The following is an 83,170-nucleotide window of genomic DNA, read 5'->3' on the forward strand; positions in this document are numbered from 1 at the left end:
CGGTCGGCCCGCTGGCGCGCGGGAACGTCACCCGCAACCCGCGCCGCACGGCCAACACCGCCGGTGCGCTCATGGTCGGGATGGCGCTCGTCGGGGCCGCGGCGGTGATCGCCGCCACCACCCAGGCGTCGACCAGCGCGATCGTCACGCAGGAGGCCACCACCGACTACATCCTGCGCGGCGCCGCCCAGGGCACGGTGCCCGAGCAGGCGGTGGCCGACGTGCGCGCGCTGCCGGGCGTCCGGGCGGCGGACACGTTCGCCACGGTCGGCGTCCTGGTCGGCGACTCCATCTTCGCCGTCACCGGCATCGACCCCACGGCCGTCGGCCGCAGCATCCGGACCGAGGTGGTCGAGGGGGAGTTCCCCGGTGCGCTGGCGGCGGGCGAGGTCGCGGTCCAGCGGACGACGATGGACGACGAGGACTGGTCCCTCGGTCAGGAGCTCACGCTCGTCGGCTCGTCGGGCTCGGAGACGCTCACCATCGGCGCGGTCATCGACTCGCCGGCGTTCGGCGTGCCGTTCGTCGTGTCGCAGGAGGTGCTCGACACCCTGTTCGCCCCCGACGAGCAGCGGCTGACCACCGTGTTCGTCACGGCGGCCGACGGTGCCGACGTCGCGGCGCTGCGGGGAGAGCTCACCGCGGCCGTCCGCCCGTACGTCGTGGTGTCGGTGATGGACAGCGACGAGTTCGTCTCCGACCTCGCCGCGCAGGTGGACCGCGTGCTCGTGATCCTCTACGCGCTGCTGGGACTGTCGGTCGTCATCGCGGTGCTCGGCATCGTCAACACGCTCGCCCTGTCGGTCATCGAGCGGACCCGGGAGATCGGGCTGCTCCGCGCGGTCGGCCTGGGCCGCCTGCAGCTGGGCACGACGATCACGCTGGAGTCGGTCCTCACCGCGGTGTTCGGCACGGCGGTGGGGCTGGTGCTGGGGGTCGCGCTCGCCGCGACGCTGCCCACGGTCTTCGCCGACGTGGGGTTGCGGACGCTCGCGATCCCGTGGGCCAGCATCGGTCTCATGCTCGCGCTCGCGGTCGTCGTCGGCGTGATCGCCGCGCTGTGGCCCGCGGTCCGCGCGGCGCGGCTGCCCGTCCTCGACGCGGTCAGCACCGAGTAGCGATGTGCACGCCGCCGGTGACCTCGGCGGATACCCTCGGAGGGTGAGCGACACCGGGTACGGCGACTTCGAGTTCGAGCGTCGCTTCTGGGCGCGTGACGTCCCTGCCGAGCTCCTCGACGCCGCACCGGCCCTCATCGTCCAGAGCTACGTCCTGGCCGACGCCGGCTTCGCCATCCGGGTCCGGGTGCAGGCCACCGTGGACGGGCTGGCGCTCGAGCCGGGACTCGACGAGCTCGCGATCCTGGAGCGCTACGCGGACCAGATGGACTTCTGCGCGATCACGGTCAAGGGACCCATGAACGAGGGGACCCGCTACGAGGCCGAGCGCGAGCTCGACGTGTCCGTGGGCCTCGAGCTGGTGCGCCGCGGCGGTGCCCGCGTGGCCAAGACGCGGCACTCGGTCTGGCTCGGCGACGACGGCTGGGTGGTCGACACGTTCGCGGGCGGGAACGCGCCGCTCGTGGTCGCCGAGGTGGAGCGCGGCGGACCGGTCACCGACCTGACCATCCCCGACTTCTGCGTGACCGAGCTGACGTCGGACCCGCGGTTCTCCAACGACGCCCTCGCGGGTGCGCCCTACGGCACGTGGGCGGCCGCGTACGAGGCCGAGCTGGCGAGCGTCGGCCCGCGGTTCCTGCAGAGCCTCGGCCACAACCACCGCCCGGACGAGCACCTCTCCGACTAGCGCGTCCACCGGCGGTGCCCTCGGCGGGCGGCCTTGCGCACGGGCTCTCTCGCCGCCCGCTCCGCCTCCTGCGCGGCCACCTGCTCGAGCGCGTGCAGGCGTCCGTGCGTGAACGTGCTCTCGCCGTCGAGCTCCGCCTGGTGCGCGAGCCGCCGCAACGTCTCCTGCCGCACCACCGCGTCGTGCTGCGTCCCGAGGATCTCCTGCACGCGGTGCGCCCGCTTGGCGCTGCGCCGCGCGGCCGGTCCGACGACGGGCACGGCGACCTCGCTGGCGTACCGCGCGCGCCGCGCCGCCTTGCGCACCTCGTGCAGCGCCTCGTCGCGCTCGACCCCCGGAGGCGCCTGCTCGACGAGCTCCACGGCCCGGTCGAGCCGCTCCCACGCCCGGCGTGCGCGGCGCGGCAGGAACGTCGAGGCATCGCGATCCGCCCGGGGGCCGCCGGGCCGGTCCGCGGAGAGCGCGGCGACGAGCGCGGCGAACCGTGCCGACGCGAGCCAGGCGTCGACCTCGTCCTGCGCGAGGAGCCGGGCGGCGGAGCGGTCCTCGTCGATCCGCTGCTCGATGGGTCCGACGACCAGGGCAGGGTCCTCCTGCGCCAGTCGGCGCAGCAGGGTGTGCCGCTCGACGTGGGGGTCCCGGGCGGCCCCGAGCGCCCGCCCGAGGTCGGCGAGCTCGTCGCGCACGGGGTCGGTGACCGTGCGGTCCAGGGCCGGGCGGTACACCGAGAGGACGGCGCGCAGCCGGCGGGTGGCCACCCGCGCGTCGTGCACGGCGTCGTCGTCACCGGCACGGACGGCGGGAACCGCCGCGAGCAGGCGCTCCAGCTGCACCGCGACGTACGCCTGCACGACCTCGCCCGCGGTCTCCATGCGTCGAGGTTGGCACAGCCGGACGGCCGCACACGGTGATTCAGAGCGTGTCCCAGGTCCGCAGCACCCCGACGCGCCACGACGCCAGCACCACGAGCGCGCAGACGCCCAGCACCACGGCGGCGAAGACCGCGTCGCGGTGGTCCAGCGCGACGGGCCGGTGCACGGTCCGTTGACCCGAGCCCAGCCCACGGGTCTCCATCGCGATCGCCATCCGCTCGCCCTGCCGCAGCGCGACCACCAGCAGGGTGAACGCCGCCCTGGTGAGCGAGCCGGGGTCGCGTGGGAGGGCGCCCGCGCGGCGCCGGGGATCGCGCACGGACTGCGCCTGCCGGATCGTCGTCCACCGCTCCGGGAGGTCCTCCAGCACCCGGTAGCCGGCGAGCACGGCGAACGTCGGGCGCGCGCCGAGCCGGGCGTGCTGGTGCAGGCTCGTCATGAGTCGGGCGCCGTCGGTGGTCAGGCTGAACGCGACGGCGAGGATGCCGACGAGCACGGTGCGCAGGGCGAGCGCGGCGCCGATGGCCACGCCCGTGCCGGTCACCTCGAGCCCCAGCACCTCGGCGACGACCGGACCGTCGCGGGTGACGGCGTTCACGGCGAGCAGCGAGCACGCGAAGGGGCCGAACAGGAGCGCCGCGCCGCCGAGGGTCCGCCACGGGATCCGGCCCGCCACCAGGACGGCGGGCACCGCGACGACGAGCAGGGCCAGGGGCGTCCACGGGTCGACCGGTACCAGCAGGAGGACCGACACCACGAAGAACACGGCGAGCTTGACCGCGGGGTTGCGGCGGTGCAGGAGCGAGTCGTGGGGGAGTGCCTGCCCGAGGCGGCTCATGCCGGCACCGACGTCGTCCGCCCGGTGGCGGCGCGCAGGGCGCGCAGCACGTCGCGCACCCGGTGGTCGGTGGCTCGCCATGCCGCGAGCACCGGGGGCAGGGGCAGCCCGGCGCGTGCGAGGAGCGCGTCGTCGGCGAGGATCGCGTCCACCGGTCCGTGCGCCAGGGCGCGCCCCTCGCACAGCACCAGCACGTCGTCGGCGACCTCGCCCACCAGTCGCAGGTCGTGCGTCACCAGCACGATCCCTCGGCCCTCGTCCGCGAGCCGGCGCAGGGCGTCCGCGCAGGCCGCGGACGTGCGCCGGTCCTGGCCGAAGGTCGGTTCGTCGGCGAGGAGCACGTCGTGCCCGCACACCGCCATCGCCGCGAGGGAGAGCCGGCGCTGCTGACCGCCGGACAGCCGGAAGGGGTCGCGCTCCCCCAGCCCCGCCAGGCGGTACGCGTCCAGGGCGCCGGACACGCGTGCGTCGACGTCCGTCGCCCGCGCGCGCCGCGGTCCCCACGCGATCTCGTCGCGGACCGTGCGGGCGAGGAACTGGTGCTCCGGATGCTGGAACACGAGCCCCACCGACCCGCCGGCCACCGTCCCGACCGCGGGCACGAGCCCGGCGAGCGCGAGCAGCAGCGTGCTCTTCCCGGACCCGTTCAGGCCGACCACCGCGGTCACCCGGCCGGCGTGCACGTCGAGGTCGACGCTGTCGAGCACGGTGCGAGGCCCTCGCCGCACGGTCAGCCCACGAGCGCGCAGCACGCGCGGCCCCGACGCAGGCGGCGGAACGGGGTCGACCGGGAGCTGCCCGAGGGCGCCGACGCCCGCCGCCGCCAGCTCGGCCGACAGCGGCTGCCACGTGCCCAGGTGCGCGAGGGCGCGGGACTCCTCGTGCAGCACCTCGTGCGTGGGGCCGTCGGAGTGCACCCGGCCGTCCGGGCCGAGGACGAGCACCCGGGCGGGCAGCTGTCCGAGCTCGTCGAGCCGGTGCTCCACCATGACCGTCGCCCGGCCGGCACCGGCCGCTGCTCGCACGGCCGCGGCGACCGCGCGCGCGGCCGCCGGGTCCAGCAGGGCTGTCGGCTCGTCGAGCAGCAGCACCCGCGGGTCCGCCACGAGCGCGGCCGCGAGCGCGATCCGTTGCCCCTCGCCCCCGGACAGCTCGGCCGTGCGCCGGTCCGCCAGGTGCGCGGCGCCCACGGACGCGAGCGTGCGGCGGACGGCAGGACCGATCAGCGCCGGGTCGACCCCGCGGTTCTCCAGCGCGAACGCGACCTCGTCGAGCACCGTGGGCAGGCACAGCTGGTCGGTCGGGTCCTGGGTGAGGGTGCCCACCCGGGTGGCGAGGTCCGCGGTCGGGGTCGTCGTCGCGTCGAACCCGGCGACCACGACGCGGCCCGTGACGCAGGCATCGACCACCTGCGGCACGATGCCGGCCAGCACGCGCAGCAGCGTGCTCTTGCCGGCGCCGGACCCGGCGAGCACGAGCACCTGCTCGCCCGGCTGCACGTCGAGGTCCACGCCGCGCAGCACGGGCGCGGCCGACCCGGGGAACGAGACGCCCAGACCGCGGACCTCGATCACGCGACGGGCACCGGGCTCGGCGTCGCCTCGCGGCGGGCTCGGCCCAGCGGGGTGTTGTCGAGGACCCCCGTGCGGGCGAGGGCGTCGCCGATCAGCTTCGCCGCGACACCGCACAGCAGGATCCCGCTGGCCACCTGCAGGCCCAGCCGCCACGCGAACCAGTCCTGCGTGAGCCAGCCGAACCGGACGATGCCCAGGGCGGTGCTGGCCAGACCGGCGAGCGCTCCCGAGGCCACGAAGACGCCCCAGTCGTAGCGCCGGTACCGCGTCAGGGTGAACGCCAGCTCGGCACCGGCTCCCTGCACCAGACCGACCACCAGGAGCATCGGGCCCACCGGGGAGGCGAGGAACACGACCTCGACCAGCGCGGCCGCCAGCTCCACGACGATGCCGACGCCCGGCCGTCGCACGATGTAGAGCGCGAGGGGCGCCGCCGCCATCCAGCCGCCGATGAGCACGTGCTGGGCGAGGTCACCGAACGGGCCCATCGCGATCTGGAGCGCGATCCACGCCTGCACCAGCGCCCAGTAGACGAACCCGGACACCACCGCGAGGACGGCCAGGAGGACCAGCTCGGACAGGGAGATCCGACGGCGGTTCACCGGGCACCGCCCGACGGCGAGTGCATCGACACGGTGACGTGCGTGACCACGTGCCGGACGTGGCGCGCCGCCTCCAGCCAGCCCGCCGCGACCGCGGTGAGCACGTCGGACAGGTCGCCGTCGAGACGCGTGACGAAATGCTCCGGCGACGTCGTGGCCGCCGATCCGGCCGTGCCGATGGCAGTCATGATGTGCGCCAGGTGGTCGCCGCCGGTGTCGTCCAGCGGGTACAGGGCCCAGTGCGCGCTCGCGGTCAGTCCCGTCGGGGCGAGCACCGGGACGGGGACGCGGTCCAGCAGGGYGTCGTCGGGCAGCTCGCACGCCACCTCGCCCGGGCAGCCGCGCGAGAGCAGGAGATGGGCGACGACGTGCCACCGCGTCTCTCCCGCCGCGGCCAGGACCTCGTGCACGTAGCGGATGACGTCGCCCTCGCTGCCACGCACGAAGGTCGACACGTCGTCGGTGCGGACCGTCACGCGGGAGGCGTCGGCGGCGGCGAGCGCGCTGAGGATCACCTCCACGTAGTCGTCGCAGTGCGGGTGCAGCGAGAAGCGAGCACCGACTCCGAGCTCGGTGGCTCGTCGGTCGGCGAGGGGGCTGGTCAGGGTGCTCATCGGGTCCTCCGGTGTCGCGGCGGACCCCCGGGCAGCCGCACGAGGTCGCCGGCGACGCGTCGCGACGGGTCCACCAGGAGGGCGCGCCGCAGCGCGACCGGCCCGGAGGACGCCGACCGCCGGCGCGCGGCCGACGACAGTGCCCTGCTCCCTACGCTGGCATGAACCAGATCAGGTTCCACGGGTCTGCGGGTAGGACGTGGTGTCCGGCCGCACTCTCAGCGCTCCTGCGCTCCCCGGGGGCTTGTCGACGCCGAACCTAGCCCTCCGGCGGTGGGAGCGGAAACCCCCGGTCCGACTGCTGGGCACTCCTATGCTGTCCGTCGACCGTCGACCAGGAGGTAGAGCCGTGCCGCTAGGCCGACGACGCGCTGCGCTGCTGGTCGCCCTGCTGGCGCTGACGGGCTGCACGGATGACGGCACCCGCGTCGAGCCCACCCCGACGGCGTCGAGCACCCCGAGTCCGACGCCGACCCCGACGGCGGTCACCGCTGAGACCGGCGCGCCGGCGGAGGCCGCCACGGTGCTCCCCGCGGCGACCGCCCAGGACGCGGCCCTCGAGGCGTCGCGTGCCGTGTTCGTGACCGCGCCCGTGGTGGTCGTCGCTCCCGCCGAGGACGTCGCGGCGCAGCTCACCGCCGCGTCGGCAGGGGTCGCGCTGGGCGCTCCGGTCCTGCTGACCGCCGCTGCGGTGGACCCCGCGCCACTGCTCGCGGAGATCGAGCGGCTCGATGCCGAGGCGGTGCTCGCGGTCGGCGCGGTGACGCTCGCGCCGCCGCGGTCGGTGGCCGTCGTCCCTGTCCCGAGCGGTGCGGACGCGGCCACGCTGCGCGCGGCGACCGGGGCCAGGTTCGGGGCGCCGGTCCCGGTCGCGCCCGGGCAGGAGGCCGCGGCCGTGCGAGCGCTCGCGGCTCCTCGGCCGGCCGTGCTGGTGGTGCAGGGAGCACCTCCGGCACCGACCCCGTCGCCGACCCCGACCCCGTCGACGACCCGGACCCCGTCGACGGCGTCGGCGTCGCCGACCCCCTCTCCGACGTCCGCCCCGTCGCTGCCGACGACCCGCCCGCCCACCGCGGTCGCCGCCACGGTCGCGCTCACCGGGGTCGGCGTGGACCCGGTCGCGGCGTTCGCGACCCTCCGCGCCGTCGGGATCCCGGTGCTCGACACCCCCGGCGGGGACCCGCGCGCCACGACCCCGGGCGTGCAGGCGATCGCCGCCGCCGCGCCGGACCACGCGATCGCGGTCGGCGCCGCGTTCGGCCCGGCCGACCTGCTGGCAAAGCGGGTGGCCGCCGCACGGACGGGCGCGCTGCTGGGCGGCGGGGGGCAGCTCGTGTTCCCGCAGGTCCCGGGCGTGCCGGGCAAGAAGTACGTCGCCCTGTACGGCACGCCCGGATCCGCGGCGCTCGGCGTGCTGGGGGAGCAGGACGTGCCCGCGACGCTCGCCCGCGCCGACGGCACCGCGGCGCCCTACCGCACGCTCACCACCGACGCGGTGGTGCCGATGGTCGAGATCATCGCGACCATCGCCTCGGCCGGACCCGGGGACGACGGCAACTACTCGCAGGAGCGGTCCGTCGAGGAGCTGCGTCCCCTGGTGGAGGCCGCGGGAGCGGCGGGCATGGCGGTCGTCCTGGACCTGCAGCCCGGGCGGACCGACTTCCTCACGCAGGCCCAGCAGTACGCCGACCTGCTCGCCCTGCCCTACGTCGGGCTCGCGCTCGACCCCGAGTGGCGCCTCGCCCTGGACCAGGTGCACCTGCGCCAGATCGGCTCCGTCGGCATCGACGAGGTGAACGGGGTCGTGGCCTGGCTCGCGGACTTCACCGCCCAGCGCGCGCTGCCGCAGAAGATGCTCGTCCTGCACCAGTTCGCGGGCCGGATGATCACCGACCGGGCGCGGCTGGACACGTCACGCGACGAGCTGGCGCTGGTCATCCACGTCGACGGGCAGGGCTCGCAGCCGGCGAAGGCGGGCACCTGGAACGCGCTGCGGACCGACGCGCCGCCGGTGCACTGGGGGTGGAAGAACTTCTTCGACGAGGACAAGCCGATGCTGGACCCGACGCAGACGTACCAGGTCCAGCCGGTGCCGGACCTGGTCAGCTACCAGTAGCGGGACGCTCCACCAGGAACGTGCGGCCGGTGGCGTCGACGACGCGCTCGAACCCCGCCTGCAGCTCGGCGTCGCGGGCGACCTCGTCCTCGGTCAGCTCCTTGCGCGGGCCGCGGATGTTGCCCACCTGTGCGGGACCCAGGTAGGTCAGCCACCACTCGGTCATGTCACGCCGCTGCTTCTTCGACACGAGGTCTCCTCGGTAGTTCGTGCCCTAACTATATGCGCACGATCTAGGCTGGCGGCATGGACGATCCACTCGCCGTCGAGGCCCAGGTCTGCCTGACCATGTCCGCCGCGGCCCGCAGCCTCGTCGCGTTCTACCGACCCCTGCTCGAGCCGCTCGGGCTGACGCACCCGCAGTACCTCACGATGCTCGCCCTGTGGCAGTACGGCCGCCTCTCGCTCAAGGACCTCGCCGCCGTGCTCCATCTCGAGCCCGCCACCGCCTCGCCGCTGGTCAAGCGGCTCGAGGCGATGGGACTCGTCCGGCGCGAGCGGGCCACCGACGACGAGCGCGCGCTGGAGATCGTCGTGACGGACGACGGCCGCGCGATGCGGGCCTCGGCCGTCGGGATCCCGGCCGCGATGGTCGAGGGCCTGGGCCTCACGCCGGAGCAGATCGAGCAGATCCGTGCGGCGGCGGAGCTGCTGATCACCGCGACGGCACCTACCCCCGCATGATCTGCTGCACGGCCCACCGGTTGCCGTCGGGGTCGGCGAAGAACGTGAACCGCCCCCACGGGAAGTCGACCACCGGCTCGGCGGCGACCCCCCGGCCCACCAGGTACTCGTAGGCGGCGTCGGCGTCGACGACCACCACCTGGAGCCCCTGCTGCGAGCCCGCCGGCATCGTCGTCATGTTCACGTCCAGGACGATCGAGCAGGCCGAGCCCGGGGGAGTGAGCTGCACGAACCGCAGGTTCTCGTCGACCGGGATGTCGTGGTCGGCCACGAACCCGACCTGGTCGACGTAGAACGCCTTGGCACGGTCGATGTCCGTCACGGGGACCGAGACGAGCTCCAGCTTCATGTCCATCGGTGCGACTCCTTTCGAGAGGTCATGCGACCAGCGTCCTCGCAGTAGCGGTCAGCCGCTGTCCGCTGCTCGGACGGTCCGATCCTCGTGTCGTCCGTAGGCTCGACACCATGACGCACCCCATCCGCATCGGAGTCCAGCTCCAGCCCCAGCACGCCGACTACGCCCAGCTCCGCGACGCGGTGAGCCGCGCGGAGGACCTCGGCGTCGACATCATCTTCAACTGGGACCACTTCTTCCCGCTGTCGGGTGACCCGGACGGCAAGCACTTCGAGTGCTGGACGATGCTCGGCGCGTGGGCGGAGCAGACCAGCCGCGTGCAGATCGGCGCGCTGGTCACGTGCAACTCGTACCGCAACCCCGAGCTGCTGGCGGACATGGCCCGCACGGTCGACCACATCAGCGGAGGCCGGCTGATCCTCGGCATCGGCGCAGGGTGGTTCGAGAAGGACTACGACCAGTTCGGCTACGAGTTCGGCACCGCGGGCTCGCGGATCGCGGACCTGGCGCAGGCGATGCCGCGGATCAAGGCCCGCTGGGCGGCGTCCAACCCGACGCCGACGCGCGAGATCCCGGTGATGATCGGCGGCGGCGGCGAGCGCAAGACCCTGCGGGTCGTCGCCGAGCACGCCGACGTGTGGCACTCCTTCGGGGACGTGCACACGCTGAGCCGCAAGAGCGCGATCCTCGACGAGCACGGCGCCGAGGTCGGCCGCGACACGGCCGCGCTGGTCGAGCGCTCGGTCGGTGTGGGGTCGTCGCCGAGCGCGGTCGCCGACGCCCTCGTCGCGGCCGGTGCAACGCTCTTCACGGTGGGCACCAGCGGGCCGGACTACGACCTCTCGCTCGCCGCCGAGTGGGTCGCCTGGCGCGACGCGCAGGGCTGAGTCGGGCCGCGCGCCCTAGGCTCGGGGGCGATGAGCCACCCGAGCAGCCCGGACCGGGGCGTCGAGCGACGATGGTGGCCGCGCGCCCTCCTGGTCCTCGGAGCCGTGCTGGTCGCGCTGACGTTCGGGATCTCCACCGCGTCGGTCGAGAGCAGCCTCGGTCCGCACGAGGCGCGCTACGACGTCACCACGGACGACACGGTGACGGTCGACCTCGGCCCCCTCGGTACGCTCCAGATCGACTCGCCGCTGCCGTTGACGCTCGGGGTACGCGTCGTCGTGCAGGAGATCCCGGCGTCGGTCACCGAGCTCGACCAGGCCCGGACCCTGCAGGCGCTGAGCGGAGACCTGCAGAGCTACCTGCAGTTCTTCTCCGGCCCGCAGGCGACGGTGCAGGACGTCGCCCGTGCGCTGGCCGTGCAGGCGCTCGAACGGACCGGTCTGGCGCTCGCGGTCCTCGTGGGTGGCTGGTTCCTGGCGCGGTTCCTCCTCGGTGGGGCGCGGCGCGCGGAGCTGCACGATCACGTCCGCCCGCACCTGCGGTCCGCCGTGGTCGGGGTGGCGGTGATCGCGCTCGTCGCCACGGCCCTCACGTCCAGCCTCGGGCGCAGGGACCGGCCGTCCGTGTCGCAGCCGGCGTCCGCCGTCTTCGACGGCACGCCGCTCGAGGGGGCACGGGTGACCGGACGGCTCGGTGGCGTCATCGACACGTACGGCGGGCAGGTGGTGGCGGAGCTGCGCAAGAACGAGAAGTTCTACGCAGAGGCCAACGCCTCGCTCGAGGCCGCCTGGGACGACCGGCAGGACGTGCCGGAGCGCGACGACCCGACACCGAGCACGAGCCGGACCGGACCCGACGAGGCGAGCCTGCTGACCGTCGTGGTGGTCTCCGACCTGCACTGCAACGTCGGCATGGCACCGCTGATCCGCACGCTCGTCGAGCGCTCGGGGGCGGAGCTCGTCCTCGACGCCGGGGACACCACGATCAACGGGACCTCGGTCGAGCAGTACTGCGTCACCACGTTCGCCCGCGCGGTGCCGGCGGGCGTGGAGCTGGTGACGTCGCCTGGCAACCACGACTCGTTGGAGACCTCGAGGACCTACGCGCGCGCCGGCGCCACGGTGCTGGACGGCGAGGTCGTCGAGGTGGACGGCCTGCGCATCCTCGGCGACGGAGACGCGAACGAGACGCGCGTCGGGGCCGGCGGGACCGCCCAGGCGGGGACGGAGTCGTCGTCGGACGTGGCCGACCGGCTCGCGGACGTCGCCTGCGACGACTCCGACGGCGTCGACCTGCTGCTCATCCACACGCCGGCCGTCGGCCAGGCCGCTCTGGAGAACGGCTGCGTCCCGGCGCAGATCTCCGGCCACCTGCATCGTCGCTACGGCCCGGAGCGGGTCGGTCGGGGGGTGCGCTACATCAGCTCGAGCACGGCGGGCGCCACCCTGGGTCAGGCGACGGTCGGCCCGCTGCACGGCGTCGCGGAGCTGACCGTGCTGCGCTGGGACCCCGAGACGCGCCGGTTCCTCGACTACCAGCTGGTGCAGGTGCGGCCCGACACGACGGTCTCGGTCACCTCGCGCCTGCGGTGGCCCGTGACGCCGGCGGTGCCCACGGAGCCGGGCAACCGCGCGACGCCTTCACCCGTGTGATCCGCGTCACGCGGGCCTAGGGTGGAGTTGCGCGCGAGCGGAGCCTCGGACGCGCGCGGGAGGGTGCATGGTCCGGGCCTCGACGACGATCGGCCGGGAGCGGGGTGCGCGGTCGCACCCCGCCCTCCGTGCCGCCCTGGCCGGCGTCTGCGTGCTCGTGGGCATCGTCGTGCTGGCACCCGGCGCGTCGGCTGCCCCCGGCGAGGCCGAGCTGCGCCCGGGCGAGGTGCTCGCTCCCGGCGAGGGCCTGGTGTCGGCCGACGGGTCGCAGACCCTGGTGGTCCAGCCCGACGGGGTTCTTGCCCTCTTCGGTGCCGAGCCGGACCCCCGCTGGGTGTCCGGCCCCCCGAGCCCGGGATCGCTGCTGAGGGTCGGTGAGGACGGCGCCATCGCGCTGACCAGGCCGGACGGCTCGGTCAGCTGGCAACCGGACGCGCCCGCGAGCGCGGGCTCGACGTTGGTGCTGCAGGACGACGGCGACCTGGTGGTGCTCGACCCGCAGGGCGCGCAGGTCTGGGAGTCCGGCACGGCCGTGCGGCCGTCGATCCTCCCCTCGGGCGGCGTGCTGGCGCCCGGGGACGCCCTCTCCTCACCGGACGGGCGGCACACCCTCCTCGTCCTCGACGACGGGACGGTTGCCCTCCTCGGCCCGGACGCGACGACCCGCTGGTCCACGGGGGCCGGCACTCCGGGGTCGACCCTGACCGTGCGCGAGGACGGCAACGTGGTCGTCGCCGACCCGGACGGCAACCGGACCTGGCGCAGCCGGACCGCGGGTAACCCGGGGTCGACCCTCGTGCTCCAGGACGACGGAGACCTCGTGCTCTACGACGTCGCGGGCGCGCCGGTGTGGAGCACGGGCACCGTGCTCGGTCCTCCGTCGCTGGTGGCGGGGACTCCTCTGGAGGCGGGTGCGCAGCTGAGCTCGCCGGACGGCCACCTGAGACTGCAGCTCGCGGCGGACGGGCTCGCCCTGAGCTACGACGGCTCGGCCGTGTGGTCCGCGCCGGTGCCCGGAGCAGCCGCTCTCGCCGTCCGGGACGACGGCACGGTGGCGGTGACCGGGGCGGACGGTGCGGTGCTGTGGACCAGCCTCACGGAGGCCAGCCCAGGGGCGACGCTCGAGCTCGAGGAGGGTGCGCTGCTCCTGCGTGCGTCGACCGGACAGGAGCTGTGGCGCATCGACGTCCCGGCCGAGCTCATGGTCGCGACCGAGGTGGCCACCGACTGCGACGACGTCACCAAGCCCGTCCCCGAGGCCGACACCGTCGTCACGAGTCTCGGTGTCCGCGTCCACCCCTGCCTCGCCGGCGCGCTCGACGCGCTGATGACCGCGGCGCAGGCCGACGGTATCGAGCTGCGCGCCTGGGGCTGGCGCAGCGCGAGCCAGCAGATCGCGCTGCGCGCCGCGAACTGCAGCCCGACCGAGGCGGACCCGACGATCGTCACCTGCCGGCCGCAGACCGCACCGCCGGGGACGTCCCGGCACGAGCGCGGCCTCGCGCTCGACTTCACGACCGGGGGCTCGGTGCTCCGGTCCGGCTCGGCCGCGTTCGCGTGGCTGTCCGAGCACGCCGCCGACTACGGGCTCGAGAACCTGCCGGGCGAGCCCTGGCACTGGTCCGTCGACGGCTGGTGAGCGCAGGCGCCCTAGGCTGGACGGCGTGAGCACGCCGACGACCCCCGAGCTGAGCGCCGTCACGCAGGACTACCTCAAGGTCGTGTGGTCGGCGCGCGAGTGGTCGACGCAGCCGGTGACCACGAAGATGCTGGCCACGCGCCTCGGCGTCGGGGCGTCCACGGTGTCGGAGACCGTCCGGCGGCTGGCCGACAGCGGGCTGGTCACGCACCAGCCGTACGGTGCGGTCGAGCTCACGGCGGACGGCGAGCGGCACGCGCTCGCGGTCGTGCGCCGGCACCGCCTGATCGAGACGTTCCTCGTGGAGGTGCTCGGTTACGGCTGGGACGAGGTGCACGACGAGGCCGAGGTGCTCGAGCACGCGGTCTCGGACCTGTTCGTCGAGCGCATCGCCGCGCAGCTCGGGCACCCGCGCCGGGACCCGCACGGCGACCCGATCCCGGGCGTCGACGGGTCGCTCGACATCCCCGCGGCCAGCGTGCTGTGGGACGTCGAGCCCGGGGGATGGGCGGTCGCCAGGATCTCCGACGCCGACCCGGAGCTTCTGCGCTACCTGGAGTCGGTCGGGCTCGTGCTGGACGCGCCGCTGACCGTGGTGGAGCGTCGCACCGTCTCCGGCGTCATCTCGGTGCGGGCCGGCGAGCGCACGGTCGACCTCGGCGAGGTGGCCGCCCGCGCCATCTGGCTGGTCCCCGCCGCCTGACAGCCCGTACGCTGGGCGACATCCACCGGAGCTGACGACGACGCACTCCGCACCGAGATCGAATCGATTCGTCCGGAGGCTCGTCGTTGGTCACCCTCACGCCTGCGCGCTCGCGCGCTGCGCTGTTCGCCCTCGCCCTCGGCGGGTTCGGCATCGGCACCACGGAGTTCGCGACGATGGGCCTGCTGCCCGAGATCGCCGACGACCTCGCGGTCTCGATCCCGACAGCCGGCCACGCGATCACCGCGTACGCGCTCGGCGTGGTCGTCGGCGCCCCGACGCTCGCGGCGCTGGGGGCCAGGCTCGACCGGCGTCGGCTCCTGCTGCTCCTCATGGTCGCGTTCACGGTCGGCAACATCCTGTCCGCGTTCGCGCCGTCGCAGGGCTGGCTCGTCGTCGCGCGGTTCCTCGCCGGGCTGCCGCACGGGGCGTTCTTCGGGGTCGGGGCCGTCATGGGCACGGCGGTCGTCGGGCCGGAGAAGCGGGGCCGTGCCGTGGCCGCGATGATGGCCGGGCTGACGGTCGCGTGCGCGGTCGGGGTGCCGCTGTCGGCGATCCTGGGGCAGGCCGTCGGCTGGCGCTGGGCGTTCGTCGGGGTCGGCGTGCTCGGCCTGGTCACGCTCGCCGCGCTGCACGCGTGGACCCCGTCGCTGCCGTCTCCGGCCGGCACCACGGTCCGCACCGAGCTGGCGGCCCTGCGCAACAGCCGGCTCTGGATCGCGTTCGGCGCCGGCGCGATCGGGTTCGGGGGGATGTTCGCGGTCTACTCCTACGTCAAGCCGCTGCTCACGGAGGTGACGGGGCTGGACGTCGCCCTCGTCCCGCTGGTGCTGGCCCTGTACGGGATCGGCATGACGATCGGGACCCTGGTCGGCGGGCGGCTGGCCGACCGGTCCGTTCTGGGGACGGTGATCGGAGGCATGGTCGCGACGATCGTCGTCCTCGTCGTCATCGCGCTCGTCGGGGCGTCCCCGGTGCCCGCCGTCCTGGCCCTCGTCCTGCTGGGCGTGACGTCACAGGTGCTCGGGCTGTCCCTGCAGACGCGCCTCATGGACGTGTCCCCGGCGGCACCGTCGCTCGGCGCAGCCCTCTGCCACTCGGCCCTCAACCTGGGCAACGCCGCGGGCACGTTCGCCGGCGGGCTGGTCATCGCCGGAGGCTTCGGCTACCTGGCGCCGGCGTGGGTCGGCGCGGCGCTCACCGCGCTGGGGCTGGTCGTCGTGCTGGCGTTCGGGCGCGGACCCGCGCCGGTGCTCTCAGCGCCGGCGGGTGCCGAAGATCGTGCGCGTGATCTCACGCCCGAGCTGAGTGCCCGCTGACCGCAGCAGGCTGTCCAGCGGGCTCGTCCGGCTGGTCGACCGACGCGGCGCCGAACGGCGTGCCTCGCGTGCGGCCTCGTCGGCCCGGTCCTGCGCCTCCTCGGCCTCCTGCTCGCGCCGTGCGGCGTCCTGCGCCTTCTGCGCGCGCACGGCGAGCAGCTCGTACGCGGACTCCCGGTCCACGGCCACGGCGTACCGGCCGGACAGCGGTGACGCGGCGACGGCGGCGGTGAGGTTCGCCGCCGGCATCGGCTCCATCGACGACTGCGGCGCCCGCAACCGGGTCCACGCCACCGGTGTCGGAGTCCCGCGCTCGGACTGGACCGTGACCACGGCCTCGCCGGTGCCCAACGACTGGAGCAGCTGCTCGAGGTCGTAGGGGGAGGTCGGGAACGTGCGGGCGGCGGAGCGCAGCGCCTTCGCGTCGTCGGGGGTGAACGCGCGCAGGGCGTGCTGCACGCGGTTGCCCAGCTGGCCCAGCACGTCCGCCGGGACGTCCTTCGGGCTCTGGGTGACGAAGAAGACGCCGACGCCCTTGGACCGGATCAGCCGGACCGTCTGCGTGACCTGGGTCAGGAAGTCCGACGACGCACCCGTGAACAGCAGGTGCGCCTCGTCGAAGAAGAACACGAGCTTGGGCTTGTCGGGATCGCCCACCTCGGGGAGCTCCTGGAACAGCTCGGCCAGCAGCCACATGAGGAACGTCGAGAACAGGGCGGGCCGGTCCTGCACCGCGGGCAGCTCGAGCGCGCTGACCACTCCGCGACCGTCGGGGGTGGTCCTGAGCAGCTCGGACACGTCGAACGCCGGCTCCCCGAAGAAGGCGTCGGCACCCTGGCTCTGCAGCGACACGATCTCGCGCAGGATGACCCCGGCGGTCGCCGCGGACAGCCCGCCGATCCCCTTGAGCAGCGGCTTGCCCTCGTCGCTGACCAGGTACGCGATGGTGGCCTGCAGGTCCTTGAGGTCCAGGAGCGCGAGCCCCTGGGTGTCGGCCCAGTGCATGATCAGGCCGAGGCTCGACTCCTGCGTCGCGTTCAGGCCCAGGACCTTGGACAGCAGCAGCGGCCCGAAGTCCGTGACCGTGGTCCGCACGGGCGAGCCCGTCCCGATCCCGCCCAGGCTCAGGAACTCGACGGGCGACGCCGTAGCCACCCAGTCCTGACCGAGGCTCGACGTGCGGGCCAGGAGCTTCTCGCTCGACGCGCCCGGGACGGCGAGCCCGGACAGGTCACCCTTGATGTCCGCGACGAACACAGGGACGCCGGCCGCGGACAGGCCCTCGGTGAGCACCTGGAGCGTCTTGGTCTTGCCCGTACCGGTCGCGCCGGCCACGAGGCCGTGCCGGTTCATCATCGCCAGGGGGATCCCGACCGGGACGTGCGGGAGCGCCGCGTCGTCCTCGACGAGCGCGCCGAGGGGGAGCATCGGGCCGGCGAAGGTGTAGCCGGCGGCGATCTGTGCGGCGTGCTCGGAGAGCGTCGTCGGGGCCGACTCGGCCGGGGCGCTCACCGGGTCGACGGCAGCCGGTGCCGGGCTCACCTGCGCGGCGGCGGCCTCGGCGGCCGCCAGTGCTGCCGCGGCAGCCTGGGCCTTCGCCTCCGCCGCCTCGGCGGCCGCCTGGGCTGCTGCGGCACGGAGGGCGGCGAGATCGGCGGGGGAGCCTGGCGTGCTGTCCGACATGACCGGAGCATACGGCTGTGTACCCGGGCGCACCCGGCCGCGTGCCGCGGGATCACCGGTGGTCGGTAAACTCGGCGGGTGACCTCGCAGGACGCCCCCACCCCGACCCCCACCGACGACGTTCCCTTCCGCTACACCGCCGATCTCGCGCGCGAGATCGAGCTGCGCTGGCAGGACGCGTGGGCGGACCGCGGCACGTTCTTCGCCGCCAACCCGACGGGTGACCTCACCGACGGTGACGGCCGGCACGCGGATCCCGCGCAGCCGGCGTTCTTCGTCATGGACATGTTCCCGTACCCCTCCGGCGCCGGGCTGCACGTCGGCCACCCGCTCGGGTACATCGCCACCGACGTCGTCGGCCGGTTCCGTCGCATGCAGGGCGACAACGTGCTGCACGCGCTGGGGTTCGACGCCTTCGGTCTGCCCGCCGAGCAGTACGCGGTGCAGACGGGCCAGCACCCGCGCGTGACCACGGAGGCGAACATCGAGGTCATGCAGCGGCAGCTGCGGCGCCTGGGCGTGGCGCACGACCCCCGACGTTCGTTCGCGACGATCGACCCGGCCTACGTGGGCTGGACCCAGTGGATCTTCCTGCAGATCTTCGACTCCTGGTACGACGAGACCGCGCCGCGTCCCGACGGCGGCGTCGGCCGGGCCCGGCCGATCGCGGACCTGGTCGCGGAGTACGACTCCGGAGCGCGCGGAGACGAGTGGGCGGGCCTGGACGAGGTCGCGCGACGGCGCGTGCTGGACACCCACCGGCTGGCCTACGTGTCCGAGACGCCGGTGAACTGGTGCCCCGGGCTGGGCACGGTGCTGGCCAACGAGGAGGTCACCTCCGACGGCCGCTCCGAGCGGGGCAACTTCCCCGTGTTCCAGCGCAGCCTGCGCCAGTGGAACATGCGCATCACGTCCTACGCGGACCGGCTGATCGACGACCTGGAGCACATCGACTGGCCTGACAAGGTCAAGGCGATGCAGCGCAACTGGATCGGCCGCTCGTCGGGTGCCCGCGTCCGGTTCGCGGTGCAGGGTGGGGACCAGGTCGAGGTGTTCACCACGCGCCCCGACACCCTGTTCGGTGCCACGTTCGTCGTCGTGGCACCCGAGCACCCCCTGCTGGACGAGGTGCCCGCGGCGTGGCCCGACGGCACCAAGGACCTGTGGACCGGCGGCCACCGCACGCCGGTGGACGCCGTCGCGTCCTACCGGGCCGAGACCGCCGCCAAGACGGCCGTCGAGCGCCAGGCCGACGCCGGCCGCAAGACCGGCGTGTTCACCGGCCACCTGGCGGCGAACCCGGTGAACGGCGAGCTGCTGCCCGTGTTCACCGCCGACTACGTCCTCATGGGCTACGGCACCGGCGCGATCATGGCCGTCCCGGGTGGCGACGTGCGCGACTTCGCGTTCGCCGAGGCGCTGGAGCTGCCGGTCGTCTACACGATCGACGCCCCCGAGGGCACCGAGCCGGGCGCGCGCACCGGCGAGGGCGTCGCGATCAACTCCTCGAACGACGAGATCAGCCTGGACGGGCTCGGCGTGGCCGAGGCCAAGGCCGCGATCACCGACTGGCTGACCGCCAAGGGCGTGGGCGAGGGCACCATCACCTACCGCCTGCGCGACTGGCTGTTCAGCCGCCAGCGCTACTGGGGCGAGCCGTTCCCGATCGTCTACGACGAGCACGACCTGCCGCTGGCCGTCCCGCAGTCGGCGCTGCCGGTGAACCTGCCGGAGGTGCCCGACTACTCGCCGCGCACGTTCGACCCGGACGACGCGCACTCCACCCCGGAGCCGCCGCTGGGCCGCAACGAGGACTGGGTGAACGTCACGCTCGACCTCGGCGACGGCCCGAAGCAGTACCGCCGGGACACCAACACCATGCCCAACTGGGCCGGCTCGTGCTGGTACTACCTGCGCTACCTGGACCCGACCAACGACGCGCTGCTGGTGGACCCCGCCCTGGAGCAGTACTGGATGGGCCCGGGCCACGGGGAGCAGAAGCCCGACTCCATCGGCGGCGTCGACCTGTACGTCGGCGGCGTGGAGCACGCGGTCCTGCACCTGCTGTACGCGCGGTTCTGGCACAAGGTCCTGCACGACCTGGGCCACGTGGCCAGTGGCGAGCCGTTCCACAAGCTGTTCAACCAGGGCTACATCCAGGCGTACGCCTACACCGACGCGCGCGGCGTGTATGTCCCGGCCGAGGAGGTCGTGGAGGACGCCGCGTCCGCGACCGGCTTCAGCTGGCAGGGCCAGCCCGTCGACCGCGAGTACGGGAAGATGGGCAAGTCGCTGAAGAACATGGTGACGCCCGACGACATGTACGCCGAGTACGGCGCCGACACCCTGCGCGTGTACGAGATGTCGATGGGGCCGCTGGACCTCTCCCGTCCGTGGGAGACCCGTGCGGTCGTCGGCTCGCAGCGGTTCCTGCAGCGGCTGTGGCGCAACGTCGTCGACGAGGGCACCGGCGCCACCGTCGTGTCGGACGAGGCGCCTTCCGAGCAGACGCTGCGGGTGCTGCACCACGCGATCGCGGACGTCACCGCGGACATGGCGGCCATGCGGGTGAACACGGCGATCTCGCGCCTGATCGTGCTCAACAACCACCTGACGACGTTGCCGACGACGCCGCGCGCGGCGATCGAGCCGCTCGTCCTCATGACCGCGCCCGTGGCCCCCCACGTCGCCGAGGAGCTGTGGTCGCGGCTGGGCCACGACCGGTCGCTCGCCTACGAGCCGTTCCCGGTGGCGGACCCGGCATACCTGGTGGAGGACACGGTCACGTGCATCTTCCAGGTGCAGGGCAAGGTCCGCGGTCGCGCCGAGGTCGCCCCCGGCGTGTCCGACGACGAGCTGCGCGAGCTGGCCCTGGCGGACGTCGGTGTCCAGCGCGCCCTCGACGGCCGGGGGATCCGCACCGTGATCATCCGGGCCCCGAAGCTCGTCAACGTCGTCCCGGCCTGACCGGCATGCCCGGCCGCCGCCCGCCCGAGCAGCCGTCGGTCGCGATCGTCACCGACTCCACGGCGACGCTGCCCGAGGGCGCGGCCGAGCGGTGGGGCATCGGCGTCGTCCCGCTGGACGTCGTGGTGGACGGCGTGCGGCACATCGAGGGCGTCGACCTGACCCCGGGGGAGCTGCTCGCCGCGCTGACCAGGGGCGCCAAGGTGTCGACGTCCCAGCCGTCACCCGCGGCGTTCGCGGCGGCCTACGACCGGGCCGCGGCGTCCGGTGCGCGCGAGATCGTCTCGATGCACCTCTCTGGCGAGCTGTCCGGGACGGTCCGGGCCGCGCAGCTCGCCGCGGAGGCCGCTCCCGTGACCGTCCACGTGGTCGACTCGGCAGTGGTCGCCATGGCGCTGGGCTTCGCGGTGCTCGACGCGGCGCGGTTCTCCATCGGTCCTCCGCGGCCGGCCGTAGTCCCTCCGTCCGGTCCGCTCGGCGCCGCGCGCGCGTGGTGGCAGGCCAGGGGGCGTGCCGAGCCGTCGCTGCCGACCGGCGCCGACGTCGCAGACCGGGGGCGGTCGGTCGCCTCGTCGACGCGGGTCTGGTTCCTCGTGGACTCGCTCGAGCATCTGCGCAGGGGTGGGCGGTTGAGCATGCCGGCGACGGCGTTCGGCATCGTGCTCGGCCTGCGCCCGATCCTCTCGCTGCAGGACGGTGCCCTCGAGGTGCTGGAGAAGGTGCGGACGCGACGGGCGGCACGGGACCGGCTGGTCGCGCTCGCCGTCGCCGACCTCGCCCGACGTCCGCACGCCAGGATCGCGGTGCAGCACCTGGGGCAGCCGGAGATCGCCGCGACGCTGGCCGACGAGCTCACCGCGGCGGGCGGGGAGCGGATCGTGGAGACGGTCGTGTGCGAGTCCGGCGCGGTGCTCGCCGCGCACGCCGGTCCCGGTCTGCTGGCGATCGTCGTCGCCGACGCCTGACGCGCTCTTCGAACCGCCCACAGCCCGGACCCGCCGACCGGACAGGCACAGCCCGTCGATGCCGCGCCCCCGAGCGTGGTGGCGACCCTAGGTTCGGCGGGTGCGACGCCGTGACCGTGACCTCTCCCGGACCACCCGGCGTCGGCTGACCGCACTGACCGCGCCTCGCTCGTCGGCCGAACCTCCACGCCCGCCGCCGGCCGCCACGAGCGGTCGGCCCGCCCTCCCGGACGTGGCTGCACCACCCCGGTCGTCCGGGTGGGTCCCACGTCCCGTCTCGGCACGGACAGACGACGTCGTCGCCGCGGCGGCGGCGGCTCCTGCGCCCCGCCCGGCGGCGTCGGACGCCACGTCCGGTCCGGCTGTGCCGGACGACGCTGTGCCTGGTCCGGCTGTGCCGGACGACGATGTGCCTGGTCCGGCTGTGCCGGACGACGCTGTGCCCGGTCCGGCCGTGCCGGACGACGCTGTGCCCGGTCCGGCCGCGCGGGACCCGGCGCCCGACCGGGCCACGTCGGAACCGACCCCGCGGACGACCGCTGCACTGCACGTCGCGGCGGCCGGGTACGCCACCGCGCACGGGGACCCGATCGCTCGCGCGCCGGCACCTCGTCGCCGCCTCCGGTGGACGGTCTCGTGGCGGCTCGCGGCCGCGGCAGGGGCCGTCGTTCTCCTGGTGGCAGGCGGTGTGGCGCTCCGTGCGGCGTCCGTCGCGCCGGGTCCCGCGGTCGTGCTCCCTGTCCCGGCACCGAGCGCGACGGGCGCCCGTCCGACGGACGTTCCCACCGAGGTGGTGGTCGACGTGGTGGGGGCGGTGAACGCACCCGGCGTGGTCCGGCTGGCAGAGGGTTCGCGGGTGGTCGACGCGATCGCCGCGGCCGGTGGTGCCGGCGCCGACGCCCAGCTGAGCGCCCTCAACCTGGCGCGGCTGCTCGTGGACGGCGAGCAGATCGCCGTCCCGCGGCCCGGCGAGCAGCCCGCGACGGCGGCGGTTCCGTCCGGCGCGGACGAGCTGCTCGACCTCAACGGTGCGGACGAGGCCGCGCTCGACGCGCTGCCCGGCATCGGCCCGGTGCTGGCAGGGCGGATCGTCGCGCACCGCGAGAAGGGACCGTTCACCTCGGTCGACGAGCTCGCCGACGTCGCCGGCATCGGCCCGACCCTGCTCGAACGGCTGCGTGAGCTGGTGCGGGTGTGACCACGCCCGAGCCGGACGAGGACAGCGACCCGCCGCTCACGGTCGACATCCGGCTCGTCCCCGCCGCCGTCGCCGCCTGGATCGCCGCGCTGCTGGTCGTCCGGATCTCTCCGGACGCGGCCCGGACGGGTGCCGCCGTCGGCCTCACCCTCGTGGTCGGCGCCCTCGTGGTCGGCCGGGCCGGACGGCGGCTCCAGGTGCTCGGCCCCGTGCTCGCACTGGCGCTGGTCGCGGGCTCGGCGGTGCTGGGTGCGGGCGCCGGCCAGTCGGCCGCTCGCACCGAGGGCCTGCTCCCGGTCCTCGCGCGCGAGGGGTCCGTGGGACAGGTCGCCGGTACGGTGGTCGCCGAGCCGACGGTGGTGCCGCCCGCCTGGCCCGGTGCCCCCGAGCGCGTGCGGTGCCTGCTCGCCGTGGACCGCGTCACCGCGGGCGGCCGGACGTCCGGCGCGATCGGCAGGGTGCTCGTGCTCGGCCCCTCGTCCTGGGCCGACGTGCCCTACGGCGCGCGTGTCTCCGGCGCCGGACGGGTGCGTCCGGCGGAGCCCGGGAGCAGGACCGTGGCGGTGCTGCTGAGCAGCGGCGCACCCGAGGTGGTCCGGCCACCAGCCGGGTCGGACGTCGCCGCCGGGGTGTTCCGGGACGGCGTCGGTGCGCTCGCGGCGCGGCTCCCGGGTGACGCCGGGGCGCTCCTCGCCGGGGTGACGGTCGGCGACACCTCCGCCGTCCCCGCCGACCTGACCGCCGCGCTGCGCACGGCCGGGCTGACGCACGTGACCGCCGTGTCGGGCGCCCACTTCTCCCTGGTCGCTGCGCTCGTGCTCGCTCTCGCGTCCACGCTCCGGCTCCCTCGGGCGGCGCGAGTCGGCCTGACCGTCGCGGCCATGGCCGGCATGGTCCTCGTCGTGCACCCGTCGCCGAGCGTGCTCCGCGCCGCCACGATGGGGCTGGTCGCCGTGCTCGGGATCCTGCTGGGCCGCCCGCACCGCGCACCGGCGGCCCTCGCGGCGACCGTCGTGGTGCTGCTCGTCGCGGACCCGTGGCTGGCGGCCGAGCTCGGCTTCGTGCTCTCCGTGCTCGCCACCGGCGGTCTCGTGCTGCTGGGCGGTCCGCTCGCCGAGCGCTGGGCGCCGTGGTGCGGCCGTCCGGTCGCCACCGCGCTCGCCCTGCCGGTCGCCGCGCAGCTGGTCTGCGCGCCGGTGATCCTGCTGCTGACCCCCACCGTCGCGCTCTACGCCGTCCCGGCGAACGTGCTGGTGGCGCCGGCCATCGCGCCGGCCACGGTGCTCGGCCTGGTCGCCGGCTGCGTCGCGCCGTGGTGGGGTGACGGTGCGCAGGTCCTGTCCCTCGGGGCCGGGGCGGCGTGCTGGTGGATCGGCGCGGTCGCCCGAGCTGCGGCCGCGGCGCCGGGCGCGCAGGTCGCGTGGCTGCCGGGCTGGGCCGGAGTCGTCCTCCTGACCGCGGCGGGCGCGTGCGCCCTCCGACTCCTCGTGGTCCGCCGCGCGTCGGGGCGTGGGTGACATCTGGCAGGCTGTGCGCGTGCCCCCCGCTACCCGTCGACCCGCCTCCCGCGCCACCCGCGGCACGGTCGGCGTCTCCTGGGAAGCGCTCGAGCTGGCCCCGGTCCTCCTGGTCAGCGGCGCCGAGGGCCTGCTCGCCGATCGTGCGGTCGACCGCGTGGTCGCCCTCGCCCGCGCCGCCGACCCCGGGGTCGAGGTCACGCGGATCGACGCCGCCGACTACACGGTGGGCACGCTCGGGGTGGTGTCCAGCCCGTCGCTGTTCGCCGAGGACAAGGTCGTCGTGGTCGACGGCCTCGAGCGAGCGACGGACGACCTGCTGAGCGACGTCACCGGCTACCTCGTCGCGCCCCCCGCCGACGTCGTGCTGGTCCTGCGCCACGCCGGCGGCCAGCGCGGCAAGAAGCTGCTGGACGCGCTCCGCGCCTCGGGAGTGCCGACGGTGGCGTGCGACGTGATCAAGTCCGACGGCGACAAGAGCGCCTTCGTCACCGCCGAGCTTCGACGAGCGGGTCGTCGTGCGGACGCCCAGGCCGTGCGTGCTCTGGTCGACGCGGTCGGCAGCGACCTGCGCGAGCTCGCGTCGTCGTGCGCACAGCTCGTCGCGGACACCACCGGCCTGATCGGGCCCGACGTGGTCGAGCGCTACTACGGCGGGCGCATCGAGGCGACCGGGTTCCGGGTCGCTGACGCAGCGGTCGCCGGGCAGACGGGGCAGGCGGTGTCGTTGCTCCGGCACGCGCTCGCGACCGGGGTGGACCCCGTGCCCATCGTCGCGGCGCTCGCCGCCAAGCTGCGGGTGCTGGCCAAGGTCGCGGCCGTGCGCGGTCGCGGGGCGGGTGCGGTCCGGGACCTCGGGCTCGCACCGTGGCAGACCGACCGCGCGATGTCGGAGCTGCGCCGCTGGACCCCGGAGGGTCTGGCGAGCGCCATCTCGGCCGTCGCGCAGGCGGACGCCGAGGTCAAGGGCGAGGGGCGTGACCCGCAGTTCGCAGTCGAGCGAGCCGTCCTTCGCGTCGCGGGAGCCGTCGGGAGCTGAGCGTCGGCCCTAGTCGCGCAGCGTGATCGCCGGGCCCAGCACGTCGCCCTGGAACAGGTCGAAGCCCCACGCGCGACACTCGTCGACGAGTGCGGCGTCGGACACCCGCTCGGCCACGAGCAGGGCCCCGTGGCGCCGCCCGAGCTCCACGAGCGCGGCCCCCTGGCGGTGCACGTCGCGGCAGTCGATCTTCACGAAGTCGGCATACGGCATCATCGCCACCTGGTCCGGCGCGGCCGAGAAGTCGTCGATCGCGATCCGGTACCCGCGTGAGCGCAACCGCTGCAGGCCCGCCAGCACCTCGTCGTCGACGGTCACGGACTCGACGATCTCGAGCACGAGCCGCCCGGCGTGGGCCGGGAGCCGGCGGTTGTCGACCAGGAACGAGCGGGTGACATTCACGAAGGCGAGCGAGGTCGCCGCCGGTGGTCCGTCGCCGAAGAGGACGTCGAGCACGGAGGCCGTGGCCACGTCCTGGCGGTCGGAGTGCCACCGGTCCACCTGTGCGGGCAGGCCGTCACGGGACCGGTACAGGAACTCGTTGCCGAACAGCCGGCCGTCCGCGGTCCAGATCGGCTGGCGCGCGATCGGCAGCCGAGACGGGACGGCGGGGGAGACGACGGGCGCGGTCACACCGGATGAGAGCGTCGTGCATCCGGTCTATGACGCCATTCACCCGACCGGAGCAACGGGCTGTCACGGACCGGGCGGCGCAAGGGCCTAAAGGCTCACGCGGCGTGCGCCGGCGCGGTCGAGGACTCCGGCGCGCTCGAGCAGGTTCCCCTGGAACAGGGTGAAGCCGAGGTCGCGGGCGTGCCGCAAGGTGTCGGGGCTCTCCACGTACTCGGCGATGAGCAGGGCACCGTACGACCGGGCGAGATGAACCACCGGCGGACCCTCGACGTCGAGGTCCCGCACGTCGATCTTGACGAAGTCGGCGTGGGGGAGCAGGCGCCGCTGGTTCGGGTTGCTCACGAAGGACGGGACCGCGATGCGGAAGCCTTCTTCGCGCAGCCGCCGGATGCCCGACAGCACCGCGGCGTCCACGGTGACGGCGTCGTTCACCTCGATCACCAGGCGGTCGGGGCGCCGGGGGATGGGCAGGTCTCCCACCAGGTAGGCCCGCGGGCACCGCACGAACAGCAGCCGGCCGTTGGCGACGTGCTCGAGGTCCGCGCGTCCGAACGTGGCACCGAAGACGTGGGCCGTGGCCCGCTCGTGCTGGTGGGAGCTCCACGACATCGCGGCGGCGGTGTGCTGGTCCGGCGAACGGAACGACAGCTGGTAGGCGAACGGTCGGCCGTGCTCGGAGAAGATCCCCTGTCGCGCGACCAGCACCGGCTCGGCGGAGATCCGCTGCGCCCACTCGTGCCGGAGGGCAAGAGGGATGGCGTCCTCCACCGCAGCCGCAAGTTGCGCGAGCCGCCCGTCGGCTTCGTCCGGTGTCATGGGATCTATGACACCACAAGATCTACGCTGTGAACCGATGAGGTGCGGGTGGAATTTCTGAGGTGTCGTCCCACCGCTGCTCGCGGAGTTGCTCGACCCCTGAACATTCACCCGTTCAGGGCCGGACCGGTGGGTAGTGGGAGACACCCGGCAATCCGCACGTCATCATGGGCACCACCCGAACCGTCTTCCAGTGAAGGAGCACCCCTCATGCCCAGACCGATCAAGACCGCTCTCGTGATCCTCGCGGTGATCGGGTCATTCGCACTCGCACCGACGTCGGCGATCGCCGACAGCAGCGACTCGACGAACTCGGGAGGCGCCAGCGGCTGCTGCAGGATCACGCTCAACTGACCGTCCTCCCCGGGTGCACAGCGGAGGCACAGACACGCCGCCTCCGCGGGGGGTGGTGCAACCGGGGGACGTCACACATACAATGACTGACCATGACCACGATTGCTGACCGGGTACGCGAGGCCCGGATCGCTGCTGGGTTGTCCCAGACCTCGCTCGCGGGGTCCGCGTTCTCCCCCAGCTACATCTCTCTGATCGAGGCGGGTCATCGTGAACCGACCGACTCCGCGCTCGCCGTGCTGGCCACCCGCCTGGGCACGACCCTCGAGTACCTGAAGCACGGTGAGGACGGTCCCAACGAGGCGCGCACGCGCCTCGAGATCGACTACGCCAAGCTCGACATGACCCAGGGCGACGCCCCCGGGGCCAGGCGTCGGTTGGAGTCGCTCGACCTCGAGATCGTGTCGCCGGCCGTCCGCGTCGAGGCGCTGACCACGTTGGCCCACGCCTTCGAGGTGCTCGGTGACCTCGAGTCGTCCGTGGCCATCCTGGAGCCGCTCCTCGCCGACTCGCGGGCGCGTACCCACCACGTGGAGTCGGCCAAGCTGGCCAACGAGCTGGTGGCGTCGTACCTCGAGGCCGGTGACCTGCACCGCAGCGTCGAGGTGGGCGAGCGGACGCTCGACGAGCTCGAGGCCGCGGACCTGAGCGGGACCGACGAGCACCTGCGCCTCGCCTCGACCGTCCTGTGGGCCTACGTCGAGCGTGGTGACCTCCTCTACGCCACCCACCGGGCGGCCGAGCTGGTGCGGCTCGCGGAGTCGTTGGGCACGCCCCGGGGGCGCGGCAGCGTCTACTGGAACGCGGCTCTCGTCGCCGAGCAGCGCCGCGACTACGAGCTCGCGCAGCGCTACACGGAGCGTGCGCTCGCCCTGCTGTCCGAGGGTGAGGCCGACCGTGACCTGCCCCGGCTCCGGCTCAACTACGCGTGGCTCCTGCTGCGCTCCGACCCGGTGGACCCGCGCGGAGCCCTGGACCAGATCGAGCGCGCTGCTCCCGGCCTCGCAGTGCTGGGTTCCGAGCTCGACCTGTCGCGCACCGACGTCGAGCGGTCCCGTGCGCACCTGCTGCTCGGTGACATCGACGCCGCGGAGCGGTTCGCGGTCGCGGCTCTTGAGCGCCTGGGTGACCCGCCGCGTCTGGAGACCGCGTTCGCGCAGCTCTCCCGTGGCGACGCCCTGCACGCTCGGGGTGACGTCGTGGGCGCGGCGCGCGCGTACGAGTCCGCGGCGGACCTGCTCGGGATGATGTCCGCGTCCCGCCAGTCCGCGTCTGCGTGGCGTGACCTGGGCGACCGGTACGCCATGCACGGCGACAGTGCGGCGGCCGCGCAGGCGTACGACCGTGCGCTGCGTGAGGCAGGCTTCCGTCCGACGATCCCGCTCAGCTCCTGGGAGACCTGGTCGCTGACCTGATCGACGGTCGGAGAACAGCGAAGGCGTCACCCCGCAGGGGGGGTGACGCCTTCACTGTTGCTCACGGCGGCTGATGCCACCCGGCCGGCGGTCAGAGCTGGTCGATGACCAGCCCCGACCAGCTCAGCGGACGGTCAGAGCGCGCCGACCGACTTCGCCAGCGCCGACTTCTTGTTGGCGGCCTGGTTCTCGTGGATGACACCCTTCGAGACAGCCTTGTCGAGCTTGCGCGACGCCTCGACGAGGGCCGTCGAAGCGGCCTCCTTGTTGCCACCGGCGACAGCCTCACGGACGCGACGGATGTGCGTCTTGAGCTCGGACTTCACCGCCTTGTTGCGCAGGCGCGCCTTCTCGTTGGTGGTGATGCGCTTGATCTGGGACTTGATGTTGGCCACGTGTGGACTCTCTTGTGCGTTCGCCGAAGCGATCTGACAGGTCTAGAGGGCGGCGCACAGCTCCGGGACTAGGGCGTGGGGACACCCGCGGTGAGGAACTGGGCTTGTGCCCGCCGACCCGGGCGGACACGCGAGTGACCATGTTAGCAGGCGGGAGCCCCGCGGCTGAACGCTGTGACGGGTCTGACAGGGCTCGTCGCGGTCGGGTCAGGACTGGGTCCTGCGCAGCTCGGCGGCCACCCGGTCGAACAGGGCGCGGTCCACGATCGCGCCCTCGCGACGGACCGCCGACGCGTCCAGGGTGAGGACGCGGTCGAGACGGACCTCGCTCGGACGACGCTGGGAGTCCCAGGCGCCAGAGCCGATGTCCATCCACACCCGACCTCGCCGTGCCTCCAGGGCGGCGTCGCGCGAGTGGTCCTTGCTCGTGAGCATCAGGCCCCGGAGCCGTGACCCGTCGCGCCCGATGACCAGCACCGGGCGGTCCTTGCCCTTGCTCGGGTCGTCCTCGAACGGGACCCACGCCCACACGATCTCGCCGGGGTCGGCGTCGCCGTCCAGCCGGGGCGAGTACTCCAGCCCGCCGGGGAGCGGCGTCCGCGTCGTGGTCGGTGCACGCGACGTGCGCTTCAGGCCGGCGACCGCGTCGCGCAGGATGCCGCGCACCCGGGTCCAGCCAGACGTCGTGGTCACGGGACGACGGTACCCGGCGGCTCGGTCGGCTCGCCGACGTCCCTCCACGAAACGCGGCGTTATCACCGGGCGGTTACTGTCCGGATCATGGCGGACCTGTTCGACGACTACCCGACCGGCCCGGCGTGGGACGAGATGATCGATCCCGACGGCGGAGGCTCGCGCGCGGCCTACAAGGGACTGCACCGCGCACTCGCCCAGCTGAGCGCCGGCGAGCTGCGTGCGCGGGCCGAGACGTTGGCCCGCTCGTACCTGGCGCAGGGTGTCACCTTCGACTTCGCAGGTGAGGAGCGGCCCTTCCCGCTCGACGTCGTGCCGCGCGTGCTCGCAGGTGACGAGTGGGAGCACGTGGCGCCCGGCGTGGCCCAGCGGGTGCGCGCCCTCGAGGCCTTCCTCGCGGACGTCTACGGACCGCAGCGCGCCATCGCGGACGGCGTGATCCCGCGCAGCGTCGTGGTGTCGTCGACCAACTTCCTGCGCGCCGCCCGCGGCATCAACCCGCCGAACGGTGTCCGCGTGCACGTGTCCGGCATCGACCTGGTGCGGGACAGCCTCGGCGGCTGGCGTGTGCTGGAGGACAACGTCCGGGTGCCCAGCGGCGTCAGCTACGTGCTCTCCAACCGGCGCGCGATGGCGCAGACGTTCCCCGAGCTGTTCGCGGCCCTGCGGATCCGGCCGGTCGCCGACTATCCGCGCCGGCTCCTCGCGGCCCTCATGGCGGCTGCTCCGTCCGGGGTCGACGAGCCGACGGTCGTCGTGCTGACGCCGGGCGTGTTCAACAGCGCCTACTACGAGCACTCGCTGCTGGCCCGGATGATGGGCGTCGAGCTGGTGGAGGGCCGCGACCTGTTCTGCTCCGGCGGGCGCGTCTGGATGCGGACCACCCAGGGCCGGCGCCGGGTCGACGTGATCTACCGGCGCGTCGACGACGACTACCTCGACCCGGTCGTCTTCCGCAACGACTCCTACCTCGGCAGCCCGGGCCTGATGACGTGCGCCCGCAACGGCACCGTGACGATCGCGAACGCCGTCGGCAACGGCGTGGCGGACGACAAGCTCGTCTACACCTACGTCCCCGACCTCATCCGGTACTACCTGAGCGAGCAGCCCATCCTGCGCAATGTGGACACGTGGCGGCTCGAGGAGCCGGACGCGCTCGAGGAGGTGCTGGACCGGCTCGACGAGCTCGTGGTGAAGCCGGTGGACGGCTCGGGCGGCAAGGGCCTGGTCGTCGGGCCGCGGGCCTCCGCTGCCGAGCTTGCTGCGCTCAAGATCCGGCTCCGGAACGACCCCCGGGGGTGGATCGCGCAGCCGGTAGTCCAGCTGTCGACCGTGCCGACCCTCGTCGAGGACGGGCTGCGACCGCGGCACACGGACCTGCGCCCGTTCGCGGTGAACGACGGCGAGTCGGTCTTCGTGCTCCCCGGCGGACTCACCCGGGTCGCCCTCCCGGAGGGCGAGCTCGTGGTCAACTCGTCGCAAGGTGGCGGGTCCAAGGACACCTGGGTGCTCGGCGGTGCGGTGCCTCGCCGGGCTGTGCGCCGCGAGACCGACCTCCCGCAGTCCGTGGCGCAGGACGCGGCGGTCCCGATCGACTCCAACCCCAACGACGTGCGCGCCCAGGTGATGCAGCAGCAGCAGGGCCGGACGTCCACCGCAGGAGGTGCCTCGTGCTGAGCCGGATCGCGGAGTCGCTGTTCTGGATCGGACGCTATGTCGAGCGCGCGGACGACACCGCCCGCCTGCTCGACGTGCACGTGCAGATCCTGCTCGAGGACCCCTGGGCGGAGGAGGACCTGGCCTGCCGGTCGCTGCTGTCCGTGATGGACCGGGAGCCACCGCCCGCGCACGTCGAGGTCGGCCGTGAGTACGTGCTCGACATGCTCGCGTACGACCGGTTCGCGCCGTCGTCGATCGCCGGGTCCCTGGTGTCGGCGCGCGAGAACGCCCGGCGTGCCCGCGAGATCATCTCGACCGAGCTCTGGGAGTGCCTCAACGCGACCTGGAACCAGCTGCCGTCGCACATGCGGCCGGCGCGTCCGCACGACTACTTCACCTGGGTGCGGGAGCGGGCGGCCATCGTTGCCGGGATCATGGACTCCGCGACGTCGCGCGACGACACCTGGAACTTCATGGTGCTGGGGCGCTCGATCGAGCGGGCGGACATGACCGCGCGGCTGCTGACCACCCGAGCGCTCGCCGGCTCCGCCGGCCCGAGCTGGACCACCCTGCTGCGGTCCTGCGGCGCGCACGAGGCGTTCCTGCGGATGTACCGCGGGGCGGCCTCCGACGAGCGCGCCGCCGGGTTCCTCCTGACCGACCGGCTGTTCCCGCGGTCCATCGTGTTCGCGCTGAACCAGGCGGAGGCGTGCCTGGCCAACCTCGAGGGTGCCTCCGACCGGGCCGCGGTCGACGACGCACGGCGCCACATCGGCCACGTGCGCACGAACCTCGAGTACCGGCCGCTGATCGAGGTGCTGGACGCTCTGCCCAAGGAGATGGAACGCGTGCAACGAGCCTGCTCGGCGGCGTCCGACGCGATCCGCGGCCGGTACTTCCCGAGCGCGTCCTCGACCAACTGGGTGGGAGAAGCACTGTGAGCCGGTTGCGGGTCGTGCACACGTCGACGTTCCGGTACACCAGCGCGGTGCTGGCGTCGTACAACGAGGCGCGGATGACGCCGTTCTCCCAGCAGGGGCAGACGGTCCTCGAGACGAAGCTCGACGTGCAGCCGCACACCGGGTGGTCCGAGTACCGCGACTACTGGGGGACCGCGGTCACCGCCTTCGAGGTGCTCACCCCCCACGAGTCGATGGTGATCACCGCGGAGCACCTGGTCGAGGTGGCCGAGCGGGGTCCGCTGCGCAGCCCGGCCGGCTGGGACACCCTGCGCGGGGGCGAGCTGCGCGACCGGCTGGCGGAGTTCCTCTCGGACACCCCGACGACCGCGCCGCCCGAGGACGTGATCGAGATCGCGCAGCGCGCGGCCGCCGGGCTCGAGCCGGCCGAGGCGGCGCTGGCGGTGTCCGCGGCCCTGCGCGACGAGATGGAGTACATCCCCGGCGTCACCACGGTGCACACCCCGGCGTCGGAGGCGTGGGTCGCCCGAGCGGGCGTGTGCCAGGACATCGCGCACCTGGTCACCGGCGCGTTGCGGTCCATCGGGATCCCCGCGCGGTACGTGTCGGGGTACCTGCACCCCGACTCCGGTGCGCCGGTGGGCTCGACGGTGCTCGGCGACTCGCACGCCTGGGTGGAGTGGTGGGTGGGCGAGTGGTTCGCCTACGACGTGACCAACCGGGTGATCGCGGGTGACCACCACGTGGTGCTCGCGCGCGGCCGCTCCTACGACGACGTGCCGCCACTGCGGGGGATCTACGCAGGCGCGGGGACGCAGGACGCCGAGGTCCAGGTGCAGATCACGCGCGAGGCCTGACGGTCAGGGCGTCATCCGGCGGCCGAGCGCGTCGTCCAGCGCGTCGGCGTCGCCGTCGACCGTGAGGCGCGGGTGGTCGGGTGTCGCACGTCCCCACAGCAGCAGCGCGAGGGCATCGGCGGGGCCGGTCACGGTGGCGGCCGGGGTCGTGGTCCCCCCGAGCAGCCACGTACGCCCGGCGTCGTCCGCGACGAGCTCGATCGGTGCGACGAGCGGCTCCATCCGGCCCATGCGCTCCTGACGCGGCTGCATCACGGTGACGACCTCGTCCACGGTGTCCGCCCAGAGACCTGCGTCCACCGTCAGGTCGAGCCCGCCCGCGGTGCGCAGGTCCCACAGGTGGACCAGGGTCTCGTGGGTCTGGCGGCGGTGCCAGAACGACGCCGGTCCGTTGCCGAGCAGCGTCCAGGACTCGGCGTCCGGGCCGAGCCCGGCCAGCGTCTCGCGCAGCTCGGTGGCGCACGTGGCGTAGAGCTCCTCGAGCACGAACGGGCCGCGGCCCAGCGGTGTCTCCTGCCGACGGCGTGCCTGGCCGGCCGCCCAGTGATGGATGCGGGCGAGGTGGATCACGAGGTCCTTGACCCGCCATCGGCCGCACCACGGGACGCGGGTGGTGGGGTCGACGAGAGGGATCGTCGCGAGGAAGTCGTCCTGCAAGCCGCCGAGCACCGAGAGCAGGTCGGGAGAGTTCCGGGTCGACGTCATGGGACCATGGTGGGACCGACCACCGACAGCCGACAGGCTGGCACCGGTCACCGTCCGTCGGGAAGGCGCCACCGCGCGCGCCACCGACTCCAGCGCCAGGAGCAGTCCGCTTGTCCCCGATCCCGAGTGCAGCCCTCGCGTCGCGCATCCACCCCGCGGCGACGGCGCCCGAGCTGCTGCGCAACTTCTGCATCATCGCGCACATCGACCACGGCAAGTCCACGCTGGCCGACCGCATGCTGCAGCTCACGGGCGTCGTCGACTCGCGGGCCATGCGCGCGCAGTACCTGGACCGCATGGACATCGAGCGCGAGCGCGGCATCACCATCAAGTCGCAGGCCGTGCGCATGCCGTGGGGCGTGGACGACAAGGCCTTCGCGCTCAACATGATCGACACCCCCGGGCACGTCGACTTCACCTACGAGGTGTCCCGGTCGCTGGCCGCCTGCGAGGGTGCCGTGCTGCTGGTCGACGCCGCGCAGGGCATCGAGGCCCAGACGCTGGCCAACCTGTACCTGGCGCTCGAGAACGACCTGACGATCATCCCGGTGCTCAACAAGATCGACCTGCCGGCCGCCCAGCCCGAGAAGTACGCGGAGGAGCTGGCCAAGCTCATCGGCGGCGAGCCCGAGGACTGCCTGCGGGTGTCCGGCAAGACGGGTGCAGGGGTGGTCGAGCTGCTGGACCGCATCGTCGAGCTGGTCCCGCCGCCCACCGGCGACGCCGACGCCCCGGCCCGCGCGATGATCTTCGACTCGGTGTATGACACGTACCGCGGTGTCGTCACGTACGTCCGCGTCATCGACGGCAACCTCAACCCGCGCGAGAAGATCGTCATGATGTCGACGCGCGCGACGCACGAGCTGCTCGAGATCGGCGTCATCTCCCCGGAGCCCGTGCCGACGAAGGGCCTCGGGGTCGGCGAGGTGGGCTACCTGATCACCGGCGTGAAGGACGTGCGCCAGTCCAAGGTGGGCGACACCGTCACCAACGCGAGCAAGCCGGCGGCGCACGCCCTCGGCGGGTACTCCGACCCGAAGCCGATGGTGTTCTCCGGCCTCTATCCGATCGACGGCACGGACTACCCGATCCTCCGGGACGCCCTCGACAAGCTGAAGCTGAACGACGCGGCCCTGAACTACGAGCCGGAGACGTCGGTGGCGCTCGGGTTCGGGTTCCGCGTGGGCTTCCTCGGCCTGCTGCACCTCGAGATCGTGCGTGAGCGGCTCGAGCGCGAGTTCGACCTGGACCTCATCTCGACCGCGCCGAACGTCGTCTACGAGGTCACCCTCGAGGACAAGACCGTGGTCACGGTGACCAACCCGAGCGAGTTCCCCGCGGGCAAGATCGGCGACGTCAACGAGCCGATGGTCAAGGCGACGATCCTGTCCCCGAGCGAGTTCATCGGCGCGATCATGGAGCTCTGCCAGACCAAGCGCGGCGAGCTGCAAGGCATGGACTACCTGTCCGAGGAGCGCGTCGAGCTGAGGTACGTCCTGCCCATGGCGGAGATCGTGTTCGACTTCTTCGACCAGCTGAAGTCCAAGACGCGCGGGTACGCGAGCCTCGACTACGAGCGCATCGGCGACCAGGTGGCGGACCTGGTGAAGGTCGACATCCTGCTCCAGGGCGAGACGGTCGACGCGTTCAGCGCGATCGTGCACAAGGACAAGGCGTACGCGTACGGCGTGATGATGACCGCCAAGCTCAAGGACCTCATCCCGCGCCAGCAGTTCGAGGTGCCCATCCAGGCCGCGATCGGCGCCCGGATCATCGCGCGCGAGACCATCCGGGCCATCCGCAAGGACGTCCTGGCCAAGTGCTACGGCGGCGACATCACCCGCAAGCGCAAGCTCCTGGAGAAGCAGAAGGAGGGCAAGAAGCGCATGAAGACGATCGGCCGGGTCGACGTGCCGCAGGAGGCCTTCATCGCCGCGCTGTCCAGCGAGCCCGCGGGGTCGGCCGGCGGCAAGGACGCGAAGAAGAAGTGAGCCCGGCGCTCCCCGAGGGAGACGTCGCGCCCGACGACGGGGCACTGCCGGCGTCGGCGTTCGAGGGTGCCGACGAGCGCGCGTTCGCCGTCTACCTGCACGTGCCCTTCTGCACCGTGCGCTGCGGCTACTGCGACTTCAACACGTACACCGCGACGGAGCTGGGCGGCGGCGCGAGCCAGCACGCGTACGCGGACACCGCGCTGACGGAGATCGCGCTCGCGTCCCGGATCCTCCCGCGCCGGCCCGTCGCCACGGTGTTCGTCGGCGGCGGTACCCCGACCGTCCTGTCCGTCCCCGACCTCGCGCGCATGCTCGGCGGCGTCCGCGACGCGTGGGGGTTCGCCGACGACGTCGAGGTCACCACCGAGGCGAACCCCGACTCGGTCACGCCCGAGTCGCTCGCGGCGCTGGCCGACGCGGGGTTCACGCGCGTCTCGTTCGGGATGCAGTCCGCGGTACCGCACGTCCTGGCCACGCTCGACCGCACGCACGACCCTCGTCGGATCCCGGACGTCGTGCGCTGGGCCCGCGACGCCGGCCTGGCCGTGTCGCTCGACCTCATCTACGGCACGCCGGGGGAGTCGCTCGACGACTGGCGCACCAGCGTCGAGGCGGCGCTCGCGACGGGTGTCGACCATGTGTCCGCGTACGCGCTCGTGGTCGAGGCGGGCACGCGGATGGCCGTGCAGGTGCGCCGGGGCGAGCTCGAGCTGCCCGACGGCGACGACCAGGCGGCGAAGTACGAGCTGGCCGACGACCTGTTCGAGGCCGCCGGGTTGCACTGGTACGAGGTGAGCAACTGGGCGCGGACGCCCGCCGACGCCTGCCGGCACAACCTCAGCTACTGGCGGGGCGACGACTGGTGGGGGATCGGACCCGGCGCCCACAGCCACGTGGGCGGCGTGCGCTGGTGGAACGTCAAGCACCCGCGTGCCTACGCCGACCGCCTGGACCGCGGCTTGAGCCCGGCGGCCGGGCGCGAGACCGTCACGGGCGACGGCGCGGTGCTCGAACGGCTGATGCTGGGGGTACGCCTCGCCGCCGGGCTGCCGCTCGACGCGCTGCCTGCCGACGCGCGGCCGTCCGTGGCGGGGCTCGTCGCGGACGGGCTCGTCGACGGGCGCGAGGCGGTCGGCGGACGGCGGCTGGTGCTGACGCGGCGCGGGCGGCTGCTCGCGGACGCCGTCGTGCGCACGCTCGCGGGCTGACGCGTCAGCGCACCAGCTCCAGGCTGAACGGGTACCGGTACGAGCCGCCGCGCTGGACCGTGATCGCCGCGAGGATGCCCAGGACAAGGCTGGCGATGCTCAGGCCGATGAAGCCCAGCCAGCCGACGACGCCGATCACGGGGATCGCGCGCACGACCGCGCAGATGATCAGGCCGATCAGGACGGTGAGCTGGAAGTTGAGCGCCAGCCGGGCCTCCGACGCCGCGGGGCCGCCTTTCTCGCGATGCACCAGCCAGATGACCAGGGCGGGGATCCAGCCGGCCCAGACGTAGGCGAGGATGCCGCCCAGGTGCGCGAGCATGGCCCAGGTGCGGTCCTGGTCGGCACCGCTCGGGGGCGGGCTCTGGTAGGGCTCGTACGACATCGCGGCGCACTCCTCGTGGGTGGGTCGTCGGCGTGACGGCACGCCAGCCTACCGAGGGGCGCAGCACCGCGCCGGGCGGTTCGGCGACTCGCCGACATGCCCGGAAGGCCCGCTTCCTTGACACGCGCCCTCCGGCCCCGGTTCGCTGACGCCTGGGCGACGATCGCCCTGTGACCAGGGAGGCCACGCATGAGCGAGAACCCCGGCGGTACCCCGCCGCGCGACGACGAGCCCGCGAAGGCGGCTGAGCCCGTCGAGCCGCCGACGGCGCCGGTCCCGCCCGTGCCCGACCCCGCACCCGCGGTCCCGCCCGCGCCGCCGGTCCCGCCTGCGCCGCCGGTCCCGCCCGCGCCACCCGCACCGTCGTACGGACAGCCCCCCGCCGGGCCCCCGCCGGCCCCCGCCTACGGCCAGCCGCCCGCCGGGTACCCCCCGCAGGCGTCCCCGTACGGTCAGCCTGCGCCCGGCGGCTACCCGCCGCCTCCGCCGCCGCCCGGCTACGGCCAGGGGGCCCCGGGTGCCTACCCGCCCCCGGTCGGTGGCTACGGAGCACCCGTCCAGGCCTCTCCGATCGGTGAGGCCTACTCGTACGGCTGGAAGAAGTTCACGCAGCAGGGCGGCCTGTTCATCCTCGCCGCGCTGGTGTGGTTCGTCGCCGCGATCATCCTGCTGTCCATCGTCGGCGCCATCTTCGGTGGCTTCGGGGCGCTCTTCTACCCGGACGGCGACATGTCCGCGGGCATCTCGCTCGGGTTCTCGCTGGGGACGTTCGTGTTCTCCGCCGTGGCCGCGATCGCCGGCTACCTCATCCAGGCGGCGTTCATCCGGGCGGCGCTCGACGTCACCGAGGGTCGGCAGCTGAGCTTCGGCGACTTCTTCAGGATCGTCGAGCCGGGGCCGGTCATCCTCACCGCGCTGATCCTCGCTGTGGTGAACGCGGTGCTCAACGTCGTCCCGTTCTTCGGCGGGCTGATCGCGCTCGCGGTGAACTTCCTGCTGCTGTTCACCTTCTGGTTCGTCATCGACAAGCGCCTGGCGCCGATCGACGCCATGAAGGCCAGCTACCAGCTCGTCACGGCGAACCTGTCGACGACGATCCTGTTCTACCTGCTCAGCATCGCGATCTTCATCGGCGGTGCGATCCTCTGCGGCGTCGGCCTGCTGGTCGCCGTGCCGGTCGTGCTGCTCGCGACGGCGTTCCTGTTCAAGCGCCTGCTCGGGGACCCGATCGCGGCCTGATCGTCTGCACGGGTGCCCGGTCGACCCCTGGTCGGCCGGGCACCGTCATGCCGTGACGAAGTCGATGAGCTCCTCGACGCGGCCCAGCAGGCTCGGCTCCAGGTCGGCGTAGCTGCGCACCGACCGCAGGATCCGCTGCCACGCCCGGGCGACGTCCGCCTGCTCGTCCGCGGGCCAGCCGAGCTCGCGCAGGATCCCGTGCTTCCACTCGGTGCCGCGCTCGATGACTGGCCACGCGGACAGCCCGATGCGCTCGGGTCGGACGGCCTGCCACACGTCGACGTACGGGTGCCCGAGCACGAGGACGGAACCCGCGGGGTGACCGCGGACGGCGTCGGCGGCGATCCGGCTCTCCTTCGACCCGGACACCAGGTGGTCCACCAGCACCCCCACGCGGCGACCGGGGCCGGGGGAGAAGTCACGCAGGGCGTCGGCGAGGTTGTCGACGCCGTCGAGCAGCTCGACCACCACGCCCTCGAGCCGCAGGTCGTCGCCCCAGACCTTCTCCACCAGCTCGGCGTCGTGCTTGCCCTCGACCCAGATCCTGCTGCCGCGGGCCACGCGAGCGCGGGCGTCGTGCACGGCGACGGACCCCGAGGCCGTCCGGGTGGGCTTCGCAGGTGCCGGGGCGCGCACGGGGGCGGTGAGCGCCACGGGCTCGCCGTCGAGCCAGAAGCCGCGACCCAGCGGGAAGGTGCGGGTGCGGCCGCGCCGGTCCTCGAGGACGACGACGTGCTGGCCGCCCGACTTCTCCACCCGGACGACGGCGCCGACCCACCCGGTGGTGACCTCCTCGACGACGAGGCCGGTCTCGGCGGGCTGCGGGCGGCTGGTGCGGGTGGGTCGGTGGTGCGTCGAGCCGGAGCCCCCGAGCACGTCCGAGCCGTAGCGGTCGTCGTTCACCCGGGCAGCCTAGGGGTCTCGGTCACGCCCTCACCGGACGCCGCCCCGTGAGTCTCCCGCCCCCGGCGTAGCATTGGCACTCCTGTGCGGGGAGTGCTACCCCGTGGTGACGACGGAGGAGGCGACATGAGCGAGGACCGGCGGCTGGACGTGCTGCGCGCGATCGTCGAGGACTACGTCGCCACCAAGGAGCCTGTGGGCTCGCGCGCGCTCGTCGAGCGGCACTCGCTCGGCGTCTCGCCCGCGACCATCCGCAACGACATGGCCGCCCTCGAGGAGGGCGGGTACATCGCCCAGCCGCACACGTCGGCCGGCCGGGTGCCGACGGACAAGGGCTACCGGCTGTTCGTCGACCAGCTCTCGACGGTGAAGCCGCTGTCCAGCCCGGAGCGCCGTGCCATCGGCACGTTCCTGGAGAACGCGCAGGACCTCGACGACGTCGTCGACCGGGCCGTGCGGCTCATCGCGCAGCTGACGCACCAGGTCGCCGTGGTGCAGTACCCGTCCCTGCGGCGCTCGGCGCTGCGGCACGTGGAGCTCGTCCCCGTCGGCTCGCGCCACCTGCTCGTCGTGCTCATCACCGACACGGGCCGCGTCGAGCAGCGGACGCTGGAGCTGGTCACGGACCTCGACGAGGCGGTGGTGGCGCGGCTGCGGTCGCGCCTGAACGTGAGCGCGGYCGGGCGTCGGCTGTCCGAGCTGCCGGTGGCGCTGGGCGAGCTGACCGACGCGTTCGCGCCCGCGGACCAGGCGCTCGTCAACGCGGTCGTCGCGGTGCTCGAGGAGACGCTGGCGCAGGAGTCCGAGGAGCGCGTGGTGCTGGCCGGCACCGCCAACCTCGCGCGCGTCGGCAGCACCGACGTGCGCGCGATCGGCCCGGTGCTCGAGGCGCTCGAGGAGCAGGTGGTGCTCCTGCGGCTGCTGTCCGAGATGGCCGAGGACCATGCGACGGTCGCGGTGCGCATCGGCCGCGAGACCCAGCACGACGGGCTGTTCGAGACGAGCTTCGTGACCACCGGCTACGGCGACGAGGGTGGTGGCTCGGTGGCGCGCATCGGCTCGATCGGCCCGCTCCGGATGGACTACCCCGGCACCATGTCCGCGGTCCGCGCGGTGGCCCGGTACCTGACGCGCATCCTCGCGCAATGACGCCCCCGACAACCTGTCCTGACACCTGCCCAGAGACACCTGGAAGCGAGCAGACCCTCCTGTGACCGACTACTACGAGATCCTCGGCGTGCCGCGCGACGCGACGCCGGAGCAGATCAAGAAGGCGTACCGCAAGCTCGCCCGCGAGCACCACCCCGACGTCGCGGGGGCGGACGCCGGCTCCGAGGACACGTTCAAGGACGTCTCCCGCGCGTACGACGTCCTCGGCAACCCCGAGAAGCGTCGCGCCTACGACCTGGGCGGGGACCCGTCGTCCCCCGGCGGCGGCATGGGTGGCGGCTTCGGCTTCCAGGACATCTTCGAGACGTTCTTCGGTGCCGCCACGGGCGCGGCGGCGCAGCGCGGCCCGATCCCGCGGGCCCGCCGGGGTCAGGACGCCCTCGTGCGGCTCGACCTGGACCTCGCCGAGGTCACGTTCGGCGTGCACCGCGAGGTCCCGGTGGACACCGCGGTGATCTGCCCGACCTGCAGCGGGTCGTGCTGCCGTCCGGGCACGTCGCCGCGCACCTGCGAGGTCTGCGGCGGCCGCGGGTCGGTGCAGCGCGTCGCACGCTCGTTCCTCGGCCAGGTCATGACCACGCAGCCCTGCGCCGCGTGCCACGGCTTCGGCACCGTCATCCCCGAGCCGTGCACCGAGTGCTCCGGCGAGGGCCGGGTCCGCTCGCGCCGCACGCTGGCCGTGGACGTGCCCGCCGGCGTGGACACCGGCACGCGGATCAAGCTCACCGGCCAGGGCGAGGTCGGTCCGGCCGGCGGTCCGGCCGGAGACGTCTACCTCGAGGTGCGCGAGCGCAAGCACGACACGTTCGTGCGGCGCGGCGACGACCTGCACGCCACGCTCGAGGTGCCGATGACCGCGGCCGCCCTGGGCACCGTGCTCACCTTGGACACGCTGGACGGTCCGCAGGAGGTCGACCTGCGTCCCGGCACGCAGCCGTCCCAGATCGTCTCGCTCAAGGGTCTCGGCGTCGGTCACCTGCACGCCCCCGGTCGCGGTGACCTGCACGTCCATGTCGAGGTGCACGTGCCGACCGCCATGGACGACGAGCAGGCGGAGCTGCTGCGCCGGCTCGCGACCCTGCGCGGCGAGGAGCGTCCGGAGGCGCGGCTCGCGGCGTCGAGCTCCGGCGTGTTCGCCAAGCTGCGCGACAAGCTCTCCGGTCGGTGAGCGTGACGGCGACGGCCGCGTCATGAGCGCGCCCGTGTTCCTGGCCGAGCCCGGCTCGCTCGACGCCGTGACCGACGGCGCGACGTACCTGCTCGATGGCACCGAGGGCCGCCACGCCGGGGTCGTGCAGCGCCGCAGCCCGGGGGAGCGGGTCGACGTGGTGGACGGTTCCGGCGTCCGGCTCGTCGGGGTGGTCGGCGAGGTGACTTCCGAGGGCGTGCTCGTGCACGTGCAGCAGCGCGTCGTCGAGCCGGCACCCGCCGTGGCGCTGGTGCTCGTGCAGGCCCTCGCCAAGGGGGACCGCGACGAGATGGCCATCGAGGCGGCCACCGAGGTCGGTGTGGACGTCGTGGTGCCGTGGCAGGCGGAGCGGTCGATCGTCGTCTGGCGCGGCGAGCGTGCGGCGAAGAGCCGGGCCCGGTGGCTGGGCACCGTCAGGGCCGCCGCGAAGCAGTCGCGACGGGCGTGGGTGCCCGCGGTGGAGGCCGCGCTCGACGGGCGGGGGCTGGTCGAGCGGGTGCGTGCTGCGGTCGCGGCCGGCGGGGTGGTGCTCGTGCTGCACGAGGAGGCGACGGAGCCGATCGCCGCGACGACGCTGCCCGACGCGGGCGAGTGCCTGGTCGTGGTCGGCCCCGAGGGCGGCATCGGCGACGGAGAGCTCGGCCGCCTGGTCGACGCCGGAGCACGCGCCGTGCGGCTGGGGCCGCACGTGCTGCGCACCTCGACGGCCGGCCCGGTCGCGCTCGCGCTGCTGGCCGAACGACTGGGTCGCTGGAGCTGATCCGCTCGTCGCGGGGAATGCTGTGGGCACAGCCTCGTAGACTGGGGGACGTTCTTCGAACCCGCACCGACCTAAGGAGCGCACGGCGCCCGCCGAGCACATGGCCGAGTCCACATCCGCAGCGCGTTCCTCCGGCGCACCCGCGCGCGTCGAGCACCGGATCAGCGTCCCCTCCGAGGTCTCGATGGTCGAGCTGCTCGGACTCCGTGACGAGGTGCTGCGCACCATCGAGTCCGGGTTCACCACCGTCGACATCCACGTGCGCGGCAACGAGGTGACGCTTGCCGGCCCGGTCGGTGACGTGGCCCTGGTGTCGCGGCTCGTCGACGAGCTGGTGGAGATGGCGGCGGGTGGCACGCCGCTCACCCCCGACGTCGTGACGCGCTCGGTCGCCATGCTCACCGCGGCGTCGGCTGCCCGCCCGGCGGACGTGCTGTCGTTCAACATCCTCACCGGCCGCGGCCGGACCATCCGCGCCAAGACCTCGGGGCAGAAGGACTACGTCGACGCGATCGACCGGCACACCGTGACGTTCGGCATCGGACCGGCGGGCACCGGCAAGACGTACCTCGCCATGGCCAAGGCCGTGCAGGCCCTGCAGGACCGCAAGGTGCACCGCATCATCCTCACCCGACCTGCCGTCGAGGCGGGCGAGCGCCTGGGATTCCTGCCGGGGAGCCTGTCGGACAAGATCGACCCGTACCTGCGCCCGCTGTACGACGCGCTGCACGACATGGTGGACGCCGAGTCCATCCCGCGGCTCATGGAGGCCGGGACCATCGAGGTGGCTCCGCTGGCGTACATGCGCGGGCGCACCCTGAACGACGCGTTCATCATCCTCGACGAGGCGCAGAACACCTCGGTCGAGCAGATGAAGATGTTCCTCACGCGGCTCGGGTTCGGGTCCAAGGTCGTCGTCACCGGGGACATCACGCAGGTCGACCTGCCGTCGTCGCAGACGTCCGGTCTGCGCGTCGTCGAGCAGATCCTCTCCGGGGTCGAGGACGTCTCGTTCTGCCGGCTGACGTCGTCGGACGTGGTCCGGCACCGCCTGGTCAGCGACATCATCGACGCGTACGCGCGCTGGGACAGGAGCTGAGGCGGCCGTGAGCGTCGAGGTGAACAACGAGTCCGGGTACGACGTCGACGAGGCGGAGTTCGCCGCTCTGGCGCGGTACGTGCTCGACGAGATGCACGTGCACCCGCAGACGGATGTGTCGATCCTGCTGGTCGGCACCGACGTGATGACGGACCTGCACGTCAAGTGGATGGACGAGCCCGGGCCCACGGACGTGCTGTCGTTCCCCATGGACGAGCTCCGACCCGGCCGCGAGGGCGACCCGACGCCCGCGGGCCTGCTCGGCGACGTCGTCCTGTGCCCGGAGGTCGCGGCGCAGCAGGCGCGCGCGGCGGGCCACTCGACCGCGGAGGAGCTGCTGCTCCTGACCACGCACGGGATCCTGCACCTGCTCGGGTACGACCACGCGGAGCCGGAGGAGGAGAAGGAGATGTTCGCGCTCCAGCGCCGGCTGCTGCTGACGTTCCTGGCGTCGCGATGACGGACATCCCCGCCGCGCTCCTCGTGGTCGTGGCCGTGCTCGGCTTCGCCGCCGCCGCAGCGCTCTCCGCGGGCGAGGTGGCTGTGGTGCGCATCTCGCGGGCCGCGGTGACCGAGCTGCTGGCCGACCGCCACCCCGCCGCCGGCCGTGTGCGCGCGCTCACCGAGCACCCCGCCCGGGTCGCGTCGGCAGCGGCGTTCGTGCGGCTGATCGCCGAGATGACCGCCACCGTGTGCATCGCGCTCGTGGTCGCCGCGGCCGGCCTGGCGTGGTGGGCGGTGCTGCTGGTCTCGGTCGCGGTCTGCGGGCTCGTCGCGTTCCTGCTGGTGCGGGCGAGCCCCCGGACGCTCGGTCGCCAGCATCCCGTCGCCACGCTCACCCGCCTGTCCCACGTGCTCGTGGCCGTGACGGCTGTCGCCGGCCGCCTGGGCGCGGTCGGTCGACCCGGTGCGACGTCGGCCGCCGCGGAGGAGAGCGAGCTGCGGGACATGGTGCAGCGCGTGAGCGAGTCGGACGTGATCGAGGACGAGGAGCGGGAGATGTTCCGCTCGGTGCTCGAGCTGGGCGACACGCTCACCCGCGAGGTCATGGTGCCCCGGACGGACATGGTCACCGCCTCGGCCGACACGCCCCTGCGCAAGGCGCTCGCCCTGCTGCTGCGGTCCGGGTTCTCCCGGGTGCCGCTGGTCGGCGACTCCGTGGACGACCTGCGCGGCGTGCTGTACCTCAAGGACGTCGTCGGTCGCCTGCCGATCGGACCCGTAGGCGGCTCGGACCGCCGCGAGCAGGAGGCGATGCTGAACGCCCCGGCGTCGTCGCTGGCGCGCCCGGCGGTCTTCGTTCCCGAGTCGAAGCCGGTCGACGAGCTGCTGCGCGAGCTCCAGGACGGCTCGTCGCACATGGCGATGGTGGTCGACGAGTACGGCGGCATCGCCGGCCTGGTGACCATCGAGGACGCCATCGAGGAGATCGTCGGCGAGCTGACCGACGAGCACGACCCGACGGCGCCCGTCGTGGAGGACCTGGGGCACGGCGTGTTCCGCGTCCCCGCGCGGCTCGGCCGGGACGAGCTGGGCGAGCTGTTCGGCCTCGAGGTGGACGACGAGGACGTCGACACCGCGGGCGGCCTGCTCGCCAAGGCGCTCGGCAAGGTGCCGCTGCCGGGCTCTGCCGGCGACATCCACGGACTGCACCTCGTCGCCGAGCGCGTCGAGGGCCGCCGGCGACGGCTCGGCACCGTCCTCGCCAGCGTCGTCGACGCCGACACCCCCACCCCGGGCCGCGCCCCGACCGACACCCACGGAGCCACCCGATGACCACGTTCCACTCCGGATTCGCCTGCTTCGTCGGGCGCCCCAACGCCGGGAAGTCGACGCTGACCAACGCGCTCGTCGGGCAGAAGGTCGCCATCACGTCCGGGCGCCCGCAGACCACGCGGCACACCGTCCGCGGCATCGTGCACCGCCCCGACGCGCAGCTGATCCTCGTCGACACCCCGGGCCTGCACCGGCCGCGGACCCTGCTGGGCGAGCGGCTCAACGCCCTGGTCAAGGACACGCTCACCGAGGTCGACGTGGTCGGCTTCTGCCTGCCCGCCGACCAGCGTGTGGGCCCCGGTGACCGGTTCATCGCCGAGCAGATGAGCGAGCTCGCCCGCGACGGCCGCGGGACGCCCGTGGTCGCCGTGGTCACCAAGGCGGACCTCGTGGGCAAGGGCAAGCTCGCCGAGCACCTGATGGCCGTCCAGGGGCTGGGGGAGTGGGCGGACATCGTGCCCGTCTCGGCCACCTCGGGCTACAACGTGGACGTGCTGGAGAACGTGCTGATCGGCCACCTGCCGGAGGGCACACCGCTGTACGCCGAGGGTGAGCTGACCGACGAGCCCGAGGCCGTCATGGTCGCGGAGCTGGTCCGGGAGGCGGCGCTCGAGGGCGTGCGCGACGAGCTTCCGCACTCGCTGGCCGTGGTGGTCGACGAGATCGTGGCGCGCGACGAGCCGGCCGCCAACGGGGTGCCGATGCTGGACGTGCGGGTGCACCTGTTCGTCGAGCGGGACAGCCAGAAGGCCATCATCATCGGCAAGGGCGGTGCGCGGCTGCGCGACGTCGGCAGCCAGGCGCGCCGCGGGATCGAGGCGCTGCTCGGTGCCCGGGTCTACCTGGACCTGCACGTCAAGGTGGCCAAGGACTGGCAGCGTGACCCCAAGCAGCTCGGCAAGCTGGGCTTCTGACCATGCTGAGCTCGGACGAGCGCACTGAGCCGCGCGTGGACACCGACGTGCACCGCAAGGTCGGCCGGTCGTACCGCGTCGTCGCCAGCACGGCGCTCGGCATCGTGGTCCTCGCGATCCTCGGTGCCGTGATGGGCCCGCAGTGGGACCCGGTCCCGCTCGCCGACCCGCTGACCGTCGAGACGACGTCGACGGCGATCGGCGACGCCGCGCCCGTGCAGACCTACGACGTCCGCACCACCGTGGTGACCGTGCAGCTGGACGGCGCCACGATCGACGCCCAGATCAGCGAGCCGGTCGGGCTCGAGGGTCCGAAGCGCGGGGTGGTGTTCGTGCACGGCGCGGGGACCGGCCGGTACGACACCGCGTTCCTCGAGCAGGCGCACGCGCTGGCCGCGTCGGGGATCGTCGCGATGGTGCCCAACAAGAGGCTCGACACGTACACGACGCGCCACCGCGACTACGTGCTGATGGCGGCGGACTACGACGCCTCGGTCGCGGTGCTGCAGTCGTACCCGGGCGTCGACCCCGACGGCGTGGGCATCTACGCCGAGAGCGAGGGCGGCTGGATCGCTCCGATCATGGCGGCGCAGGACCCGACGATCGCGTTCGTCGTCCTGGTGTCCTCGCCGGTGGTGCCGCCGCGGGAGCAGGCCGCGTTCGCGGTCGACTCCTACCTGCGCAACACGGGGGTGCCGCACGGTGTCTTCCGGGCGATCCCGCGGGCGGTCGGCATGTCCCTGCCCGGGGGCGGGTTCGAGTACGCCGACTTCGACGTCACCCCGTACCAGCGGGAGATGACGCAGCCCGTCTTCGTGGTCTACGGCACCGGCGACGCCTCGATGCCCACCATCCAGGGCGCCGAGCAGATCCTGCGGGACACCGCGATCGCGGGGAACGGCGACGTCACGGTGCGCTACTACGAGGGCGCCAACCACGGCATCCGCGTCGACGGCGACGTGGACGCGGTGTTCCTGCGGGACCTCGCGGGCTGGGTGATCGGCCTGCCGGGGACCGGCGACTCCCCGCCGCGCATCGCCGGCGCACAGCCGGTGCAGACGTACGTCGCCGCCCCGGTCCCGGAGCCGCGGTGGCTGGGGGACGGCGACGTCGTCCTCGCCCTGGCGCTGGCCGCCGTCGCCCTCATCGTGCTCGGCCCGCTGGCGCTGCTGGTCGCGCGCGCGGTCGAGGAGGCGACGGACCGGGTCCGGCGGCAGCGCGGCTCGGTGGCGACGGCCGCCGGACCGCGGTTCGCGCCCGGTGTGCTCCCACTTCTGCTCGCCCTCGGGGTCGGCGCGATCCTCACGGTCGTGGGTCTCGTCTGGTACATCGTCGCGGTCGCCCGGCTCGCGCTCGACTACGAGCGCGACGACCTCGTGGTGCAGGGCGGCTGGGTGGCCGTGCGGGTGCTGGGCATCGCCGTGGTCGTCGCCGGCGTCCTGCTGCTGCGGCGCTGCCGCCGGGTCCGGCTCGACGGCGCGCACCCGGCGCCCGGCATCGTGCGGACCGCGGTGCTGTGGGGCGGTGTGATCGGCTCGGTCGTCCTGCTCGTGGTCCTGGCCTACTGGGGAGTCTTCCAGCTGGGGATCTGACCACAAATCGGTCGAAGTTGTGTACCAGGCGCTCACGTGCGGCACGATGTGCGCCGATGATCTGAACGGATACCGGTCGGGACCGTTCCCAGGACGAGGGGGTCGTGTGCGCACGTCGTGGGGGTCGGCGACCGATCGTGGCCTGGTCCGCGAGGTCAACGAGGACGCCCTGCTCGCCTATCCGCCGGTGTTCCTCGTGGCGGACGGCATGGGCGGGCACGATGCGGGCGACCTGGCCAGCAGGATCGCCGTCGAGGAGTTCGCCCAGCTCGCCGGGCAGGCCGCGGCCACCGCCGACGACGTCCACGCCTGCTTCGACCGGACGGCCGCGCGGATCCGCACCGAGTTCACCGGTGGGCGCCAGGGCGGCACCACCGTCGCCGGGGTGGCCGTGACGGAGCATGACGGCGGGTCGTACTGGCTGGTGTTCAACGTCGGCGACTCGCGCGTGTACCTGTGGTCCGCCGACGTTCTGGAGCAGGTGAGCGTGGACCACTCGGTGGTCCAGGAGCTGCTGGACCTCGGCGAGATCGACCTGACCGAGGCGGCGACGCACCCGGACCGGCACGTCCTGACGCGCGCCCTCGGCACCGGTGACCCGCCGGAGCCCGAGTACTGGCTGCTGCCCGCCGGACTGCACGACCGGCTCCTCATCTGCACGGACGGCCTCACGCGAGAGGTCGGCGACGAGGACCTCGCCCGCGTCCTCGCCGAGACCGGTGACCCGCAGGACGCCGCGGCGATCCTGGTCCGGCTGGCGCTCGAGCACGGTGCGCGGGACAACGTCAGCGCGGTCGTCGTCGACGTCGCCACCGCGTCCGGTGCCCACGACGACGTCCACATCACCGTGCCCCGCACCGGGGCTGAGCTGGGGACCCACGTCTGGGACGAGATGCTCAACGGCGTCACCGTCCCGCGCCGGTCGCGCACGTCGACCCAGCCGATCCCGCGCGTCCGCCCGGAGGCGCCGACCCCGGACGCGGCCACACCGATCGAGGAGATGCCGTCATGAGCGTGCCCGAGTACACCACCGGCACCTGGACGGCCGTGGTCCGCCCCGGCTTCGTGGCCCTGCTCGGCCCCGGCGCCGCCGAGTCGACCGTCCGCGCCCTCTGGCAGGACGCGGGGGAGGGTGTGTTCTCCGCGCTCGCCCTGCTCGCTCGCGACGGGTTCGGCGGGCTCCCGCCGTTCGCCGTGGTGTCCGTCGACGGGCAGCGCGTGCACGCGGCGCTGCGCGGCGACGTCGAGGTGGTCGTCGAGGTCGGCGGCCGGCAGGACGTGTGGCGCTCCGGTGAGGTGAGTACCTGGACCGAGCGCGTGCTCGAGGGCGTGGCCGACGTGGTCGTGCAGGTGGACGGCGCGCCGGACGGACCGGACAGCCTCCCGCTCGCCGACGGGGTCGTCCGTGCCGCTCGCGTGCACGTCGGCCTGACCGCGCGCACCGACGCGGCCCCGCGGGCCGTGGAGCCGTCGACGGAACCGGCAGCGGCGGTCGAGCCGGAGCCGGTCGCGGTCGAGCCCGTCGCCGAGGCCGAGCCACACACCGACACACCCGTGGCCGACGAGCCGGCCGTGGCCGAGGCGGTCGCCGAGGACCCGCTGCCCGCCTTCGACCACGCCGAGGACGAGCCGCAGGCAGCTCCCGCGGTCGACGCGCACGGGGCGACGACCGAGATCATCGACGCCGTCGTGTGGGACGAGCCCACCCAGGTCGAGCTCGCACCCCTGACCAGGCAGGTCGAGGAGCACACCGACCCGGCCGGTGTCGTCGCCGAGGCGGAGTCGTTCCTCGCGACGCCGTCGCCGAGCGTGGCCACGACCGAGACGGCTGCAGCGCGGCCCGTGGTCGTCGGCGGCGCGTCGCTCGACGACCACGACGGTCTGACCATCCTGTCCACCGACCTCGCCGAGATCCGGGACCAGCTGCCGTCCTGGGCGTCCGACGAGGTCCCCGGACCGTTCCGGGTGCCCGAGGTGGCCCCGGTCGCGGCCCGTCTGGTCCTGTCCACGGGCCTCGTCGTCCCGCTCGACCGTGCCGTCCTGCTCGGGCGTGCCCCGCAGGTCGCCCGCGTCACCAACCGCGAGCTGCCCCGCCTGATCACCGTCCCGAGCCCGCAGCAGGACATCTCGCGCACGCATGCCGAGGTGCGGGTGGAGGGAGACCACGTCGTGGTCACCGACCTCGACTCGACCAACGGCATCCACGTCGCCCGTGCGGGGGAGGGTGCGCGCCGGCTGCACCCGGGGGAGCCCAGCGTCGTCGGCGTCGACGAGGTCGTCGACCTCGGCGACGGCGTGACGTTCTCGGTGGAGCGGGGTTCGTGACCGCACGCCGCGAAGCATCGACGCCGCCTCGCCTGCCGGGCTACGAGTACCTCCGGGTCCTCGGCCTCGGGGGCTTCGCGGACGTCTTCCTGTACCAGCAGGAGCTCCCGCGGCGTGAGGTGGCGGTCAAGGTGCTGCTGGCCGGCAGCCTGGACGACGAGGTCCGGGCGCGGTTCCAGCAGGAGGCCAACCTCATGGCCCAGCTGTCGCACCACCCCTCGATCGTCACCATCTACCACGCGGCGATCGCGGCGGACGGCCGCCCGTTCCTGGTCATGGAGTACTGCTCGCGTCCCGGTCTGGCCGAGCGGTACCGCCAGGAGCGGATCTCCGTGGCCGAGGCGCTGCGGATCGGGATCAGGCTGGCGTCCGCGGTCGAGACCGCGCACCGGGCGGGCATCCTGCACCGCGACATCAAGCCGGCGAACGTGCTCACCACGGACTTCGGCTGGCCGGCGCTCACCGACTTCGGCATCGCCGCGACGACGGGCCACGGCGCCGGTGCCACCGTCGGCATGTCGATCCCGTGGTCGCCCCCCGAGCTGCTGGGCGAGCACCCGACCGGCGACGAGCGCTCGGACGTGTACTCGCTGGCCGCCACGATCTACTCGCTGCTCGCGGGCCGGACCCCGTTCGAGGTGGCCGGGGGGCAGAACACCGCGCAGCAGCTGGTCTCCCGCATCGAGCGGACGCCGCTGCCGCCGACGGGTCGGGTCGACGTGCCCTGGGGCCTGCAGGACGTCCTCGAGCGCGCGATGGCCAAGCACCCGGCCCGCCGGTTCGCGTCCGCGGCAGCGGTGGCGCGCGCGCTGCAGCAGGTCGAGGCGGACCTGCGCCTCCCGATCACGCCGCTGGACCTCACCGACGAGCCCGACCCCGGGCAGGACCGGGACCTGCCCACGGAGTCCCCGGACGGCGGCCGGGAGGACGCGACGCGCCTGCGCTCGATCGTGAGCGTGGCCCCGCAGGCGCCGCCCGCGCCTGCGGCCGCACCCGGCGCCGACGAGCCGACGCGGATGCGCGGGGTCACGGCCGTGGCCCCCGAGCCCACACCGGCGCGGCCGCCCGTGTTCGTCGCGCCGCCCGAACCGCTGGTCGTCGAGCAGGTCGAGACCGAGCAGCGCGGGCGTGCGCGCCTGGTGGCGGGCATCGCCTCCGGTGTCGTGGTGCTGGCGGCGGTGGTCGCGATCGGTGCCGTGGCGCTGCGTGGCGCTCCCGACGACGGCCCGTCGGCGACGTCGGACTTCTCCCAGAGCACGGACCCGACGCGGATCACGGACGCCGTCCCGGCTCCCGCCGGGCTGCAGGGCACGCGCCAGGCGGACGGCTCGGTGGTGTTCACCTGGGAGAACCCCGACCCGCAGGACGGCGACCAGTACCTGTGGGGCGTGCTGCAGGCGACGGGCGAGCCCGAGCCCGCGCTGGTCGACGCCGCCATGGCGACGGTCCCTGCGGACCAGGCGGTGGGGCAGGTCTGCGTCGAGGTCGCGATCGTGCGCGCGGACCGACGGGTCTCCGTCGATCCCGCCCAGGGGTGCGCGCCGTGACGTGGGGATCGCTGCGTGGGCGGGCGACGACGGCGGCGGCCGTGGTCACCGTCCCCGTGCTCGTCCTCGTGCTCGCGCTGCTCGACCAGGGCTTCCCGCTGGCCCGGCTGGAGCTCAACGACGGCGGCGTCTGGCTCACCGCGACGAGCAAGCTGCAGCTGGGCCGCTACAACGCACAGGTCGAGGAGCTCAACGGCGGTCTGGCCGCGTCGGGGAGCACGTTCGACGTGCTGCAGGACGCCGGCGACGTGCTGCTCTTCGAGTCTGGCTCGCTCGCGGTCGTCGACCCCGCGTCCGTCACGCTCACCACGCAGGTCGCCGTGCCGGGGGCGGACGTGTCGATGGCGGCGGGAGTCGTCGCCGTGGTCGACGGCGACGGCAATGTCTTCGTGCGACCGATCACGGAGCTGGAGTCGCTCCGGATCGCCACGGACACCCCGGACGTCGAGCTCGGCGAGGGCGGAGCCGTCGTGGTCGCGCGCAGCGGCGCGGTGCTCGCGGTGGCCCCCGAGGACGGTGCCGTGAGCCGGATCGACCTCGTCGACGGTGCCCCGCGCGTCACGGCGCTGGGTGAGGTCGGCGCCGGCCCCGTGGACGATCTCACCGCGGTCGGCGACGAGCCCGTCGTCCTGTCCGGCTCCATCGTCCGCACGCTGCAGGGCTCGACCGAGCTCGACGGCGACGACCTGACCCTCCAGCTGGCCGGGCCGCAGTCGTCCCGCGCGCTCGTGGCCAGCCGCACGGCGCTGCTCGAGGTCCCGCTCGGCGGCGGCGACACGGTCACCCACGCGACCGACGGGTCGGGGCTGCCCGCTGCTCCGGTGCAGGTGGGCAGGTGCGCCCACGGCGCCTGGGCGTCGCCCGTCGGCTCGTACGTGCAGCTGTGCGACGGCGACGAGGCAGAGGTCAGCAACCTCGAGGACATGTCGAGCGCGGACGTCCTCGCGTTCCGGGTGAACCGCCAGGTCGTCGTGCTCAACGACACGCTGCGCGGGCGACTCTGGATGCCGCTGAAGGACACCGACCTGCGGGTTCCGGACTGGACGCAGATCGAGCCCGAGGAGCAGCCCGACGAGGCCCAGGAGGAGACCGAGACCTCCGACATCACCCAGGACCTGGTCACGGAGTGCTCCACGGAGTCGGCGCCGCCGACGGCCGCGGACGACGAGTTCGGGGTGCGGGCCGGTCGGACGACGATCCTGCCGGTCATCGACAACGACTCGTCCTCCGACTGCGGCATCCTCGCGGTCTCCGAGTTCGACCCGCTGCCCGCGGAGTTCGGCCGCATCGAGGCGATCCACGGCGGTCGCGCCCTGCAGGTGGCCGTCGCCGCCGGCGCCACGGGATCCGCGCAGCTGACCTACACGATCACCGACGGACAGGGCACCAACGCGCCGTCGACCGCGACCGTCCTGCTCACGGTCCACGACGCCGCCACGGACTCCGCACCCGTCCAGCTGCGCACCGGTGCGCTCCAGGTCGAGCAGGGCGGGCAGGCGGACCACCAGGCGCTCGCCGACTTCTCTGACCCCGACGGCGACGACCTGCTGCTGGTCGGGGCGACGTCCGACCCGACCTCGGGATCGGTGCGCTTCCGGCAGGACGGCTCGGTGACGTACAAGGCCGACGGCACGCAGCTGGGCCGGACGACGGTGACGCTCCTGGTGTCGGACGGCACGACGACGACGGAAGGCACCCTCGACGTCGACGTGCGCCCTGCGGGCTCGCTGCCGCCGCAGATCGACCCCGTGCACGCGGTCACCTACGTGGACCAGCCCGTGACCCTCCACCCGCTCGACGCCGTGCGCAGCTCGTCGGCCGAGCCGGCGCGGCTGGCGGGCGTCGACGACGCCGTCGGCGCCACGATCACCAGCGACCTGCAGGGCGGGACGTTCACGTTCAGCGCAGCCCGGCCGGGCAGCTACTACGTGCAGTTCCTCGTCTCGGCGCCGCCGCAGCAGGCCACCGGGCTGGCGCGGATCGACGTCCGCGCGTGGCCGGAGACCCCCGAGCCGCCGGTGGCGGTGCGGGACCAGGCCTTCCTGCCCGCGGGCGGCGAGGTCACGATCGACCCGTTGGAGAACGACAGCGACCCCGCCGGCAAGGTGCTCGTGCTCCAGTCGGTCGAGGTGCCCGACGGGTCGGGCCTCAGCGTCGCGATCCTGGAGCACCACCTGGTCCAGATCCGCTCCGACCGCACCCTCGACCGCCCGGTGGCGCTGCGCTACACGGTGTCGAACGGACAGGACACGGCGACGGGCGAGATCGTGGTGCACCCGATCCCGCCGTCGACGGTCTCGCAGCCGCCCGTCGTGCCGAACGTCGAGGTGAGCGTGCGTACCGGTGGCGTCGTGACGATCCCCGTGCTCGAGAAGGCCTCCGACCCGGACGGCGACCGTCTCACCCTGCTGGCCGATCTCGCGGAGCCTCTCGGTGAGGGCGAAGGCCTGCTCTTCGTGTCGGGCGACGTGCTGCGGTACCAGGCACCGGCGACCCCGCTCACGGCGCACGCGACGTTCGCGGTGCAGGACGCGACCGGCAACGTCACCGCCGCGACCGTCACGGTCCGGGTGCACGAGTCGGACGCGAGCACGAAGGCCCCGCCGCGACCGCTCGACCTGGTCGCGCGCGTGTTCCAGGGCGACACGGTCCGCATCCCCGTCCCGCTGGTCGGCATCGATCCCGACGGGGACGGCGTGACGCTCCTCGGCACGGCCCAGGCGCCCGTCCGGGGGACGGTCACCGCGGTCGGGCCGGACTGGCTCGAGTACACGGCCCTGTCCGACGAGCTCGGCACCGACGAGTTCACGTACGCGGTCGAGGACTGGGTGGGCCAGCGCGCGGTGGCGACCGTCCGCGTCGGCATCAGCCCGCGTCCCACCGGGGCCGCGCCCGTCGTGGCACGCGACGACGCGGTGACCGTCAGGCCGGGCCAGCGCGTCGAGGTGCGGGTGCTGGCCAACGACGTGGACTCGAGCGGCGGCGAGCTGTCGCTCGAACGTGACCTGGAGCCCGCCGACACCGGCGCCGAGGTCCAGGGTCGCCGGATCGTCGTCCAGGCGCCCGACGCCCCGACGGTCCTGCAGATCGCGTACACGGCCACCAACGAGCGCGGCGGGCGGGACACGGCGGTGCTCACCGTGACCGTCGCGGACGACGCCCCGGTGCTGCCGCCGATCGCCCGCGACGTCGTCGTCCCCGCGCTGGACACCCTCGGGCGCACGGAGGTCTCGGTCGACGTCCTCGCGGTCGCCCAGAACCCGAGCGGCCCGTTGAGCGACCTGGCGGTGTCCGTCCCCGGATCGCAGTCCGACGTGGCCCGGGTGACCGAGCGCGGCAACGTCGTCGTGACCCTCGTCGACCACGCCCAGACGATCCCGTACCTGCTCACCAACACCACGGCGCCGGCCGGCACGGCCTCCTCGTACGCGTTCATCACGGTCCCGGCCCTCGGCTTCTTCCCGCCCACGCCTCGGCCCAAGGCGCCCGAGCTCCGGGTCGCGTCGGGGGAGCTGCTGGAGATCCCGCTGGGCGAGCAGGTCCAGGTCGCCCCCGGTCGCGAGGCGTCCATCGCCGACCCGCTCGGCGTGACGGCCGTCCGGTCGGACCAGTCCAACCCCGTGAAGGACAGCACGACGCTGCAGTTCCGGTCGGCACCCGGCTACGCGGGACCTGCGTCGATCACGGTGCCCGTGACCGACTCGTCGGGCCCCGGGGACACCTCCGCGCGGACCTCGGTCATCACCCTGCAGATCACCGTCTACGCGGTCGACGACCACCCGCCGACGTTCGCGCCGTCGGTCATCGACGTCGCGCCCGGGGAGGCAGCGGTCGCCGTCGACCTGCGCGCGTTCACCACCGGGCCCGAGGGTGCGAGCCCCACCGACGGCCGGTACTCCTACACGCTCACGTCCGCGGTCCCGGTCGGCTTCACCGGCGGCATCACCAACGGCATCCTCAGCATCGCGGCCGACGAGACCACGCAGAAGGGCACGACGGAGCGGCTGCCGGTACGCATCGGGTACGGCCGGACCGGGTCGTTCGACGCCACGATCGACGTCCGGGTCATCGCGAGCACCCGGCCCACCGTCCGGCTCCTGACGCACACCATCGAGGACGGCGTCGAGGGCCGCCAGAGCACGGTCGACGTGCTCGCGGGGGCGTTCAACCCGTTCCCGGACTCGCCCATGACGGTCGTCGGCGCGTCCGTCGAGACGCCGGGTGCCGGCACGGCCGGCTCGTCGTCGAGCACCGTCAGCGTGCGACCGGCCGAGGGCTTCATCGGCCAGATGGTCACGCGGTACCGGGTCCGGGACGTGACGGGGGACCCGGACCGGGAGGTCGAGGGTCGCATCGTCGTCATCGTCCGCGGGAAGCCGGCCACCCCGACGGCACCGCGGGTCGGTGAGGTGCGGGACCGCACGGTCGTCCTCTCGTGGGACGCGCCCGACAACCGCGGCGCCCCGATCACCGGGTACCGCGTCGTGGCGAGCCCGGGGAACATCGTCCGGCAGTGCGCGAGCACCACGTGCACGATCGACAACCTCACCAACGACGTCGAGTACACGTTCACCGTGGCGGCGCAGAACGCCGTCGACTGGTCGGACCCCAGCCCGCCGTCGGCCAGCGCCCGACCCGACGCCGTCCCGGACGCACCCGGCGCGCCGACGCTCGAGTTCGGCGACGGCTCCGTCCGGGCGGCCTGGACCGCGCCCGCGTCCGCCGGCTCGCCCGTGAGCAGCTACACGCTGGAGATCTCGCCCGCACCGCCCGCGGGTCCTGCGTCGGTCACCTCCGCGAGCACGAGCTACACGTTCAGCGGCCTGCGGAACGGGACCGCCTACTCGGTCCGCGTGCGCGCCCACAACCGCGCGCCGGAGCCGAGCGCGTGGTCGGCGTCGTCGCAGCCGATGGTCCCCGCCCGCGCGCCGGACGCACCCGAGGTGACCGCGACCCCGACGGACTCGACRCTCGGCCGGGTGATCGCGATCGCGTGGACGGCGCCGTCGGACAACGGCGACGCGGTGGCGCAGTACGAGGTCGTCGTGGACGGGCCGAACGGCGGCACGTTCCCGCAGGCGGCCGGAACCCAGCAGATGACGTTCGAGCAGGCCCAGACCAAGTACCCGTACCGCGTCTCGGTGCGGGCGAGGAACAAGGCGGGCTGGGGCGAGGCGGGGACCACCACGGCGGCGACCTTCGGGCTACCCACCGCTCCCACGTCCGTGACGGCCACCCCGGTCGTCGGCGCAGGCCGGATCGATCTGCGCTGGTCCGGCGCCGACGACAACGGCACGCCCATCCAGGCCTACGTCATCCGGCTCCCCGACGGGGGAGAGCTCGACGTGGGCAACCGGACCTCGTACACGTTCGAGAACCTCACCGGTGGGGCCAACTACACGTACCAGGTGCGCACGGTGAACGGCGCGGGCTCCAGCGGCTGGAGCGCGGCCGCGTCCGCGCGCGCCACGACCGCTCCCGGCCGGCCGGACGTCGCGGTCGACGTGACCGACAACGCGACGGGCGGGCGGCCCACCGAGATCACGATCACCCGGAGCGACGTCCCCGACGGCGGCGGTGGTGCGGTGACGTACACGTGGGTGCTGACCAGCGACCGGGGTGACAGCAGGTCGGGTTCGTTCAGCGGACGGACGCAGGTCGTCGACGTCTCCGGCTGGGACCTGCCGTTCCGCGGGGCTCGAGTGACGGCGACGGTGAGAGCAAGCACGGGCATCGGCTGGACCGAGGGCGTGGGCTACGCGGACGTCGCCTGGGGGCAGGCGCCGGGAGCGGTCACCGGTCTGACCCTCACCCCGAACGACCCGGCGACCCCGACGCGTGCCGTCGCCGCGTGGGTGGCACCGACCGACGGCGGGATCGGGATCGACTCCTACCGGCTGTGCTTCAGCATCAACGGCGGCCCCCCGCGATGCGAGACGGCGACCGGATCGCCGTACGAGGAGCGCCTCGACCGCGTCGGCCCGACGACCACGGGTGACGTGGTGACCGTCGTCGTCACCGCGACCAACTTCCGCGGCACCGGGCCCGAGGCCTCGGCCTCGTTCACCGTCGGCGCCACCCCATGACACACCTGTTCCCGCCGGGCCACGAGCCCCGACACCTGAGGAGAACCACCCGATGACCCCCGAGCAGAGCATCTGGTTCGCCGAGACGTTCGACGCGCTGGTCGCCAACGTCGGTCTCGCGCTGCTCGGCAAGGAGCACACGGTCCGCCTCGCGCTCACCGCGATGGTCGCGGAGGGCCACCTGCTGCTCGAGGACGCGCCGGGCACCGGCAAGACCTCGCTGGCCAAGGCGCTCGCCGCGACGGTGCAGGGCAGCCACCACCGCATCCAGTTCACGCCGGACCTGCTGCCGTCGGACGTCACGGGCGTCACCATCTACGACCAGAGCACGCACCGGTTCGAGTTCCACCCGGGACCGATCTTCGCGTCGGTCGTGCTGGCGGACGAGATCAACCGCGCCTCGCCCAAGACGCAGGCGGCGCTCCTCGAGGTGATGGAGGAAGGGCACATCACGGTCGACGGCGTGACGCACCCCGTCGGCCGGCCGTTCATGGTGATCGCGACGCAGAACCCGATCGAGCAGGCGGGGACCTACCGCCTGCCCGAGGCGCAGCTGGACCGGTTCCTCATCAAGACGTCGCTGGGCTACCCGGACCGCGCGTCCACGATCGAGATCCTCGCCGGCGCCAAGGACCGCACCACGAACCTGACCCCGCGGATCACCACGCAGGCCGTCGGGACCATGGCGGACCTCGCGCAGACCGTGCACATCGACGACGTGGTGCTCGACTACGTCGCGCGACTCACGGAGGCCACCCGCGACGACTCCCAGACCGCGATCGGCGCCAGCGTGCGCGGCGGCCTCGCGCTCGTGCGCACCGCCAAGGTCTGGGCGGCGGCCTCGGGCCGCGAGTACGTCATCCCCGACGACGTGAAGGACCTCGCCCAGCCCGTGCTGGCGCACCGCCTGCTGCTCGACACGGAGGCCGAGTTCGCGGGCGTCACGGCCATCGAGATCCTCGCCCGGATCCTCGAGACCACGGCACCCCCGGCGCTGCGGGCGGTCTGACCGTGGGTCTGCGGGTCTCGCCGGTCGGGTGGGGGGTGGCGTTCGTCGCCGCCCTCGGCCTCGTGCTGGGCAGAGGGTTCGGGTGGCTGGAGCTCGCGACGGTCGGCGCCGCGCTGACCGCCGTGCTCGTCGTGTCCCTCCTGATGACCGCCGGGCGGGCCCGCTACGCCATCACGCTCGACATGGCCGACCGACGCGTGAAGGTGGGGGAGCGGGCCCTCGGCCGCGTCGAGGTGCGCAACATCGCCCGCCGACCGTCCCTCCCGTCCCGGGTCGAGCTCCCCGTGGGCTCGGTGGTCGCCGAGTTCGCCGTGCCCGGGCTCGGCCCGGACCACACCCACGACGACCTGTTCGCGATCCCGACGGCCCGGCGCGCGGTCATCGTCGTCGGGCCTGTCCGCTCCGTCCGCGGCGACCCGTTCGGCCTCGTGCGGCGCAGCGTGCGCTGGACGCGGCCGGTCGAGCTGTTCGTCCATCCGCTGCTCGTGTCGCTGGCGGGGGCGAGCTCCGGGCTGCTGCGCGACCTCGAGGGCCAGTCGACGCGGGACCTGTCCGACTCGGACCTGTCCTTCCACGCCCTGCGCGACTACGTGGCGGGCGACGACCGGCGCTACATCCACTGGCGGACCACGGCGCGCCGCGGCAGCCTCATGGTCAAGCAGTTCGAGGACACCCGGCGGACGACGACCGCGCTCGCGCTGGCCACGGACCCGCGCGACTACGCGGACGACGACGAGCTGGAGCTGGCGGTCTCCGTCCTGGCGTCGGTCGGCGTGCAGACGATCCGCGAGGAGCGCGACCTCGTCGTGCTCGCCGGACCCGGCAGGCTCCGGGTCGAGACGCCGCCGCTGCTGCTCGACGACTGCTCCGGGATCGTGCTGGCGAGCGGCGGTGCGGGCGTGACCCTGCTGGGACGCCGCGTGGTCCGGGAGGCGCCCGAGGCCTCGGTCGCGATGCTCGTGACCGGCTCGGTTCCCGGCGACGCCGACCTGCGGCTCGGCGCCCGGCACGTCCCCACCGGTACGCGAACCGTGGTCGTGCGCTGCGAGCGGGGTGCCGAGGTGTCGGTGCGGACGCAGGGCTCGCTCAGCCTCGCGACGATCGGCCGGCTCGACGACCTGCCTCGCCTGCTCCGGCGGGTGACCGCGTGACCCCTCGCCCGGTCGGCCGTGCGGTCGTCGATGTCCTGTGCCTCGTCGGCACCCTGGCGCTCGCCCTGGTGCCCCTGCTCGAGGTGTACGGCGGCCTCACCGCCCTGCCCGCGCTCGTGGGCGGGCTCGTGCTCGGCACCGGCGTGGCGGCGCTGGGTGCGGCACGCGGGTGGTCGGCGATCACGGTGGTCGCCGTGCTCCTCGTCGTGTACGTGCTGGCCGGTGGCGCGCTCGCCGCTCCCGGCACGACGGTCGCCGGGGTGGTGCCGACCCCGCAGACGGCGCTCGACCTGGCACGCGCCGCCGCCTCGGCGTGGAAGCAGGTCCTGACCCTGCAGCCACCGATCGGGACCGACGGCACGCTCCTGGTCGCGATGTACGTCCTGGCACTGGTGGGGTCGGCGGTCGCCGTGTCGGTCACGCTGCGGGCTCGCACGGGTTCCGCGGCGGCGTCCGCGGCCGTGGTGCCCGTCGTGGCGACGATCGCCGTGATCGTCCTGGGGATGCGCCGCCCGACGGTCGCGCCGCTGGTCACGGGCCTGGTCCTCGTGCTCGTGCTGCTGCCGTGGGCGTCATGGCGGGCCGACCTCCTGCGTGCTCGACGCATCGTGGCCACCGGCGTGCTGACGGCGGTCGCCGTAGGGGCGGGTGTGCTCGGTGCGCCGCTGGTGGCCGGGGGGACCGAGCGGCTCGTCGTGCGCGACGAGCTGGTGCCGCCGTTCGACCCGCGGGACTACCCGAGCCCGTTGTCGGCCTTCCGCGAGTTCGTCAAGCAGGACGCCGACGAGGTCTTGTTCACGGTCACCGGCCTGCCGGAGAACGCCCGCATCCGGCTGGCCACGATGGACCGCTACGACGGCGTGGTCTGGAACGTCGCGGGCGACGGGTCCGCGCAGGCCTCCGGCGAGTTCCGTCGGGTCGGCGCCGAGATCGAGACGAACGTGCGGGGCGACCGAGCGCACGTCGACATCGCGATCGGGTCGCTCGGAGGCGTCTGGCTCCCCACCGTCGGGCAGGCCACGTCGATCGACCTCGCCGACCCCGACGACGCGGGCGCGCTGCGGTACAACGACGCGACGGGCGCCGCGGTGCTCACCGGAGGGCTCCGCAAGGGTCTCGAGTACGGCGTCGACGTGGTGGTGCCGCGCGAGCCTGACGACACCGAGGTCGGCAGCTCACCCGCGTCCGACGTGGCACAGCCGCCTCTCGCCGGCGTGCCGGACATCGTCCCGGCGACCGCGGCGGACGTGGCGCGCGATGCCGGCAACCCGGTCCAGATCAGCTCCGCGCTGGCCACGTGGCTCTCCGAGCAGGGGTACTTCAGCCACGGCATCGACGTGTCGGGCACGGAGTCGCTGTCCGGCCACGGAGCCGACCGGATCACCACGTTGCTCGGCGGTGACCTCATGGTGGGCGACGGTGAGCAGTACGCCGCCGCGATGGCGCTCATGGCGCGGGAGATGGGTCTGCCGGCACGGGTCGTCATGGGGTTCATCCCCGAGGACGGGGCGCCCGAGGGGCCGGTCGAGGTCACCGGCGACGACGTCCAGGCCTGGGCCGAGGTCGCGTTCCAGGGGTACGGCTGGGTGCCGTTCGACCCGACGCCGCCCCCGGAGCAGACGCCCCAGGAAGAGGACCAGGAGAAGCCGTCGGAGCCCAACCCGCAGGTGGTGCAGCCGCCGCCGCCCCCGCCGGCCGCAGTGACCCCGCCCGACGAGGACACCGAGCAGCCGCAGACGGACGACCCCGACGCGGAGGACGACGGCAACGCGCTGCTGTGGCGGATCGTGCGCGTCGCGGGGATCGCCGCGATCCCGCTGCTGGTCCTGGCCACGCCGCTGCTGGTCGTCGTCGCGCTCAAGGCCCGCCGCCGGCGACGGCGTCGGCGCAGCCCGGACCCGGTGGTCCGCGTGGCAGGCGGCTGGGACGAGGTGCTGGACACGGCCCGTGACCTGCGCCGGCCCGCCGGCTCCCTGGCCACGCGCAACGAGTCGGCGCGAACTCTCGCGGCGTCGTTCGCGGACGCTCCGGGCGGTGCGCTCGTCGCGGCGCGCGTGGGCGCGCTCGCGCGGACGGCCGATCACGCGGTGTTCAGCGACGGGCAGCCCAGCGGCGCGCACGCGACCGCCTACTGGTCGGACGTCCAGGAGACTGTCGAGGCGATGACGCACAGCGTGGGATGGCGTCGGCGCATGCGGGCGCGCGTGTCCACCGCCTCCCTGAGAGACCGCCGGAGCCGACGCCCGAAGGGCACGTCATGAGAGAGCAGGGTGCACTGATGCACGCCCCGTACCCGGCGGTCGACGAGCTGTCGCCCGCCACCCTGGCCCGCCGCCTGTCCGCGGGCATCCTCGACGCGGGGCTGTTGCTCGTGCTGGGCGGCTGGTTGATCCCTGCCGCACGCATCCGCGACACCGCGTGGCTCGCGTTCCTCGGCGGGTCGCTCGTCCTGGTCGTCGTGGTGGTCCAGTGGGCGCTGCACGGCCGCACCGGCGGGACGGTCGGACGGTTCGCGACGGGCATCCGGACGCTCGACGTCGAGTCGCGCCGCCCGATCGGCATGCTCCGCGTGCTGCTGCGCGGTGTGGTGGTGGCCGCCGGGCTGCTCGCGTTCGGCGTCGGCATGCTCGTCGTCCTCGTGTCGCCGTCGTTCGACCGGACCGGACGCCGCCGCGGCTGGCACGACCTGGCCGCGCGGGACGAGGTGCTCGACGTCCGGTCGCGCGCGCTGGTGCAGCCCCCGCCGAGGCCGGTGCGACCCGCGGAGCCGGCGCCGGTGCGACAGGAGCGCCGTCCGGTGAGCGTGCCGGGCTGGGCGGTCGCGGAGCCGTCTGCGGCACAGCGGGGGACCGACCTCCTGGACGACCTGCTCGACGGGGGCCGCCCTGCGGCGCTGGTCCTCGCGCCGATCTCCCCGCAGCGCAGCGGACCCGACCTGGACACGCGCGCGACCCCCGTCGTCCGTCAGGTCGCGCTCAGCTACGGCCTCGCACCCGAGCTCGAGATGACCCGTCCGGCTGGACCGCGAGACGACCTCGTCGCCCAGCCGGTCGACTCCGTCGCGGTCGACCGGACGGTGGCGGAGGTCGAGCTCGCCGACGGTCGCCGCGTCCTGATCGCGCGGACGGCGCTGGTCGGTCGCAACCCCGCGTCCGACGCCGACGTCCAGCTGGTACGCGTCGTCGACCCGGCACGCTCGGTCTCCAAGACCCACCTCCAGATCGGCGTCGAACCCGGCGGCGTCTGGGTGGCCGACCGCGGATCGACCAACGGCACGGTCGTGACCCTGCCGGACGGCGCGCAGGTGGTGTGCCGCGTGGACCAGCAGGTCCGCCTGCGGGTGGGGTCGACGGTCTCGTTCGGCGACTGCTCTCTGCGGCTGGTACGGGCACCAGGACCGGACCCCGTGTCCTAGAGTCGGGACATGGCGGACCGGCGCCTTGCTGCACGGATGCAGCTCGTCGAGGTCGAGGACGCCCCGACCGCGACGAGTCCGTCGAGCGCGCCGGACAACCACGTGCCCGCGGTGCCGGCGCCCCAGACCCGTGACACGACCGCCCGGGTGGTGCGTCGCTGGTGGCCCCTCGCGGTGCTCGTCGTCCTCGGGCTGGTGGTGTCCGCCCTGGTCGTGTCCGCGAGGGACCGGGCGTTCGTCGCGCGGATCGCCGCGGTCCCCGGCCTCGTGCGACCCCTCGACTCGGCACCGGTCCCGCTGTGGGAGACCGCCGGCTCGTCGCTGCCGGGCACCGTCCTCGCGGCCGACGGCGCCCTGGTGGTCCTCGCGGCGGGAACCGACGAGTGGACGGTCACGGCGCACGACCCGGTGTCGGGCGCCGCGCGCTGGACCACCGCGGTGGCGCCGGCGTCACGCTCCGGCTTCGAGTCGTCGGCCGCGACGTGCCCGGCCCTGCGCGACGACGTGGGGTCGCTCATCCTCTGTCTCGTCCTGCAGCCGCGCGTCCTGTACTCCGACGACGCCTCCATCCAGGAGCCGCCGCGCATCGCGGTCGTCCCGCTGTCCGCGCGGGACGGCGAGCGGCTCGGCGCGTGGGACCTGCGCGGCACGATCGTGGGGGTCGACCGGGTCGAGGACGACCTCGTGGTCGGCACCCTGGACGCGGACAGCCATCTGGTGGTCGAGCGGCGCGACGGCCGCACGGGCGACCTGGTGTGGTCGATGGTCACCCCGGACGTCATGGAGCAGCAGGCCACCGTCATCTCGGCGTCGATGCGCGTGCTGCCACCGGTCGTCGTGCTCGAGGGCGGGTCCACGATCGTCCTCGACGTCGACGACGGTCGCACGATCATGACCCGCGCGCGGTACAGCGGTCTCCAGGTCGCCGCGCTCGGCGAGCGGTTCGCCACCTGGGCGCCCGTGGGCGGGGGGCGCGTGCACGACGTCGACGGCTCGCCGCTGTACGCCCTCGAGGGGCTGCCCGCCGCGCTGTCGGCCGACGACGGCTCGCAGGCAGGGACGCTGCTCGTCGACGAGGGCCCGGAGGTGTCCGCACTGGACATCACCACGGGCGAGGAGCAGTGGCGCACCCGGTCCGTCCTGGATCCCCGGGTGCTCGTGTCGGACCGTCTCGTCGTGTCGGGCGCGAGCACATACGGGGTGCTCGACGTGACCGACGGAACCGTCCTGTGGGACGTCGACACCGGGGCGCTGCTGCCCTGGAACCCGTTGTCGGACGGCACCCTGGTCCTCGGTCCAGGAGAGTCGCCCGACGGCGGGCAGGAGCTCTGGGGTCGGGGGCTTGACGACGGGGTCCGGTACTGGTCGGTCCCGCTGCCCCAGGGCGTGCGGCGCGTCGACGCCGTCGGTGGCCACCTGGTCGTCCGCACCGAGAACACCGTCATCGTCTACGGCTGACAGCCATGGTCACGGGCGGCCTGCGGCCTCCGATGCAGCGTGTGGGTCTCGACGACGACGCGCAGGCGGACGATCGCGTCCCGTCGGGTCCGCAGCGGTTGCGGGCGGCCTCGGTTCGGCTGGCGACGTGGGCCGCGGGTCGACCGGCCCTGGCCGTCGTCGCCTTCGTGGCCGCGACGGCTGTCCTGGTCACGCTCGTGGTCGCCACGCCCCGGTGGGTCAACGACCGCGAGCGAGCCGCTGTGCTGGGACCGGCGCCATTCGCGGAGGCCGTGCGCGTGCTCGGCGCTGCTCCGCAGGTGCGCTGGTCGGCCGCAGTCGACGGGTCGGTCGCACCGGTCCTGGCAGGAGACGTCGTCGTAGCGGTCTCGGGCACGCCGTCGACCGAGCGTGGTCTGGTCGGTCTCGACGTCGTCTCCGGTGCCCGTCGCTGGTCGGTCGCGCTCGCGGCGGTGCCCGACCCCGAACGCGTGCTCTGCCGACCGCTCGACGCGCTGCTCGCGTGCGTCGTGGGCCCCGTCCCGCCGTCGGACCGCGGGCCGGACCCGGTGGACGAGACGTCCACCCTGCTGCTCCTCGACCCGGCGACGGGCGCCGTGCTCGCGCGCAACGAGGTCCCCGGCTGGGCCGTGGCGACGGCGCAGACCGAGTCGGACCTCGTGGTGGCCACGTACGCGAGGGGGATGCTCACGGTGCGGCGGGTCGACCCCTCCTCCGGTGCGGCGCGCTGGGAGACGCAGCGGTGGTCCACGTTCCAGTCCGCGGGCAACGGGCGCGTGGCGCTCGTCGCGGCCGCAGGGCTCGTGATGGCTGCCGGGAACGACGTGACCCTGCTGCTCGACGCTGCGACGGGGGAGCGCCTCCCGAGGACCGCGCGGCTGCTCGAGGACGGCACGCTCGTGCGCACCCGGTACCGGCTGCCGGCCGCCGGGGTCGACGCGGTGTCCGAGCTGTCGACCGGGCGGGGAGAGCCGTGGCTGACGGTCCGCGGGGTGCTCGTCGAACCCGGCGTGAGCGACGGGAGCTCCGGCCTCGTGTTCGCCGCGAGCGGGCTGTCCGGAGGTCCGCTCGGAGGTCGCGTGCGGGCGTACCGGCTGGGCACGCCGGAGGCCGTCTGGCGTGCGCTGATGCCGGCGCCGGTCGTCGCCGTCGACGTGGGCGGGCGCGTGGTGCTGCGCGGCGCGGGCGTGCTGGTGGGGCTGGAGGCGGCGACCGGCGAGCAGCTGTGGCGCCGGGACTTCGGCACCTCCCTCGGGCGTACTTTCACGGACGGCCGGCACGTCGTGGTGGAGCACGACGTCGTCGACGGGGTCCCGTCGCTGACCGCCGTCTCGCTCGACGACGGCGGGACGGCGTGGCGCGTGCCGCTGCCTCCCGGGGCGTCGCGGGCGGTGCGACTGGGTCCGCACCTGTACGCGCTCGGCGACGAGGTCCTCGTGGCGCTGCGGTGAGACGGCGGTGGACGGAGTTGCGGAACGTCGGGCCCTGGGGGGTACGGTGAGTTCGTGCTCGCAGTCACCCTCCTTCTTCGCTGCCGCGACGAGGCCCTCTAGGCCGCATCCTCGTCGCGGTGTCGTGTGTGCCGGCTGACTCCCCGCCGAACCGCCCGAAGGACGAGAAGACCATGACCTACCTGGAGACGAGCGCACAGCAGCCGTCGTCGATGCCGGTGCACAAGTACCGCCCGTTCCACGAGCAGATCCGCGTGGACCTGTCGGACCGGACATGGCCCGACAAGCACGTGACCAAGGCGCCGCGCTGGTGCGCGGTCGACCTGCGGGACGGCAACCAGGCGCTGATCGAGCCGATGAACCCCGCCCGCAAGCTCGAGATGTTCGAGCTGCTGGTGCAGATGGGCTTCAAGGAGATCGAGGTGGGCTTCCCGTCCGCCTCGCAGACCGACTTCGACTTCGTGCGGATGCTCATCGAGGAGAACCGCATCCCCGACGACGTGGTCATCCAGGTGCTGACGCAGGCGCGCGAGCACCTCATCGAGCGGACGTACGAGGCCATCGCCGGCGCCAACCAGGCGATCGTGCACCTGTACAACTCGACGTCGACCCTGCAGCGGGAGGTCGTCTTCCGCACGGACGAGGACGGCATCGTCGACATCGCGGTCTCGGGCGCCCGGTTCTGCAAGAAGTACGAGGAGCTCGTCCCCGACACCGACGTGTTCTACGAGTACTCCCCGGAGTCGTACACGGGCACCGAGCTGGAGTTCGCGCTGCGGATCTGCAACGCGGTGCTCGAGGTCCTGGAGCCGACGCCGGACCGCAAGGTGATCATCAACCTGCCGGCCACCGTCGAGATGGCGACCCCCAACGTCTACGCCGACTCGATCGAGTGGATGAGCCGCAACCTGCGCTACCGCGAGAGCGTCGTCCTGTCGCTGCACCCGCACAACGACCGCGGCACCGCCGTCGCCGCCGCGGAGCTGGGCTACCTGGCCGGTGCGGACCGCATCGAGGGCTGCCTGTTCGGCAACGGCGAGCGCACCGGCAACGTCTGCCTGGTGACCCTCGGCATGAACCTGTTCAGCCAGGGCGTCGACCCGGAGCTGGACTTCTCCGACATCGACCACATCCGGCGCACGGTCGAGCGCTGCAACCAGCTGCCGGTCAACGAGCGGCACCCGTACGGCGGCGACCTCGTGTTCACCGCCTTCTCGGGCTCGCACCAGGACGCGATCAAGAAGGGCCTGGGTGCGCTGGAGATCTCCGCGGAGCGCCAGGGCAAGACCGTCGACGACGTCGTCTGGGCCGTCCCGTACCTGCCGATCGACCCGAAGGACGTGGGCCGGTCGTACGAGGCGATCATCCGCGTGAACTCCCAGTCCGGGAAGGGCGGCATCAGCTACCTGATGAAGTCCGAGAAGGACCTGGACCTGCCTCGCCGGCTGCAGATCGAGTTCTCGCAGGTGGTGCAGCGGCACACCGACCAGCACGGCACCGAGGTCACGGCCGACGAGCTGTGGCACATCTTCAACGACGAGTACCTGCCGGTCGAGCCGGGCAGCCCGTTCGCGCCCTGGGGTCGGTTCTCGCTGCGCGGCACGCGGGGGACCAGCGTCGAGGACGGTCCGGACACCCTGGAGGTCGACCTCGTCGACCGCGGCGTGCCCCGCACGCTGCAGGGGTCCGGCAACGGGCCGGTCGCGGCGTTCGTGGCGGCGGTGAAGACCCTCGGGGTCGACGTCGCGGTCCTCGACTACGCCGAGCACGCCCTCTCGTCCGGCGGCGACGCCACCGCGGCGGCCTACGTCGAGTGCGCGATCGGTGACGAGATCCTGTGGGGCGTCGGCATCGACCCGTCGATCACGACCGCCTCGCTGAAGGCGATCATCTCGGCCGTCAACCGGCACGAGCGCTGACCGCACCCACCCAGAGCCACCGTCCGCGCGGTCGATCCCGCTGGACGGTGTGCCCGGGGAGGGGCGCGCTCGGCAACCCCGACGAGCGCCCCTCCCCGGGTCAGCAGTGCTCCGACACGTGCTCCGGTGACCCCGGGGCAGTCAGCTCCCGGTCGCGCAGGATCGTCATGACCGGCCGGTCCGGGTCCGCGCAGACGTCGGCGAGCGTGCCGGTGTACTCGACGTCGATCACCTGGTCGCCGTACAGCGCGGTGTAGGCGGCGCACTCGTCGTACTCGTGGCACTCCTCGGCGATCGCGAAGTCGAACCCGATCGCTGCCACCTCGCCGGGGGTGAGGTCCGGGGTGTTCTTCTGCCCTACCGCCAGGCCGAGCGCGTGGGCCGCCTCCGTGACCTCCGTGGCGACCGCCAGCGTGTCGGCTCGGTCGAGCTGCCCGCCGGATCGGGTCCACGAGTCGAGGTTGTCCAGCTCGACGGCGTCGAACCCGGCGTCGTCGCACCGTTGCAGCACCGCCGTGACCCGGCCGGTGAGCGCGTCCCGCCGGGCGGTGTCGAGCAGGTACTCGTCGGGCCATGCGGGGTCGCGCCCCAGCAGGAGGTCGGGGTCGACGGACTCGCCCGGCTGGGTCTGGAACGCGTTGACGTAGCAGACCGAGTACACGCCGGGCTCCGGGGTCGCCGTCGAGTCGCGCACGACGACGGTGACGTCCTGCGCCGGTGCGTACGGGTCCCCGAGCTGGTAGTCGGCGACACCGACCGGGAGGGGCTCGACGACGGCGGACGTGCACGCGCCCAGAGCGAGGGCGGTCATCACCAGGGCCGTCGGTCGTCGTCGCACGCCCGATGGTCGCACCCGCGGTGCGTGTCCAGGGCCGCGGTGTGGGTGGCACAGGGGACAATGAAGCGGTGAGCCTCTACCGCGACGAGGCGATCGTCCTGCGCACCCACAAGCTGGGGGAGGCCGACCGCATCGTGACCCTCCTGACCCGGTCGCACGGCAAGGTGCGTGCGGTCGGCAAGGGTGTGCGCCGCACGTCGTCGCGGTTCGGCTCCCGCCTGGAGCCGTTCATGTACGTCGACCTCCAGCTGAGCACGGGCCGCAACCTCGACATCGTCACGCAGGCCGAGACGCTGGGTGCGTTCGGGCGCCGGATCTGCGAGGACTACACGCTCTACACCGCCGGCACCGTCATGCTCGAGACCGCGGACAAGCTGGTCGAGGCCGAGCACGAGCCGTCCCTGCAGCAGTACTGGCTGCTGGTCGGCGCCGTGAAGGCGTTGGCCGCCCGCGACCACGCACCCGGCCTGGTGCTCGACTCCTACCTGCTGCGCGCGCTCGCGGTGGCCGGCTGGGCGCCCAGCTTCACCGACTGCGCCCGCTGCGGCGAGCCGGGTCCGCACTCGGCCTTCGCGGTCGCCTCGGGCGGCGCCGTCTGCCGGGCGTGCCGGCCACCCGGTGCGGCCGCGCCGGCCCCTGAGACGTTCGAGCTCCTGGCGTCGTTGCTCGCGGGAGACTGGGGTGTCGCCGACGCCAGCGCCGAGCGGCACCGCGGCGAGGGCAACGGCCTGGTCGCCGCGTTCTGCCAGTTCCACCTCGAGCGCCAGCTGCGCTCGCTGCCGATGGTCGAGAGGGTCTGAATGCCGGTCCCACCCCCGCCGCACCCCAGCGGCGAACGCGCCCCCGTGATCCCGAAGGAGTTCGTGCCCCGGCACGTGGCGGTCGTCATGGACGGCAACGGCCGGTGGGCCAACGCGCGCGGGCTGCCGCGCACCGCCGGGCATGCTGCGGGCGAGGCGTCTCTGCTCGACGTCGTCGCCGGTGCCATCGAGGTGGGCGTCGAGTACGTCTCGGCCTACGCGTTCTCCACCGAGAACTGGTCGAGGTCGCCCGACGAGGTGCGCTTCCTCATGGGGTTCAACCGGGACGTGCTCCGGCGCCGGCGGGACCTCATGAACTCCTGGGGGGTCCGGGTCCGCTGGGCGGGTCGCCGGCCGAAGCTGTGGCGGTCGGTGATCAACGAGCTCGAGACGGCCGAGGAGCTCACCCGGAACAACTCCACGGTGACCCTGACGATGTGCGTGAACTACGGCGGTCGCGCGGAGATCGCCGACGCCGCGCAGGCGATCGCGCGGGAGGTCGCAGCCGGTCGCGTGAAGCCGGACAAGGTAAACGAGAAACTGTTCGCTCGGTACCTCGACGAGCCCGACCTGCCGGACGTCGACCTGTTCCTGCGGTCCTCCGGCGAGCAGCGGACCTCGAACTTCATGATCTGGCAGGCGGCCTACGCGGAGCTGGTCTTCCTCGACGAGCCGTGGCCGGACGTGGACCGGCGGCACCTGTGGCGGGCGGTCGAGACGTACGCGCGGCGGGACCGGCGGTACGGCGGAGCCGTGGACCGGCCGGGTCAGACCTCGGCCTGAACGCGCACCGCCGCGCTCGACCGGGCGCGTCGCCGCAGCAGCCAGCCGACCACGAGGGCCACCAGGACGACGACGCCGGCGAGAGCCCACGGCGAGCGCGCGAACAGGGCGACGGCTGCCCAGAGCGCCCCGAAGCCGATGGTCGCCCAGATCACCGCCCACGCGATCGCACCCGGGATCGACGCGAGCGTGAAGCGCAGGTAGGGCATCTTGACCAGCCCGGCGGCGGCGATGATCGCGGTCTGCAGCCCGACAGTCAGGTACGCGAGCGTGACCGCGATCGGTCCCCAGCGTCGCACCAGGTCGAGCCCGCGCTGTGCGCCGGGGGTCCCGGACCACACCTCGAGCCGCTTGACGGAGGCGTGCCACCAGCTGGGCGCGCCCTCGTGCTCGTCCACCGCCCGCGCTCCGCGCACGACGCCCCGACCGGCCCAGTAGGTGGCGTGCGAGCGGGCCATGACGATGACGAACAGCCCCGCGATCGCGACACCGAGCGGCACGGTGCCGAGGTGATAGGCGTCCCGGGGATCCACCTCTCGATCCTACGGGGCCGGTGAGGGGCGTCTCGTCGCGTCGCTGTCGCGCACGTCGTCCACCAGCAGGACGTCGTCGACCATGTCCGGGTGGGGGTCGCGCGGCGGAGCAGGCCGGCGCAGGAGCGGCTGGAGCGTGGCGGTGACGGCGTAGACCAGGATCGCGAGCACGACGATCGTGGCGCCCGGCGGGATGTCCTGCCAGTAGGTGAGGACCAGGCCCGCGATGCTGACCACGACGCCGATCACGCTGGCCAGCATCATGGTGCGGCCGAACGACCGGGCGAACAGCTGCGCGATCGCCACCGGCACGATCATCAGCGCGCTGACCAGCAGGAGGCCGACCACGCGCATCGCGATGGTGACGGTGAGCGCGGCGATGGTGGCGACGAGCATCGAGAGCAGCCGCACGGGCAGTCCGCTGGCGCGGGCGAACTCCTCGTCGTGGCTCACGGCGAACAGGGCCGTGCGCAGGCCGACGCCGACGGCGAGCACGAGGACCGCCAGCGCGACGGTCCACCACAGGTCGGCACTGGACACGGTCGAGATCGACCCGAACAGGTAGCTGATGAGGTTGGCGTTGGTCCCGCCGGCCAGCTTGATGAGCAGGACGCCGCCGGCGATCCCGCCGTAGAACATCAGCGCGAGCGCCAGGTCCCCGCTCGTCCGGCCGCGCTCGCGCACCAGCTCGATGACGATCGAGCCGACGACCGCGGCGACGACCGCGCCGGGCAGCGCGAGCGTGTCCTGCGGCACCAGGCCCGCCCAGCTGCCGACCAGCCAGCCGAGCGCCACGCCGGTGAGCGCGACGTGCCCGATGCCGTCGCCCATGAGGGCCATCCGGCGCTGCACGAGGAACGTGCCGACGATCGGCGCGGCCGCGCCGACGAGGATCGCGGCGAGGAGCGCCCGCTGCATGAGCGGCGAGCTGAGCAGCTCGACCACCTGGTCCCACGCGGTCACGGGTTCACCTCCACGGACAGCGACGGACCGGAGCGCGGCGGCTCGGGGTCGGGGTGGGCGTGCGTGTGGTCGTGGTGCTCGCCCGCGTGCTCGCCGCGTGCGGCCGGCGGGGCGCCGTCGTGGGCGACCCGGCCGTGCCGGAGCACGACCGCGCGGTCGATCAGCGGTGCGAACGGGCCGAGCTCGTGCAGGATCACCACCACCGTGGTGCCCGCGTCGTGCAGGCGGCTGACCGTGTCCACGAACGTCGCCTGCGTGGGGATGTCGATGCCCGACGTCGGCTCGTCGAGCACCAGCAGGTCCGGGTTGCGGACGAGGGCGCGGGCGATGAGGACGCGCTGCTGCTGGCCGCCGGACATCTCCTGCACGCGCTGGAAGGCCCGGTCGCCCAGGCCGACGTCGGCCAGTGCGGCGAGGGCGCGTCGCCGGTGCCCGCGCGGGGGTCGCAGCGTGCGACCGTGCAGCAGGCCGGAGGACACGACCTCGTAGGCCGTCGCCGGGACGCCGGCGGCGGCGGGCAGCCGCTGCGGCACGTACCCGATGCGGTCCCACGGCGCCGACGGACCCAGGGGTGCGCCGAACAGCCGGACCTCCCCGGAGGTGCGGGGGACCACCCCGAGCAGGGTGCGCACGAGGGTGGACTTGCCGGAGCCGTTGGCGCCGAGCAGCGCGAGGACCTCGCCCGCCGGGACGGCCAGGTCGATGCCGTCGAGGATCGGCTGGCCACCGAGCGTCACGCCGAGGCCGGTCGCCTCGATCACGGGTGTGCTCACGAGCAGGACAATGCCATGCGCAGCGCCTCGAGGTTCGCGGTGGCGATCGAGAAGTAGTCGGCGTCGGGGTCGGCGAGGCCCTCGACGGGGTCGAGCACGGCGGTCGAGATGCCGAGGTCGTCGGCGAGCGTCTCGGCGACCTTGGGGCTGACCAGCGCCTCGAAGAAGATGGTGCTCACGTCCTCGTCGCGCACGATCGTCTCGACGGCCGCCAGTCGGGCGGGCGACGGCTCCGCCTCCGGATCGATGCCGGAGATGCCGACCTGCTCCAGGTCGTACCGGTCAGCCAGGTAGCCGAACGCCTCGTGCGAGGTGACGAACGTGCGGACGTCGCACCGCTGGAGACCGGTCGCATAGGCGGCGTCGAGGTCCTCGAACCGCTGGCTGAGCGCCGCCGCGTTGGCGGCGTACGTGTCGGCGCCGTCGGGGTCGATCTCGGTGAGCGTCGCAGCGACGTCCTCGACCACGGACGGCATCCGGCTGGGGTCGAGCCAGAAGTGGGGGTCGAGATCGCCGTGCTCATGCTCCTCGTGCTCCTCCGCGCTCTCGTCCTCGTGCTCGGCGGGAAGCAGCGTCGTGTCCGACGCGGCGTCGACCACGTGCCCGGGCGAGGTCTGCGCGATCGCGTCGTCGACCGCCTCCTGGAAGCCCGAGAGGTAGACCACCAGGTCGGCGCGATCGATGCGCGACACCTGGGCGGGGGAGAGCTCGACGTCGTGCGGCTCGGCGCCAGGCGGGGTCAGCGACCGCACGGTCACGCGGTCGCCGCCCACCTGCTCGGCGACGAACTGCAGCGGGTAGAACGACGCCATGACGTCGACGGTCCCGTCGTCGGCCCCCGAGGAGCTCGCGCAGCCGGTGAGCACCAGCGGCAGAGCGGCCAGCGGTGCGAGGAGGGCAAGACGACGAGACGTGATGGACATGACGATCATTCTCAGTTGGCCGAGAACCGTTGTCAAAACGGGCTCCGCCGCCGACGGGTAACCTGGGCTGCTCGTGCTCACACCGCGGCCCTCACGGTCGCGGTCCACCCGCCCGCGACACCCAGCCGCGGGCGCCACCACCCTGGAGTGATCGATCGTGGCTGCACCCTCTCGCCTGGACTCCGTCGTCTCCCTTGCCAAGCGGCGCGGGTTCGTCTTCCCGAGCGGCGAGATCTACGGCGGTACCCGGTCGGCGTGGGACTACGGACCGCTCGGCGTGGAGCTCAAGGAGAACATCAAGCGCCAGTGGTGGCGCACGATGGTGACCGGTCGCGACGACATCGTCGGCCTCGACTCCTCGGTCATCCTGCCGCGTCAGGTCTGGGTGGCCTCCGGCCACGTGGGCGTCTTCACCGACCCGCTCACCGAGTGCCTCTCGTGCCACAAGCGCTTCCGCGAGGACCACATGCTCGAGGAGTTCGAGGAGAAGAAGGGCCGCGTCCCCGAGCACGGCCTGGCGGACATCGCCTGCCCGAACTGCGGCACGCGTGGCCAGTGGACCGAGCCCCGCGACTTCAACATGATGCTCAAGACCTACCTCGGCCCTGTCGAGGACGAGTCCGGCCTGCACTACCTGCGGCCCGAGACCGCGCAGGGCATCTTCGTGAACTTCGCCAACGTGAGCACCACGTCGCGCAAGAAGCCGCCGTTCGGCATCGGCCAGATCGGCAAGTCCTTCCGCAACGAGATCACCCCCGGCAACTTCATCTTCCGCACGCGCGAGTTCGAGCAGATGGAGATGGAGTTCTTCGTCGAGCCCGGCACCGACGAGACGTGGCACCAGTACTGGATCGACCAGCGCACCGACTGGTACACCGACCTGGGCATCGCGCGCGAGAACCTGCGGCACTACGAGCACCCGCAGGAGAAGCTGTCGCACTACTCCAAGCGGACCGTCGACATCGAGTACCGGTTCGGGTTCCAGGGCAGCGAGTGGGGCGAGCTCGAGGGCATCGCCAACCGCACGGACTTCGACCTGAAGACGCACACCGAGCACTCCGGCCAGGACCTGTCGGTGTTCGACCAGGCCAAGAACGAGCGCTACGTGCCGTACGTCATCGAGCCGGCCGCCGGACTGACGCGCTCGCTCATGGCGTTTCTGGTCGAGTCCTACTACGAGGACGAGGCGCCCAACACCAAGGGCGGCGTCGACACCCGCACGGTGCTCAAGCTCGACCCGCGCCTCGCGCCGGTCAAGGCCGCCGTGCTGCCGCTGTCCCGCAACGAGTCGCTGTCGCCCAAGGCCCGGGACCTGTCCGCCGAGCTCCGAAAGAACTGGAACGTCGACTTCGACGATGCCGGCGCCATCGGCCGCCGTTACCGCCGCCAGGACGAGATCGGCACCCCGTTCTGCATCACGGTCGACTTCGACACGCTCGACGACCAGGCCGTCACCATCCGGCACCGCGACGACATGACGCAGGAGCGGGTGGCCCTGGACAAGGTCACCGGCTACCTGGCGCAGCACCTCGTCGGCGCCTGACGCACGCTGCAGAGGGCCCCTCGGACCGAGGGGCCCTCTGTCGTGTCAGCCGTCGGTACGGCCACCGATCGACTCGATCGCCGCACGCAGCGCCGTGCCGCCGTCGGGCTGCTCCGCGTAGCACTCCGTGAGAGTCCCGCTGCAGCCGGCGTTGAGGAACGGAGTTCCGTCCGCGCCGACAATCACCGGGAACGCGACGCCTTGCACCCACGCGCCCTCTTCGTCGACCGGACCGACGACGCCGTCGGTCGTGCTGCTGAACGGTGCGATCTGGAGTGCGTAGAGCAGCCGGCCGTCCTGCGTCGGTGCACGGAACGTGGGGACCTCGATGTACTCGAGCGCGTCGTACCTGACCAGGCCCGAGGGAAAGTAGATGACGACGCGCGGGTCGACGATCCCTCGCGGCACCGCCCCGGACAGGACGGTCGGGTTGTCCATGTCGTTGAACCGGTACGTCGTGTCGAGCGTTGACGGATACGTCTTGCCCGCGTAATCGGCGGCGTGGTCGTCGCTGCGCCAGACCAGCGAGGTCCGGCCGAATGTCGGCGCGTCGGCCGCGACCCCGTTGTCGCGTACCACGAGGCCGATGCCGGTGTCCGCGCTCGGGTTGGTGGGGTTGGCTGCGACCTGGTCGCGGTCGAGCACGTCGAGGTCGAACACCAGGCCCGTGTCCCACCACGACCGTCCGTCCGCGTCGACCTGCCGGCCGAGCTCGCTGGTGGCCATGAGTCCAGCGGGCAGCTCGACGACACGGGCGTCCCCGAGGCTCGCCAGCGGCTGCGGTCGCGGTGCGAGGAGTGCCTGCCCACCGAGGACGGCACCGGCGGCCAGGACCGTCACGCCGACGGCAGCGACGACGGCGGTGGCGGACCGCCGGCGTCGGTACAGGTGACCCGCGGAGATCGCGGACGCGGGGTCGAGCGACATCGCCGGCATCGCGACGTCCGCACGGCCGCGCAGGGATCGGACCAGGTCCTCGTCGGACAGGGTGGCGCTCATCGGGCGCTCCTCTCGGTGGTCAGCGCGGTGCGCAGGGTGGCGAGCCCGCGGGACGCGGTGGACTTGACGGTGCCGACGCTGACGCCGAGCTCGGCGGCCACCTCAGCCTCAGGGAGCCCGACGAAGTGCCGCAGGACGACGATCCGGCGCTGGCGGGGTGACAGGAGGGCGAGCGCGCGGACCAGCTGGTCGCGGTCGTCGGAGGGGCCGTGGGTGGCGATCGATCCGGTCTCGGGCAGGTGCTCCGGCGCGGACAGGACCTCGCGGCGGCGTCGTCGCCAGGTGTCGATGCGCAGGTTCACCAGCGTCCGGCGGGCGTAGGCCAGCGGGTCGTCCCGGCGGGCGCGGGACCAGGCGGCGTAGGTGCGGACCAGTGCGTGCTGGACGAGCTCCTCGGCGCGGTGCGCGTCGCCGACCAGCAGCCACGCGGTGCGCAGCAGGTCGGCCGAGTGCGCCTGCATGAACGCGGTGAACTCGGCGTCCGTGTCCTCCGCGGGTCGCATCTGTCCGGTGAGGACGTGCGCCGACTCCTCGCCGACGGCGTCGTCGGGCGGTGCGGGGCGCAGCGGCGCGGGCGGCATGGGGCTCACACCGTAGAAGACGCAGCAGGCCCGTGGAAGGTTGAGTGCGCGGCTGGGTGACAATGGAGCCATGACCCTGACGACTCCTGCGGTTCCGGCGCGCCCCGGCGCCGTGCTGCCGCCGCTGCGCATCGGGCCGCTGACCGTCGACACCCCGGTCGTCCTGGCACCCATGGCGGGCGTCACCAACGCCGCGTTCCGCCGCCTGTGCCGCGAGTCCGGCGCCGGCCTGTACGTCGCCGAGATGGTCACGTCCCGCGCCCTGGTGGAGCGCGGCGAGGAGTCGATGCGGATCATCTCCCACGAGCCCGACGAGCGTCCGCGCTCGGTGCAGGTGTACGGCGTGGACCCCGCGACGGTCGGTGCCGCCGTCCGGCTGATCGCGAGCGAGGACCGCGCCGACCATGTCGACCTGAACTTCGGCTGCCCGGTGCCCAAGGTGACGCGCCGCGGCGGGGGAGCGGTGCTGCCCTGGAAGCGGGACCTGTTCCGCGCGATCATCGCGGCCGCGGTCGACGCCGCCGCGCCCTACGGCGTCCCCGTCACGGTCAAGATGCGCAAGGGCATCGACGACGACCACCTGACCTACCTCGAGGCCGGTCTGGTCGCGCAGGAGGTCGGTGTCGCGGCGGTCGCGCTGCACGCCCGCACCGCCGCCGACTACTACTCCGGCACGGCCGACTGGGACGCGATCGCCCTGCTCAAGCAGACGGTCACCGACATCCCCGTGCTGGGCAACGGGGACATCTGGTCGGCCGAGGACGCCCTCGAGATGGTCGCGCAGACCGGGTGCGACGGCGTCGTCGTCGGCCGCGGGTGCCAGGGCCGTCCGTGGCTGTTCGCGGACCTCGCCGCCGCGTTCGCGGGTTCGGACGCGCGCATCCGGCCGGGGCTCGGCTACGTCGCGACGATCGTCCGCCGGCACGCGGAGCTGATGGTCGAGCACTTCGGCGACGAGGGCAAGGCGCTGCGCGAGATGCGCAAGCACATGGCCTGGTACTTCAAGGGCTACATCGTCGGCGGGGAGACCCGGGCCGCGCTCGGCCTGGTGTCGACGATGGCGGAGCTCGACGAGCGCCTGGCGCGCCTGGACCTCGACCAGGGCTACCCGGGTGCCGGTGCCGAGGGGCAGCGCGGCCGCGCCGGGTCGCCCAAGCGTCCGCTGCTGCCGTACGGCTGGCTGGACTCGCGGGAGCTCTCGGAGGAGTTCGCGAAGGCCCTGCACGAGGCCGAGCTGAGCGTCTCCGGCGGCTGACGGTCGTCAGACGCGGCGGACGGTCACCGTGCGCGCGAGACGGTCGACGGCCGTGATCGTGGCGTCCGGGGCGCCCAGGGCGCGGGTGGTCACCGCGATCGCACCCGCGGCCGACGCGCGCGCAAGGGCGCCCTCGACCGGCAGCCCGTCCAGCACGCCGCTGAGCAGCCCCGCGAGGAAGGCGTCGCCGGCTCCGTTGGTGTCGACCACCTCGGCCACCGGCGCGGCCGGCACCTCGATCCAGCCTGCGGCGTCCAGCGCGAGCGCGCCCGCCGCGCCGTCGCTGCAGACCGCCAGGCGGCACCCGCGCGCGACCGCGTCCGACAGGTAGGCGCGGGGGTCGGGCAGCCGCGCGGCACTCACCAGCAGCACGTCCGCGGCCGCGACGAACTCCCGCGGGTAGTCGCCCACGCCGTCGTCGTCGTGCACGTCGCACCAGACGGGGACGCCGACGGCGCGCGCGGCCGCGAGCAGCGGGCGGCTGTGGTCGGCCAGGTCGAGCACGGCCGCATCGAGCCCGTCGAGGGAGGGGACAGACCCCGGCACGGGCGCCGGCAGCTCGAGGTAGAGCGAGACGCGTGAGCCGTCGTCGGCCATGAGGTTCACGTGCCGCTCGGTCCGCTCGACGGGCTGCACGACCAGCGACAGCCGGGGCTGCGCGAGCGCCTCGCGGACCAGACCGCCCTCTCGGTCGTCGCCGAGCGCGGTCCGCAGGGTGACGTCGACACCCAGCGCCGCGAGCGTGAGCGCCTTGCCGGCCGACGTGCCGCCGAGCCCGTCGTGGTGGCCGCTCGCGAAGAGCGTCTGCGACCGCGGTTCCGGGAGCGACGGGAGCCGGACGAGGGTGTTCCAGGACGCGGGGCCGTTGACCAGGACGCGAGGCACGCCGCCCACCCTAGGGGCGTTAGGGTGTGCCGACCTGCAAGTTGCTGCAACGAGTTGCGGCCCGCACCCGGTGGTGACGATGACGCACCTGCCCGCCCGCGCGACCGCCCTGCTCGGCGCCCTGCTGCTCCTGGCCGGGTGCAGCGGGCCGCCGGAGCCCGCAGCGGAAAGGACGCGCGACGTCGGCGTCCAGCTGTTCCAGTGGACCTGGGACGCCATCGCGACCGAGTGCACCGACAGCCTCGGCCCGGCCGGCTACGGGTGGGTGCTCACCAGCCCGCCGCAGGAGCACATCGTCGGCGAGGAGTGGTGGACCGCCTACCAGCCCGTGAGCTACCGGGTGGAGTCGCGTCTCGGCACCCGCGAGGAGTACACCGCCATGGTGGAGACCTGCCACGACGCCGGCGTGGACGTGTGGGCCGACGCGGTGGTCAACCACATGACCGGGCAGGAGACGCCCGGCACGGGCTGGGCGGGATCGTCGTACACGCACTACGACTACCCCGGCCTCTACACCGACGCCGACTTCCACCACTGCGGCCTGACCGCCAACGACGACATCGCCGTCTACCAGGACGCCACCCAGGTGCAGACCTGCGAGCTGGTCAACCTGGCCGACCTCGCCACGGAGACCGACCACGTGCGGTCGGCGGTCACCGCGTACCTGCAGGACCTGCTCTCGCTCGGCGTCGACGGCTTCCGCATCGACGCCGCGAAGCACATGCCGGCGCAGGACGTCGCCGCGATCGTCGCGGCGCTGCCCGAGGGGACGGGCATCGCCCAGGAGGTCATCCGCGGCAGCGGTGAGCCGATCACGCCCGAGCAGTACCTGGCCAACGGCTCGGTCTACGAGTTCGCGTGGGGCAAGGACGTGCAGGGCGTGCTGGCGAGCTCGCCCGGGCGGGCCCTCGACCTGGGCACCGCGTCCGGGTACGTGCCGTCCGACGACGCGGTGATCTTCGTGGACAACCACGACACCGAGCGCAACGGCTCGACGCTCAGCTACGCCGACGCCGAGGACTACGCGCTGGCCAACGTGCTCATGCTCGCCGGCACGTACGGCACGCCCGCGGTCTACACCGGGTACGCGTTCTCGGACCGTGACGCCGGACCTGCGCAGGATGCCGAGGGCGCGGTGCTCGACGCGTCGTGCGGCCCCGCTCCGGGTCCCGGCGCCGAGCTCGCGGACGGCGACTGGGTGTGCCAGCACCGCTGGCCCGCGATCGCCGGCATGGTCGGGTGGCGCTCCGTCGTCGGAGACTCACCCCGGGTCGACGTCTGGTCCGAGGGCCACGCCGTGGCGTTCGGCCGCGGTGAGCTCGGGTTCGTCGTCGTCAACTCCGGGGACGACGAGCTGCGCGCCGAGCTGCCGACGAGCCTGCCGGACGGCGACTACTGCGACGTCCTGGCGGCAGGGGACTGTGCCTCGTCGTCGGTGCAGGACGGCAGCCTCACCGTGAACGTCCCGCCGCGGACCGCGCAGGCGTGGGACGTGAGCTCCCGGCCCTGAGACGCAGAACGGCCCCGCCGGAGCGGGGCCGTCCCGGGCTGATCAGACCGCGAAGCGCGCCCAGACGGTCGCGTCGGACGGGACGAGCACGGTGCCGTCCCCGTCCACCGCATGGTCGACCGACGCCAGCAGCACGTCCGCGCCCGCGGGCAGGACGACGGGCTCGGTGCCGAGGTTGGCGACGACCAGCACGTCCCGGTTGACGAACGCGATCACGTCGTCGCCGAGGCCGTGCAGCCACTCCATGCCCCCGGAGCCGAGGCCCGACTCCCGGCGCAGCTGGAGCGCCGAGCGGTAGGTCTCGTACGTCGACCCGGGGACGCCGCGCTGGGCGTCGAGCGCGTACGACGCCCACTCCGCAGGCTGCGGGAGCCAGGTGACGCCGGTCGGGGAGAACCCGAAGCCGTCGGCGTCCGACGCCCACGGCAGCGGCACGCGACAGCCGTCGCGGCCGCGCTCGGCGCCGCCGGTCCGGAAGAACGCCGGGTCCTGGCGCAGGTCGTCGTCGAGCGAGGTGTGGTCCGGCAGGCCGAGCTCCTCGCCCTGGTACAGATACGCCGAGCCGGGCAGCCCGAGCATGAGCAGCGAGGCCGCGCGGGCCCGGCGCAGGCCGAGGGTGTGGTCGGGCTGCTCGTCGCCGTGCCCGATGCCGTTGGGGCGCGAGCCCGGCTCGGCCAGTCCGAGGCGCGACGCGTGGCGGACGACGTCGTGGTTGGACAGGACCCAGGTCGTCGGCGCGCCGACCGCGTCGGACGCGCGGTACGAGGCCTCGACGACCGTGCGCAGCGCCGGGGCGTCCCAGTGCGTGGCCAGGAACGCGAAGTTGAAGGCCTGCTGCATCTCGTCGGGCCGCACGTAGCGGGTCAGCCGGGACAGCGGCTCCACCCAGGCCTCGGCGACGAGCGCGCGGTCGCCGGGGTACTCGGCGAGCACCTTGTTCCAGGCGCGGTAGATGTCGTGCACGCCGTCCTGGTCGAACATCGGGCCCTGGTTGCCGGAGCCCGACACCGCCTCCGTGTCGTCAGACCCTTCGATCATCGACACGTGGCCGTCCCAGTCGGGCAGCCCGGGGGCCTTGACCATGCCGTGCGCGACGTCGATACGGAAGCCGTCCACCCCGCGGTCGAGCCAGAACCGCAGCACGTCCTCGAACTCGGAGCGGACCTCGGGGTGCCCCCAGTCGAGGTCCGGCTGCCGCGAGTCGAACAGGTGCAGGTACCACTCGCCGGGGGTGCCGTCGGGGTCGGTGGTCCGCGTCCAGGCCGGTCCGCCGAAGATCGACTGCCAGTTGTTGGGCGGCTCGGACCCGTCCACGCCCCGTCCGTCGCGGAACAGGTACCGGGCGCGCTCCGGGGAGCCCGGTCCGGCGGCGAGCGCGGCCTGGAACCACACGTGCTCGTCGGAGGTGTGGTTGGGCACCAGGTCGACGATCACGCGCAGGCCGAGGCGGTGCGCGCGCTCGAGCATGGCGTCGAAGTCGTCGAGCGTGCCGAACAGCGGGTCCACGTCGCGGTAGTCGGCGACGTCGTAGCCGGCGTCAGCCTGCGGGGACCGGTAGAACGGCGACAGCCAGACGGCGTCCACCCCGAGCTCGGCGAGGTGGTCCAGGCGCGAGGTGATACCGGGCAGGTCGCCGATGCCGTCGCCGGACGCGTCCGCGAACGAGCGCGGGTAGACCTGGTAGATCACGGCATCCCGCCACCACTCGCCGTCGGGCGATCCGGCGGTGTGCACCAGGGTGCGCAGGGGTCGGGTGTCGATCGTCGTCATGCGGGCATGCCTCACTTCGGGGTGTTCACAGGGGGAGGCGCCGTTGCCGATCAGAGGATCTGATCAGACTACGGCGGGAGCCTCAGCGGTCACAGCGACCGAGGTCAGGGTGGTTGATGAGCCAGTGGTTGAAGAGCCGGTGGGTGCGGCTCCGGTGGAGCCGCGGACGATGAGTTCGGGGTGGAACTTGAGCTCGGTGCGGGAGGCGGGGGTGCCGGTGATCTCGGCGACCAGGGCGGCGACGGCGGCGTGGCCCATGGCCAGGACGGGCTGGCGCACGGTGGTCAGGGGTGGGTCGGTGAACGCGATCAGGGGGGAGTCGTCGAAGCCGACGACGGACAGGTCGCCGGGCACGGTCAGTCCGCGGGAGCGGGCTCCGCGGATGGCGCCCAGGGCCATGAGGTCGGAGCCGCAGATGATGGCGGTGTGGCCGGAGTCGATGAGCTCCAGGGCGGCGGCTTGACCGCCCTCCACCGTGAACAGCGTGGTGACGACGTGGGGGTCGGGGTTGGTGATGCCCAGGTGGCGCTGCAGGTTCGCGGCGAACTCCACCCGTTTGCGGGCGGCCGGCACGAACCGCTCCGGGCCGATGGCCAGGCCGATCGAGCGGTGGCCGAGCGACACGAGGTGGCGGAAGGCGAGGTCGAGCGCCGCGGAGTCGTCGGTCGACACCGACGGTGCGTCGACGCCCTCGGCATGCCCGTTGACCAGCACGATCGGCATGCCGCTGCTGCGTAGCCGGTGGTAGCGCTCCTTGCTCGTGGAGGTGTCGGCGTGCAGGCCGGAGACGAACACGATGCCGTCGACGTTGTGCTCCAGGAGCATCTCGACGTACTGGTCCTCGGTGGTGCCGCCGGGGGACTGGGTGCACAGCAGGGGGGTGTAGCCGCGTTCGGTGAGCATGGTCTCGATGACCTGGGCGAAGGCGGGGAAGACGGGGTTGGAC

71 protein-coding genes and 1 riboswitch (1 of these 72 only partly in view) are annotated in these 83,170 nt (G+C 73.5%); of the genes, 46 read left to right on the forward strand and 25 right to left on the reverse strand.

What is annotated here, in order from left to right; all coding sequences use genetic code 11:
- Positions 1-1,118: the 3' portion of an ABC transporter permease gene (locus AC1DXT_RS16475; protein WP_477062384.1), read on the forward strand. The gene continues 1,429 nt to the left of window position 1, outside the view; only the last 1,118 of its 2,547 coding nucleotides appear in the window; the start codon falls outside the window, past its left edge; the stop codon is at positions 1,116-1,118.
- A gap of 43 nt (positions 1,119-1,161) precedes the next feature.
- Positions 1,162-1,806, forward strand: coding sequence for a CYTH domain-containing protein (locus AC1DXT_RS16480; RefSeq protein ID WP_477062385.1), 645 nt, complete (start codon positions 1,162-1,164; stop codon positions 1,804-1,806).
- Here the strand turns inward: AC1DXT_RS16480 and AC1DXT_RS16485 are convergent.
- Genes AC1DXT_RS16485 through AC1DXT_RS16505 form a run of 5 tightly spaced genes read right to left on the reverse strand, consistent with a single transcriptional unit; the run spans position 1,803 to position 6,306 of the window.
- On the reverse strand, positions 1,803-2,678 hold the full coding sequence (locus tag AC1DXT_RS16485; protein WP_477062386.1) for a CHAD domain-containing protein: 876 nt from the start codon (positions 2,676-2,678) through the stop codon (positions 1,803-1,805). The two genes, AC1DXT_RS16480 and AC1DXT_RS16485, sit on opposite strands and share 4 nt — an antisense overlap.
- Positions 2,679-2,718: 40 nt before the next feature.
- Positions 2,719-3,516: an energy-coupling factor transporter transmembrane component T family protein gene (locus AC1DXT_RS16490; RefSeq protein WP_477062387.1), complete on the reverse strand. Its 798-nt coding sequence runs from the start codon at positions 3,514-3,516 to the stop codon at positions 2,719-2,721.
- On the reverse strand, positions 3,513-5,090 hold the full coding sequence (locus AC1DXT_RS16495) for an ABC transporter ATP-binding protein (RefSeq protein ID WP_477062388.1): 1,578 nt from the start codon (positions 5,088-5,090) through the stop codon (positions 3,513-3,515). The genes AC1DXT_RS16490 and AC1DXT_RS16495 overlap by 4 nt, the downstream gene beginning before the upstream one ends.
- Positions 5,087-5,692 carry an ECF transporter S component gene (locus tag AC1DXT_RS16500; RefSeq protein WP_477062389.1) on the reverse strand — a complete coding sequence of 202 codons (606 nt, stop codon included), beginning with the start codon at positions 5,690-5,692 and terminating at the stop codon, positions 5,087-5,089. Before AC1DXT_RS16500 ends, AC1DXT_RS16495 begins: the two co-directional genes overlap by 4 nt.
- Positions 5,689-6,306: a YkoF family thiamine/hydroxymethylpyrimidine-binding protein gene (locus tag AC1DXT_RS16505; RefSeq protein WP_477062390.1), complete on the reverse strand. Its 618-nt coding sequence runs from the start codon at positions 6,304-6,306 to the stop codon at positions 5,689-5,691. Before AC1DXT_RS16505 ends, AC1DXT_RS16500 begins: the two co-directional genes overlap by 4 nt.
- A 131-nt stretch (positions 6,307-6,437) precedes the next feature.
- Positions 6,438-6,555: riboswitch (TPP riboswitch) on the reverse strand.
- 100 nt (positions 6,556-6,655) lie between these two features.
- Here AC1DXT_RS16505 and AC1DXT_RS16510 point away from each other — a divergent pair.
- On the forward strand, positions 6,656-8,422 hold the full coding sequence (locus AC1DXT_RS16510) for a hypothetical protein (protein ID WP_477062391.1): 1,767 nt from the start codon (positions 6,656-6,658) through the stop codon (positions 8,420-8,422).
- On the opposite strand, the gene AC1DXT_RS16515 is transcribed toward AC1DXT_RS16510, so the two are convergent.
- Entirely contained in the window at positions 8,409-8,612 is a 204-nt protein-coding gene (locus AC1DXT_RS16515; protein ID WP_477062392.1) for a hypothetical protein, read from the reverse strand. The two genes, AC1DXT_RS16510 and AC1DXT_RS16515, sit on opposite strands and share 14 nt — an antisense overlap.
- Before the next feature lie 56 nt (positions 8,613-8,668).
- Here AC1DXT_RS16515 and AC1DXT_RS16520 point away from each other — a divergent pair, with 56 nt between their 5' ends.
- Positions 8,669-9,106: a MarR family winged helix-turn-helix transcriptional regulator gene (locus AC1DXT_RS16520; RefSeq protein ID WP_477062393.1), complete on the forward strand. Its 438-nt coding sequence runs from the start codon at positions 8,669-8,671 to the stop codon at positions 9,104-9,106.
- Here AC1DXT_RS16520 and AC1DXT_RS16525 read toward each other — a convergent pair.
- A complete protein-coding gene (locus AC1DXT_RS16525) occupies positions 9,093-9,461 on the reverse strand; it encodes a VOC family protein (RefSeq protein ID WP_477062394.1) in 369 nt (122 codons plus the stop codon). The genes AC1DXT_RS16520 and AC1DXT_RS16525 overlap by 14 nt on opposite strands.
- A 110-nt stretch (positions 9,462-9,571) precedes the next feature.
- Here AC1DXT_RS16525 and AC1DXT_RS16530 point away from each other — a divergent pair, with 110 nt between their 5' ends.
- From AC1DXT_RS16530 to AC1DXT_RS16550, 5 genes are all read left to right on the forward strand, one after another.
- The gene (locus AC1DXT_RS16530) at positions 9,572-10,348 is read left to right on the forward strand and encodes an LLM class F420-dependent oxidoreductase (RefSeq protein ID WP_477062395.1); all 777 of its coding nucleotides are present in this window, start codon (positions 9,572-9,574) and stop codon (positions 10,346-10,348) included.
- Between the two features lie 30 nt (positions 10,349-10,378).
- Positions 10,379-12,001 (forward strand): metallophosphoesterase family protein, encoded by a 1,623-nt coding sequence (locus tag AC1DXT_RS16535; RefSeq protein ID WP_477062396.1) that lies wholly within the window; start codon positions 10,379-10,381, stop codon positions 11,999-12,001.
- A 67-nt stretch (positions 12,002-12,068) separates the two neighbouring features.
- Positions 12,069-13,640 (forward strand): D-alanyl-D-alanine carboxypeptidase family protein, encoded by a 1,572-nt coding sequence (locus AC1DXT_RS16540; protein ID WP_477062397.1) that lies wholly within the window; start codon positions 12,069-12,071, stop codon positions 13,638-13,640.
- A gap of 25 nt (positions 13,641-13,665) precedes the next feature.
- Complete coding sequence (locus tag AC1DXT_RS16545; protein ID WP_477062398.1) at positions 13,666-14,343, forward strand: metal-dependent transcriptional regulator; 678 nt, start codon at positions 13,666-13,668, stop codon at positions 14,341-14,343.
- Positions 14,344-14,429: 86 nt separating this feature from the next.
- On the forward strand, positions 14,430-15,662 hold the full coding sequence (locus AC1DXT_RS16550; RefSeq protein WP_477062399.1) for an MFS transporter: 1,233 nt from the start codon (positions 14,430-14,432) through the stop codon (positions 15,660-15,662).
- On the opposite strand, the gene AC1DXT_RS16555 is transcribed toward AC1DXT_RS16550, so the two are convergent.
- The gene (locus AC1DXT_RS16555; RefSeq protein ID WP_477062400.1) at positions 15,600-17,345 is read right to left on the reverse strand and encodes a helicase HerA-like domain-containing protein; all 1,746 of its coding nucleotides are present in this window, start codon (positions 17,343-17,345) and stop codon (positions 15,600-15,602) included. The genes AC1DXT_RS16550 and AC1DXT_RS16555 overlap by 63 nt on opposite strands.
- 78 nt (positions 17,346-17,423) lie before the next feature.
- On the opposite strand from AC1DXT_RS16555, the gene leuS reads away from it, so the two are divergent.
- From leuS to holA, 5 genes are all read left to right on the forward strand, one after another.
- The gene (leuS, locus tag AC1DXT_RS16560; RefSeq protein WP_477062401.1) at positions 17,424-20,312 is read left to right on the forward strand and encodes a leucine--tRNA ligase; all 2,889 of its coding nucleotides are present in this window, start codon (positions 17,424-17,426) and stop codon (positions 20,310-20,312) included.
- A 5-nt stretch (positions 20,313-20,317) separates the two neighbouring features.
- Complete coding sequence (locus AC1DXT_RS16565; RefSeq protein WP_477062402.1) at positions 20,318-21,277, forward strand: DegV family protein; 960 nt, start codon at positions 20,318-20,320, stop codon at positions 21,275-21,277.
- A 454-nt stretch (positions 21,278-21,731) separates the two neighbouring features.
- Entirely contained in the window at positions 21,732-22,475 is a 744-nt protein-coding gene (locus tag AC1DXT_RS16570) for a ComEA family DNA-binding protein (protein WP_477062403.1), read from the forward strand.
- Positions 22,472-23,992, forward strand: a complete 1,521-nt coding sequence (locus AC1DXT_RS16575) for a ComEC/Rec2 family competence protein (RefSeq protein WP_477062404.1) — start codon at positions 22,472-22,474, stop codon at positions 23,990-23,992. The genes AC1DXT_RS16570 and AC1DXT_RS16575 overlap by 4 nt, the downstream gene beginning before the upstream one ends.
- A gap of 19 nt (positions 23,993-24,011) precedes the next feature.
- Complete coding sequence (gene holA, locus AC1DXT_RS16580; protein WP_477062405.1) at positions 24,012-25,031, forward strand: DNA polymerase III subunit delta; 1,020 nt, start codon at positions 24,012-24,014, stop codon at positions 25,029-25,031.
- Between the two features lie 9 nt (positions 25,032-25,040).
- On the opposite strand, the gene AC1DXT_RS16585 is transcribed toward holA, so the two are convergent.
- Both AC1DXT_RS16585 and AC1DXT_RS16590 read right to left on the reverse strand, forming a co-directional pair.
- Positions 25,041-25,664: an EAL domain-containing protein gene (locus tag AC1DXT_RS16585; RefSeq protein ID WP_477062406.1), complete on the reverse strand. Its 624-nt coding sequence runs from the start codon at positions 25,662-25,664 to the stop codon at positions 25,041-25,043.
- 87 nt (positions 25,665-25,751) lie between these two features.
- On the reverse strand, positions 25,752-26,480 hold the full coding sequence (locus tag AC1DXT_RS16590; protein WP_477062407.1) for an EAL and HDOD domain-containing protein: 729 nt from the start codon (positions 26,478-26,480) through the stop codon (positions 25,752-25,754).
- Between the two features lie 210 nt (positions 26,481-26,690).
- Here AC1DXT_RS16590 and AC1DXT_RS16595 point away from each other — a divergent pair, with 210 nt between their 5' ends.
- Both AC1DXT_RS16595 and AC1DXT_RS16600 read left to right on the forward strand, forming a co-directional pair.
- Positions 26,691-26,834, forward strand: a complete 144-nt coding sequence (locus AC1DXT_RS16595) for a hypothetical protein (protein ID WP_477062408.1) — start codon at positions 26,691-26,693, stop codon at positions 26,832-26,834.
- A 92-nt stretch (positions 26,835-26,926) separates the two neighbouring features.
- Positions 26,927-28,249: a helix-turn-helix domain-containing protein gene (locus tag AC1DXT_RS16600; protein WP_477062409.1), complete on the forward strand. Its 1,323-nt coding sequence runs from the start codon at positions 26,927-26,929 to the stop codon at positions 28,247-28,249.
- A gap of 134 nt (positions 28,250-28,383) precedes the next feature.
- Here the strand turns inward: AC1DXT_RS16600 and rpsT are convergent, their stop codons facing one another.
- Positions 28,384-28,644 (reverse strand): 30S ribosomal protein S20, encoded by a 261-nt coding sequence (rpsT, locus tag AC1DXT_RS16605; RefSeq protein ID WP_056090174.1) that lies wholly within the window; start codon positions 28,642-28,644, stop codon positions 28,384-28,386.
- Positions 28,645-28,851: 207 nt separating this feature from the next.
- Entirely contained in the window at positions 28,852-29,337 is a 486-nt protein-coding gene (locus tag AC1DXT_RS16610; RefSeq protein WP_477062410.1) for a type II toxin-antitoxin system PemK/MazF family toxin, read from the reverse strand.
- 87 nt (positions 29,338-29,424) lie between these two features.
- Here AC1DXT_RS16610 and AC1DXT_RS16615 point away from each other — a divergent pair, with 87 nt between their 5' ends.
- The 3 genes from AC1DXT_RS16615 to AC1DXT_RS16625 are packed head-to-tail and all read left to right on the forward strand — an operon-like array spanning position 29,425 to position 32,773.
- On the forward strand, positions 29,425-31,014 hold the full coding sequence (locus AC1DXT_RS16615) for a circularly permuted type 2 ATP-grasp protein (protein ID WP_477062411.1): 1,590 nt from the start codon (positions 29,425-29,427) through the stop codon (positions 31,012-31,014).
- A complete protein-coding gene (locus AC1DXT_RS16620; RefSeq protein ID WP_477062412.1) occupies positions 31,008-31,937 on the forward strand; it encodes an alpha-E domain-containing protein in 930 nt (309 codons plus the stop codon). The genes AC1DXT_RS16615 and AC1DXT_RS16620 overlap by 7 nt, the downstream gene beginning before the upstream one ends.
- The gene (locus tag AC1DXT_RS16625; protein WP_477062413.1) at positions 31,934-32,773 is read left to right on the forward strand and encodes a transglutaminase family protein; all 840 of its coding nucleotides are present in this window, start codon (positions 31,934-31,936) and stop codon (positions 32,771-32,773) included. The genes AC1DXT_RS16620 and AC1DXT_RS16625 overlap by 4 nt, the downstream gene beginning before the upstream one ends.
- A 3-nt stretch (positions 32,774-32,776) precedes the next feature.
- On the opposite strand, the gene AC1DXT_RS16630 is transcribed toward AC1DXT_RS16625, so the two are convergent.
- Complete coding sequence (locus tag AC1DXT_RS16630; protein ID WP_477062414.1) at positions 32,777-33,478, reverse strand: maleylpyruvate isomerase family mycothiol-dependent enzyme; 702 nt, start codon at positions 33,476-33,478, stop codon at positions 32,777-32,779.
- A 110-nt stretch (positions 33,479-33,588) separates the two neighbouring features.
- Between AC1DXT_RS16630 and lepA the strand changes: the two genes are divergently transcribed.
- Both lepA and hemW read left to right on the forward strand, forming a co-directional pair.
- Positions 33,589-35,469, forward strand: a complete 1,881-nt coding sequence (lepA, locus tag AC1DXT_RS16635; RefSeq protein ID WP_057210804.1) for a translation elongation factor 4 — start codon at positions 33,589-33,591, stop codon at positions 35,467-35,469.
- The gene (gene hemW, locus AC1DXT_RS16640) at positions 35,466-36,680 is read left to right on the forward strand and encodes a radical SAM family heme chaperone HemW (protein WP_477062415.1); all 1,215 of its coding nucleotides are present in this window, start codon (positions 35,466-35,468) and stop codon (positions 36,678-36,680) included. Before lepA ends, hemW begins: the two co-directional genes overlap by 4 nt.
- Before the next feature lie 4 nt (positions 36,681-36,684).
- On the opposite strand, the gene AC1DXT_RS16645 is transcribed toward hemW, so the two are convergent.
- The gene (locus tag AC1DXT_RS16645; protein ID WP_477062416.1) at positions 36,685-37,065 is read right to left on the reverse strand and encodes a DUF4870 domain-containing protein; all 381 of its coding nucleotides are present in this window, start codon (positions 37,063-37,065) and stop codon (positions 36,685-36,687) included.
- A 189-nt stretch (positions 37,066-37,254) separates the two neighbouring features.
- On the opposite strand from AC1DXT_RS16645, the gene AC1DXT_RS16650 reads away from it, so the two are divergent.
- Positions 37,255-38,304 carry a hypothetical protein gene (locus AC1DXT_RS16650; RefSeq protein WP_477062417.1) on the forward strand — a complete coding sequence of 350 codons (1,050 nt, stop codon included), beginning with the start codon at positions 37,255-37,257 and terminating at the stop codon, positions 38,302-38,304.
- Positions 38,305-38,349: 45 nt separating this feature from the next.
- On the opposite strand, the gene AC1DXT_RS16655 is transcribed toward AC1DXT_RS16650, so the two are convergent.
- Positions 38,350-39,207 (reverse strand): DUF3097 domain-containing protein, encoded by an 858-nt coding sequence (locus AC1DXT_RS16655; protein ID WP_477062418.1) that lies wholly within the window; start codon positions 39,205-39,207, stop codon positions 38,350-38,352.
- Between the two features lie 126 nt (positions 39,208-39,333).
- Here AC1DXT_RS16655 and hrcA point away from each other — a divergent pair, with 126 nt between their 5' ends.
- The 19 genes from hrcA to leuA all read left to right on the forward strand — a co-directional run bounded on the left by hrcA (position 39,334) and on the right by leuA (position 68,068).
- On the forward strand, positions 39,334-40,356 hold the full coding sequence (gene hrcA / locus AC1DXT_RS16660; RefSeq protein ID WP_477062419.1) for a heat-inducible transcriptional repressor HrcA: 1,023 nt from the start codon (positions 39,334-39,336) through the stop codon (positions 40,354-40,356).
- Between the two features lie 61 nt (positions 40,357-40,417).
- Positions 40,418-41,545, forward strand: a complete 1,128-nt coding sequence (gene dnaJ, locus AC1DXT_RS16665; protein ID WP_477062420.1) for a molecular chaperone DnaJ — start codon at positions 40,418-40,420, stop codon at positions 41,543-41,545.
- A gap of 22 nt (positions 41,546-41,567) precedes the next feature.
- Positions 41,568-42,326 (forward strand): 16S rRNA (uracil(1498)-N(3))-methyltransferase, encoded by a 759-nt coding sequence (locus AC1DXT_RS16670; protein WP_477062421.1) that lies wholly within the window; start codon positions 41,568-41,570, stop codon positions 42,324-42,326.
- A 100-nt stretch (positions 42,327-42,426) separates the two neighbouring features.
- On the forward strand, positions 42,427-43,425 hold the full coding sequence (locus AC1DXT_RS16675; protein WP_477062422.1) for a PhoH family protein: 999 nt from the start codon (positions 42,427-42,429) through the stop codon (positions 43,423-43,425).
- A 7-nt stretch (positions 43,426-43,432) separates the two neighbouring features.
- Positions 43,433-43,885 (forward strand): rRNA maturation RNase YbeY, encoded by a 453-nt coding sequence (gene ybeY / locus AC1DXT_RS16680; protein ID WP_056090211.1) that lies wholly within the window; start codon positions 43,433-43,435, stop codon positions 43,883-43,885.
- Complete coding sequence (locus AC1DXT_RS16685; RefSeq protein WP_477062423.1) at positions 43,882-45,201, forward strand: hemolysin family protein; 1,320 nt, start codon at positions 43,882-43,884, stop codon at positions 45,199-45,201. The genes ybeY and AC1DXT_RS16685 overlap by 4 nt, the downstream gene beginning before the upstream one ends.
- A complete protein-coding gene (gene era, locus AC1DXT_RS16690; protein ID WP_477062424.1) occupies positions 45,198-46,115 on the forward strand; it encodes a GTPase Era in 918 nt (305 codons plus the stop codon). Before AC1DXT_RS16685 ends, era begins: the two co-directional genes overlap by 4 nt.
- Before the next feature lie 2 nt (positions 46,116-46,117).
- Positions 46,118-47,707 (forward strand): alpha/beta hydrolase family protein, encoded by a 1,590-nt coding sequence (locus AC1DXT_RS16695; protein WP_477062425.1) that lies wholly within the window; start codon positions 46,118-46,120, stop codon positions 47,705-47,707.
- Positions 47,708-47,813: 106 nt separating this feature from the next.
- Positions 47,814-48,719 carry a PP2C family protein-serine/threonine phosphatase gene (locus AC1DXT_RS16700; protein WP_477062426.1) on the forward strand — a complete coding sequence of 302 codons (906 nt, stop codon included), beginning with the start codon at positions 47,814-47,816 and terminating at the stop codon, positions 48,717-48,719.
- Entirely contained in the window at positions 48,716-50,032 is a 1,317-nt protein-coding gene (locus AC1DXT_RS16705) for an FHA domain-containing protein (protein WP_477062427.1), read from the forward strand. The genes AC1DXT_RS16700 and AC1DXT_RS16705 overlap by 4 nt, the downstream gene beginning before the upstream one ends.
- Positions 50,029-51,579, forward strand: coding sequence for a serine/threonine-protein kinase (locus AC1DXT_RS16710; protein ID WP_477062428.1), 1,551 nt, complete (start codon positions 50,029-50,031; stop codon positions 51,577-51,579). Before AC1DXT_RS16705 ends, AC1DXT_RS16710 begins: the two co-directional genes overlap by 4 nt.
- The gene (locus AC1DXT_RS16715; protein ID WP_477062429.1) at positions 51,576-57,665 is read left to right on the forward strand and encodes an Ig-like domain-containing protein; all 6,090 of its coding nucleotides are present in this window, start codon (positions 51,576-51,578) and stop codon (positions 57,663-57,665) included. The genes AC1DXT_RS16710 and AC1DXT_RS16715 overlap by 4 nt, the downstream gene beginning before the upstream one ends.
- A 52-nt stretch (positions 57,666-57,717) precedes the next feature.
- On the forward strand, positions 57,718-58,674 hold the full coding sequence (locus AC1DXT_RS16720) for an AAA family ATPase (protein ID WP_421741104.1): 957 nt from the start codon (positions 57,718-57,720) through the stop codon (positions 58,672-58,674).
- Between the two features lie 2 nt (positions 58,675-58,676).
- Positions 58,677-59,825 carry a DUF58 domain-containing protein gene (locus tag AC1DXT_RS16725; protein WP_477062430.1) on the forward strand — a complete coding sequence of 383 codons (1,149 nt, stop codon included), beginning with the start codon at positions 58,677-58,679 and terminating at the stop codon, positions 59,823-59,825.
- Positions 59,822-62,086, forward strand: coding sequence for a transglutaminase TgpA family protein (locus AC1DXT_RS16730; RefSeq protein WP_477062431.1), 2,265 nt, complete (start codon positions 59,822-59,824; stop codon positions 62,084-62,086). Before AC1DXT_RS16725 ends, AC1DXT_RS16730 begins: the two co-directional genes overlap by 4 nt.
- 17 nt (positions 62,087-62,103) lie before the next feature.
- Positions 62,104-63,240 carry an RDD family protein gene (locus AC1DXT_RS16735; RefSeq protein ID WP_477062432.1) on the forward strand — a complete coding sequence of 379 codons (1,137 nt, stop codon included), beginning with the start codon at positions 62,104-62,106 and terminating at the stop codon, positions 63,238-63,240.
- 9 nt (positions 63,241-63,249) lie between these two features.
- Positions 63,250-64,698: an outer membrane protein assembly factor BamB family protein gene (locus tag AC1DXT_RS16740; RefSeq protein WP_477062433.1), complete on the forward strand. Its 1,449-nt coding sequence runs from the start codon at positions 63,250-63,252 to the stop codon at positions 64,696-64,698.
- A gap of 41 nt (positions 64,699-64,739) precedes the next feature.
- The gene (locus AC1DXT_RS16745) at positions 64,740-66,149 is read left to right on the forward strand and encodes an outer membrane protein assembly factor BamB family protein (RefSeq protein WP_477062434.1); all 1,410 of its coding nucleotides are present in this window, start codon (positions 64,740-64,742) and stop codon (positions 66,147-66,149) included.
- Between the two features lie 173 nt (positions 66,150-66,322).
- Positions 66,323-68,068 carry a 2-isopropylmalate synthase gene (leuA, locus tag AC1DXT_RS16750; RefSeq protein WP_477062435.1) on the forward strand — a complete coding sequence of 582 codons (1,746 nt, stop codon included), beginning with the start codon at positions 66,323-66,325 and terminating at the stop codon, positions 68,066-68,068.
- Between the two features lie 100 nt (positions 68,069-68,168).
- Here leuA and AC1DXT_RS16755 read toward each other — a convergent pair whose 3' ends face one another.
- A complete protein-coding gene (locus AC1DXT_RS16755; protein WP_477062436.1) occupies positions 68,169-68,906 on the reverse strand; it encodes an endo alpha-1,4 polygalactosaminidase in 738 nt (245 codons plus the stop codon).
- 68 nt (positions 68,907-68,974) lie between these two features.
- On the opposite strand from AC1DXT_RS16755, the gene recO reads away from it, so the two are divergent.
- On the forward strand, positions 68,975-69,706 hold the full coding sequence (gene recO, locus AC1DXT_RS16760; protein WP_056090250.1) for a DNA repair protein RecO: 732 nt from the start codon (positions 68,975-68,977) through the stop codon (positions 69,704-69,706).
- Positions 69,707-70,489: an isoprenyl transferase gene (locus tag AC1DXT_RS16765; RefSeq protein WP_477062437.1), complete on the forward strand. Its 783-nt coding sequence runs from the start codon at positions 69,707-69,709 to the stop codon at positions 70,487-70,489.
- Here AC1DXT_RS16765 and AC1DXT_RS16770 read toward each other — a convergent pair.
- Genes AC1DXT_RS16770 through AC1DXT_RS16785 form a run of 4 tightly spaced genes read right to left on the reverse strand, consistent with a single transcriptional unit; the run spans position 70,474 to position 73,681 of the window.
- Positions 70,474-71,022, reverse strand: a complete 549-nt coding sequence (locus tag AC1DXT_RS16770) for a DedA family protein (protein WP_477062438.1) — start codon at positions 71,020-71,022, stop codon at positions 70,474-70,476. The two genes, AC1DXT_RS16765 and AC1DXT_RS16770, sit on opposite strands and share 16 nt — an antisense overlap.
- A 9-nt stretch (positions 71,023-71,031) precedes the next feature.
- Complete coding sequence (locus AC1DXT_RS16775; RefSeq protein WP_477062452.1) at positions 71,032-71,940, reverse strand: metal ABC transporter permease; 909 nt, start codon at positions 71,938-71,940, stop codon at positions 71,032-71,034.
- 41 nt (positions 71,941-71,981) lie between these two features.
- Positions 71,982-72,758 carry a metal ABC transporter ATP-binding protein gene (locus tag AC1DXT_RS16780; RefSeq protein WP_477062439.1) on the reverse strand — a complete coding sequence of 259 codons (777 nt, stop codon included), beginning with the start codon at positions 72,756-72,758 and terminating at the stop codon, positions 71,982-71,984.
- Positions 72,755-73,681, reverse strand: a complete 927-nt coding sequence (locus tag AC1DXT_RS16785; RefSeq protein WP_477062440.1) for a metal ABC transporter substrate-binding protein — start codon at positions 73,679-73,681, stop codon at positions 72,755-72,757. Before AC1DXT_RS16785 ends, AC1DXT_RS16780 begins: the two co-directional genes overlap by 4 nt.
- A 157-nt stretch (positions 73,682-73,838) precedes the next feature.
- Between AC1DXT_RS16785 and AC1DXT_RS16790 the strand changes: the two genes are divergently transcribed.
- Positions 73,839-75,224, forward strand: a complete 1,386-nt coding sequence (locus AC1DXT_RS16790; RefSeq protein WP_477062441.1) for a glycine--tRNA ligase — start codon at positions 73,839-73,841, stop codon at positions 75,222-75,224.
- Positions 75,225-75,269: 45 nt separating this feature from the next.
- Here the strand turns inward: AC1DXT_RS16790 and AC1DXT_RS16795 are convergent, their stop codons facing one another.
- Together AC1DXT_RS16795 and AC1DXT_RS16800 are read right to left on the reverse strand one after the other, a co-directional pair.
- Positions 75,270-76,223, reverse strand: a complete 954-nt coding sequence (locus AC1DXT_RS16795) for a hypothetical protein (RefSeq protein ID WP_477062442.1) — start codon at positions 76,221-76,223, stop codon at positions 75,270-75,272.
- Positions 76,220-76,804: a SigE family RNA polymerase sigma factor gene (locus AC1DXT_RS16800; RefSeq protein ID WP_477062443.1), complete on the reverse strand. Its 585-nt coding sequence runs from the start codon at positions 76,802-76,804 to the stop codon at positions 76,220-76,222. The genes AC1DXT_RS16795 and AC1DXT_RS16800 overlap by 4 nt, the downstream gene beginning before the upstream one ends.
- Before the next feature lie 70 nt (positions 76,805-76,874).
- Between AC1DXT_RS16800 and dusB the strand changes: the two genes are divergently transcribed.
- Positions 76,875-78,059: a tRNA dihydrouridine synthase DusB gene (gene dusB / locus AC1DXT_RS16805; protein ID WP_477062444.1), complete on the forward strand. Its 1,185-nt coding sequence runs from the start codon at positions 76,875-76,877 to the stop codon at positions 78,057-78,059.
- Between the two features lie 6 nt (positions 78,060-78,065).
- Here dusB and AC1DXT_RS16810 read toward each other — a convergent pair whose 3' ends face one another.
- Positions 78,066-78,944 carry a carbohydrate kinase family protein gene (locus AC1DXT_RS16810; protein ID WP_477062445.1) on the reverse strand — a complete coding sequence of 293 codons (879 nt, stop codon included), beginning with the start codon at positions 78,942-78,944 and terminating at the stop codon, positions 78,066-78,068.
- A gap of 79 nt (positions 78,945-79,023) precedes the next feature.
- Here AC1DXT_RS16810 and AC1DXT_RS16815 point away from each other — a divergent pair, with 79 nt between their 5' ends.
- Positions 79,024-80,454 (forward strand): alpha-amylase, encoded by a 1,431-nt coding sequence (locus AC1DXT_RS16815; RefSeq protein WP_477062446.1) that lies wholly within the window; start codon positions 79,024-79,026, stop codon positions 80,452-80,454.
- A 42-nt stretch (positions 80,455-80,496) separates the two neighbouring features.
- Here the strand turns inward: AC1DXT_RS16815 and AC1DXT_RS16820 are convergent, their stop codons facing one another.
- Entirely contained in the window at positions 80,497-82,224 is a 1,728-nt protein-coding gene (locus tag AC1DXT_RS16820) for a glycoside hydrolase family 13 protein (RefSeq protein ID WP_477062447.1), read from the reverse strand.
- 63 nt (positions 82,225-82,287) lie between these two features.
- A partial coding sequence (locus AC1DXT_RS16825) for a substrate-binding domain-containing protein (RefSeq protein ID WP_477062448.1) occupies positions 82,288-83,170 on the reverse strand: 883 nt, incomplete at its 5' end.

The sequence above is a fragment of the Cellulomonas sp. P1_G12_2 genome, from assembly GCF_056405535.1.

Bases quoted from the DNA above. Each gene is read 5' to 3' on its own strand.
- AC1DXT_RS16485 (WP_477062386.1), bottom strand. From the start codon at position 2,678: ATGGAGACCGCGGGCGAGGTCGTGCAGGCGTACGTCGCGGTGCAGCTG.
- AC1DXT_RS16490 (WP_477062387.1), bottom strand. From the start codon at position 3,516: ATGAGCCGCCTCGGGCAGGCACTCCCCCACGACTCGCTCCTGCACCGC.
- AC1DXT_RS16520 (WP_477062393.1), top strand. From the start codon at position 8,669: ATGGACGATCCACTCGCCGTCGAGGCCCAGGTCTGCCTGACCATGTCC.
- AC1DXT_RS16525 (WP_477062394.1), bottom strand. From the start codon at position 9,461: ATGGACATGAAGCTGGAGCTCGTCTCGGTCCCCGTGACGGACATCGAC.
- AC1DXT_RS16530 (WP_477062395.1), top strand. From the start codon at position 9,572: ATGACGCACCCCATCCGCATCGGAGTCCAGCTCCAGCCCCAGCACGCC.
- AC1DXT_RS16535 (WP_477062396.1), top strand. From the start codon at position 10,379: ATGAGCCACCCGAGCAGCCCGGACCGGGGCGTCGAGCGACGATGGTGG.
- AC1DXT_RS16540 (WP_477062397.1), top strand. From the start codon at position 12,069: ATGGTCCGGGCCTCGACGACGATCGGCCGGGAGCGGGGTGCGCGGTCG.
- AC1DXT_RS16555 (WP_477062400.1), bottom strand. From the start codon at position 17,345: ATGTCGGACAGCACGCCAGGCTCCCCCGCCGATCTCGCCGCCCTCCGT.
- AC1DXT_RS16565 (WP_477062402.1), top strand. From the start codon at position 20,318: ATGCCCGGCCGCCGCCCGCCCGAGCAGCCGTCGGTCGCGATCGTCACC.
- AC1DXT_RS16590 (WP_477062407.1), bottom strand. From the start codon at position 26,480: ATGACACCGGACGAAGCCGACGGGCGGCTCGCGCAACTTGCGGCTGCG.
- AC1DXT_RS16595 (WP_477062408.1), top strand. From the start codon at position 26,691: ATGCCCAGACCGATCAAGACCGCTCTCGTGATCCTCGCGGTGATCGGG.
- AC1DXT_RS16600 (WP_477062409.1), top strand. From the start codon at position 26,927: ATGACCACGATTGCTGACCGGGTACGCGAGGCCCGGATCGCTGCTGGG.
- AC1DXT_RS16615 (WP_477062411.1), top strand. From the start codon at position 29,425: ATGGCGGACCTGTTCGACGACTACCCGACCGGCCCGGCGTGGGACGAG.
- AC1DXT_RS16630 (WP_477062414.1), bottom strand. From the start codon at position 33,478: ATGACGTCGACCCGGAACTCTCCCGACCTGCTCTCGGTGCTCGGCGGC.
- AC1DXT_RS16645 (WP_477062416.1), bottom strand. From the start codon at position 37,065: ATGTCGTACGAGCCCTACCAGAGCCCGCCCCCGAGCGGTGCCGACCAG.
- AC1DXT_RS16650 (WP_477062417.1), top strand. From the start codon at position 37,255: ATGAGCGAGAACCCCGGCGGTACCCCGCCGCGCGACGACGAGCCCGCG.
- AC1DXT_RS16670 (WP_477062421.1), top strand. From the start codon at position 41,568: ATGAGCGCGCCCGTGTTCCTGGCCGAGCCCGGCTCGCTCGACGCCGTG.
- AC1DXT_RS16675 (WP_477062422.1), top strand. From the start codon at position 42,427: ATGGCCGAGTCCACATCCGCAGCGCGTTCCTCCGGCGCACCCGCGCGC.
- AC1DXT_RS16685 (WP_477062423.1), top strand. From the start codon at position 43,882: ATGACGGACATCCCCGCCGCGCTCCTCGTGGTCGTGGCCGTGCTCGGC.
- era (WP_477062424.1), top strand. From the start codon at position 45,198: ATGACCACGTTCCACTCCGGATTCGCCTGCTTCGTCGGGCGCCCCAAC.
- AC1DXT_RS16695 (WP_477062425.1), top strand. From the start codon at position 46,118: ATGCTGAGCTCGGACGAGCGCACTGAGCCGCGCGTGGACACCGACGTG.
- AC1DXT_RS16705 (WP_477062427.1), top strand. From the start codon at position 48,716: ATGAGCGTGCCCGAGTACACCACCGGCACCTGGACGGCCGTGGTCCGC.
- AC1DXT_RS16720 (WP_421741104.1), top strand. From the start codon at position 57,718: ATGACCCCCGAGCAGAGCATCTGGTTCGCCGAGACGTTCGACGCGCTG.
- AC1DXT_RS16735 (WP_477062432.1), top strand. From the start codon at position 62,104: ATGCACGCCCCGTACCCGGCGGTCGACGAGCTGTCGCCCGCCACCCTG.
- AC1DXT_RS16740 (WP_477062433.1), top strand. From the start codon at position 63,250: ATGGCGGACCGGCGCCTTGCTGCACGGATGCAGCTCGTCGAGGTCGAG.
- leuA (WP_477062435.1), top strand. From the start codon at position 66,323: ATGACCTACCTGGAGACGAGCGCACAGCAGCCGTCGTCGATGCCGGTG.
- AC1DXT_RS16765 (WP_477062437.1), top strand. From the start codon at position 69,707: ATGCCGGTCCCACCCCCGCCGCACCCCAGCGGCGAACGCGCCCCCGTG.
- AC1DXT_RS16775 (WP_477062452.1), bottom strand. From the start codon at position 71,940: ATGCAGCGGGCGCTCCTCGCCGCGATCCTCGTCGGCGCGGCCGCGCCG.
- AC1DXT_RS16785 (WP_477062440.1), bottom strand. From the start codon at position 73,681: ATGTCCATCACGTCTCGTCGTCTTGCCCTCCTCGCACCGCTGGCCGCT.
- AC1DXT_RS16795 (WP_477062442.1), bottom strand. From the start codon at position 76,223: ATGAGCGCCACCCTGTCCGACGAGGACCTGGTCCGATCCCTGCGCGGC.
- AC1DXT_RS16800 (WP_477062443.1), bottom strand. From the start codon at position 76,804: ATGCCGCCCGCGCCGCTGCGCCCCGCACCGCCCGACGACGCCGTCGGC.
- dusB (WP_477062444.1), top strand. From the start codon at position 76,875: ATGACCCTGACGACTCCTGCGGTTCCGGCGCGCCCCGGCGCCGTGCTG.
- AC1DXT_RS16815 (WP_477062446.1), top strand. From the start codon at position 79,024: ATGACGCACCTGCCCGCCCGCGCGACCGCCCTGCTCGGCGCCCTGCTG.
- AC1DXT_RS16820 (WP_477062447.1), bottom strand. From the start codon at position 82,224: ATGACGACGATCGACACCCGACCCCTGCGCACCCTGGTGCACACCGCC.